General features: G+C 51.9%; 100 protein-coding genes and 3 tRNA genes (1 of these 103 running past the window's edge). 71 read left to right on the top strand and 32 right to left on the bottom strand.

What is annotated here, in order from left to right; translation table 11 throughout:
• Positions 1-151 precede the first annotated feature (151 nt).
• From FE845_RS09830 to FE845_RS09860, 7 genes are all read right to left on the bottom strand, one after another.
• The gene (locus FE845_RS09830; RefSeq protein ID WP_200364017.1) at positions 152-346 is read right to left on the bottom strand and encodes a hypothetical protein; all 195 of its coding nucleotides are present in this window, start codon (positions 344-346) and stop codon (positions 152-154) included.
• A 17-nt stretch (positions 347-363) separates the two neighbouring features.
• A complete protein-coding gene (locus tag FE845_RS09835; protein ID WP_200364019.1) occupies positions 364-684 on the bottom strand; it encodes a hypothetical protein in 321 nt (106 codons plus the stop codon).
• A 92-nt stretch (positions 685-776) separates the two neighbouring features.
• Complete coding sequence (locus FE845_RS09840) at positions 777-2,234, bottom strand: DUF262 domain-containing protein (RefSeq protein ID WP_200364021.1); 1,458 nt, start codon at positions 2,232-2,234, stop codon at positions 777-779.
• 35 nt (positions 2,235-2,269) lie between these two features.
• Positions 2,270-3,169 (bottom strand): hypothetical protein, encoded by a 900-nt coding sequence (locus tag FE845_RS09845; RefSeq protein ID WP_200364023.1) that lies wholly within the window; start codon positions 3,167-3,169, stop codon positions 2,270-2,272.
• 29 nt (positions 3,170-3,198) lie between these two features.
• The gene (locus FE845_RS09850; RefSeq protein ID WP_200364026.1) at positions 3,199-3,534 is read right to left on the bottom strand and encodes a hypothetical protein; all 336 of its coding nucleotides are present in this window, start codon (positions 3,532-3,534) and stop codon (positions 3,199-3,201) included.
• A 284-nt stretch (positions 3,535-3,818) separates the two neighbouring features.
• Positions 3,819-4,517, bottom strand: coding sequence for an NrdJb (locus FE845_RS09855; protein ID WP_200364028.1), 699 nt, complete (start codon positions 4,515-4,517; stop codon positions 3,819-3,821).
• A 29-nt stretch (positions 4,518-4,546) separates the two neighbouring features.
• Complete coding sequence (locus tag FE845_RS09860; RefSeq protein WP_200364030.1) at positions 4,547-6,685, bottom strand: adenosylcobalamin-dependent ribonucleoside-diphosphate reductase; 2,139 nt, start codon at positions 6,683-6,685, stop codon at positions 4,547-4,549.
• 603 nt (positions 6,686-7,288) lie between these two features.
• On the opposite strand from FE845_RS09860, the gene FE845_RS09865 reads away from it, so the two are divergent.
• Positions 7,289-8,107: a DUF6160 family protein gene (locus FE845_RS09865; protein ID WP_200364032.1), complete on the top strand. Its 819-nt coding sequence runs from the start codon at positions 7,289-7,291 to the stop codon at positions 8,105-8,107.
• Positions 8,108-8,156: 49 nt separating this feature from the next.
• On the opposite strand, the gene FE845_RS09870 is transcribed toward FE845_RS09865, so the two are convergent.
• From FE845_RS09870 to FE845_RS09880, 3 genes are all read right to left on the bottom strand, one after another.
• Positions 8,157-8,951, bottom strand: coding sequence for an ABC transporter ATP-binding protein (locus tag FE845_RS09870; protein WP_200364034.1), 795 nt, complete (start codon positions 8,949-8,951; stop codon positions 8,157-8,159).
• A 9-nt stretch (positions 8,952-8,960) separates the two neighbouring features.
• On the bottom strand, positions 8,961-9,863 hold the full coding sequence (locus FE845_RS09875) for an ABC transporter permease (protein ID WP_200364036.1): 903 nt from the start codon (positions 9,861-9,863) through the stop codon (positions 8,961-8,963).
• Positions 9,864-9,932: 69 nt separating this feature from the next.
• Entirely contained in the window at positions 9,933-10,907 is a 975-nt protein-coding gene (locus FE845_RS09880) for an ABC transporter substrate-binding protein (protein WP_200364038.1), read from the bottom strand.
• A gap of 240 nt (positions 10,908-11,147) precedes the next feature.
• Between FE845_RS09880 and FE845_RS09885 the strand changes: the two genes are divergently transcribed.
• The gene (locus FE845_RS09885; protein WP_200364040.1) at positions 11,148-12,815 is read left to right on the top strand and encodes an AMP-binding protein; all 1,668 of its coding nucleotides are present in this window, start codon (positions 11,148-11,150) and stop codon (positions 12,813-12,815) included.
• A gap of 127 nt (positions 12,816-12,942) precedes the next feature.
• Entirely contained in the window at positions 12,943-13,434 is a 492-nt protein-coding gene (locus FE845_RS09890; RefSeq protein ID WP_200364042.1) for a thioesterase domain-containing protein, read from the top strand.
• Between the two features lie 9 nt (positions 13,435-13,443).
• Here the strand turns inward: FE845_RS09890 and FE845_RS09895 are convergent, their stop codons facing one another.
• Positions 13,444-15,132, bottom strand: coding sequence for an ABC transporter permease (locus tag FE845_RS09895; RefSeq protein ID WP_200364044.1), 1,689 nt, complete (start codon positions 15,130-15,132; stop codon positions 13,444-13,446).
• Positions 15,133-15,334: 202 nt separating this feature from the next.
• Positions 15,335-16,351: a Fe(3+) ABC transporter substrate-binding protein gene (locus FE845_RS09900; RefSeq protein ID WP_200364046.1), complete on the bottom strand. Its 1,017-nt coding sequence runs from the start codon at positions 16,349-16,351 to the stop codon at positions 15,335-15,337.
• A 222-nt stretch (positions 16,352-16,573) separates the two neighbouring features.
• Between FE845_RS09900 and FE845_RS09905 the strand changes: the two genes are divergently transcribed.
• The 3 genes from FE845_RS09905 to FE845_RS09915 all read left to right on the top strand — a co-directional run bounded on the left by FE845_RS09905 (position 16,574) and on the right by FE845_RS09915 (position 18,989).
• On the top strand, positions 16,574-16,852 hold the full coding sequence (locus FE845_RS09905) for a PilZ domain-containing protein (protein WP_200364048.1): 279 nt from the start codon (positions 16,574-16,576) through the stop codon (positions 16,850-16,852).
• 47 nt (positions 16,853-16,899) lie between these two features.
• Positions 16,900-17,511 carry a hypothetical protein gene (locus FE845_RS09910; RefSeq protein WP_200364050.1) on the top strand — a complete coding sequence of 204 codons (612 nt, stop codon included), beginning with the start codon at positions 16,900-16,902 and terminating at the stop codon, positions 17,509-17,511.
• Between the two features lie 167 nt (positions 17,512-17,678).
• Positions 17,679-18,989, top strand: a complete 1,311-nt coding sequence (locus FE845_RS09915) for an HD-GYP domain-containing protein (RefSeq protein ID WP_200364052.1) — start codon at positions 17,679-17,681, stop codon at positions 18,987-18,989.
• 12 nt (positions 18,990-19,001) lie between these two features.
• On the opposite strand, the gene FE845_RS09920 is transcribed toward FE845_RS09915, so the two are convergent.
• Positions 19,002-20,147 carry a hypothetical protein gene (locus FE845_RS09920; protein WP_227714255.1) on the bottom strand — a complete coding sequence of 382 codons (1,146 nt, stop codon included), beginning with the start codon at positions 20,145-20,147 and terminating at the stop codon, positions 19,002-19,004.
• 234 nt (positions 20,148-20,381) lie between these two features.
• Between FE845_RS09920 and FE845_RS09925 the strand changes: the two genes are divergently transcribed.
• The 3 genes from FE845_RS09925 to queF are packed head-to-tail and all read left to right on the top strand — an operon-like array spanning position 20,382 to position 22,964.
• Complete coding sequence (locus FE845_RS09925) at positions 20,382-21,332, top strand: ABC transporter ATP-binding protein (RefSeq protein WP_200364054.1); 951 nt, start codon at positions 20,382-20,384, stop codon at positions 21,330-21,332.
• Positions 21,329-22,102 carry an ABC transporter permease gene (locus tag FE845_RS09930; RefSeq protein WP_200364057.1) on the top strand — a complete coding sequence of 258 codons (774 nt, stop codon included), beginning with the start codon at positions 21,329-21,331 and terminating at the stop codon, positions 22,100-22,102. Before FE845_RS09925 ends, FE845_RS09930 begins: the two co-directional genes overlap by 4 nt.
• Positions 22,103-22,145: 43 nt before the next feature.
• Positions 22,146-22,964, top strand: a complete 819-nt coding sequence (queF, locus tag FE845_RS09935) for an NADPH-dependent 7-cyano-7-deazaguanine reductase QueF (RefSeq protein WP_200364059.1) — start codon at positions 22,146-22,148, stop codon at positions 22,962-22,964.
• 3 nt (positions 22,965-22,967) lie between these two features.
• Here queF and FE845_RS09940 read toward each other — a convergent pair whose 3' ends face one another.
• Positions 22,968-24,413, bottom strand: a complete 1,446-nt coding sequence (locus FE845_RS09940) for an adenylate/guanylate cyclase domain-containing protein (protein ID WP_200364061.1) — start codon at positions 24,411-24,413, stop codon at positions 22,968-22,970.
• A gap of 177 nt (positions 24,414-24,590) precedes the next feature.
• On the opposite strand from FE845_RS09940, the gene FE845_RS09945 reads away from it, so the two are divergent.
• From FE845_RS09945 to secF, 18 genes are all read left to right on the top strand, one after another.
• Positions 24,591-25,148 carry a nitroreductase gene (locus FE845_RS09945; protein WP_200364063.1) on the top strand — a complete coding sequence of 186 codons (558 nt, stop codon included), beginning with the start codon at positions 24,591-24,593 and terminating at the stop codon, positions 25,146-25,148.
• A gap of 221 nt (positions 25,149-25,369) precedes the next feature.
• Positions 25,370-25,768, top strand: coding sequence for a flagellar basal body rod protein FlgB (gene flgB / locus FE845_RS09950; RefSeq protein ID WP_200364065.1), 399 nt, complete (start codon positions 25,370-25,372; stop codon positions 25,766-25,768).
• 34 nt (positions 25,769-25,802) lie between these two features.
• Positions 25,803-26,252: a flagellar basal body rod protein FlgC gene (gene flgC, locus FE845_RS09955; RefSeq protein WP_200364067.1), complete on the top strand. Its 450-nt coding sequence runs from the start codon at positions 25,803-25,805 to the stop codon at positions 26,250-26,252.
• A gap of 18 nt (positions 26,253-26,270) precedes the next feature.
• The gene (locus tag FE845_RS09960) at positions 26,271-26,948 is read left to right on the top strand and encodes a flagellar hook assembly protein FlgD (protein WP_200364069.1); all 678 of its coding nucleotides are present in this window, start codon (positions 26,271-26,273) and stop codon (positions 26,946-26,948) included.
• Between the two features lie 26 nt (positions 26,949-26,974).
• Positions 26,975-28,876 carry a flagellar hook protein FlgE gene (locus tag FE845_RS09965; RefSeq protein ID WP_200364071.1) on the top strand — a complete coding sequence of 634 codons (1,902 nt, stop codon included), beginning with the start codon at positions 26,975-26,977 and terminating at the stop codon, positions 28,874-28,876.
• 86 nt (positions 28,877-28,962) lie between these two features.
• Positions 28,963-29,715, top strand: a complete 753-nt coding sequence (locus FE845_RS09970; RefSeq protein ID WP_200364073.1) for a flagellar basal body rod protein FlgF — start codon at positions 28,963-28,965, stop codon at positions 29,713-29,715.
• 80 nt (positions 29,716-29,795) lie between these two features.
• Positions 29,796-30,584: a flagellar basal-body rod protein FlgG gene (gene flgG, locus FE845_RS09975; protein WP_200364075.1), complete on the top strand. Its 789-nt coding sequence runs from the start codon at positions 29,796-29,798 to the stop codon at positions 30,582-30,584.
• A gap of 60 nt (positions 30,585-30,644) precedes the next feature.
• Entirely contained in the window at positions 30,645-31,346 is a 702-nt protein-coding gene (gene flgH, locus FE845_RS09980) for a flagellar basal body L-ring protein FlgH (protein ID WP_200364077.1), read from the top strand.
• The gene (locus tag FE845_RS09985; protein WP_200364079.1) at positions 31,343-32,440 is read left to right on the top strand and encodes a flagellar basal body P-ring protein FlgI; all 1,098 of its coding nucleotides are present in this window, start codon (positions 31,343-31,345) and stop codon (positions 32,438-32,440) included. The genes flgH and FE845_RS09985 overlap by 4 nt, the downstream gene beginning before the upstream one ends.
• Positions 32,441-32,448: 8 nt before the next feature.
• Positions 32,449-33,465, top strand: coding sequence for a flagellar assembly peptidoglycan hydrolase FlgJ (gene flgJ / locus FE845_RS09990; RefSeq protein WP_200364081.1), 1,017 nt, complete (start codon positions 32,449-32,451; stop codon positions 33,463-33,465).
• 2 nt (positions 33,466-33,467) lie between these two features.
• A complete protein-coding gene (gene flgK / locus FE845_RS09995) occupies positions 33,468-35,513 on the top strand; it encodes a flagellar hook-associated protein FlgK (RefSeq protein WP_200364083.1) in 2,046 nt (681 codons plus the stop codon).
• Positions 35,514-35,531: 18 nt separating this feature from the next.
• The gene (gene flgL / locus FE845_RS10000) at positions 35,532-36,752 is read left to right on the top strand and encodes a flagellar hook-associated protein FlgL (RefSeq protein ID WP_200364085.1); all 1,221 of its coding nucleotides are present in this window, start codon (positions 35,532-35,534) and stop codon (positions 36,750-36,752) included.
• 81 nt (positions 36,753-36,833) lie between these two features.
• Positions 36,834-36,920, top strand: a tRNA-Leu gene (locus tag FE845_RS10005).
• Positions 36,921-36,961: 41 nt separating this feature from the next.
• On the top strand, positions 36,962-38,074 hold the full coding sequence (queA, locus tag FE845_RS10010) for a tRNA preQ1(34) S-adenosylmethionine ribosyltransferase-isomerase QueA (protein ID WP_200364087.1): 1,113 nt from the start codon (positions 36,962-36,964) through the stop codon (positions 38,072-38,074).
• A gap of 14 nt (positions 38,075-38,088) precedes the next feature.
• Positions 38,089-39,210: a tRNA guanosine(34) transglycosylase Tgt gene (gene tgt / locus FE845_RS10015; protein WP_200364717.1), complete on the top strand. Its 1,122-nt coding sequence runs from the start codon at positions 38,089-38,091 to the stop codon at positions 39,208-39,210.
• A 69-nt stretch (positions 39,211-39,279) separates the two neighbouring features.
• Positions 39,280-39,606: a preprotein translocase subunit YajC gene (yajC, locus tag FE845_RS10020; protein ID WP_413785081.1), complete on the top strand. Its 327-nt coding sequence runs from the start codon at positions 39,280-39,282 to the stop codon at positions 39,604-39,606.
• A gap of 94 nt (positions 39,607-39,700) precedes the next feature.
• A complete protein-coding gene (gene secD, locus FE845_RS10025) occupies positions 39,701-41,575 on the top strand; it encodes a protein translocase subunit SecD (RefSeq protein ID WP_200364092.1) in 1,875 nt (624 codons plus the stop codon).
• Complete coding sequence (secF, locus tag FE845_RS10030; RefSeq protein ID WP_200364094.1) at positions 41,568-42,521, top strand: protein translocase subunit SecF; 954 nt, start codon at positions 41,568-41,570, stop codon at positions 42,519-42,521. The genes secD and secF overlap by 8 nt, the downstream gene beginning before the upstream one ends.
• Before the next feature lie 113 nt (positions 42,522-42,634).
• Here the strand turns inward: secF and FE845_RS10035 are convergent, their stop codons facing one another.
• Positions 42,635-43,435 carry an inositol monophosphatase family protein gene (locus FE845_RS10035; RefSeq protein WP_200364096.1) on the bottom strand — a complete coding sequence of 267 codons (801 nt, stop codon included), beginning with the start codon at positions 43,433-43,435 and terminating at the stop codon, positions 42,635-42,637.
• 174 nt (positions 43,436-43,609) lie between these two features.
• Here FE845_RS10035 and trmJ point away from each other — a divergent pair, with 174 nt between their 5' ends.
• The 13 genes from trmJ to der all read left to right on the top strand — a co-directional run bounded on the left by trmJ (position 43,610) and on the right by der (position 56,315).
• On the top strand, positions 43,610-44,473 hold the full coding sequence (gene trmJ / locus FE845_RS10040; RefSeq protein WP_200364098.1) for a tRNA (cytosine(32)/uridine(32)-2'-O)-methyltransferase TrmJ: 864 nt from the start codon (positions 43,610-43,612) through the stop codon (positions 44,471-44,473).
• Positions 44,466-45,239 carry a serine O-acetyltransferase gene (gene cysE / locus FE845_RS10045; RefSeq protein ID WP_200364100.1) on the top strand — a complete coding sequence of 258 codons (774 nt, stop codon included), beginning with the start codon at positions 44,466-44,468 and terminating at the stop codon, positions 45,237-45,239. Before trmJ ends, cysE begins: the two co-directional genes overlap by 8 nt.
• Before the next feature lie 77 nt (positions 45,240-45,316).
• A complete protein-coding gene (iscR, locus tag FE845_RS10050; RefSeq protein ID WP_200364102.1) occupies positions 45,317-45,814 on the top strand; it encodes a Fe-S cluster assembly transcriptional regulator IscR in 498 nt (165 codons plus the stop codon).
• A gap of 18 nt (positions 45,815-45,832) precedes the next feature.
• A complete protein-coding gene (locus FE845_RS10055; protein WP_200364104.1) occupies positions 45,833-46,981 on the top strand; it encodes an IscS subfamily cysteine desulfurase in 1,149 nt (382 codons plus the stop codon).
• Between the two features lie 82 nt (positions 46,982-47,063).
• Positions 47,064-47,492 (top strand): nucleoside-diphosphate kinase, encoded by a 429-nt coding sequence (gene ndk / locus FE845_RS10060; RefSeq protein WP_200364107.1) that lies wholly within the window; start codon positions 47,064-47,066, stop codon positions 47,490-47,492.
• A 60-nt stretch (positions 47,493-47,552) separates the two neighbouring features.
• On the top strand, positions 47,553-48,665 hold the full coding sequence (gene rlmN / locus FE845_RS10065) for a 23S rRNA (adenine(2503)-C(2))-methyltransferase RlmN (protein ID WP_200364109.1): 1,113 nt from the start codon (positions 47,553-47,555) through the stop codon (positions 48,663-48,665).
• A 40-nt stretch (positions 48,666-48,705) separates the two neighbouring features.
• A complete protein-coding gene (gene pilW / locus FE845_RS10070) occupies positions 48,706-49,512 on the top strand; it encodes a type IV pilus biogenesis/stability protein PilW (RefSeq protein ID WP_200364111.1) in 807 nt (268 codons plus the stop codon).
• Complete coding sequence (locus FE845_RS10075) at positions 49,502-50,467, top strand: RodZ domain-containing protein (RefSeq protein WP_200364113.1); 966 nt, start codon at positions 49,502-49,504, stop codon at positions 50,465-50,467. Before pilW ends, FE845_RS10075 begins: the two co-directional genes overlap by 11 nt.
• Before the next feature lie 37 nt (positions 50,468-50,504).
• Complete coding sequence (gene ispG / locus FE845_RS10080) at positions 50,505-51,623, top strand: flavodoxin-dependent (E)-4-hydroxy-3-methylbut-2-enyl-diphosphate synthase (protein WP_200364116.1); 1,119 nt, start codon at positions 50,505-50,507, stop codon at positions 51,621-51,623.
• 50 nt (positions 51,624-51,673) lie between these two features.
• Complete coding sequence (gene hisS / locus FE845_RS10085; protein ID WP_200364118.1) at positions 51,674-52,954, top strand: histidine--tRNA ligase; 1,281 nt, start codon at positions 51,674-51,676, stop codon at positions 52,952-52,954.
• Positions 52,955-52,996: 42 nt separating this feature from the next.
• Positions 52,997-53,662, top strand: coding sequence for a YfgM family protein (locus tag FE845_RS10090; RefSeq protein ID WP_200364120.1), 666 nt, complete (start codon positions 52,997-52,999; stop codon positions 53,660-53,662).
• Complete coding sequence (bamB, locus tag FE845_RS10095) at positions 53,662-54,834, top strand: outer membrane protein assembly factor BamB (protein ID WP_200364719.1); 1,173 nt, start codon at positions 53,662-53,664, stop codon at positions 54,832-54,834. The genes FE845_RS10090 and bamB overlap by 1 nt, the downstream gene beginning before the upstream one ends.
• A 59-nt stretch (positions 54,835-54,893) precedes the next feature.
• Positions 54,894-56,315, top strand: coding sequence for a ribosome biogenesis GTPase Der (gene der, locus FE845_RS10100; protein ID WP_200364122.1), 1,422 nt, complete (start codon positions 54,894-54,896; stop codon positions 56,313-56,315).
• Positions 56,316-56,346: 31 nt separating this feature from the next.
• On the opposite strand, the gene pta is transcribed toward der, so the two are convergent.
• The 3 genes from pta to FE845_RS10115 form a co-directional block, all read right to left on the bottom strand.
• Positions 56,347-58,503 carry a phosphate acetyltransferase gene (pta, locus tag FE845_RS10105; protein ID WP_200364124.1) on the bottom strand — a complete coding sequence of 719 codons (2,157 nt, stop codon included), beginning with the start codon at positions 58,501-58,503 and terminating at the stop codon, positions 56,347-56,349.
• A 71-nt stretch (positions 58,504-58,574) separates the two neighbouring features.
• Positions 58,575-59,762 carry an acetate kinase gene (locus FE845_RS10110; protein WP_200364127.1) on the bottom strand — a complete coding sequence of 396 codons (1,188 nt, stop codon included), beginning with the start codon at positions 59,760-59,762 and terminating at the stop codon, positions 58,575-58,577.
• 21 nt (positions 59,763-59,783) lie between these two features.
• Positions 59,784-62,201 carry an EAL domain-containing protein gene (locus FE845_RS10115; RefSeq protein WP_200364129.1) on the bottom strand — a complete coding sequence of 806 codons (2,418 nt, stop codon included), beginning with the start codon at positions 62,199-62,201 and terminating at the stop codon, positions 59,784-59,786.
• A 241-nt stretch (positions 62,202-62,442) separates the two neighbouring features.
• Here FE845_RS10115 and ccoM point away from each other — a divergent pair, with 241 nt between their 5' ends.
• A complete protein-coding gene (ccoM, locus tag FE845_RS10120; RefSeq protein WP_200364132.1) occupies positions 62,443-62,598 on the top strand; it encodes a cytochrome c oxidase subunit CcoM in 156 nt (51 codons plus the stop codon).
• A 70-nt stretch (positions 62,599-62,668) separates the two neighbouring features.
• On the opposite strand, the gene FE845_RS10125 is transcribed toward ccoM, so the two are convergent.
• The 3 genes from FE845_RS10125 to FE845_RS10135 all read right to left on the bottom strand — a co-directional run bounded on the left by FE845_RS10125 (position 62,669) and on the right by FE845_RS10135 (position 64,128).
• Positions 62,669-62,744 (bottom strand) — tRNA-Glu (locus tag FE845_RS10125).
• Positions 62,745-62,837: 93 nt separating this feature from the next.
• Positions 62,838-63,740 carry a TIGR01777 family oxidoreductase gene (locus FE845_RS10130; protein ID WP_200364134.1) on the bottom strand — a complete coding sequence of 301 codons (903 nt, stop codon included), beginning with the start codon at positions 63,738-63,740 and terminating at the stop codon, positions 62,838-62,840.
• A 10-nt stretch (positions 63,741-63,750) separates the two neighbouring features.
• Positions 63,751-64,128 carry a sirohydrochlorin chelatase gene (locus FE845_RS10135; protein ID WP_200364136.1) on the bottom strand — a complete coding sequence of 126 codons (378 nt, stop codon included), beginning with the start codon at positions 64,126-64,128 and terminating at the stop codon, positions 63,751-63,753.
• 103 nt (positions 64,129-64,231) lie between these two features.
• Between FE845_RS10135 and FE845_RS10140 the strand changes: the two genes are divergently transcribed.
• From FE845_RS10140 to FE845_RS10155, 4 genes are all read left to right on the top strand, one after another.
• Positions 64,232-64,834 (top strand): DUF924 family protein, encoded by a 603-nt coding sequence (locus FE845_RS10140; RefSeq protein WP_200364138.1) that lies wholly within the window; start codon positions 64,232-64,234, stop codon positions 64,832-64,834.
• A 78-nt stretch (positions 64,835-64,912) separates the two neighbouring features.
• Positions 64,913-64,988: transfer RNA gene (locus FE845_RS10145), tRNA-Gly, on the top strand.
• 97 nt (positions 64,989-65,085) lie between these two features.
• Positions 65,086-65,880, top strand: coding sequence for an MOSC domain-containing protein (locus tag FE845_RS10150; RefSeq protein WP_200364140.1), 795 nt, complete (start codon positions 65,086-65,088; stop codon positions 65,878-65,880).
• Between the two features lie 8 nt (positions 65,881-65,888).
• A complete protein-coding gene (locus FE845_RS10155) occupies positions 65,889-67,859 on the top strand; it encodes an ATP-binding cassette domain-containing protein (RefSeq protein ID WP_200364142.1) in 1,971 nt (656 codons plus the stop codon).
• A gap of 85 nt (positions 67,860-67,944) precedes the next feature.
• Here FE845_RS10155 and FE845_RS10160 read toward each other — a convergent pair whose 3' ends face one another.
• Positions 67,945-68,376 carry a universal stress protein gene (locus FE845_RS10160; RefSeq protein WP_200364144.1) on the bottom strand — a complete coding sequence of 144 codons (432 nt, stop codon included), beginning with the start codon at positions 68,374-68,376 and terminating at the stop codon, positions 67,945-67,947.
• Between the two features lie 75 nt (positions 68,377-68,451).
• Positions 68,452-69,270 carry a hypothetical protein gene (locus FE845_RS10165; RefSeq protein ID WP_200364146.1) on the bottom strand — a complete coding sequence of 273 codons (819 nt, stop codon included), beginning with the start codon at positions 69,268-69,270 and terminating at the stop codon, positions 68,452-68,454.
• 428 nt (positions 69,271-69,698) lie between these two features.
• On the opposite strand from FE845_RS10165, the gene fadB reads away from it, so the two are divergent.
• The 3 genes from fadB to topA all read left to right on the top strand — a co-directional run bounded on the left by fadB (position 69,699) and on the right by topA (position 75,965).
• Positions 69,699-71,846 (top strand): fatty acid oxidation complex subunit alpha FadB, encoded by a 2,148-nt coding sequence (gene fadB, locus FE845_RS10170; protein ID WP_200364148.1) that lies wholly within the window; start codon positions 69,699-69,701, stop codon positions 71,844-71,846.
• Between the two features lie 33 nt (positions 71,847-71,879).
• The gene (fadA, locus tag FE845_RS10175) at positions 71,880-73,055 is read left to right on the top strand and encodes an acetyl-CoA C-acyltransferase FadA (protein WP_200364150.1); all 1,176 of its coding nucleotides are present in this window, start codon (positions 71,880-71,882) and stop codon (positions 73,053-73,055) included.
• Between the two features lie 270 nt (positions 73,056-73,325).
• Positions 73,326-75,965 (top strand): type I DNA topoisomerase, encoded by a 2,640-nt coding sequence (topA, locus tag FE845_RS10180; RefSeq protein WP_200364152.1) that lies wholly within the window; start codon positions 73,326-73,328, stop codon positions 75,963-75,965.
• 74 nt (positions 75,966-76,039) lie between these two features.
• Here the strand turns inward: topA and FE845_RS10185 are convergent, their stop codons facing one another.
• The gene (locus FE845_RS10185) at positions 76,040-76,921 is read right to left on the bottom strand and encodes an NAD(P)-dependent oxidoreductase (protein WP_200364154.1); all 882 of its coding nucleotides are present in this window, start codon (positions 76,919-76,921) and stop codon (positions 76,040-76,042) included.
• A 136-nt stretch (positions 76,922-77,057) separates the two neighbouring features.
• Entirely contained in the window at positions 77,058-78,332 is a 1,275-nt protein-coding gene (gene gltA, locus FE845_RS10190) for a citrate synthase (RefSeq protein ID WP_200364156.1), read from the bottom strand.
• Positions 78,333-78,809: 477 nt separating this feature from the next.
• Between gltA and sdhC the strand changes: the two genes are divergently transcribed.
• The 13 genes from sdhC (at position 78,810) to rluB (ending at position 94,012) form a co-directional block, all read left to right on the top strand.
• Positions 78,810-79,187, top strand: coding sequence for a succinate dehydrogenase, cytochrome b556 subunit (gene sdhC / locus FE845_RS10195; RefSeq protein WP_200364158.1), 378 nt, complete (start codon positions 78,810-78,812; stop codon positions 79,185-79,187).
• On the top strand, positions 79,184-79,525 hold the full coding sequence (gene sdhD, locus FE845_RS10200) for a succinate dehydrogenase, hydrophobic membrane anchor protein (RefSeq protein ID WP_200364721.1): 342 nt from the start codon (positions 79,184-79,186) through the stop codon (positions 79,523-79,525). The genes sdhC and sdhD overlap by 4 nt, the downstream gene beginning before the upstream one ends.
• A gap of 3 nt (positions 79,526-79,528) precedes the next feature.
• Entirely contained in the window at positions 79,529-81,301 is a 1,773-nt protein-coding gene (gene sdhA, locus FE845_RS10205) for a succinate dehydrogenase flavoprotein subunit (protein WP_200364160.1), read from the top strand.
• Positions 81,302-81,315: 14 nt separating this feature from the next.
• Positions 81,316-82,020: a succinate dehydrogenase iron-sulfur subunit gene (locus FE845_RS10210; protein ID WP_200364163.1), complete on the top strand. Its 705-nt coding sequence runs from the start codon at positions 81,316-81,318 to the stop codon at positions 82,018-82,020.
• 314 nt (positions 82,021-82,334) lie between these two features.
• Positions 82,335-85,172 (top strand): 2-oxoglutarate dehydrogenase E1 component, encoded by a 2,838-nt coding sequence (locus FE845_RS10215; protein WP_200364165.1) that lies wholly within the window; start codon positions 82,335-82,337, stop codon positions 85,170-85,172.
• A 25-nt stretch (positions 85,173-85,197) separates the two neighbouring features.
• On the top strand, positions 85,198-86,430 hold the full coding sequence (gene odhB / locus FE845_RS10220; RefSeq protein WP_200364167.1) for a 2-oxoglutarate dehydrogenase complex dihydrolipoyllysine-residue succinyltransferase: 1,233 nt from the start codon (positions 85,198-85,200) through the stop codon (positions 86,428-86,430).
• Between the two features lie 35 nt (positions 86,431-86,465).
• Entirely contained in the window at positions 86,466-87,908 is a 1,443-nt protein-coding gene (lpdA, locus tag FE845_RS10225; RefSeq protein ID WP_200364169.1) for a dihydrolipoyl dehydrogenase, read from the top strand.
• A gap of 195 nt (positions 87,909-88,103) precedes the next feature.
• Complete coding sequence (gene sucC, locus FE845_RS10230; protein WP_200364171.1) at positions 88,104-89,270, top strand: ADP-forming succinate--CoA ligase subunit beta; 1,167 nt, start codon at positions 88,104-88,106, stop codon at positions 89,268-89,270.
• Positions 89,270-90,142: a succinate--CoA ligase subunit alpha gene (sucD, locus tag FE845_RS10235; RefSeq protein ID WP_200364173.1), complete on the top strand. Its 873-nt coding sequence runs from the start codon at positions 89,270-89,272 to the stop codon at positions 90,140-90,142. Before sucC ends, sucD begins: the two co-directional genes overlap by 1 nt.
• A 119-nt stretch (positions 90,143-90,261) precedes the next feature.
• Positions 90,262-91,476, top strand: a complete 1,215-nt coding sequence (locus tag FE845_RS10240; protein ID WP_200364175.1) for a tryptophan--tRNA ligase — start codon at positions 90,262-90,264, stop codon at positions 91,474-91,476.
• Complete coding sequence (locus FE845_RS10245; RefSeq protein WP_200364723.1) at positions 91,469-92,260, top strand: segregation and condensation protein A; 792 nt, start codon at positions 91,469-91,471, stop codon at positions 92,258-92,260. The genes FE845_RS10240 and FE845_RS10245 overlap by 8 nt, the downstream gene beginning before the upstream one ends.
• A gap of 45 nt (positions 92,261-92,305) precedes the next feature.
• Complete coding sequence (scpB, locus tag FE845_RS10250) at positions 92,306-92,947, top strand: SMC-Scp complex subunit ScpB (protein ID WP_200364177.1); 642 nt, start codon at positions 92,306-92,308, stop codon at positions 92,945-92,947.
• A gap of 39 nt (positions 92,948-92,986) precedes the next feature.
• Positions 92,987-94,012: a 23S rRNA pseudouridine(2605) synthase RluB gene (gene rluB / locus FE845_RS10255; RefSeq protein WP_200364179.1), complete on the top strand. Its 1,026-nt coding sequence runs from the start codon at positions 92,987-92,989 to the stop codon at positions 94,010-94,012.
• Positions 94,013-94,053: 41 nt separating this feature from the next.
• On the opposite strand, the gene FE845_RS18815 is transcribed toward rluB, so the two are convergent.
• A complete protein-coding gene (locus FE845_RS18815) occupies positions 94,054-94,980 on the bottom strand; it encodes a GGDEF domain-containing protein (protein ID WP_200364181.1) in 927 nt (308 codons plus the stop codon).
• A gap of 286 nt (positions 94,981-95,266) precedes the next feature.
• Here FE845_RS18815 and FE845_RS10265 point away from each other — a divergent pair, with 286 nt between their 5' ends.
• The 5 genes from FE845_RS10265 (at position 95,267) to FE845_RS10285 (ending at position 105,668) form a co-directional block, all read left to right on the top strand.
• Positions 95,267-95,950, top strand: a complete 684-nt coding sequence (locus FE845_RS10265) for a GntR family transcriptional regulator (protein WP_200364183.1) — start codon at positions 95,267-95,269, stop codon at positions 95,948-95,950.
• A 1-nt stretch (position 95,951) separates the two neighbouring features.
• Positions 95,952-99,455: a chromosome segregation protein SMC gene (gene smc / locus FE845_RS10270; protein ID WP_200364185.1), complete on the top strand. Its 3,504-nt coding sequence runs from the start codon at positions 95,952-95,954 to the stop codon at positions 99,453-99,455.
• A gap of 172 nt (positions 99,456-99,627) precedes the next feature.
• A complete protein-coding gene (gene zipA, locus FE845_RS10275) occupies positions 99,628-100,635 on the top strand; it encodes a cell division protein ZipA (RefSeq protein ID WP_200364187.1) in 1,008 nt (335 codons plus the stop codon).
• Between the two features lie 92 nt (positions 100,636-100,727).
• Positions 100,728-102,755: an NAD-dependent DNA ligase LigA gene (ligA, locus tag FE845_RS10280; protein WP_200364189.1), complete on the top strand. Its 2,028-nt coding sequence runs from the start codon at positions 100,728-100,730 to the stop codon at positions 102,753-102,755.
• Positions 102,756-102,905: 150 nt separating this feature from the next.
• On the top strand, positions 102,906-105,668 hold the full coding sequence (locus FE845_RS10285; RefSeq protein ID WP_200364192.1) for a Calx-beta domain-containing protein: 2,763 nt from the start codon (positions 102,906-102,908) through the stop codon (positions 105,666-105,668).
• Positions 105,669-105,682: 14 nt separating this feature from the next.
• Here the strand turns inward: FE845_RS10285 and FE845_RS18820 are convergent, their stop codons facing one another.
• From FE845_RS18820 to FE845_RS10300, 3 genes are all read right to left on the bottom strand, one after another.
• Positions 105,683-106,315 (bottom strand): CBS domain-containing protein, encoded by a 633-nt coding sequence (locus tag FE845_RS18820; protein WP_200364194.1) that lies wholly within the window; start codon positions 106,313-106,315, stop codon positions 105,683-105,685.
• Positions 106,316-106,391: 76 nt separating this feature from the next.
• On the bottom strand, positions 106,392-108,314 hold the full coding sequence (mnmC, locus tag FE845_RS10295; protein ID WP_200364196.1) for an FAD-dependent 5-carboxymethylaminomethyl-2-thiouridine(34) oxidoreductase MnmC: 1,923 nt from the start codon (positions 108,312-108,314) through the stop codon (positions 106,392-106,394).
• A 22-nt stretch (positions 108,315-108,336) separates the two neighbouring features.
• Positions 108,337-108,879 carry a peptidylprolyl isomerase gene (locus FE845_RS10300; protein ID WP_227714258.1) on the bottom strand — a complete coding sequence of 181 codons (543 nt, stop codon included), beginning with the start codon at positions 108,877-108,879 and terminating at the stop codon, positions 108,337-108,339.
• A 287-nt stretch (positions 108,880-109,166) separates the two neighbouring features.
• Between FE845_RS10300 and FE845_RS10305 the strand changes: the two genes are divergently transcribed.
• Complete coding sequence (locus FE845_RS10305) at positions 109,167-109,895, top strand: pilus assembly protein PilB (protein ID WP_200364200.1); 729 nt, start codon at positions 109,167-109,169, stop codon at positions 109,893-109,895.
• Between the two features lie 4 nt (positions 109,896-109,899).
• Here FE845_RS10305 and FE845_RS10310 read toward each other — a convergent pair whose 3' ends face one another.
• The 3 genes from FE845_RS10310 to flgA form a co-directional block, all read right to left on the bottom strand.
• Complete coding sequence (locus tag FE845_RS10310; RefSeq protein WP_200364202.1) at positions 109,900-110,370, bottom strand: flagella synthesis protein FlgN; 471 nt, start codon at positions 110,368-110,370, stop codon at positions 109,900-109,902.
• A 7-nt stretch (positions 110,371-110,377) separates the two neighbouring features.
• On the bottom strand, positions 110,378-110,704 hold the full coding sequence (gene flgM / locus FE845_RS10315; RefSeq protein ID WP_200364204.1) for a flagellar biosynthesis anti-sigma factor FlgM: 327 nt from the start codon (positions 110,702-110,704) through the stop codon (positions 110,378-110,380).
• Positions 110,705-110,904: 200 nt separating this feature from the next.
• Positions 110,905-111,606 carry a flagellar basal body P-ring formation chaperone FlgA gene (gene flgA / locus FE845_RS10320; RefSeq protein ID WP_200364206.1) on the bottom strand — a complete coding sequence of 234 codons (702 nt, stop codon included), beginning with the start codon at positions 111,604-111,606 and terminating at the stop codon, positions 110,905-110,907.
• Between the two features lie 189 nt (positions 111,607-111,795).
• Between flgA and FE845_RS10325 the strand changes: the two genes are divergently transcribed.
• The 4 genes from FE845_RS10325 to FE845_RS10340 form a co-directional block, all read left to right on the top strand.
• On the top strand, positions 111,796-112,725 hold the full coding sequence (locus tag FE845_RS10325; RefSeq protein ID WP_200364208.1) for a chemotaxis protein CheV: 930 nt from the start codon (positions 111,796-111,798) through the stop codon (positions 112,723-112,725).
• A gap of 40 nt (positions 112,726-112,765) precedes the next feature.
• The gene (locus FE845_RS10330; RefSeq protein WP_200364210.1) at positions 112,766-113,593 is read left to right on the top strand and encodes a CheR family methyltransferase; all 828 of its coding nucleotides are present in this window, start codon (positions 112,766-112,768) and stop codon (positions 113,591-113,593) included.
• 3 nt (positions 113,594-113,596) lie between these two features.
• Entirely contained in the window at positions 113,597-114,784 is a 1,188-nt protein-coding gene (locus FE845_RS10335) for an MFS transporter (protein WP_200364212.1), read from the top strand.
• Between the two features lie 117 nt (positions 114,785-114,901).
• Positions 114,902-115,343 carry the start of a S8/S53 family peptidase gene (locus FE845_RS10340; RefSeq protein WP_200364214.1) on the top strand. 1,349 nt of this gene lie beyond the right edge of the window, so the window shows 442 of its 1,791 coding nt (coding positions 1-442); its start codon is at positions 114,902-114,904; its stop codon lies beyond the right edge, outside the window.

The following is a 115,343-nucleotide window of genomic DNA, read 5'->3' on the forward strand; positions in this document are numbered from 1 at the left end:
CGCTTTGACTTTGAACTCAGTGCTGTACTGCTGGGTTTTCTTCCCCGTGATCATTTCCGGCATCGTTTTGCTCCTCCTGCGGAGTTATCGATGCGTGTCCACTACATCGGGGGAAGTCCAGCGCGTACTGGCGCAGCTTGTTATATGCCTCTCAAAGCGCATAAACACCTATAACCACAGCCACCACAGCGAGTATCACTTTGGCAGTGATTGCAGCGGATATATTTGGAGTAACTCCTGCAGCTATGGCCTTGCTTACGTACCAATCAGGATTAGCCAGAAGCACGATAATCATAACCGCGCTGTGGGCGGCCACTATGAATGCGATAATGCTCACAATAGACATCTATCACTCCCCCCGCTTCAACAGAGCAGCTCAATTTGACCCTTGATGTAGTTTGCGTCGGCTGCGGAAAACCCCATGCTCACCAAACTACCAAAGATCATCCCGAGAAATTGATTCTTTTTGTACCAGCCCATGCCCTGCTCTCGAACTACAGATGCCGCCATTTGAACAAGCTCATTCATGCTTGTTGGCGCACCTTCACTGCGCATGCTCGCCAAAATAGCTTCTCTTTCCGAGCCTTCTGCCTGCTGGACCATCTGAATCTGCATCGCAACAGCGGCGATGCCCTGAGACATGGTCAATAGAGTGCCTTTAGAAGGCCCGCCGAAGAATCCCATACTTCCTCCTTTGCATATAACGCCGCCAACACGCGCAGCTTTGTAGTGAAGGCGAAGCCGCAACGAAAAAGCTGTCGCCGTGCTTGGCTTTGTTAGACCACACCTGTATCACTTCTCGGCCTAGCCCAATTACAGTAGCGATGCGTAAGTCTTGCATTCTCTGGGACAGTTTTCCCGCCAACCCAATATTGCTTTATGTGGTCAAGAGCCGCATCATCTGCAGACTGAATTCGCTGCTGACAAATTGCACACGTTGGATCAGAAGCCATCATCTCTTCTTTCAACTTAAAACTGAAACAGCGAGGTTCTTTCTGATTGATACCAAGAACCGACTGCAATGATAACCGCCACTTGTCGAAGCGCACAGTTACAGCTTGAACTGAACTAGTGGACAGTTCAATAGAGTCAATAAACTCTTGATCTTCAGTCATTAAATAAACCAAAGCTTCTTTCACAGAATCAAGGCTCTGATACACCTTATTTTTATCTTCTCTGGCAAATGAATACATCAGTATGTCATACAGGGACGCATTGAACTTTTTGGGTTCCCAGTATCCGTTTGGCTGGCCATCTTTCCCCTTGTAGAAGCGTTTAAATGAGTTTTCTCCAAAAGCCGACCGAATAATTTGGCATGCATTCTTAAACGCAGATTTCAACTCTGATACTTCTTTGTCTGAAATGTTTCTTTTTTCAGCCGCCTCTGTATTTAGAAAATTACGCATAGGCGCTTTATAATTCAGATATGTCTTGTGATAGAAAGCACAAAAACGAAGAACTAACTCAATGTCTTTCATTCGCTTGTCTGGGCCCTTAAGGCCGCATATAAACATGAAATCTGGATCTTCTGACATTTCTTTCAAGGCGATATTAAAATTACCCCTGTAGAGGCAATTTCTCAATTCCTGATCATTGAGCTGAACAGACCCTGTGTTAAGGCGCTCAAATATCTCAAATTTCAGGTTCTCGCTAGAGTCTTTCTGGAAGGTAATAGCGCGTATCTTGTAGTAGCGAACTCTGTCTTGCAGCTCGTCTGAAAGATCACTAAATTTCTTGCCATTTAGTTCTGAACATACATTCAACCCGCTAAGCTTAAATGCTTTTCCGTCAGGGAACTGACCATCAATAAATGAAAAGAACGACGTCAATCTTTGCTGCCCATCAATAACGTATTCCTTGCCGTCTTTTTCTTCTGATAAATAAATAATCGGCAGAGGAATGTGAAGTATTGCAGATTCAACTAACTTGCTTGCCTTTTTTGCATCCCATACGTACTGCCTCTGGAAATCTGGCTGAAGAACAAGGCGACCACGTTTCTTCTTGTTGTGGAGAGATTCAATCTCAAGATCTCCACTTGAGGTATGAATTCGGTTGTTTTCTGGTGCAATTTGCACCGCTTCGTCGCCGTCATCATCAAAGCTAAGTAAACATTCTTCTTCAGATACCATTTTATCTCCCTGTTTGTTGTAGTACACGGAATATGCCGTTCCGTCTAACGCCCGCAGCAACGGCAGGAAAAAGTGGCGCGGCTTTTGGAACAAAAGACGTGACACTTTTTACTGTCCGATTGCCTGCGCTTGTTATGTTTTTACTCATCTTCTGGAACCAGAAGACCATTTGCGTACTTATATCCTTTGACCTCCAAGCCGATACCATCATAGATATTTTGATCAATCTCCGCTCGACCATTGAACCAATAAAGAATGTATTGATAGTAATCATCGATATTTCTCTGATCCATACCTAAACTTTCTGGATTTCTAATGCCATCTTCAAGCTTATTTCGTTCATGCAACCCAATTACACCATCTTTAAAAAGCTTCTTAACGATTTGCATACAACGCTCATAGCTATGAACACCATCTGCGTGCCTAAGAAACGTTAAAATATGGGTGTACTTACCTGAAAGTAGAGGATCTATTATCTCTGTTCGCTCATTACCGGTAATCGCTTTAATCTGAATTCCAGCACCTACTGTTGTTCCTTGTTGAGTGGCTGGTTCATATATTTCCGTTTTTGGCTTTTTCCTGATGAATCGGACATCCAATTGGTGTTGAGGATTATAAAACTGAGGGTATGAGCTCGATGTAGTAATAAATCCAGTTCCAATAGCTTTGAATTGGTCGACGTAGGTTTGATTTGGCTGCTGCCGTTTTGTGCTCCAAATAAAAGCATTCCGACCAATTGTTTGCTTGTTATCATTAAAGCATTGCACCGCATATGCTTCGAAAATGTAACCTGCAAATGAATGCGCTTGCAATCCTGTTCTAAATTGAAGCTGTCCGTTCACGCCATAAAAAAACCTTCCAGTCTCCAATCCGTCAGCTATCAGTTTATTATGATAGCGATCGCGCAATATTTGTTTTTTTAAATTTTCATCAATAGATATATGATTTGGATCCAACAACCCCACTGGAACATCAAACATTGCCCTTAGTTCTGGGTCTGATTGTATCTCCTGATTGGAGCATAGAATTTTAGTGCTCAACTCGACTCCTTAGAAAACATAACAGCTTGTTATGCCTTAGGCACAATAAATTTCTCATAGCATTCGGAGCAGAGCCAGGTGCGGCCATCAGTTGTATACCCTACACCTGACTCAGGATTATCCGTCTCGTACAACGACCACCAACATATTTCACAATGGTCGTGACTCCAGCCATCCTCTACCAGCCTTGTATACTCAGGACGATAACTTTGGCCAACGTACTCTGACGTTTTACCTTTAGATACGAGAGCAGCTCGTGGCAGCCACTTTTGCTTTTTCCACACTTGCTCCCGCGCCCACTCTATTTGCTCATTAATATCGGAAATTTTCCATTTATCGCCGTGTATGGATACGTACTCTTCCATTTCCTCACCCGGCATAACAGCTTGTTAGACCGACCACTTCATGATTAGACATCTTTGACATCCACAAAAGTACGCTTCGTTATTACTCTGAATCTGAGGAGCCTTTTCAAAAAAGTAGCCTAAAACCAAGCAATTACCAGCGTAAAATTATCAAATTATGTAATATCACTACGCAATAACGAAGCGGTCACGCGATTACACGGTCGCAGTGGGTGCGGGCACAAACAAAAAAGGCCCGAAGCGCAAGCTAAAGGCCTTTCTGTTTTACCTACCAATCACGCACTTCAACCGCACTTACTATCCCCGCAAGACAAGCAAGTCGCACAACCATCCATCACGATTACCGCCTTAGTGTTGCATTTGCCGCACATGGTGGCGTTGGGTGGGAAGTCGCCAGCCTTGTCGTCGTTGGTTGCCTTGGCGTTGTTGGCTTCAAACTCCGCGCGCTTTTCGGCGAGGATGCGTTTGGTGGTTTCGCTCATTTCTTCGCTTTCCATCAGGCCTACTGCTTTCAGGTGCTTCTCAATGACCGCGCCAATTTCAGCCACCAAGGAGGGCATGAATACGCCGCCTTTTTTAAAGTAGCCGCCGTTGGGGTCGTATACGGAGCGCAGCTCTTCCACTAGGAAGGTCAGGTCGCCGCCTTTGCGAAATACCGCAGAGATTACGCGGGTGAGGGCGATTACCCACTGGAAGTGCTCCATGGATTTGGAGTTGATGAACACTTCGTACGGCTGACGGCTTTCGTGGTCTGTGTCTTCGTTGAGCAAGATGTCGTTGATGGTGATGTACATCGCGTGTTCGGCCACGGGCGGCTTGATTTTGTAGGTGGTGCCCACGAGAAAATCTGGCCGTTCGATGTATTCATTCATCTTCTGCAGCTTTGGCTCCTGCTGCGCCGGTGCCTGCTGTTCAGTCGGTGCGTCTGTGTCGGCTTTCTTTACCCGGTAGCCGACGATTTTATTGCTGATTTTAACTGTCATTTCTAAATGTCCTGTGTCGGTGTTCCGGATCAATACTTTCCGTAGGTGCCTTCTTTGAGCGCGTCAAACAGGTTGGCGGCGGTGTGCATTTCGCCATCGTACTCTACCTGTTCGTTGCCTTTCAGCTCTACTTTGCTGCCGTCGTCGAGGGTGAACTCGTAGAGGGTGTTTTCAAGGTCTTTCTCTTTTACCAGTACGCCCTGAAAGGCTTCCGGGTTAAAGCGGAAGGTGGTGCAGCCTTTTAGGCCCATGTCGTAGGCGTAGAGGTAAATGTTTTTGAAGTCCTGATACGCGAATTCGGTGGGTACGTTCGCTGTTTTTGAGATTGAGGAGTCTACCCATTTCTGGGCGGCAGCCTGAATATCTACGTGCTGTGCCGGGCTTACATCATCTGCGGTGGTGAAGTAGCTGGGTAGTTTTTTGTCTTCTTCGTCTGAGAAGGGCATGGCACCGGGGTTTACCAGGTGGCGATAGGCCAGCAGCTCGAAGGAGAATACGTCGACTTTTTCTTTGGTTTTACGGCCTTCGCGGATGACGTTACGGGCGTAATGGTGCGAGAAGCTTGGCTCTATGCCGTTACTGGCGTTGTTGGCAAGCGACAGGCTGATGGTGCCAGTGGGTGCAATGGAGGTGTGGTGGGTAAAGCGACCACCTTTCTCAGCCAGTTTTTCAACCAGCTCTGGCTCAACTTTGGCAATTTCCTGCATGTAGCGGCTGTATTTGGCGTGCAGCACGCGGCCTGGCAGTTTATCGCCGATCTTATGGCCATCTTTGGCCAGTTGAGGGTTTTTACCCATCATTTTCGGGGTAATTTCAAACTCGTCGTCCATGATGGGCGCAACGCCTTTCTCTTCGGCCAGTGCCAGCGACTGGCGCCAGCCTTCCACGGCCATTTCACGCACTACGTCTTCGGTGAACTGTACAGATTCATCAGAACCGTAGGGCATGCGCAGCATGGCAAGAGTTGAGCCCAAGCCCAGAATGCCCATGCCGTGACGGCGCTTGTAGGTGATTTCGTGGCGCTGCTCGGCCAGTGGCAGGCCGTTGATCTCTACTACGTTGTCCAGCATGCGGGTGAAAATGCCCACAACCTTGCGGTACTTTTCATAGTTGAAGCTGGCCTTTTCGGTGAACGGGTAGTCCACAAACTTGGTCAGGTTCACAGAACCCAGCAGGCAGCTGCCATAAGGGGGCAGGGGCTGTTCGCCGCATGGGTTGGTGGCGCGGATGTCTTCGCAGAACCAGTTGTTGTTCATCTGATTGACCTTGTCGATCAGGATGAAGCCGGGTTCTGCATAATCGTAGGTGGAGGTCATGATGGTGTCCCAGATGAACTGGGCTTTCAGGGTGCGGTAAATGCGGCACGCTACCTTGCCTTCATCGTTAACCACATAGCCGTCTAATATCGGGAAGTCACGATATACGAATTGATTTGGGTCGGTGAGGTCCAGGCCTTCTTCCGCTACTTCTTTCTCGGTAACCGGGAAGGAGAGATGCCAGTCGCTGTCGTTACGAACGGCTTCAATAAAATCTTCGGTGATCAGCAGAGACAGGTTGAACTGGCGCAGGCGGCCGTCTTCACGCTTGGCCTGAATGAAGTCGATAACATCCGGGTGGTGAACATCAAAGGTGGCCATCTGGGCACCGCGGCGGCCACCAGCAGAAGACACGGTAAAGCACATGCGGTCGAATATATCCATGAACGACAGCGGGCCAGATGTGGTTGCGCCGGCGCCAGCAACGTAAGCACCTTTGGGGCGCAGGGTAGAGAACTCGTAACCGATACCACAGCCCGCCTTTAGAGTTAGGCCTGCTTCGTGGTTTTTCTCCAGAATGTCGTTCATGGAATCCTGAACGGACCCAGATACGGTGCAGTTGATGGTGGAGGTTGCAGGCTTGTGCGCTTCGGCACCGGCGTTGGAGGTAATTCGGCCTGCGGGAATGGCGCCGTTTTTGAGGGCCCAGGCAAAGTTTTTCATCTGCTCGGTGCGCACACTTTTATTTTCGACTTGTGCCAAGGCCGTAGCAACGCGGTGGTATGTGGCGTTGATGTCTTTGTCTACAGGTTCGCCGGTCTTGGTTTTAAGCTGGTACTTGCTGTTCCAGATGTCGAGCGAAGTTTCCTGCATCGGAATCGTTGTAACCACTGCCTCTGCCTTAGCGTTCATTGCCACCCCTAAATCTTCAAGTATGTCTGTTGTCGAAGGCACCGATTATTGGCGCTGTCCCTGTAGAGCGCCGCAAAATCTGGGCTGGCGCTCTTGCTTTCTATGCTGTTTTCAATTTCTCGCCGAAAAAACACTATATGTGGTGCTTGCGATAATCTGAGGTAACGCCCTAGCACTCAATAAACACGCCCCGATTGCGGCAGCCTGTGGGGCTTTGGCCGTGGGAAGGCGTGTTTGGGCGTATGTTTGCTATACAGCTGTTAGCCCTATATGTAGTTTTATTTTCAGGGGAGTATAACAGGATATAGTGGTTTGTGAATTTAAGCGGGACTATTGATAAGTGACTTCCGGCAAAGAAAATCAATGGAAAATGGCTTGCAAGAAGGAAAACTCTGGGAAATCCGGCGCTTGAGTGGAAAAGCTAAGGATTACTATATGTTGTGATTAAAAAACATACCGCTCAGGCTGATTTTGTTAACAAACTCACACAATTTGTGACTTCTGCACGTACTCAGAATAAACGTGTCGTTAAAGTAGCGATGTGGAGTCGAACATCGCAGTGGCCCACAGGACGTGATAACGACCATAATAAGGAAAAGAACAATGAAAGGCCTGAAACCTACATTGCTAGCGCTGTGTATTGCAGGGGCTCCGCCTGCAGTCATGGCTGAGATACAACGCTTGGATGATTCTATGATGGGTGACATCACGGGGCAGGCAGGCGTGAGCATTGAACTTGAAACAAAGATTGATATCGGCCGTTTCCTTTATTTCGATGAGGGTGCCTTGGCCATCGAGAACATCAGTATTGGCGGTGCGGAGCGCACGGATTTTTTCGGGTTTAACGGGATTGGCGGGCCTACTGCCAATGACCGTCTGGACAACATTCGTATCGATATTGATGTACTCGCCGATGGTGATGCGGCCATTAATATTGTGCCTACCAACTTTGGTGCCGTCGATTTCCGGGTTACCACAGGGGCTTGGTATTTGGCGGCGACTGATGGAAGCAATGAGTACACCGATCTGATTGATAACTTTCTAGCGGAAGGCTTGATGGCGCGCGGCTCGATTCGTATTGATACGGCCTCAGACATAATGCGCTTTAGAACGGCTTTTGCGATAGAGAACATGCAGTTTGATGTGCCGTTTCTGGGCATTGGTGTTCGCGGCATGCAAATAACCGGTGCCGATTACGACCGTAGCTTCCCAAGCCCGCTGGATCTGTTTGCCGAAGTGGATCTTTATATCTACGAAGGCGCACGGTTCTCCAACGGCTGGTCGTCTCTGGCTATTGATATGCCCTCGTTTCGAGCAGACGTTGGTATCGATGGCGTGATCATTGGCCAGCAGTCGATTGGTAGTATTTTTATTGATGATTTGGCGATCACAGATACGGCCATGCGTATCTACGGTCACTAGAGGTTAGTGCAGTAAACAAAGCGGGAGCTCACGAGGCTCCCGCTTTTCGTTAGCCCAGCAGTAGGCTGTCGTCATCCACTGAAAGCCCGCGTTGTTTTTCAAACAACTCCAGCAGATCTTTTACTTCCAGACCTTCCCGGTCTTTGCCTTCAATATCAAACACCACTTGCCCTTGGTGCAGCATTACTGTGCGGGTGCCAACTTCCAGCGCCTGTTTCATGCTGTGGGTAACCATCAGTGCCGTTAGCTTTTGGTCTTCGATGATTTTTGTGGTGAGCGCCAAAACGAAGGCCGCCGTTTTGGGGTCCAGCGCTGCGGTGTGCTCATCCAGCAGGAGAATGGCAGAGGGCGTAAGGCTTGCCATCAACAGGCTGACTGCTTGACGCTGGCCACCTGAGAGTAGGCCCATCTTGTCGCCAAGGCGGTTTTCCAGCCCTAAGTTTAGGGAAGACAGGCTTTCCTTAAACTGCTCCATATACTGCTTTTTTACCGCTGTGCTCAGCCCACGGCGTTGGCCGCGTTTGATGGCGAGCGCGAGATTTTCCTCAATGCTCAAGCCTTCGCAGGTACCGGCTAGTGGGTCTTGAAATACCCGCGCCACACGGCCCGCCCGTTTGTGAGTTGGCAGTTTGGTTACGTTCACGTTGTCGACAACAATGGTGCCGCTATCCACCAGCGTTTCACCCGCCAGAGCATTAAGAAAGGTAGATTTGCCAGCTCCGTTACTACCAATCACGGTCACAAACTCACCCTGATTGACGGTGAGGCTCATGCCTCTTAGTGCGGGGTTTTCCAGCGGGGTGCCTTTGCCAAAGGTAAGCCGGAGGTCGGTTGCAGTGATCATATTGCCTCCTCAGGCTTTTTTGCGGGTGAGTTTGCTAACCAGTGAGCTGCGAACGCCCGGCAATACGATGGCCAGAGTTACCAGTACAGCTGTTATCAGGTTGAGATCCTGAGCTTGTAAACCGAGGAAGTCGGCGTTCAGGGCAAAGGCAATGGCCAGACGATAAATGATGGCGCCAACCACGCATGCAATCAAAGCGCGAACAACGGTAGATGGCGTTATAACCGCTTCGCCACCAATCAATGATGCTAGGCCGATAACAATGACACCAACGCCCATGGTTACGTCTGCTGCGCCCTGACTCTGTGCAAACAGCGCACCGGCGAGGCCGACCATGCCGTTGGAGACAGCAACACCAAGGATGATCATAGTGCCAGTGGCTATACCCTGAGCCCGTGCCATTCTGGGATTGGCACCGGTGGCGCGCATGGCGAGACCGGTTTCTGACTTCATGAATCGCCAGAGCAGTATCAAGGAGATAAGGATCACAATCGAGAACAGAAGCACCGGCACCTGATGGTAAGCGAGGTCTAGCGAGTACCAAGGCGTGAGTACGGTTTCTTCGCCAAGTAACGCGATGTTCGGCCGACCCATCACCCGAAGGTTGACGGAATATAGGGCAATCATCGTGAGGATGGATGCCAGCAGGTTCAGGATGTTCAGCTTTACGTTAAGAATGGCGGTTACTGCACCAGCGGCCATGCCGGCCAGTACCGCTGAGCCGGTTGCCAACCAAGGGTTCCAGCCTTCCATAATAAGAACCGCTGCAACAGCTGCGCCCAGAGGGAAGCTGCCGTCTACGGTCAGATCCGGGAAATCGAGTACACGAAAAGAGAGGTAAATACCGAACGCAACCAGACCGTAAATAAGGCCAGTTTCGACTGCGCCGTAAAATGCAATTTCACTGAGCATGGGAAAGATTCGCTGTGGTAGAAAAACGGGCGGGCCCTTTATACAGAACCCGCCCGTGTAAGTCAGGCGTTACTTGTCGCTCTTAACGATTTCTGCAGCTTCGGCAATGATGTCATCAGACAAGGTGATGCCCATGCGCTCGCCAGCTTCCGGGTTAACAAACAGGTTGAGTTTTTCCATGGTTTCTACCGCCATATCCCCTGGCTTTTCACCCTCAAGAATGCGCGCAACCATTACGCCAGCTTGGCGACCGTGGTCGTAGTAATCAAAACCCAGTGCTGCAACGGCGCCACGTGCAACGGTAGCTGTGTCGGCAGCAAATACCGGGATTTTAGCGCGTTCGCCTACAGAGATGACGGCTTCGGCCGCGCTGATCACGGTGTTATCGGTAGTGAGGTAAATGGCGTCGGCTTTGCCCACCAAAGAACGGGCCGCACCCAGTACTTCAGACGTTTTAGTTGCGGCACCTTTAACCAAAGGCAGGCCGCGGGCTTCCAAGCGCTCTTCGAGCAGTTCAATCAATGACACTGCGTTAGCTTCACCGGGGTTGTACACAGTGCCAATGCGCTTGGCATCCGGAACCATACGCAGGAGCATGTCCAAGTGTTTGTCGATAGGCAGCATGTCGCTTACGCCGGTAATGTTCGCACCCGGTGCTTCAGCATTCTTTACCAGCTTCGCGCCGACTGGGTCGGTTACGGCAGCAAACACAACAGGGATATTACGGGCGGCCGCAGCAACGGTTTGTGCGGAAGGGGTTGCGATGGCCACAATCACATCTACACCTTCACCCACGAATTTGCGCGCAATCTGAGAGGCAATGGCGGAGTTACCCTGGGCGCTTTCATGCATGAGCTTCAGGTTTTCACCTTCTTTATAACCTCGTTCGGCCAGCTCATCTTTAACGCCTTGATGAACAGCATCGAGCGCTGGGTGCTCAACAATCTGTGTAATTGCCACAACCCGAGGCTCTGCAGCCATTGAAAGACTCGTCAATGCCATTAGTGACGCGCCCAGTAGGGTGCGCAGTGTTTTCTTGGCCATATGCCTATCTCCGAGGTTTTTTATGATGTTTGCGGTAATAAGGTGCGAGAGTTTATCACAGCCCCGCCAACTTGGTGATAGGGCATGTTAGTGTGGTTGTGGCCTGATCTGACATTCTCTAGGTGAGTTTCTCATCTGTTGGCCTGAGTCACGCTTTAACGGGCCATAATGTGTTGAAATACACTACTAAAGTCTAAATAATGCCCTCAATAAATCAAATAACGAATGCAAGGAACGTTCATGCAAACAAAAAATAAGCTTCCGCTGGATATGGTCTATCACTGGGAGTCTGCCAAGGCGAATTCGTTGTATATGACTCAGCCTATTGGCAACGGCAAAGTGGTGGAGTACACCTGGGGAAGGGCTGTTGATGAAGCTCGCCGTATGGCGTCTTACCTAAAATCTCTGAACTTGCCAGAGAAGAGCCGTATTGGTTTGATTTCCAAAAACTGCGCGCATTGGATCATGACTGACTGGGCCATCTGGATGGCCGGTCACATTTCTGTGCCTTTGTACCCAACTCTGAATGCCGACACAGTGAAATACGTACTGAACCACGCAGAGTGCGACGTTCTGTTTGTTGGCAAGCTTGATGACTGGGATATGATGAAGCCGGGTGTTCCGGAATCTGTTCGCTGCATTTCTTACCCTCTGAGCCCACCTAACGATTTTGAAACCTGGGATGACATAGTTGCCAAGTACCCGCCTCTGGAGGAAAACGTTCAGCGCGATGCGGATGAGCTTGCAACCATCGTTTACACCTCAGGCAGTACAGGGAAGCCTAAAGGCGTGATGCTGAGCTTCCGCAATATGGCTTTTGCCGCCGAGGGTGGCATGGAAGTTCTGCAAGTAGGCCCTGAAGAGCGCATGTTGTCTTACCTCCCGTTGGCGCACGTGTTTGAACGTACGTTTGTTGAGCTAGCATCTTTGTATGCTGGTTTTCATCTGTTCTTTGCAGAATCTCTCGACACGTTTGTTGACGATATGAAGCGCGCCCAACCAACGCTGTTCCTATCGGTACCGCGGCTGTGGGTTAGGTTCCAGCAGGGTGTGCTGCAAAAGCTGCCACAGAAGAAACTCAACAAGCTGTTGAAGGTTCCGGTAGTCAGCAAGCTGATCAAGAAAAAAGTCCTTAAAGGGTTGGGGCTGGATAAAGTGAAGCTGGCCGGTAGTGGCTCTGCACCTTTGGCTGGAGATGTGCTGGATTGGTACCGGAACCTTGGTTTGGAACTGCTTGAAGGCTACGGGATGTCCGAGAACTTTGCCTACTCGCATATCAATAAGCCGGGGCGTTCCCGCACGGGGTATGTTGGCGAATCCATGCCGGGCGTAGACACTAAAATAAGCCCTGAGGGTGAAATCCTAATCAAGAGCCCAGCCACTATGATGGGCTACTATAAGGATGAGGAAAACACCAAATCTGCCTTTACGGAAGACGGCTATCTGAAAACCGGCGATAAGGGCGAAATCGACGAGATGGGTCGCCTGAAGATCACCGGTCGGATGAAGGAGATTTTCAAAACCAGCAAAGGTAAGTACATCGCGCCTGCGCCGATTGAAAATAAGCTGATGGCAAACCAGTCGATTGAATTGGTTTGCGTGTCTGGTGCCAATCAGACTCAGCCCTTTGCCATGATTCAGTTAGCCGAAGGTATTCGACCAACGGTTGGTGATCCGAATGTGCGCAAGGAGCTTGAAGCGGAATTGACGGAGTTGGTCGAAAGGGTGAATAAAACCGTAGATCCCCACGAGCAGTTGGCCTTTGTGATCATTGTTAGCGACGAGTGGACGATTGAGAACAGCTTCCTGACGCCAACATTGAAGCTCAAGCGGAACGTTGTTGAGAACACCTATGAGAATCAGGTAAACGAGTGGTACGCGCAGCGTAAGAAGGTTGTTTGGCAGTAATGCGCAAGCTGTAGTGTGTTCAGATCAGGCCCGGCTAAGCCGGGCCTGATTCGTTTTAGAGCCGACATTGGTCGCATAGGGAAAAGCGGATGACGGGCATAGAATTAACTCATATCAGGAGGGGTTTATGGCTCAGCTTTCTGCATTCCAAAAGCGTATTCATGAGGAAATTCCGCTTTCCCGTGCGCTTGGTATCGAATTGCATTCCTGGGATGGCAGTTCACTGCTTATCAGTGCGCCGCTTGCGCAAAATACCAACCACCAAGGCACCGGATTTGGTGGTAGCGTTTACTCGGTGGCTGTAACCGCGGCTTGGGGGCTTACGGAGCTTGCACTGGCCGATCTCGGTTTAAAGGGCAGCGTGGTGGTACAGACGGGCAGTATTGATTATCTGGACCCGGTGACCTCGGATTTCTACGCGATTTGCCGCCTGCCGGGCGATGAGATACCGGAACGTTTCAGAAAGAGTCTTGCAAGGCACGGCAAAGGCCGTTTGGATTTGACCACTGAGGTGTTCTGCGGAGCGCCGAACACCTTGCCCCAAGGTGATCCTGTGGCTGTGTTTCAGGGTCGGTTTGTGGTTCAAGACGCTCGCTCAAAACTGGCGCCCCAGCTTTGAGGTGCCCCATCACGCGATAGAGCGGGTGTTGGAGATTGAGCGGCTCATCAGGATGATTGGAATGATGCCTGCCAATACAATGATAAGCGCGGGCAAGGCGCTGTGATACAGGCGCTCGTCAGACGCAAATTGGTACACGTAGGTCGCCAGAGTTTCAAAGTTGAACGGCCGAAGTATCAGCGTAGCCGGTAATTCCTTCATGCAGTCTACAAAAACCACCAATGCTGCGGTTATCAATGTGCCGCGCAGCATGGGAAGATGTACCTTTACCAGTGTTTTGCCAGGGCTGTTCCCCAGAGACCGAGAGGCCATATCCATACTCGGGGTGATTTTCTGCAGCGCGCTTTCCACGCTACCTGCTGATACCGCCAGAAATCGCACAGTGTAGGCAAACACAATGGCGAAAGCGGAGCCGCTGAGCAGTAGGCCGGTACTTACGCCAAAGTAGTCCCGCATTAGGCTGTCCAGCCAGTTATCAAAACCGGCCAAAGGCACGATCACCCCAACAGCCAGCACTGCGCCCGGCATTGCATACCCTAAGCTTGAGAGACGCATGAGTACCTGCATACCACGGGTGTTATGAAGCCTGCGGCTGTACGCGAGAGTAATGCCGATCAAAAGCGTGGTTAGTGCTGCGGTGCCTGAAAGAAAAAGGCTGTTGAAGGTGTTGCGGATGAAATCTGGGTTCCAGCTTTCACCAAAATACTCCCAGGCATACACGCCAAGTGTAACCCCGGGAATTACAAAGCCTAGCACCACGGGTAAGGCGCAAACGGCAACGCAAATGAGCTGTCTTGGGAAGGACATGGTAAATCTGCGTATAGGGTCGCGGTTATCCCTCGCTGCGAACTGCTGCTGGCGCCGCCGGGAATAGCGCTCAAGCGTAACGAGAATAACAACGAAGATAAGCATGGTTGTGGCTATTTGGGCAGCACCACCGAGATTCCCGAGATTCATCCAAGTGTCGAATAAACCGGCAGTGAGTGTTTGTACCGCAAAGAAATCCACAGTGCCGAAATCGTTTAGCGTTTCCATCAGTACTAACGAGAGGCCGACCGCAACAGCCGGGCGGGCGATGGGTAACACCACTTTAAAAAATGTGCTCAGCGCTGAATGGCCAAGGCTGCGGCTGACCGCAAACAAAGACGGCGACTGTTCCAAAAAAGCAGCGCGGGCAAGAAGGTAAACGTAAGGGTAAAGCACCAAGCCTATCATTAGCGTGGCGCCTTCCAGACTGCGGATTTCAGGAAACCAGTAGTCAGCTGCGTTGGTCCAGCCAAACAAGTCCCTCAAGGCGCCCTGTACGGGGCCTGCGTAATCCAAAAGACTCGTGTAAACATAAGCGATTACATAGGCCGGTACGGCGAAAGGCAGTAGCATCGCCCATTCGAAAAACTTACGCCCCGGGAAGTCGCACATGGTAACTGCCCAGGCGGTTGAAAGGCCGATGACCAGAGTAATCGCGCCAACGCCCGCCATCAGCTTGATGGTTGTGACCAGATAGCGGGGTAGGGTGGTGTCCAGCAAATGTGGCCAGATATTCTCTTCCGGGAAGAAGGCGAGAAATATAACGGAGAGTACCGGCAAGGCAACAATGGCGGTGGTTAATAAAGCACTGAACAGCCAGCGGCGGGAGGTACGCTTTGCCAGCAAGGGCTGGGTAAGCCCGGGGTTAACGCTGGTCGCGGCCTCGCTCATAGGGTTCCTGTTATAAAAATGGAAGAGGTAAAACGACGGTTCTGGTTATTTGGTAAAGAGGTAAGCCAGACCGAAGGTTGACGATTGTAGTCAGCTCAAATTGCCTCTGCAATGATCAGAATCATTTGTTCCTGTGATTGATAGTGATTGAGAACTGCTGGAAGTGAAAATGAAGGCGGCAGCGCCGCCTTCACCAAAACACTTATTCGCCGTCGTAGTCTACGCGGTCGACAAGTTTTACGGCTGCATTACGCTTGTCTGCAATCTCTTGCAGAGACAAGCTGTCTGGATTGATTTTGCCCCACTCTGCAACCAGCCCTGTAGGCTGAACAGTCGGGTTTGCCGGGTACTCGGTATTTGCGGTTGCGTAGATGCCTTGAGCTTCCGGAGATGAGAGGAATTCCATCAGCTTCACAGCGTTGTCACGGTTAGGGGCGCTCTTGGTTAGAGCAACACCACTGATGTTGATGTGAGTACCACGACCGTCGGCGTTAGGGAACACCAAACGAACAGCCTCTGCGGCCGGGCGCTGGCTTTCGTCCTGCAGCATATTGCCGTAGTAGTAGCTGTTTCCGATAGAAATGTCGCACACGCCTTCTGCGATCGCTTTAATCTGGTCACGGTCACCGCCTTGGGGCTTGCGGGCCAGGTTGTCTTTTAAGCCTTTGAGCCAAGTTTCGGTTTCGGCTTCGCCGTGGTGCGAGATCATGGATGAAATCAGGGCGATGTTGTACGGGTGCTTGCCGCTGCGGGTGCAAATACGGTTTTCCCACTTGTCATCTGCAAGCTGCTCGTAGGTTGTGATTTCGCCTTCTTCCACTCGGTCTTTTGAGGTGTAAATCAAACGGGCGCGAGTAGTGAGACCAAACCATTTGCCATCCGGGTGACGCAGGTTCTCAGGAACATTCTTTTCCAACACGTCGTTGTCGAGCTCTTGAACAAGATCGCGCTCTACCAGTTCGTTGAGGCGCGAAATATCCACGGTCATCACGATGTCTGCCGGGCTGTTACGGCCTTCGCGCTCCAAACGCTCGGCTAGACCTTGCTTCGCAAACACAACGTTGCTCTTGATGCCGGTTTCTTTCTCGAACGCATTCAGTAGCGGCTCAAGAAGATAGGCTTGCCGGTAAGAGTAGATATTCACTTCGTCGCTTGCTGAGGCGGCAATAGGTAAAGCAGTAAGGGCGATTGCTGCAGTTGCAGCGAGTTTCATGCGCATAAGGGCATCCTTAAAAGCGAGTGTTGGGTTCGTAGCTGCATTTGAGCTCTACAGCTGTCAAGAAACGCCAACCATTCTCATTTGTGTTTCGCCCGAAGTCAATATTCCCTTTGGTATAATCCCTCAAAATAGTGCTATTCTTCTGTTTAATATATAAAAGATATGATTTGCAAAAACACAGAAATCTACAACGTACCTTAGTGAAGCAGTGGAATCTTGCCGATGGCTGTAGATGACCGCAGAATACATTGTCGCACCGCGATGAGTGCCAAGGTGAAAGTAACCCATGAATCGTTGGGAGAGTTTACTTTCTCTACGCGTGATATTTCAGATGGTGGCGTGTTCATCGTGGTTGATGATGAGCCGTTCGCTCCGCAAATGGGGGACAAGGTGGATGTTCAGGTACAAGGCCTTCCCGTGCCAGCTCCAGTGCTAAAGATGGTGGTCGTTCGCAAAACCGTCGATGGTTATGGGTTACAATTTGACGAAAGTGCCGATTAAATAGGTGTCCTAACGTGAGATTGTCGTTAAGGAATAACGTGCGACTCATGACCATTTCCCGATTTCATAAGTCGACCAATGGCCTATCGCGCCTTTTGGCTGTGCTGGGGTTGTTGGTTATGCAGTCTGGTTGTGCAACGTATTACTCCCACTACGCCATGTTCCCGGCCGAGAACTCTCAGGGCGAACCGCGAACTGTCAGGGTGTCCTGGCAGAGCGCTGAGTATCCCGATTGGTGGTTTTTGTCCGACCGGGCCACGCCGATAACACTTGAAACCCAGTGCAGCGAGCGGGTGTGGCGGTTGTTTGATGATAGCCATGCAGAAGCGGGGAGTTGCGGCGAAGGTATCCGCGCCTGCGCGGACAGCGGGCTGGACCGTTTAGCGTCTGGAGGGGGAGCAGCAAACTCGAATGACCAATGTATGGCGGTAAACGCAACCGATCCGCAAGCACGAATAGCCGCGGTGTCTGGTCGGCTTGAGCTGTTGGTGACTTGCGAACCGGCATCCGCGACCAAAGGTGAAGGAAAGGATGCGGTAAATGTTGATTATATTCGCGCGTCTACTGTTCCCTACACCGTTTATACTCGCAAAACGCTGCGGGGGTCCCTCAATGCTCGCCCGCCAAAGTTTGATAGTGTGGCGTGTGACCCAACCTGATTGATTTTGTGAACTTCGTCACATTGCTACAAGCTGTTACCGGTCGAAAGTAGTCGTTACATTGTGTGCCGATGCTGTTACTTTCAGCTACGAAATTGTAATGGACTATTTCGTGCAATCGTTTGAATATAGTACCAATCAAAAAGTATCTCTTCAGGAGCGAAGCGGTGGGCGTTGGTCAACATAAAATTTCGGTACATGATCTTGAGGTTGGCATGTTTGTGTCTGATCTCGATCGGCCGTGGCACCAGACGCCGTTTCCCATTCAGGGCTTCCACATTCGTTCCGAGGATGATATCCGTGCTTTGGTTTCTTACTGCAAATGGGTTTCGATTGATGTCGCTGAAACCCGCGGCTCCGTTGAGCTATCGAGGATTGCGCGACCGGCCTTCGGAGCCAAAGGACAGCGTAGGAATGACGGCCGCGAAAAGCTCCACCTTCCTCCGTTAAGCATTCGCGAACCTGTAAAATATCAGACGGTCACCACGCTAAAGCGTGAGATCAAAACCTCGAAGCATCTACTCGAGGATGCCGGGGTGGCGCTTGAGCGTTTATACGCAGCGGTAAACACTCAGGAAAAGCGGGACCTGCGCCCGGTTGCTGCGATTATCAGTAAGATGGTGCGAAGCGTTGTTCGTCAGCCGGATGCGTTGCTTTGGCTAAGTCGTGTTCACCAGCATGATAGCCACGTATATAGGCATGCTCTCAACACCTCCGTTTGGGCGTTGGTTTGCGGGCGACAGTTAGGGCTGAATGAAGGGCTGTTGAACCATCTCGGCTTGGGTTGCCTATTATCGCAGGTGGGTAAAGTCCAGCTGTCGAAAGATCTGCTCAGCCGGGAAGGCCAGCATGATGCGAACGAATATGCTGTGTATCGGACTTATGTCGAGAAAGGCGTTGCCATGCTGGAGGGCAGTGGTCTTTCGCGAGCTGTAATGAGTGTTGTTCAAGGGCATCGCGAGCGCCATAACGGCTCAGGTTTTCCTGAAGGTATTCGCGGCGACAGAATTCCATTGTTGGCGAAAATTGCCGGGCTTGCCGAGTTCTTCGAAACATTGATTGAGCCTCGTGAAAGCGTTGCAGAGCCTATGACTCCTGCAAGAGCCGTAACCTTGCTTTACGATATGCGGAATATTGAGTTTCAGGATGAGCTTGTAGAGAGTTTTATTCAGGCGATTGGGATTTACCCTTCAGGAAGTCTTGTGGAGTTGACGGATGGCCAGCGCGGCGTTGTGGTTTCGCACTCTCCCGAGCGCAGGCTGTGGCCCAGAGTGATGGTTATGACGGACAGTCATCACACGCCGTTAAAAACCGCTAAAGTTATTGATTTGGCAAAATTCAATAAAAGCCGTTCGGCCGCCGAAGTGCTAGCTATCAAGGAATGCCTTGCCCATGGAACTGAAGGGTTGAACCCGGCCGGTTACGATGTAACTGGCGCAGAATCCCGTTGGAATATCAGTCGGTTTATTAGCCGCTAATCCCGCGCCATATCACTCGGTAATAATCACTCTAAGTGTCTTCCGTACCCACCTGTAGGTATCCTCGGGCAAAAAGCTAATCACGATCTCTGATTCGCCACCGGCGGGACCGGCCACAAAATACTCTACCTCCGCCGTTTGCCAGCTATAGGAGTGCAGAACAACATCTTGGGGGCGCGTCGTTATGGCTTCTATGTCTGAAAGCTCAGCAGTGCTGTCAATGCGGCGAATCTTGATTTGCTTGATAGCGGTGTCGCTGGCCGGGGATTCAGCGGTATCTTTATCGAGATAGTATCGCTTTCCAATTTCAGTTTTTATGCTGTCTAGCTCTTGCGTCAAATAGGCCCTAGCATCTTCCGCATCTATGTCTTCCATGGAGCGTACCGAGTCAAGAATGCGTTGCCTTTTGGCGCGCAAACCTTGTTGGTATTCCACATCAGGGTCCCAGTCGTCCTCGTTTTCGGGCCGAATCGGCGCGGTCTCAATATCGTCTTCTGTTGGGGGCGCTGTACATAACTCATCTTCTTCTGGATAAAAGCATATGGCGGCTAGCAATTGGTTTGCAGGAGACGGTGCGTTGCCGGCTGCGTCGAACTCGGCTTCACTAACGTAAAAATCAATCGGAGCAGTGAGATTGGGCAGGGCTGCATTTAGCTGTTCGACAACGCGGTCACGTATTTCAATGCTTTCACCTTCCTCGATATTGGCTGTCCAGTTTAACAGCATCAGGAAGCGTGTGAGATTGGTCAGTGGTACGTTTCTAAGAAGTAGCTGCTCTGTTTCTACATGGGTGCTGAGACCTTCCTCATCAACGGCGGGTGTCATGAGTTGGGTACGGATATCGGGGAAGAACTCCAGCGGTGTAATCCACTCTTGTGCTGGCACACCCTCGGCTATTGGCAGGTTGCCAACACTAAGGTTGAGAGTCTCTCCCGGATAGTACTGAAACTGGCCTTCGGCATTTGTTGTACCGGATTGGCTGGCGGTCTCGTAGGTTAATCCGCTGATTCCCTGATCGTTTATTTTACCGGTATTGGTATCGCTGCTGTTGTTGCCATCGCTGCTTGAACATCCGGACAGTAGCGGGCTGATAAACAAAGCAGCAAAAAACACGCGGGGCAGGGTAATTAATGGGCGAGCTAGGTGAACGGCAGCCATGGTTCGTTGTACATTCCCTGAGTTTGGGGCACGCCAGCTGGGCAGCGGTGGACGGCCTTCTGTAAATTGTTGTCACCGCATTATAGGGAGGCAAATCGGGGTATATCGGGATACCTGTCGCAGTTTGTGGATTTTGCCTTATCTGAGAAGGTGCGCACCAGCCTTGAAAAAATTTGATAAGCCTCAACTAATTAATGTTCCCTGAACATTGCTAATTCTCAATCGGAACTTTTTATGACCAATGCTCTGGACATCGAGGGGCTTACCAAAACATATGGCAGCGGGTTTGAAGCACTCAAGGGAATTGACCTTAAGGTGGCGCAGGGTGATTTCTTTGCGCTGCTAGGCCCGAACGGCGCGGGCAAATCAACCACATTGGGCATTGTCTGCTCTCTTGTAACCAAGAGTGCTGGCAAGGTGAGTGTGTTTGGTTACGACATTGATACCCATCTGTCCGATGCCAAGCTTCATCTGGGCGTTGTTCCTCAGGAGTTCAACTTTAACCAGTTTGAAAAGGTGTTTGATATTGTCACCATTCAGGCGGGTTACTATGGGATTCCATTAAAAAAAGCCGCTGTTTCCGCAGAAAAGTATCTGAAAAAACTTGGACTCTGGGATAAACGCAATACGCCAGCACGTATGTTGTCAGGGGGCATGAAGCGTAGGCTGATGATTGCTCGCGCCCTAGTGCACGAGCCAAAACTGTTAATTTTGGATGAGCCAACTGCAGGCGTAGATATAGAGCTAAGGCGCTCTATGTGGTCTTTTCTTGAAGACATGAACCGACAGGGCACCACCATTATTCTTACCACCCACTATCTGGAAGAGGCAGAAGCTCTGTGCCGTAATATCGCCATTATTGACCATGGCCGTATTGTGAGGAATACCAGCAAGCGGGAACTTCTGCAGCAACTAAGCCTTGAGACATTTTTACTGGATACTGAGTTGGCGTTAGATACCGCGCCAGATCTGGAGGGCTTTTCGTGTCGGCTGGACGACGAAGGTGTGTTAGAGGTGGATGTGCACAAAGGGCAGGCTCTAAATGATGTGTTTATGCAATTGGAGCAGCAGAGAGTAAAAGTTGTCAGTATGCGCACCAAGGCAAACCGGCTGGAAGAGTTGTTTATCCGTATGGTGGAGCACAATGCACCCAAAGGCGAAACAAAGACGGAGGGCAGGGCATGAATGCTCAGGCTTTGTTTACCGCTTACACGACGATTGTGTTGCGTGAAATTCGCCGCTTCACCCGCATTTGGCCACAGACTCTGTTGCCCCCTGCCGTTACCATGACGCTCTATTTCATAATTTTCGGCAACCTGATCGGCTCTCGAATCGGCGAAATGGGCGGTTTCGATTATATGTCATTCATAGTGCCCGGCCTGATTATGATGGCAGTCATAACGAACTCCTACGCCAACGTGGTGTCGTCGTTTTTTTCCATGAAGTTTCAGCGTAGCGTTGAAGAACTGCTTGTATCTCCCGTACCTAACTGGGTCATATTGGCTGGCTATGTAACGGGTGGCATGGCGCGTGGGCTAGGTATAGGGGTAATTGTCACCCTGTTGTCGTTGGCGTTTACCCAGTTAAAGATCCACAGCCTACCAATGGTTGTTGTGACTGTATTTCTGACATCTGCGCTGTTCTCTGTGGGCGGTTTTATTAACGCGCTACTGGCAACCAAATTTGATGACGTATCCATTGTGCCAACCTTTGTGCTAACGCCGCTAACGTACCTTGGCGGGGTGTTTTACAGTATTGATCTGTTGCCGGACTTTTGGCAGGGCGTATCTATGGCGAACCCGATTCTGTATATGGTAAATGGGTTCCGGTTCGGCATACTCGGCGTTTCTGACGTAAACCCCTTCGTATCCCTTGGCATGATTCTCGCGTTTATTGCTGTGCTTACCTTCATAGCGCTTAGGTTGTTGGCGCGGGGCAAGGGCATACGGCATTAACTCGGTAACAGTTGTTCAATAATGGTTATTTTTAGGAAGCTCTATGGCCCTTGATAATGCGCCTCTAGGCAAAACCAGCGATTACCCGGATCGCTACGATCCATCGTTACTGTTTCCTGTGGCGCGCGATGAGAATCGTAGGCGCATTGGTCTCGAAGATGGGCGCTGGCCTTGGTTTGGTGGGGACTTATGGCAAGCATGGGAAATTTCCTGGTTACGCCCCGGCGGTGTTCCGGATCTTGCCTGGGCAGAAATCCGGTTTCCGGCCGCATCGCCCTCCATTATTGAATCCAAATCCCTGAAGCTCTATCTCAATTCCCTGAATCAGACGGTGTTCTCATCGGCTGATCAGGTTGTTGAAACCGTGACCGGTGACTTGTCCAGCGCCTGCGGAGCCGCCGTGAATGTGCGTTTTCTCAGTGTGGACGATTCTGCTCCAGCGACCGGGCGTCCGGCAGGCTACGAGTTGATTGATAACGAAGCGGTTGATGACGTGGTGTATGACTACGCACCAGAGTCGCTCTCCGCTTCCGGAGCGGTGGTTAGCGAGAAGCTGTGCTCACATCTTTTGAAGAGTAATTGCCCGGTAACCGGGCAGCCCGATTGGGGCACGGTGCTGATTAGCTATACCGGGTCAGCCATTAACCGCGCAGGCTTGTTACGCTATATCGTAAGCTTTCGGCAGAAGCAGGATTTTCACGAGCATTGTGTAGAGACCGTGTTCACCGATTTACTGAGCCGGTGTAAGCCTGAGCGTCTAACCGTTTGCGCCCGCTACACCCGCCGAGGAGGCTTGGATATCAACCCTTGGCGTAGCACAGAGCCAGAAGAGCAAGCTGGGCCAAGGTTGGTTCGTCAGTAGTCTTTATTCGCGGGCGCTGTCTTCCTCGTGCCGCAGACGTTCTGCGGCACCCTCCAGCGCGCTGAGAATGCTCTGCCGTTCTTTATCTGTGATTTTTTCAGAATCCAGATACATGGCAAAGCCGCTGTGCTCATGCTCCATAAAGCTGTGGTTGGGGCCCATATCCCTACGGAAGTCTACAACTTCATAGATTGGCACGGGTTTGCCGAAGCCTTTTACCGTAATTTCACCTTTGTCCCGACACATGATTCGATCTTTGATCAGGGAGAAGGTCTCGTAGGAAACGAGAATTTCACCCGGCTCCGCCAGAGATTCTAGCCGGCTGGCAAGGTTTACCTCTTTGCCGATGATGGTGTAATCCATGCGGTTTTCAGCGCCAAAATTGCCCACCGTTGTGTAGCCGGTACTGATGCCCATGCGGATTTCAAGCGGCGACTTTATGCCTTGGCTGCGCCACTTCTGCCGCATTATTTTCATGTGTTTACGCATGTCGATGGCCATAGATACGCAGGCGAAGGCGTCTTCACGCTGGCCACGGCTGGTGGGGTCACCAAAAAATACCATAATGGAATCGCCGACGAACTTGTCGATGGTGCCGCCGTATTTCAGCGCTACTTCAGACATTCCGTTGAAGTAGTGGTTTAGCAACTCGGTCAATGCTTCCGGCTCCATTTCTTCCGAGAGTTCGGTAAAGCCTTTTATATCCGAGAAGAAAACGGCGAGCTTTTTGCGTTGGGTTTCAAGGCGCACATCTCGTTCCCCGGTAAAAATGGATTGCCACACCTGGGGGGAGAGGTATTTCGATAGCTTATGAGATAGCGCTATGGACTGCTCGCGTTGGTTCTGAATCTGGGTTTTTGCCAGCATAAGGGCGCGGGCCTGCTGGTGCGAATAAAATGCTGTCACACAGATGAAAACACTGGTGAATAGTATCGAAAGCATGCTGGTTAGCAGCGGTGATTGATAGGACTCCGCCGGGCCAAAAATGGACAAGAAGACCAAAATGGAAACGGCCATGAAACCACAGCCGATTAACCACTGACGCACCCCGCCGATGATCAGGCTGGTAAAGGTAAGCATTAGAGCGACCATGGCGGAAGGAATCGCCACTAGACCGATGCAGCCGATGAAACCGCCGCCGATGATGCAGTCTGTCGTTAACATTTTCTGGCGGATACGGGGGGAATTTCTTAAAAAGGTGCGCCGGGTGAGCATGTGTGCGATGTGCGGCCATATCAATGCTGCAGCAACCAGCCATATATTCCATTGCTGGAAAACGCCCTGTGAAACCCCTGCAGTAATTGTGGCGGCGGAAGCCGCATACGCAAGAATACGCCCGCTGTAGTCGGGCATCGGGGGAATGGCCACCGGCCTGTTCGGGGCATCGGATGCCAGAGATTTCCCCAGACCATTGCTAGCATTGCGAAGATCTGCCGGAGCACCCATCATGTACGCTGATCACTCATGGCGCTGAAACCGTATCGTTTATAGGTCATAAAGAAAGTATGTTAAAAACTATCCCTTGATAGTACGACCAAAGGTTATCAGCATTACGTATAACCCACAATTCACTGATCTGGTTTTGATGATATCCGCCCAGACTTCAGTTACCGGAAATGAATGATTATGAATTCAGTCACTGACTTTTTGCTCAATAGGGCATCTGAGCCGCGGCTGGAAGCGCCAGCCCCATCTACCGCAACGCTTGAAAGGGCTTTTGCTTGTGCCGCGCGCGCGCCAGACCATGCTCTATTGCGGCCTTGGCGCTATCTGGTCATTGCGGGGGAAGATCTGAAAGCGCTCGGCGATCTGTTTGCTGCGGGCTACTCTGAGCATATTGATGATGGCAAGCTGGAGAAAATGCATAAAAAAGCCATGCGCGCACCAATGGTCATTGTTGGTATTGCTTCTCCCAAGAAACACCCCAAGGTGCCGGAAGTTGAACAGGTGCTTTCTGCCGGAGCAAGCCTGAGTTTCTTGGCATTGGCGCTGCAAGACGCCGGTTATGGAGTTATGTGGCGTACGGGTGACATGGCATATAATCCCGTGATTCTTCAGGGTCTTGGCCTTGAAAAAGGCGAATCCATTATCGGCTTTCTTTACACAGGCACGGTGTCCTCTGCCAAACCTGCAGTTCCCAGGCCCGAGCTTTCTGAGTTTGTTGCGCATTGGCCGATAAAATAATGCCGGGTGTTTCCCTCGCTATTTCGGTGGGGGAAACAGCTTGCCGCTTTCACCTAAATTTGCCGTTACCCTTCTGTCTTTTCTATTTTTTTCCATTCGAAACCCTCCACAACGCCCTAATTTTAAGGGCTCCCGAATTCTGGCATTAGCATTGCTTTAGTTCTGCCATAGAACGAAACCGGCAAGGTCTTTACCGCTGGTAACAGGATTTCGGAGGTTGTATGGCGATCACTTTTGATAAGGCTCTTGGTATTCACCAACACGCGCTGGAAACCAGAGTAAAGCGCGCTGAAGTTCTGGCGAACAACTTGGCGAACGCCGATACGCCGGGTTTTAAGGCCCGGGATCTGGACTTTCAGGCCATGATGCAAAAAGCGCAGGACAACATGAGTGGTTTTGGCATGGAGAAAACACACTCCGCCCACATGGATGCCTCTGGCGGTGCCGCAGATTCAGATTTGCTGTACCGAGTGCCGAACCAGCCTTCCGTGGATGGTAATACGGTCGATGCTCAAGCAGAGCAGACCCGGTTCATGCGTAATGCGATGGATTACCAAGCCAGTTTTCAGTTTCTAAATGGCAAGTTTACTGGGCTGACCAAAGCCCTGAAAGGTGAGTAAGCCGCCGTTTCCCGATTAGCGAAGGAGAGACATCATGTCACTTGGCAGCATTTTTGATATCGCCGGTTCCGGCATGACAGCGCAATCGTTGCGGCTTAACACTACCGCCTCAAACATTGCAAACGCAGAAACGGCGAGCTCAAGCACGGACGCCACATACCGCGCACGCAAGCCCGTTTTCTCGGCAATCCAGCAGTCCATGATGAACCCGACACAGCAAGGCTTCGGCACAGAAATGTCGGACAACGCCAGCGCGGGGGTTCGTGTGGAGGGCATTGTTGAAAGCGATGCAGAACTGCAGATGCGCTACGAACCCGATCACCCAGCGGCCAATGAAGACGGCTATGTTTATTATCCCAATGTAAATGTAGTGGAAGAGATGGCGGACATGATGTCTTCCTCAAGAAGTTTTCAGATGAACGTGGATATTATGAACACGGCCAAATCCATGATGCAGCGCATCCTGACACTTGGTCAGCAGTAACGGGGCGGGGACTGAACCATGAGTGCAATTAACGCAACAGAAGCCTCTGACGTACTGGGGCAATACAGAACCCAGCAACAGGACGGCGCTAGCGGCAAAAGCGAGCTTGGCAAGAACGAGTTCATGGAGCTAATGCTGGCACAGCTGAAAAACCAGAACCCTTTGGAGCCTCAGGACAACGGCGAGTTTATCTCCCAGTTGGCGCAATTCAGTTCGCTGGAAGAGATGCAGAAGCTTTCGGGAACTGTGGATGATGTGGTGGGGCAGTTCCGCTCCACGCAAGCACTTCAGGCCTCGGCAATGGTTGGCAAGACGGTTCTTGCGCCGTCTGAGGTTGGCATTCTTGGTACTGAGGGCGAAATATCCGGCAATATTGAAGTGCCTGCGTCCACCGGTGGAGTGCGTTTGTCTGTAGTGAGCCCCGGCGGTGAGTTGGTGCGTCAGGTTGATCTGGGCAGTAGTTCTGCAGGGGTCAAGTCGTTCCGTTGGGACGGAAAAGACGGCAACGGCAATAGCTTGCCGGCCGGTCCCTACCGAATTGTGGCTGAGGCTTCCTACCCTGATGGCAGTGTGCAGCTGCCCACTCTCGTCAGCGCCAATGTAGACAGTGTGTCACTGGGCAAGGGCGGATCCGTGACTTTGAATTTGGCAGGCATGGGTTCCATTGCTCTGTCGGACGTTAAACAAATTAATTAATACCGGTGTCATACCAGAGGTGATTTATGGCTTTTAATACGGGGCTTAGTGGTTTAAGGGCGGCAGCGGTAGACCTGGACGTAACCGGCAACAATATTGCGAACGCCAGTACGGTTGGGTTCAAAGGCAGCCGAGTGCAGTTCGGTGACTTGTACGCAAGCGGTTTTTTGAGCGGAGGTTCCAATCCGATCGGAGACGGGGTGAATGTTCAGAATATAGAGCAGTCATTCAGTCAGGGAAATATCAGTTTTACCGATAACGGCTTGGATATGGCCATACAAGGCGATGGTTTCTTTATTTTGAACAACGGCGGCGAAACCCGATATTCACGGGCGGGCCAGTTCACTATTGATAAAGACGGCTTTGTGATAAATAACCAGTCTATGCGTGTGCAGGGTTACACTGCGGATGATGACGGCAACCTTTCTGGTGTTCGTGGGGATCTTGAAATTGCCACCGATAACTTGGCACCGCGCCGCACCACGAACTTGAGTTCAGACTTGAACCTAGATTCGCGCGAGTCCGTGCTGGAATCACGGGTGCGCGATTTCGCGCCTTTGGCGTTCTCAACTATTAATGGTGAAGAATTTGAGGTTGAGTATGCTAATGGAGAGCCTGCAATTCCCGTACAGCTATACGACGTAGACAGCGGTGGAGCTCAGGTTCCGTTTACCAGTGCGAGTCAGATTGTGAATAGAATAGACGCTATACCTGGTTTGAGTGCGTCGGCGACGACCACGGCACCGGTGCCTATCACCGATGCCGTGGTCGCAGCACCCGGGTTTACGTTCACTATTGAGATTAACGGGAGCCCACTAAACGTTGACCCCACCAACCTCTCTACTATTCAAGACCTAAGAGATGCAATCAACCGCTCTGACAACACTTCGATATCGGCTGCGATTGTTGATGATGGAACAGGCACAGACGAATTGCGAATTATCCACAACCAAGGTGAAAACCTAAGTGTTGTGGTTAACGGCGGGGCCCCTATAACTGCAGAGGGTAGTATTCAAGTCACTGCCGACCGAACCGTTACGGGAATTAACGGAACAGGTGGCCCGGGCACGAACCTAGCGGATGAGTTCCCGGTTTCGCCTGTCAGAATAACTAACGCATTTAACCCGCTGGATCAGCGAACCTACAACCACGCCACATCTACGTCGATATTTGACAGCTTGGGCAATTCGCATGAGTTGACCCAGTTCTTTGTTAAAGCGCCATCGCCGGGGAATGGCGTGGGGGTCAGCGAGTGGTCTGTGTATTTGCAAATCGATGGCGAATTGGTCGCAGGCACGGATGTTACTCCCTATACCGCAAGGTTTGACCAAGATGGCGTTTTGCAATCCATCGACGGCGATGCGAACGGGGAAATTCTGGTAACAGACTGGGTTCCGAGAGATGCAGATGGTCAGCCTAACGGCGCTGACGGCCCACCGCTTCCTGGCGAGACCGTCGTCACTCCCATACCGGAGCCACCTACTACGTCGGCGTTTGTATTGAACCTTGGGGACACTACTCAATATGGCGCAAATTTTGGCGTTAATGATCAGCGCCAGAATGGCTATACCACCGGGCGCTTGTCTGGACTTGATGTTTCGAATCAAGGGGTCTTGTTTGCCCGGTACACGAATGGCCAGTCCAAAGCCTTGGGGCAGGTTGCCTTGGCTGCGTTCAACAACACAAACGGATTGTCGCCGGTGGGGGATACCAGTTGGGTAGAAACCTTTGAATCCGGGCAGCCGATTATTGGTCAGCCGGATACCGGAACCCTTGGCGGAATCAAGTCAAGTTCGGTGGAGGAGTCCAACGTGGATCTTTCCGCCCAATTGGTTAACCTGATCATTGCCCAGCGTAACTATCAGGCCAATGCGAAAACCATCGAAACGTCCGATGCGGTCACCCAAACCATCATTAACCTCCGCTAAACGGCTTTAATGTAACTGTGGCATGACTCCTGCTAGAACTATGGAAGAGTACTGGAAACAGTCAAAATTCCGGCAGGAGTTTTCCCATGGACAAAGCACTTTATATAGGTATGTCGGGCGCCAAGCAGAATATGCTGTCGCAGCGCGCCCACGCCAACAACCTGGCTAACGTAAACACCACAGGCTTCAAAAAGGACTTTGCCCAAGCCCGCAGCATGCCCGTGTTCGGCGAGCACCATCCTACCCGTGCCTACGCCATGGCAGAGCGGCCCGGTACAGATCTCTCTGCAGGGGCGTTGATGCAAACCGGCCGGAAGATGGACGTCGCAATAGAAGGCGACGGCTGGCTGGCCATCCAGAACAATCTTGGCGAAGAAGTATTTACCCGCTCCGGCAGCATGCAAATTGATGTGAATGGTTTGATGCGCCTTGCCAGTGGCGAGATGGTGCTGGGTAATGGCGGCCCGGTTGCGCTTCCTCCCTTTGATAATCTCCAGATTGGTGCTGATGGCACTGTCTCTATTGTTCCCGCTGGCGGTCCGCCAGACCAGTTAGTGGAAGTGGATCGGCTGAAACTGGTGAACCCACCGCCGGAAGCGCTTGAGAAAGGTTTGGACGGCTTTATTCGCCGCAAGCCCGATCAGGCTATCGACGGAGGAGAACCAGTAGACGCTGCCTTGCGCGTGGCTTCCGGCTTCCTTGAAAGCTCGAATGTAAATGCTGTGGAAGAGATGGTGTCCAACCTTCAGCTGTCCCGCCAGTACGAGATGCAAGTGAAGGTTATGCGCACGGCAAACGAGAATTCCGAGGCGGCGGCACGGCTGTTGCAGAACCTCTGATAACGATTGAAAACAAAGCCGACCCGGCTAGAAGCGGCAAACATTCGCCGCTCGCAAGGTAACGGCAAGGAGTAATAACGATGCATCCGGCACTTTGGGTAAGTAAAACAGGGCTTAGCGCTCAGGACACCAATATGTCCACCATCTCCAACAACTTGGCCAACGTGAACACCACAGGCTTTAAACGAGATCGGGCGGTGTTTCAGGACCTTCTGTACCAAATCAACCGGCAGCCTGGCGGCTTGAACACACAAAATTCCGAACTGCCTTCCGGTTTGCAGTTAGGTACCGGTGTACGTGTGGTCGGCACAGCGAAGCAGTTTGGTCAGGGCAATCTACAGATTACCGAGCAGCCCCTTGATTTAGCGGTTAGTGGTCGCGGTTTTCTGCAAGTTCAGCTTCCGGACGGACAGACCGCCTACACGCGGGATGGTCAGTTCCAGCTGAACGCTAACGGAGATGTTGTTACTCCGGATGGCTATGCGCTTCAACCAAACATCAATATCCCTGAGAACGCCACAAGCGTGACCATCGGCAAGGACGGCACAGTCTCCGCCATTACAGACGATCAGGCAGCACCTGTGGTTCTGGGCCAGATTACTCTGGTGGACTTTATTAATCCTCAGGGCTTGCAGGCCATAGGCAACAACCTGTTTAAAGAAACCAATGCCAGTGGTGATCCGGCTGAGGGTGAGCCAGGGCTGGCCGGGTTGGGTTCGCTAGAGCAGGGCATGATCGAGTCATCCAACGTGGAAGTGGTTGAAGAACTTGTGAATATGATTACCACCCAGCGCGCTTACGAGATGAACTCGAAAGTGGTTTCTACCACAGACCAAATGCTCCAGTTTATTACGCAGAACATCGGCTAACCCTATGAAATTAATGGGTTTGTGATTGTGCGCAAGAGTAAGAATGTGAGGGGGAAACTCATGAAACCGACTACATCAACTTGGTTAACCAGATCGACAGGAACCCTTTTGTTGGTTTGGTTGCTGGTCCTTCTACAGGGATGTACGGCCATGAGCCGGCCTCGGGCCGAGCCTAACGATCCGGCATACGCCCCCGTTCGCGCTCAGGCAATGATGCAGCGCGATCCGGAATCCGGTGCAATTTTCCAAAGTTCCCGCAACTACAATTTTTATGGCGACACAGTGGCTCTCAACATTGGTGACGTATTAACGGTCACTCTTAATGAGTCCACCCGCGCCAGCAAAAACGCAGAAACGAAGATCAATAAAGACAGCGATATCTCAATGCCCGAACCCAATATTCTGGGTAAAGGTAATTTTGGCATCGCAACGTCCATCAAAAGTGAAAGAGACTTCCAAGGTAAAGCCGAAGCAGATCAGAGCAACAGTCTGGCGGGCAGTATCACCGTAACGGTGACAGAAGTTTTGCCAAACGGCGTATTGAAAGTGCGTGGCGAGAAGTGGATATCACTGACCAACGGTGACGAATATGTGCGGTTAACTGGCCTTGTGCGCCCCCAGGATATAGCGCCTGGCAATCTAGTAGCCTCCAGCCGAATTGCAGATGCCCGGATTGCTTACGGTGGCACAGGTGACTTTGATCAAGCAAATCAGATGGGCTGGTTAGCCCGGTTCTTTAACAGCGAGTGGTGGCCCCTATGACTATGCGCCGTTTCGTAGTTGTCTCGCTGATGCTTGCTGTAATGGCGGCACCCGTAATGGCAGACCGTTTAAAGGATCTGGCGCGGATCAAAGGTGTGCGTAATAACCAACTTGTGGGTTATGGCTTGGTGGTTGGCCTAGACGGCACTGGCGATAAAGCCCCGTTCACCAACCAAACCTTCCGCAACATGATGAACCAGTTCGGCATCACGTTACCAGACGGCGTTAATCCAAATCTGGCGAACGTAGCGGCGGTGACTGTAAGCGCCAACCTACCGCCGTTTGCCAAGGCTGGGCAGGAGATAGATGTGACAGTTTCGTCCATAGGCAACTCGGATAGCCTCAGAGGTGGCACGTTACTAATGGCACCCCTCAAAGGAGCGGACGGCAATGTTTACGCAATGGCGCAGGGCAGTCTCGTTGTTGGTGGATTTGGTGCTGAGGGTAAAGATGGCTCGCGAATAACCGTGAACGTGCCAAGTGTTGGTCGTATTCCAAACGGCGCAACCATTGAGCGCGAAATAGTTTCCCCGTTTACCCGAGGCGACACCATTACCTTTCACCTGATGCGTCCGGACTTCACTACAGCGCGCCGGGTTGTTGAAGTGGTTAATGAGAGTTTGGGACCCGATATGGCCTATGCCCACGATGCAACATCGATCTCGGTTCGCGCGCCCCGTGACCCTTCCCAGCGAGTCAGCTTTCTTTCCATCTTGGAGAATCTGGAAGTAGATCCTGCGGAGGATGCTGCAAAAGTTGTGATTAATAGTCGCACGGGAACGATTGTTGTAGGACAGAACGTGCGCGTTAGCCCAGCGGCCGTTACCCACGGCAATCTCACAGTGACCATTCAGGAAAACCCGGAAGTTCAGCAGCCCAACCCCTTTGCTGCCGGTACAACCGCGCTCGAACAAGATACCCAGATTGCTATTACTGAAGACCCGGCGCGCATGTTCAAGTTTGGGCCAGCCGTTACTCTTAATGAGATTGTTCAGGCCGTGAACCAAGTCGGCGCAGCACCGGGCGATGTTATGGCTGTACTGGAAGCTCTTAAACAGGCAGGCGCACTTCGCGCCGAGCTTATTGTTATCTAGGTGATGTGATGCAGGACTATCAGCTTCAACAAGCCAGAGTCTACACCGATTTCAGCGGCCTGAATGCGCTTAAGCACAGCGCCGGGGACGACAAGCTGACAGCGCTGAAGGAAGTGGCACGCCAGTTTGAAAGTATTTTTCTGTCTGAAATGCTGAAGTCCATGCGTAAAGCCGGAGATGTGTTTGCTGAAGGTAATTACCTGAACAGTAACCAGTCCGAGATGTATCGTGACATGTTTGATAGCCAGTTGAGCCTTACCATGGCTGGCGGGCAGGGCACAGGTCTTGCCGATGCTCTGGTGCGTCAATTGGGTAAAAATATTCCGGGCATAGACCAGAAGGGTAATCCCTTGGCCTCCCATAAAAAGGCTCTCACGGACTATGAGCGCAGCTTGCCGCCTATTTCGCCGAACTTGCCGCAAAGGGTTGATGAGGTAGTCGAGGTGGTGGCGAATAACACTGTCGTGCCTGCTACTGACATGCCTGACCTACCCGAGCAGTTCGAGTCGCCAGAGCAGTTTGTAAGCGCACTCTTGCCGGTTGCTGAAAAAATCGCTGCAGATACGGGAATTAATCCGAAGCTGATGGTTGCGCAGGCGGCACTGGAGACTGGTTGGGGGCGCCACATGATAAAGGGAGACGGCCGAGAGCCGAGCTACAACCTATTTGGCATCAAAGCCGACAGCCGATGGCAGGGTGATTCGGTCACCATAACCACCACGGAATTCCGTGAGGGGGTACCCATGAAAGAGCGCGCGAATTTTCGGGCCTATCCGGATTACGAGTCCAGTTTTCGGGATTATGTTGCATTTCTGGAGTCTAACCCTCGCTATCGGGATGTACTGGCCAGTGCGGATCAGCCCGATGTATTTGCCAGAAAACTGCAGGAAGCTGGTTATGCCACCGATCCGCAGTATGGAGATAAGATCACCAGAATTATGAATCGTGATTCTCTGATGACACTTTCCATGGGCAGCGGTTCTATGGGCAATGAGGCCATGAATGGCGGGGCAGAGGAGCAATAGTTATGGCGGGACTGATTGGTATTGGCCTGACCGGTATTCTTGGCCACCAGAGCGCTCTGAACACGACGGGCAATAATATCACTAACGCTAACACGCCTGGCTACAGCCGTCAGGAGGTGATATTTGAAACCCAACAGGGACAACGAACGGGTGCGGGGACAATTGGCAAAGGCGTCAGTGTTGTTGATGTTCGTCGATTGGCGAACGAGTTTTTGGTTCAGCAGGTTCGAGAAGACAGCACCCTGACCGGAGAGCAGCAAGCATTAAACAATGAGCTAAGCCGACTGGATAATTTGCTCGGTGGTGAGACCACTGGCCTAAACAATGCCCTGAATAATTTCTTCGCAAGCCTTCAGAACGCCGCAGAAGACCCAACGTCTTTGCCGCAGCGCCAATTAGTGTTGAGCGAGGCCCAGCAAGTGGTCAATCGCTTTCAGGCGCTGAGTCAGGAGTTCATCCAGCAGCGGGAATCCGTGAAGACGCAAATGCAGCAAGGCGTTAAGGACGTTAACACCTTGCTAAGCAGTATCGCCGATCTCAATTTGGCTATTTCGGAATCTCCGGGTTTGGCACAGGGCAGAATGCCAAATGAACTGTTGGATCAGCGGGACGAAAAATTACGTCAGCTCTCTGAGTTGGTCAATATTCGGGTAACGGATACCGAGGGAAGTCAGGTAAACGTCTCTCTCTCCAATGGACTTTCTCTTGTGATTGGAAACAACGCTGCGAAGCTCGATACCCAGCGCAGCGCTGAAGACCCCTCACGATTGGAGTTCAACCTTACCAACGGCGGGCGCACTCTCAACATTGACGAGCAAATCACTGGCGGAAAGCTGGGTGGCTTAAGGCGTTTTGACAGTGAGGCACTGAAACCTGCTTTTGATGAGTTGGGCCGGATCGCCATAGGGCTAGCGTCCAGCCTAAATCATCAGCACGAAATTGGAATGGACCTTGAGGGTGACCTTGGAGGGCTGTTTTTCAACGATGTTAATGCGCTGGCCACCCAAAGAAGCCGCGTTGTAGCAAACGCGAACAATCTGGCGCCGAATAACGGCCAGCTGGCGGTTGAGATTACCGATAGTAGTAAGTTGCCTGCTGGAAGCTGGACCTTGCAGTTCAGCGGCGATGGGCGAAATTTTGAACTTGTAGATAAGGCGTCAGGAAAAGTCGTTAATCAGGGTCGGTTGCCGGACCCTGTGCAATCTGAAATCACGATGCCCGGGTTTAATATTCGTGTTGAGGGAGGCACTTTCAATGCTGGCGACAAGTACCTAATTCAGCCAAGCCGAAATGCGGCAGAGTCTATTGGCTTGCAGGTGAGCCGGGAAGAGGACTTGGCATTTGCGAGCCCGATAAGGGCCACTACCGGCGATCAGAATATTGGAACCGGTCAAATCGATCAGGGCACTATGCTGAATGTGCGCAACCCGTTTACCGGCTCTCTGTTGCCGGGCTTTGAGACGGCAGGGGAGCTGGCGAATGGGCCTTTGACCATAACCTTTGCGCCTGACCCCGGCGATCCGACGGCTTTGGTGTTTACGGTTACCGGTCCGCCACCAGCCAACACAGTTATTGGCACACCTAATCAGGCTTATGATTCTGGAATAATAAATACGGTGTTTAGTGGTGATCCCGCAGATGGAGCTGACTATCAGGGGTTTCAGTTCAAAATAACAGGTAAGCCCGCAGCCGGAGACACCTTTGAGATTGATTACAACAGCAACGGCGTTTCAGACAATCGCAATGCCGAATTGTTGGCTGCACTCGGCACCGCCAATACGTTGAACGGCAAGAGTCAAAACTTTACCGAGGGCTACGCTGGATTAGTAGAAGACATCGGCGTAAAGACCCGCCAGAGCCAGTTTGATTTGGAGGCCGGAAAGACTCTATTGGAGCAATCAACGGCCCAAAGGGAGTCGGTTTCAGGGGTAAACCTTGATGAGGAAGCGGGTAGGCTTATTCAGTATCAGGCTGCTTATAACGCCTCGGCACAGGTCATTTCGGTAGCCCAGGATTTGTTCAACACGTTGCTGCAGACGTTCCGGTAAAAGACGAGGTGATGTGACATGATCAGAATTTCATCACAACAGGTGTTTTCAAACGGTATCAACCGGATGCAGGAGCTGAACAGCAACCTGAATAACACGCAACAGCAGATATCCACGGGTAAGAGGGTGAACAAGCCCTCTGATGATCCCGTAGCGGCCGCCCGTATTTTAAAGTTGGACCAGGAGCTTTCTCGGGTTAAAACCTATGAGCGCAATGCCAATCTTGCGGATAACCGACTCAGTCAGGAAGAGAATGCTCTAACAAGTGCGGTCGATGTTATTCAGCGCATCCGTGAGCTTACTGTTCAAGCTGGCAACGGGGCTTTGTCGCCCAATGACCGCCGGTCGATTTCTTCTGAACTGAAGGAGCGCTTAGGGCAGCTTGCGAATATCGGGAACACGCGAGATGCTTCCGGAGAGTACATTTTTAGTGGGTTTCAGGGGTCGGTACAGGCATTCCAGAAAAATGCTGCCGGCGTGTATGAATACAATGGCGACGAAGGCCAGCGGGTTCTGGAAATTGATGACGGCGTGACCGTGCCAATTAGCGATAACGGCAAAGACATTTTTATGAACGTGCCCGCTGCTATCACCGGAGAGTACACCACCAATGCTTCAGGCGGGTTTATTTCCGGCGTAACTCTAGTGAATGAGGCTGCACTCAACGCGGCTTACAGTGGCTCATTTCCAGATGACATTACAATCACTGTCGATGCTGCCAACAATATTCAGGCACAAGACAGTCAGGGCAATATACTTTCCGTTACCCCGGCTACCTATGAAAGCGGTGAGCCTTTCGTGGTCGCTGGTATAGAGGCAACTATTTCAGGCATGGCTTTGGGTTCAACAGATGTTTTCACTTTAAAGGTCAATGAAAAGCAGTCAGTGTTTGGCACCATCGAAAACCTGATTTCTGGCCTCGAATCCTTGGACAAGGGGACTCCGGAAGGTCGAGCTCAGTACGATGATATGATCGCTCAGTCTCTCGTTAACCTCGACAATGCCCAAGAGAGCTTTATTCTGAAGCAGACCGAACTTGGTGGGCGCATGAACGCTGTTGAATCCACCAAGAGTTTCCTTGCAGATTCTTCGGTGTACTCCAATGAAATTCGCTCGCAACTGCAAGATGTAGATTACGCAGAAGCGATCAGCAATCTTAGCTTCCAGAGCTTTGTTCTGCAGGCTGCGCAACAGTCTTTTGCGCAGGTTTCCCAGCTGTCGCTATTCGACCGATTGTAATTACAGGGATTTTTTTAAAACTAGCGCGATCTGTGTATTGCTTTCACGATCAAGCTAAGTATAATTCCCCCACTCTTCGTTGGCGGCGTGGTGAAATTGGTAGACACGACGGATTCAAAATCCGTTGCTAGAAATAGCGTGGCGGTTCGAGTCCGCCCGCCGCTACCATACTAAAGTCGCGTAATGCGGCGTCGTGAACAGCCCAGTCCATGAACGTCTCCGATTTTCATTTTGATCTCCCGGATGAACTCATCGCCCGGTACCCTCTCAGGGAACGTAGCGCTTCCCGTTTACTATGTCTTGATGGCATATCCGGCGATACTGCACACCGTTATTTTACTGACCTACCGGATCTCCTGCAGCCCGGCGACCTCCTTGTATTCAACAATACCCGTGTTATTCCGGCGCGCCTATTCGGCAAAAAAGAAACCGGTGGTCAAGTTGAAGTGCTTGTTGAGAGAGTGACCGGCGAACACCAGCTTATTGCCCATGTCCGTTCGTCTAAAGCATTGAAGGACGGGCAGAAGGTCATTCTTGAGGATGGCAGTGCTCTGTGTATGACAGGGCGAAGCGACGCCTTGTTCCATCTTGAAAGCGAGGCCGGTGAGCCGGTTTTGGATCTGCTGGAGCGCATCGGGCACATGCCTTTGCCGCCTTATGTTGATCGTCCTGATGAGACAGAAGATCGCGAGCGGTATCAAACTGTCTACGCGAAGGAAGCTGGTGCCGTAGCAGCGCCGACCGCAGGTCTGCATTTTGATGAGGCTGTATTGCAAGCGTTGAAAGCGCGAGGTGTCGAAAGCACATACGTTACTCTGCACGTAGGGGCTGGGACCTTTCAGCCGGTTCGCGTAGACCGTTTAGACGAGCATGTGATGCACAGTGAATTAGTGCACGTGCCGGAGGATGCAGTCGAGGCGGTCAATCGCGCCCGCGCCCGCGGTGGTCGAGTGGTTGCTGTGGGAACAACCTCTGTAAGATCTCTCGAATCTGCAAGTCGGAGCGGTCATTTGAAGGCTTTTCGGGGCGAAACGGACATTTTTATCCATCCGGGCTACCGATTCCAAACAGTAGATGCATTGGTGACCAATTTTCACTTGCCTGAATCCACCCTCATTATGCTGGTCAGCGCATTCGCCGGATATAAGCATGTTATGCATGCCTACCGCGAAGCGGTGAGTGAGAAATACCGGTTTTTCAGTTATGGCGATGCCATGTTTATAACCGCGAAGGAGCCTAGTCTGGGTATGCTACTTGGCGAAACGGGCGAGTCTGCACGGTCAGACAGCACGCAAACAACCAACATCGGAGATACACCGTGAGCCAGTCTTGTTTCATGTCCTTTGAAAAACTGGGCGAAGATGGCCTTGCCCGACGCGGCAGACTCACTTTTCCTAGGGGTACGGTTGAGACGCCAGCGTTTATGCCCGTAGGTACCTACGGCACGGTAAAGGGAATGCTTCCCCGCGATATCCATGAGATCGGCGCAGAAATCATTCTTGGCAATACGTTCCACCTGATGTTGCGTCCGGGTACAGACGTGATAAAAGCCCACGGCGACCTTCACGATTTTACCCAGTGGAAAGGGCCAATACTTACGGATTCCGGCGGCTTCCAAGTATTCAGTTTGGGCGAAATGCGCAAAATTACCGAAGAGAAGGTAACGTTTCGCTCTCCGGTAGACGGATCGCCAGTGGAGTTGTCACCGGAAATTGCAATTCAGGTTCAGCGGGATCTTGGCTCTGACATTGTGATGATTTTTGATGAATGCACGCCTTATCCTGCAACGGAGAAGCAGGCGAGAGAGTCCATGGAGCTTTCTCTGCGCTGGGCTAAGCGTAGCAAAGACGCCCACGGAGACAGCCAGTCAGCGCTGTTTGGTATTGTTCAGGGCGGCATGTACGAATCCCTTCGGGACCGCTCACTGGAACGTCTTACGGACATCGGCTTTGATGGCTACGCTATCGGTGGTCTTTCCGTTGGTGAGCCAAAAGAGGACATGATTCGCATACTCGACCACCTGCCAGCCAAGATGCCAGCAGACAAACCTCGGTATCTCATGGGCGTTGGTCGACCAGAGGATCTCGTGGAAGCGGTACGGCGTGGCGTGGATATGTTCGATTGCGTGATGCCCACACGAAATGCACGCAATGGCTACTTGTTCACATCTACTGGGATCGTCAAGATCCGAAACGCCAGACATCGCCACGATACTGCACCTCTGGATCAGCGTTGTGACTGTTATACCTGCAAGAATTTCTCGAGAAGCTACCTATATCATCTTGATAAGTGTGGAGAAATGCTGGGAGCCCAGTTAAACACCATTCACAACCTTCGCTATTACCAGAACCTGATGGCTGGATTGCGCGGGGCCATTGAAGCAGGTACATTGTCGGGCTTTATAAATGACTTCTATGCTCTGCGCGGCGAGACAGTGCCAGCCATGGGTAATGAGTAAAATCTTTTGCTTAATCAACGGAGAGTTTTAATGAAATCAGTTAAGTTGTTTTTGATCGGTCTCATAGCGATGATGCCCACACTGGCGATGGCTCAGGCGGCTGGCCAGCCTGGTGGTATGGGTGTTATGGGCCAAGTGATTTTCTTTGCCGGCTTTATTCTGATTTTCTATTTCCTGATCTGGCGCCCCCAGTCCAAGCGTGCAAAAGAGCACAAAGCATTGATGTCTGGTCTTAATAAAGGCGATGAAGTGGTTACCTCTGGCGGCATTGCCGGAAAGATCACCAAAGTAACAGACGACTTTATCGTTGTTGAGATTTCCAACAACGTTGAGGTAAAGGTACAGAAAGTGGCTGTTGCCGCCGCGCTGCCTAAAGGTACGCTCAAAGATATCTGAGCAAGGACTCTCTGGCCGGCCCTGATACCTGCCGGCTTGAACCTTTCTGGCTGAAACACCAAGGCCAGCTTTTAGGCTGGCTACAAGGGATCCTATGCTGAACAAGTACCCGCTTTGGAAAAACCTGATTATCCTGATCGCGATCGTGATCGGGTTCATCTACGCCTTGCCCAATTTATTTCCCGATGACTATGCCGTACAAATCACCGGCGCCCGTAGCAGCACCGAAGTGAACTCCGCTGTGCTTGAGAGAGCCGTCAAGGCGTTGGAGTCGGATGGCATTGAGGTTAAAAGTAGTACCCTTGAGGATCGGGATGCTCTTATCCGGTTGACCAGTTCTGATGATCAATTGCGTGCCCGTCCCGTTGTTCAGGCTGCTTTGGGAAGAGATTATCTCGTTGCGCTTAATATGGCGCCCTCAACACCTTCTTGGTTGAAAAGTTTGGGTGCTGGGCCAATGAAGCTTGGCTTGGACCTGCGTGGTGGTGTCCACTTCCTGCTCGAGGTTGATATGGATACCGCTGTTGGCCAAAGGCTTGAAGCGGTTTCGGGTCAGATTAAACGCGAGCTTCGTGAGGAGCGCATCCGGTATAGAGGCGGAGATGTGCAAGGCGCCCGCGACATTGTCTTGAGTTTCCGTGATGAAGCGACTCGCACCGAGGCATTTGATCTGATCAAGCGTCAATATAACGAGTTTTTGCTAGACCAGAGAGCCGACGGTGATGAGTTGCAGATAGTGCTCACACTTTCCGAAGCCGAGGTAAGCGCTATTCGTAAGTATGCTCTTGAGCAGAACCTGACCACCATCCGTAACCGGGTGAACGAGCTTGGTGTTGCTGAGCCTTTGGTCCAACAACAGGGTTCCGACCGAATTATTGTCGAGCTTCCGGGTGTTCAAGATACAGCTCAAGCAAAGCGGGTATTGGGGGCGACAGCAAATCTGGAGTTTCGCATGGAGGCCCGTCAAGACGCAGCCTCTAGCGAGACAGAGCAGTTCAGCTTTCGGGACGAGCGCCAGCGTACAGCTCGCCTAGAGCGTGACGTGATTGCCACCGGTAACAACGTTGCCAATGCGCAGCAGGCTTTTGATGAAAATGGCCAGCCGCAGGTGAGTATTACCATGGACTCTGTGGGTGGCGACCTAATGAATCGTGCTACTCGTAATGCTATCGGTCGGCGTATGGCGGTTCTGTTTATCGAATTCCGCACCGAAACCGAAACCAAAATGGTCAATGGTGAGCCCGTGGAATCTGAGAAGCGGGTTGTAGAAAAAGGGATTATTAGCCTGGCAACTGTTCAGTCCGCGTTAGGCAGCAGCTTCCGTATCACGGGGCTGGATTCCATTCCCGAGGCGTCGGAACTGGCGCTCCTCTTACGTGCAGGCGCTCTTGCTGCGCCTATGTATTTCGTACAGGAGCGCACCATTGGGCCAAGCCTGGGGCAGAAAAATATCGACGCTGGCATGATGTCGGTGGGGCTCGGCTTTATTCTCGTTCTGCTTTATATGCTCTTTTACTATCGCGGGTTCGGTGTTGTGGCAAATATTGCGCTCACCGTAAACTTGATGTTGTTGATTGCTTGCATGTCCATTCTCTCTGCCACGCTGACGCTGCCAGGTATTGCCGGTATCGTGTTGACCGTAGGTATGGCTGTGGACGCAAACGTGTTGATATTTGAGCGTATAAAGGAAGAGCTAAAGTCTGGCGTATCGCCGCAATTGGCTATTAATTCCGGCTATTCCCGCGCTTTCGTGTCTATTTTTGATGCCAACATCACTACGTTGCTGGTTGCTGTTATTCTCTTTGCGATGGGCTCTGGTCCGGTAAAAGGGTTTGCGGTGACGCTGTGCATCGGGATTCTGACGTCCATGTTCTCAGGGCTGATGGTTAGCCGGAGCATCGTTAACATGGTATACGGCGGCCGCAGGGTCGAGAAATTGTCGATCGGAGGAAAGCTCGCCAATGTCTGATGATCAAAAGCAAGCATTTGATTTTATGGGTTTCCGGAAGATCGCTTCCGCGATCTCCATTATTCTGGTAGTTGCGTCCATCGCGCTGTTGGGAATACGAGGTCTAAACTTCGGTATGGACTTTACCGGCGGCACCTCGGTTGAGCTCGAGTATGCTCAAGCTCCGAAGCTGGATGAGATTCGTTCCACGCTCACAGAAGCTGGATATGATCAGTTTGTGGTGCAGAATTTTGGCGCCGATACTATTGTTCTGGTGCGACTATCGGAATCCGGCAATGACCAGTTGGCGCTTGAGATTGTGGATACGCTTTCCGCGACCGGGGAGGATCTGAAGCTAATCAGCTCAGAATTTGTTGGATCTCAAGTGGGTGATGAGCTTAAAGAGGATAGTGGGCTGGCGCTCTTGCTGGCGCTTGTCGTTGTGCTCATCTATGTGGGTATGCGCTTTCAGTTCAAGTTTGGGATTGCGTCGGTAGTGCCTCTGGCTCACGACGTTATTATCGTTCTAGGCCTGTTCGCGCTGTTCCAATGGACCTTCGACCTAACGGTTCTCGCGGCGTTGCTGGCTATTATTGGTTACTCGCTGAACGACACGATCGTAGTGGCGGACCGTATTCGCGAGAATTTTCGGAAGATGAGGGTTGGGGAGTCCTGGGATATTATCAATGAATCCATTCACCAAACCATTGCTCGGACTATCAATACCTCCGGTACCACTTTGGTGGTTCTGTTGGCTTTGTATTTTCTGGGTGGCGAGGCGATTAATAACTTCGCTCTTGCGTTGATAATCGGTGTGGTGGTGGGTACCTACTCATCTATCTATGTTTCTGCGAACCTGCTGATGGTCATGGGTGTGTCCCGTGAAGATCTCATGGTTCCTGCCAAAGAAGGTGTCGAGGGTTCCGAAGAGGAAGAGCAGCCTCCGGAATGGCTCAATCGCATGTAGTTATGTTGCGTCTTGACGAATGTCCAGACACAAAAAAACCGCCACTGTTTTGCTCAGTTGGCGGTTTTTTTGTGTCTGAAATCGGGCTGTGATTGTTAGCCCGAGTGCTCAGGTTAGCTAGGCATGCGGCCGCGGAAGGGGTGTAGAGCCTTCAGGACTTCACGGAACAACTTCGGGTTGGCTACCACGAGTTGACGTGCTTTGTCTGTTGATGGGTTGCCTGAAAAGTCTGCAGTCAGTGCGCCGGATTCCATGGCCAGAACTACTCCCAGATCCAGATCCACTGCATCTGGACGGAAAATAACAGCTGCATCCAGAAGGCCGGCTGAAACTCGCGCAATATCCAAAACAACGCAGCCAGACGTGCGGAACATGGATGAATTTTGCGCCAGAACCGCAGCCATCTCACCCCAAAGAAGCGGATTGTCGCTTTGGCGGGCCTGATCAAGCAGGTTGGTAGCAAAAGCCGCTTTTTCAGCATGCTTAACGTCTGAAACTCTTACTCTGCGGCTGTTTAGCGCAGCGCCACGACCACGGCTGGCAGAGTATTCTTCGCCCGTAACCGGGTTTACAAGCAGTAGGTTTTCCGTACGGTTGTTCTTCTTCTGCGCCAAAGCCAGAGCGAACTCGGGAATGCCTCGCAGGAAATTTTCGCGACCCAAAACTGGGAAAATATGCCAGCTTCGTTCGGTTGTACCGGCATCTGATTCATTCAGAGGCGCGATGGTGTGATCTTTGTAGGCCTTTTCGAGTTGCTCTGCAAAGTTGTCATAAATGGATTGCTCGACCCGGTCCAACTGGCGGCGACGTTCGTCGTCATCCTTACCGATGGGCTCCTGGCGCTCGAAGTGGGCTTTCAGGTAATCCGACCCTTGACGCGCGACGCGCAGGGCCATTTTGATAGCTGGTTGCATCTGAGTGTTCATTATCCGGGTGTGTGAAGGCCGGGTATGATAGCAAAAGATCATCCTCCTTGTACGTTTTTTGGCTTAGTAAAAGCACTAGTCATGGAATATCCGGGGGCGCAGAAAGACAGTGCTTTCTGGTATCATATTCGCCCTTAAATTTTAACTTTGGGCCAGCCGCCAATGCATAAGCCATCTCCGCCTCTGGAAGGGCCGGACGCGTTTCAAGATAAAATCCGGATTGTCCTCGTCGAGACCTCTCATTCCGGGAATATCGGGGCAGTTGCCCGAGCAATGAAGAATATGGGGCTGGCCAATTTATGGCTGGTTAACCCGAACTCCTTCCCGGACGAGGCCTCCTATGCCCGTGCTGCAGGTGCTTCCGACATACTCGACAGAGCACAGGTAGTGCCCACTTTGGACAAAGCACTGGAAGATTGCGTGATGGTTATGGGAACCAGCGCCCGGGGGAGAAAAATACCTTGGCCTGTTATGCCTCCGCCGGAAGCTGCTGCCATTGCGGCAGAGAATAGCCAGCGTGGTTCAGTGGCGTTGGTTTTTGGGCGGGAAAATCATGGGTTGAGCAATGATGAGCTTCATCTTTGCCACTACCACATCCATATTCCCTCAAACCCGGATTACAGTTCTCTGAACCTCTCGATGGCGGTTCAAATCATGTGTTATGAGTTGCGGATGCTGTATTTGCGCAGCCTTGAAGAAACTGAGGGTAGCCCATATTTAAGGTCGATGGTGTCGCCCGGCGATGCAGGCTGGGATGTGCCTCTTGCTAAAGTGGGCGATGTTGAGGGCTTCTTTACCCATCTTGAGCAAACCTTGCATGATGTGGATTTTCACCGGCGCGACAATCCAAGGCAGCTAATGTCCAGACTGCGCAGACTGTTCCAGCGGGCAAAGCTTGATCAGATGGAAATCAATATTCTCCGGGGCATTCTGAGCGCGGTGCAAAAAGCTGCAGGCGTTTCCGGAAACACTAAATCAACACAGGCCGGTAAAGAGTCTACCGGACAGGAAAGTGGCCATGTTTAGGCATTTACGTGAAGATATAAAAAGCGTTTTTCATCGGGATCCTGCCGCCAGAAATACCTTTGAGGTGCTCACCAACTATCCGGGCCTTCATGCTTTGTTGATTCATCGGTTCTCCCACTGGCTGTGGAATGCTGGGCTTAAGTGGTTGGCCCGCACTATTTCCACACTGGCTAGATGGTTCACTGGCATAGAGATTCACCCGGGTGCGACAATCGGCCGACGGTTCTTTATCGATCATGGTATGGGTGTGGTAATAGGTGAAACCACGGTTATAGGTGATGACGTAACCCTGTATCAGGGTGTCACCCTCGGTGGAACTAGCTGGAATAAGGGTAAGCGCCATCCTACGATTGGTGACGGAGTGGTAGTCGGCGCCGGAGCAAAGATATTGGGGCCTTTTGAGGTGGGAGCGGGAGCCAAGATTGGTTCTAATTCCGTTGTTACCAAAAGCGTTCCCGAGGGCGCGACTGTTGTGGGTATTCCTGGCCGGGTCATCGTAAGGCAGAAATCCGAAGACGACGCCCGTCGCAAAATAATGGAAGAGCGCATGGGCTTTGATGCCTATGGCGTAACCGAAGAAATGCCGGACCCAATGGCTCGCTCAATGCGGGCCCTGCTAGACCATATGCATGCGGTGGATGACCGCATTGAAATTATGTGCAAAGCCCTGCGCAAAGTGAGCAGTGAGTACCAGAATGGAGAGCTGCCCGTTTTGGACGAAGACGATTTTGATTGTGTGCGTGATGAGAAAGAGGGTCAGGGCTGAATACTTGACTGAATTACTTGGTCAATTCATACTCAGGCTCCTATATTGAGATTCAATCCCATCACGGGGCTGATGCCATGAAGTTGACTACAAAAGGCCGCTACGCTGTTACGGCTATGTTGGATCTTGCTCTCCACGGGGGGCAGGGGCCGGTAACGCTAGCGGATATTTCAGCCCGTCAGGAAATTTCGCTTTCCTATCTGGAGCAACTCTTCTCACGCCTTCGCCGCCAGCAGTTGGTGGAAAGCATTCGTGGGCCGGGCGGTGGTTACCGCTTGAGTCGTGGAGCCGCCGACATCTACATTGCCGATGTTGTTGATGCGGTAAGTGAGTCACTCGATACCACAAGATGTGGAAATAAAGGTGACTGCCAGAATGGCGAGAAATGCCTGACTCATCACTTATGGTCTGATCTTAGCGACCAGATTCATCAGTTTCTCAGCGGGATTAGCCTCGGTGACCTGATGAAAAGACACGAAATCCGCCAAGTTGCGGACAGACAGAATCGCCGTCAGGCCGATGGGGATTCCGACACGATTAACACCGAGCGTCTGAAAGATCAGGCGCCCGCCTGAATCAAGCCTCTGTAATTTATGAAAAAGCCCGTATATCTGGATTACGCGGCAACGACGCCCGTTGATCCCGCTGTCGCTGAAGAAATGATTAAATACCTCACACCGGATGGTGTTTTTGGTAACCCAGCCTCTCGCTCCCATGGTTTTGGCTGGCAAGCGGAAGCCGCCGTCGAGGCAGCTAGAGGTCAGGTAGCAAGCCTCATCCACGCAGATCCTCGTGAAATAGTTTGGACTTCTGGTGCAACGGAATCGGACAATCTTGCGATCAAAGGTGCAGTTGCCAATCGCGAAAAAGCGCACATCGTAACATCTAAAATCGAGCATAAGGCGGTTGTTGATACTTGCAAATGGCTTGAAGCACGCGGTGTTGAGGTTACCTGGCTAGAGCCGGGGAGTGATGGCGTGGTATTGCCAGAGCAAGTGTTCCAAGCTCTTAGGCCGGAAACCTCACTGGTTAGCCTAATGCTTGTAAACAATGAGCTTGGGTCTGTGAACGATATAGCCACTATTGGTAAAGAGTTGCGCGACCGTGGCGTTCTATTTCATGTAGATGCAGCTCAGGCTGCGGGCAAGCTTCCTGTGGATGTTACGGAGTTGTCGGTGGATCTTATGGCACTTTCCGGTCATAAAGTATACGGCCCCAAGGGTGTGGGGGCGCTGTATGTAAGGCGCTCTCCAGATGTGCGCATAGAGGCGCAAATTCACGGCGGAGGCCATGAGCGTGGTATGCGATCCGGTACCTTACCAACCCACCAAATAGTCGGCATGGGCAAAGCCTTTGCTATCGCACAGAGCAACCTTGACGATGAGACCCGTCTGTTGGAAAGCCTGCGCGCGTCGTTCTTGCAGGGGTTAAGCGGACTCTCGGGAGTAACGCTCAATGGCTCTGAAGCCTCTCGTGTCCCCGGTATTATTAATCTCTCCTTTGATGGCGTGGATGCGGAATCTCTCATGCTGGGCTTACGGAATTTGGCGGTATCATCCGGCTCCGCCTGTGCTTCAGCAACTATTGAGCCCTCTTACGTGCTTCGTGGGGTTGGATTGAGTGATGAACAGGCCCATAGGGCACTGCGGTTTTCTGTTGGTCGCTACACAACGCCCGATGAAATGGCTTTTGCGAGCGCGCAAATTGTTGATGTTGTTACCCGCCTTCGCTCAGTGCGGTAGGCAGTGGGCCTTTGACTGCGTATAATCGCAGGCCTGAAATTTACCTGAATCTCATTAACCCCAACCCTACTGGAGAAATACCATGGCTAACGAACGTACGCTTTCCATCATCAAGCCCGATGCCGTTGCAAAAAATGTTATCGGTGAGATTTACAGCCGTTTCGAGAAGGCTGGCCTGAGCATTGTTGCATCGCGCATGATGCACCTTACTCAAGAGCAGGCTGAAGGCTTCTATGCAGAGCACAAAGAGCGTCCGTTTTTTAACGATCTGGTTGCCTTTATGACATCTGGCCCGGTTGTTGTTCAGGTTTTGGAAGGCGAAGGCGCTATCCTGAAAAACCGTGATCTAATGGGTGCTACCAACCCGAAAGAAGCTGATGCTGGCACAATTCGCGCCGATTTCGCTACATCAATCGATGCTAATGCGGTACATGGTTCTGACTCTGCTGAGTCTGCAGAGCGTGAAATCGCCTATTTCTTCAATGACAACGAAATCTGCCCGCGCGGTTGATTTGGTTGGTCGGGGTTGCCAAAGGCAGCCCCGCATTGGTTATCTGATCGAGGTTATAAAATGACAGCGGCCGCTGAAAAAACCAACCTTTTGGGAATGCCGAGAGACAAGCTTGAGGCTTTCTTCGAAACCTTGGGGGAAAAACGTTTTCGCGCTACTCAGTTGCTGCAATGGATGCACCAGCGGGGTGTGGATGACTTCGATCAAATGACCAATGTGAGTAAATCCCTGCGGGATAAGCTCAAGCAAGTTGCCGTGATTCGCGGCCCGGAAGTTGTTTACGACGAAACGTCAAAAGACGGTACCCGCAAGTGGGTCATGCGCATGGACAACGGCAACAGTGTAGAAACCGTGCTTATTCCAGACGGCGAACGGGGCACTCTGTGCGTGTCTTCGCAAATTGGCTGCACCCTTGATTGTACGTTTTGTTCCACAGGTAAGCGCGGTTTTAACCGCAATCTGACTGCCGCAGAAATCATTGGGCAGGTATGGGTTGCACGCAAAGCTTTCATGCCGTTTGAGCCAGGGCCGGATCGGCCAATTACCAACGTTGTGATGATGGGGATGGGTGAGCCCCTCATGAACTTCGACAACGTGGTAGATGCCATGAACCTGATGATGGAAGATCTCGCATACGGTATCTCCAAACGGCGGGTAACACTCAGCACTTCCGGTGTTGTTCCCGGCATTGATCGCCTTGCGGAAGTTACGGATGTTTCACTGGCCATTTCGCTACACGCGCCCAATGATGAGCTAAGAAACAAACTGGTGCCGCTCAACAAAAAATACCCGATCGCCGAGCTTCTGGCGGCTACAAAACGTTATTTCAGCCGTCTTCCCGAAAAACGTAAAGCGACGATAGAATACACGGTTATCGAGGGAATGAACGATAAGCCAGAGCACGCTCACGAGCTGGCGGAATTACTGCGTGATCTTCCATGCAAGATCAATCTTATTCCCTTCAACCCGTTCCCCGAGAGTGACTTCCGCCGGCCAAGCATGAATGCGACCCGGCGCTTTCAGACCGTTCTTAACGAAGCGGGTTATGTCGCTACTATCAGAACAACCCGTGGTGACGATATAGACGCAGCTTGCGGCCAACTGGTGGGGCAGGTGGAAGATCGAACCCGCAGAAGCCAGCGGTACATTAATGTTCAACAGGTGAACACCTGAACGGGCACTTGCCACGTTTAACCAGCGAGGAACGCAATCTGTGGTTATAAGATCGGTACATGAACGCTTTGCTGTCTTGACAGCCTTGCTAGTCGCTCTTTTGGTCACGGGGTGTGTTACCACAACGGATAGCCGTTTTTCACGCGAGGCGGACCGCCAAAAAGCGGTTGAAAACTACGTTCAGCTCGCCTCTGCATATATTGGTCAGGGTAACATCGAGCGCGCGCGACACCATCTAGACAGGGCACTGGAGCTTGAGCCCGACAGCCCGCAAGCTCTCGCAACTTTAGGATTGATTTACAACAGCGATGGTGAACCCGAGCTTGCCGAAAAGAGCTTTAAAAGAGCGATTTCCGAAGACTCCAAATACACCCGTGCTCGGGTGTATTATGGTGCGTTTCTTTACGCACAAGGTCGGCTGGAGGAATCGCGTGACCAGTTTAGTGCGGCGTCCAAAGATACAGACTATAAAGATCGCGGTTCCATTTTCTACAATCTGGGTATGACACAGGAGCGCCTCGGGCAACAAAAAGAAGCAATTGCTTCCTACCGTCGAGCGTCGGAGCTGACGCGTGGCGATCCACGTTCCTTGCTTTCGCTCTCTAGGGTGATGGTTGAATCAGGCGATGTAGCGGGTGCTGCCCGTTATTACAAGCGTCTGTTAGTAATCATGCAACGTAACCCAAAATTGAAGCATTCGCCCGAGAGCCTCTTCACAGGTATTCGTATTGCACGGCACTTAGGAGACAGGAACCAGGAAGCCAGCCTGAGGCTGCAATTGAAAAACAATTACCCGGAGTCAGTAGAGTACCAACAATACAAGGCGCTGATTTCTAATGACAAGTGATGACAATCAACACAGTGCAGGGAATGAATCCGTTGGCCAGCAGCTGAAGAAGGCAAGGGAAAAGCAGGGTTTGAGCGTTGCCCAAATTGCTGAAGCACAGCATTTACGAAACGGCGTCATTCAAGCAATCGAAAGCGGCGATTACAAGCAAATAGACAGCGAGCTCTTTCTTAAGGGCTATGTCCGTACCTATGCCAAACAGGTGGGGCTCAACGCCGACTCTATCATTGCAGACCTCAACATTGAGCTAGAGCCCGCACGCCTTCAAAAAGCGCGGGACTTGGAAGCCAATCCGCTGGTTAATATTGAGCGCCGCAGACGCCGAAAGCGTAGAATTGCTAAGTTGCTGTTGCTGATCCTAGTAGCAGCAATTATTGCTGCCGTCGTTGTCAGGGTGGTTTTGCCGAAACTCAACTCTGAAGATGTAGCCGAGGAACAGTCTGCGATAACAGACCCAGCACCCGAGGTAAAAGCACCGGAGCCTTTGCTGGAACCCGAGCAAAGCGCCAGCGTTTCTGAAGCTACCGGCTATGACAGTGTTGATGATGCGCCTGAGCTTAGCTCTGTGGTTGATGTCACTGCCGATGAACAACCGATGTCGGATTTTGAGCCTGCGCAGCCCGAAGCTGACGAGCAGGTGCCCGTTGTAGCTGAAAACATTGAACCTGTTTTGGCGCAACCGCCTGTCAGCGAACCGGCAGGCCCGGTATCAGGGGTGTTGGAAATCGAGTTTACCGGGGACTGCTGGGTTCAGGTGCGCGATGCAAGCGGAAACCGCCTTGCAAGTTCGCTGCAAAGGGCAGGAGACAAGCTGCAGGTTTCCGGCGAAGCCCCTCTAAAAGTGGTAATCGGTGCCGTTGATACGGTCGCTACCATTAGCTTTCAAGGCGAACCTGTGGACATAGGTGGTTTTCCTGTGGTGAACAACCGCTCCGAGTTCACGCTGACAATCTGATTATTTTTTTGCACTTACCTATTTCGGTCGTAAGCACATGAAACACGAATCCCCGATCAAGAGACGCAAATCCCGCCAAATCATGGTCGGAAACGTACCCGTTGGTGGTGATGCGCCAATTGCGGTCCAGAGCATGACCAACACCAACACCTGTGATGTTGATGCAACGGTGGGCCAGATTACCGCTTTGCAAGATGCGGGCGCCGATATTGTCCGGGTATCTGTACCTTCCATGGAGGCCGCCGACGCCTTCGGGAAGATCAGAGAACGCGTGTCTTTGCCGTTAGTTGCAGACATTCACTTCGATCATAAAATCGCGTTACGGGTTGCTGAGCTTGGGGTTGACTGCCTGCGTATCAACCCCGGCAATATAGGCCGTGAAGATCGCGTGAGTGCTGTAATCAGTGCCTGTCGTGACGGCAATATACCTATGAGAATAGGCGTAAATGCCGGTTCTCTTGAAAAAGAACTGCAGCGAAAATATGGCGAACCCACAGCGGATGCGCTGGTTGAATCAGCGATGCGCCACATTGATATTCTTGACCGGCATGACTTTCAGAACTTTAAAGTTAGCCTAAAAGCGTCAGAAGTGTTCATGACAGTAGACGCCTACCGAAAAATTGCGACTCAAATTGATCAGCCCTTACATCTTGGTATCACCGAAGCCGGGGGCCTAAGGTCAGGCACGGTTAAGTCATCTATCGGCCTTGGTATGCTTTTGATGGATGGCATCGGCGACACTATCCGAGTGTCTCTGGCAGCGGATCCGGTTCAGGAAATCAAAGTGGGCTTCGATATCCTCAAAAGTCTACGTTTGCGTAGTCGGGGCATTAACTTTATTGCCTGTCCGAGCTGCTCGCGCCAGAACTTCGATGTCATTCAAACCATGAATGATCTTGAAGTGCGTTTGGAGGATGTAAACGAATCACTGGACGTCGCGATCATCGGCTGCATTGTGAATGGTCCCGGTGAGGCCAAAGTAGCTGATATAGGTCTAACCGGGGGAAGCCCTAAAAACCTGTTTTACAGGGGCGGCAAGCCGAATCAAAAGCTTGATAATGCCAACCTCACGGATGATCTTGAGCGGTTGATACGCGAAGAGATCGCCCGTAAAAAAGAACAGGAAGAGTCCATTATCGCGCGCTCAGACAAGTGATAGGTTCACTCCGTTAGGCACGACTATCCAGAAAGCATTAAGGGTTTACATTGGCTAAGATTCAGGCAATACGTGGGATGAACGACATCCTGCCAGAGCAAACACCGGTCTGGCAGTTTGTTGAGTCCACTGCGCGCAAAGTGTTGCGGCAATATGGTTATCAAGAAATTCGGATGCCGGTTGTAGAGCAGACAGATCTGTTCAAGCGCTCCATAGGTGAAGTCACAGACATCGTTGAAAAAGAGATGTATACCTTTGAGGATCGCAACGGCGATAGCTTGACATTGCGTCCCGAGGGCACTGCCGGATGCGTTCGCGCGGCTGAAGAGCACGGCTTATTATTCAACCAGACTCGCAGGTTGTGGTATACCGGGCCCATGTTCCGACACGAGCGTCCGCAAAAAGGGCGGTATCGCCAGTTCCATCAGATTGGCGTTGAGTGCTTTGGTATTCAGGGTCCTGATATTGATGCGGAACTACTGATTCTTACCGCCAGGCTCTGGCAAGAGTTAGGGCTTGGCAATCATGCTCGCCTAGAGATTAACTCTATTGGCTCATCGGCTGCGCGCAAAGAGTTTCGTAGTGCCTTAGTGGATTATTTGGGCCAGTTCAAAGCGGAACTTGATGAAGACAGCCAAAGGCGGTTGGAGACCAATCCGCTCCGCATTCTGGATACCAAAGATCCCGGGACCCGCAAGTTGCTCACAGGTGCGCCGCGTCTGGAAGACTATCTTGATGAGGAATCGCGGGACCACTTTGCCCGGTTAAAAGAACTACTGGATGCGGCCGGCATTGTCTACACCGTCAATCCGGCCCTTGTGCGCGGTCTTGATTACTATGGTAAGACGGTTTTCGAATGGGTAACTGAGAGCCTTGGCGCTCAGGGTACTATTTGCGCAGGTGGTCGTTACGATGGCTTGGTAGAGCAACTTGGTGGAAAACCGACAACGGCCGTTGGTTTTGCCATGGGGCTTGAACGCCTTATCTTGTTGCTGGATACCTTGGGGTTGGTGCCTGAAGAAGCTAACAGCAATGCGGATGTGTATGTGACGGCAATGGGTGACACAGCCGTAGCGCCTGCGTTGGCGCTTGCAGAAAACCTGCGTAACCAGCTAAAAGGGCGAATCGTTATCAGCCATTGTGGCGGTGGCAGTTTCAAAAGCCAGATGAAAAAAGCGGATAAAAGTGGTGCCCGTTACGCAGTCATTCTTGGCGATAACGAATTAGAGAACGCAACAGTCGGCCTTAAACCACTGCGTTCAGATGAAGAACAGACCAGTGTGCCACAGAGTGACCTTGCAACTGTGCTCGCGAAAGCTCTGGCGAACTGATTCGCACAACTATAAAAGTAAAAAACTATTACAGGAGTCATCATGGCGGAACTTCGCACCGAAGAAGAACAGGTACAGGCGATAAAAGACTGGTGGAAAAAAAATGGCAGTTCCCTGCTGATTGGTATCGGTGCCGCTCTTGCGATTGTATTTGGTTGGCAGGCTTGGCAAAACCATCAGGACCAGCAGCGTGCCGAAGCCGCTAACCAGTTTGCAAGTCTGTTGAATGCCTTTAGCAATCAGGCAGATGAAACTGCCGGTGAAACGGTTGCCTTTGTTGCGAATACTCTGCGTGAGGATTACACCGACAGCGCCTACGCCGTTTACGGCAACCTGATTCTGGCGCGTCAGCAGTTGGTTGAAGACAAAGATGCGGAAGCGGCTATTGGTTCATTGCAATGGGCGCTAGAGAAAGCAGGTGACCACAAAGCATTGTCTTTGGTGGTACGAAACCGCCTTGCTCGCGCCCAGTTCTCTGCAGAACGTTATGACGATGCACTGGCCACCATAGATAGTGCCGGAAGCATAGATGACACCGGAGCTTTTGCCGCGATTTTCTCCGAGTTGCGTGGCGACATTCTTTTGGTGCAAGGCGACAAAAATGGTGCCCGAGATGCGTATCTGGCCGCTCGCGAGCAAAGCCAACAAGGTCGCAGTGGCATTCTGGAGCTGAAGCTGTCTGATCTCGGTGTTGGAGAGGAAGCTTGATGCTGTTAGCGGGCAACAGACTGTTTCGGGCTGGTGTTTTCTCGGCTTTCGTAGCAGCACTGGGCATTAGCGGTTGCAGCTCAACAGATACCTTTGAGCAGCCTGTACCGGTGCCAGAAGTGGACGAAACGGTTGATTTCAAAACAGTATGGAGCCGGTCCGTAGGCGACGGACACGATGGTGACTTTCTTTATCTGGCACCGCTGAACACTGGCGATATTGTGTATGCGGCGTCTGCTGACGGTGAGTTGGTTGCCGTGGATGCCGAGACTGGAAAACGCAAATGGAAGCGACAGTTAGACGATCGCATTTTCGCTGGCGTTGGCGGGGATTTAGAGCGACTTTATCTGGTTACCCGTGAAGCAGACTTAGTGGCTCTTTCCCGAGAAGACGGCCAAGAGTTATGGCGCAGTGCTTTGCCCACAGAAGCTTTGGCAGCCCCGCAATCGAACGGCGCGTTGGTGGTCACTCAAACCACAGATGGGCGGGTTCTTGCGTTTGATGCTGCTAAGGGCGAGAAACGCTGGCAGTATGATGGCGTTGTACCCGTGCTGTCACTGCGTGCCGCTGCAGCTCCATTGGTGGGTGGCGACGTGGTGATAGCATCGTTTTCCAATGGCAAACTCATGGCTTTATCGGCCGATTCAGGCCAGCCTTTGTGGCAGTACGAAGTTGGGCAACCGCAAGGCCGCACCGAGCTTGAAAGGCTTGTAGACATAGCTGGCCAGCCGCTGGTTCTTGATACTGCGGTGATGGTTACCGGTTATCAGGGTAAACTTGCACTGGTAGATATTCGTACCGGTCAGGAAATCTGGAGTCGTAAGGCGTCCAGTTTGCACGCTCCAATGGTGGGCGGCGGTAATATTTATCTTGCTTCCGCAAACGGTGATGTCATCGCTTACCGCGGCTCTGATCGCAGGGAATTATGGCTTCAGGATGCTTTGTCCTGGCGTCAGCCGACACAGCCAGCGATGTACGAGGACTATTTGGTTTTGGGCGATTATGAAGGTTATTTGCACGTGCTCTCAAGAGAAGACGGAAGCCTTGTGGGCCAAAAAAGTTATGACGGTGATGGCCTGCGGGTTCCATTGCAGCGCATGGCCAACGGAAACCTAATGGTTTTTGGAAACGGCGGCAAACTGTCAGTATTCAAACTGGAGGCGCGGAACTGATCCGCGCCCCCAACGCTCTGCCGCATGCAGAGCCAAAAACGACTGTATAGCGAACCATTATGACCCCAGTAATTGCCCTTGTCGGCCGGCCAAATGTTGGTAAATCGACATTGTTTAACCAGATGACGCGTACCCGCGATGCTCTGGTGGCGGATTTTCCCGGCCTGACCCGCGATCGTAAGTATGGTGAGGGCACTTATGAAGACCAGCGCTTCATCGTTATTGATACCGGCGGCCTTACGGGCACAGAGGAAGGGCTGGATCTTGAAATGGCCCGACAGTCTATGCAGGCCGTTGATGAAGCAGACATAGTGCTGTTCTTGGTTGATGGTCGCGCAGGCCTAACTGCCGGTGATGAAATGATTGCCGATCACCTGCGTCGGTCGGGTAAACAAGCGCATTTGGTCGTAAACAAGACCGATGGTCAGGACCCGGACGTTGCAGCGGCGGACTTCTATAGTCTCGGTTTCGCCTCAACTTTTATGATAGCTGCATCCCACAACCGTGGCGTTCGGTCGATGTTGGAGTTGCTGCTTCCCTCCGAAGAAGACCGTGAAGCGGCCGACCATGCGGACCGCTACCCGGGCATTCGCATAGGTATTGTTGGGCGCCCGAACGTTGGCAAATCTACACTGGTTAACCGGATGCTGGGTGAGGAGCGAGTCGTCGTTTATGACATGCCGGGCACGACCCGGGACAGCGTTTATATCCCGTATGAGCGTCACGAAAAGCAGTACACTCTCATTGATACTGCTGGCGTCAGGCGTCGCAAGAACGTCAATGAGGCGGTGGAAAAGTTCTCCATTATCAAAACACTGAAGGCAATCGACGACGCCCATGTGGTGATATTGGTTATTGATGCGCGGGAAGGCTTGGTCGATCAGGATTTACACCTGATCGGGTTTGTTCTCGATGCCGGTCGCTCGTTGGTGGTTGCGGTTAATAAATGGGATGGCATGGATGCGGAAGATCGCGCCAAGGTGAAAGAGCAGGTGAAGCGCCGCCTAGACTTTTTGGATTATGCCGACAAGCATTATATCTCTGCGCTCCATGGCTCAGGCGTTGGCGTTTTGTACGAGTCGGTAGAGGCATGTTATGAATCCGCTATGGCGAAATGGCCAACCAACCGCCTGACAGCCATACTCGAAGATGCTATTGCCCAGCATCAGCCGCCCATGGTTCGCGGGCGTAGGATCAAGTTGCGCTACGCGCACCAAGGTGGCTCAAACCCGCCGGTTATTGTTGTCCATGGAAACCAAACAGACGCTTTGCCGGGATCATACAAGCGGTATTTGGAAAATACGTTCCGTAACGTGCTTAAAGTTACGGGCTCTCCGATACGGTTTGAATTCCGTTCCAGTGAGAACCCCTTTGCCAATAAAGTTGACCGTAAAACACCCCGGCAGAAGGTCAAGCAGGATAATGATTTGAAGGCTGGGCGGAAAGTGAAAAAGACTCGTCAGAAAAGCCTCAAGCGCTGATAGGTCTTCTTCCCATTCACAGACGGGGCGGCTAGGCCAGCCCCGCATCCTCCACCTGCTTTGCCTGAACAGCCGTCAGTGCGATGGTAAACACGATATCCTCTACCAAGGCCCCCCTCGAAAGGTCGTTAACCGGCTTTCTCAAACCCTGAAGCATGGGCCCGATACTTACCACGTTAGCGCTACGCTGAACTGCTTTATAGGTGGTATTGCCGGTGTTGAGGTCCGGGAAGATGAACACCGTTGCTTTGCCTGCCACTTTGCTGTTCGGAGCCTTGCTCTTGGCCACGCTTTCGATAGCCGCAGCGTCGTATTGCAACGGGCCGTCAATGAGTAGGTCTGGTCGGCGCTGACGGGCGATTTGGGTGGCTTCACGAACCTTAACAACATCGTGTCCGCTGCCCGACTCACCGGTGCTGTAGCTGATCATAGCGACCACAGGTTCCACACCAAAGGCCTCTGCAGACTCCGCACTTTGAATGGCAATATCCGCCAGCTCTTCTGCGTTGGGGTCTGGGTTTATGGCGCAATCGCCGTAAACGACTACCTGCTGGGGTAGTAGCATGAAGAAAACTGACGACACGACCCGAGCGTGATCATGGGTCTTGATCAGCTGCAGGGCAGGGCGCACAGTGTTCGCGGTAGTGTGAATAGCACCTGAAACAAGGCCGTCGGCCTCATCGAGGGCGACCATCATGGTGCCCAGAACCACATTATCCTCTAGCATCGCCTCGGCCATATCCGGGGCAAGTCCTTTGTGTTTGCGTAATTCAACCATGGGTGCGATGTAGTTTTTGCGCATCTGGGCTGGGTCGATGATCTCAATATCATCGGGTAGCTCAAAACCTAGGGATGTTGCAACACCACGAATTTCGTCTTCATCGCCGATTAAAGCGCAGCGGGCAAGTTTACGCCGGTGGCAGATGATTGCAGCCTCAACCGTACGCGGTTCACTGCCTTCGGGTAGTACGATGCGTTTGTTCGCTGCTCTGGCTCGTTCAGAAAGCTGATAGCGAAATGCTGGCGGGGATAGACGGGTTTGAACTTGAACGCGAAGGTGCTCTTGAAGCCAGTCGGTATCAATTTTCGTTGCCACCGCTTCCATCGCTTTCTCGACCCGGTCAGGATCGTCGGTTGGAATGGCGGTGGAAAGGTTTGCCAGCATGTGAGCTGTTTCATAAGTATTGGTGGGGGAGCTTAGCACTGGCAAACCCGTATGCAGCGCGCGGGAGCACAAATCAATAACGCGCTGATCCGGCATAAGGCCGCCAGTTAGCATGAGGCCAGCCATGGGAACGCCATTTAAAGCCGCAACGGCAGTTGCCACGATAATGTCCTCCCGATCGCCCGGGGTCACCATGAGCGTGCCGGGGCTCAGGGTCTCAGTCATGTTGCGGATTGAGCGGGCACACACAGATACCTTTTGAACGCGCCGTGTGTGCATTTGGCCTTCATGTAACACCGGCACATTAAGTTCACGAGCAATATCAGACACTCGTGGCGCTAATAAGTCGGACTGCCAAGAAATCTCACCGAGTAAACGGAAGCGGCCATCCCGGAAAACCTTACACTCATTCCGGTAGTCAGGGGTGTCGCCTTCAGTCTGGCTGATGTTGCTGTATGGCTCTAGGCCTGATCTCTCGGGCTCACCGAGTTTGTTGAGAATAACAGCGATTACATCTTGCGCCGAAGCGTCGGAAAACAGGCGCGCGGAGAAATCCAGCTCTTCGTCTAGATCGCTTGGACTGCTATCGCCAGGCGCGCTGACCAGCACGACATCCGACCCGAGGTTGCGCGCGACTTCCACGTTGAGTCTTGCGATGTAGGCTTCACGACGATCCGGAACAAGTCCCTCAATGACCACAACATCCACATCTTTGGCAACTTTTTGATACTCACCGACTACGGTTTCCATTAACAGGTCGGATTTTCCGCGGTTCAGCAAGTACTGGGCCTCTTTAAGAGGCATTGGATCGGGTGGCTGAAGGTGACTGCGTGAACGGACAAAAGTAACGGATGCGTCTTTGCCACCGTTATGTGAAGACTCGCCGTGGTTAACCGACTGGCAAAAGGGTTTGTAGAACCCAACACTGATACCTACACGCTCCATGGCACGCAGTAAGCCCAGACAAGTTGAAGTGAGCCCTGAGTCTATGGATGTAGGTGCAATAAAGAGACTTTTAGCCATATAGAAGGTCCGGGTTATTCAATTAATGAGTTTTGATTCTTGGGCCATTGGGAAGTCTAGCGAGTAGACTTCTAAACGCTGGAGGCCAAACGCTTAGCTTCACGGGCGATCACAAGCTCTTCGTTAGTTGGAATAACTAGAATAGGGAATCGTGAACTGGCATCGTCGATTCTTCCGTCGCTGTAACGGCCGTGATGTGAATTCATGTCTGAGTTAATGTCAAAACCAAGCAGAGCCAGGTGGCTAACTGTTTGGTTCCGCACCCGATGGCTGTTTTCTCCTATGCCTCCAGTGAATACTAGGGCATCGAGATGGCTCAGCGAAGCCATCATTGCGCCTATGTACTTTGCCAAACGGAAACAAAAGATCTCGATGGCCAGCGTCGAGGGCTCATGCCCATGGTCCGCTAATTCACACAGCGAGCGCATGTCGTTAGTTTGCCCGGAAATCCCGAGAAGCCCGCTTTTATGGTTGAGCATCTTATGGACTTCTGCCTGTTGCATGCCCCGCGAGCTCAAGTAGTCGAAAAGCCCGGGGTCAATATCACCGCTGCGGGTACCCATAACCAGTCCTTCTAGGGGGGTTAGCCCCATGCTGGTGTCTACACTCAAGCCGTCTTTGATGGCCGTAATGCTGCAACCATTGCCAAGGTGTGCGGAGATTATCGATGTGGTTGCTGGCGTTTTATTGAGTAGGCGTGCCGCTTCGTGGGCCATAAAGAAATGGCTGGTGCCGTGGAACCCGTAACGCCTTACGTTCAAGTCCCGGTAGTAGGATTCTGGCAATGCATATAAATAAGCACGGGGCGCTAACGTTTGATGGTACGCAGTATCGAATACGGCAACCTGCGCAGTGTCAGGAAACTGCTCTCGGGTTGCTTCAATACCTGCCAGATTGACCGGATTATGCAGGGGAGCCAAATCAGCGCAGTCTTTGATGGCGTTTATCACACCATTATCGATGAGCACCGCCTCGCGAAAGGTTTCACCGCCATGTACTACACGGTGGCCGATGGCCGTGGGGGTGACGGGCATCAGTTGCCGGTCACTGAACGCCGAAACTAGTGCCTTAAGCGCCTGTTTGTGGTCCGCGCTGGCTGGTAATCTCACAGCTTGTTCGTCCCCGTCAATGCGCGCAAATGCATCTTGTCCATTCAATCGCTCTGCGATGGCAGACGCGAGTTTGTTTTCATTTTCGTCGAATAGTGCCAGCTTCAATGACGAACTGCCGCAATTAACGACAAGAATGGATTGCTTCATGGTTTGGCGGTTCCCTGAGTATCAGGTTTGTTTAGGAAGGTGAGCTTTTAACCACTCGGTAAATTCAACGGCAGGGAGTGGGCGGCTGTAAAAGTAGCCTTGGGATAAATCACAGCCTTCCTGCTTTAGGAAGTGAGTTTGTGATTCTTCCTCAACGCCTTCCGCAATGATGGTTAACCCTAGGCTGTGTGCCATGTTGATGATGGCGCAGACTAATGAGGCGCCTCCTTGGGTTCTCGTTACATCGTGGATAAACGCTTTGTCGATTTTTAGGGTGTCGAACGGGTAGCTTTTGAGATAGCTAAGTGCCGAGTAGCCAGTACCGAAGTCGTCGACCGACAGTCGGATACCTTCTCGATCCAGTTCTCTAAGAATTTCTGCTGTTTCAATTGAATTGTCGAGAAGCAGGCGTTCGGTAATTTCTAGCTCCAACAGCTCCGGAGCCAGATTGCTGTTGGATAGGGCTTGCATCACTGTCTGGGTAAAGCCAGAGTCTCTAAACTGCCGCGGAGACACGTTCACTGATATTCCAATGTCTTGGCCGGTAATGTCTTTCCACTGGGTAGCTGCATGGCAGGCTTCTTCAAGCACCCAGGCGCCTATGCTAATGATAAGCCCTGTTTCTTCCGCCAATGGGATAAAGCGGTCCGGCATAACCATGCCCATAACGGGGTTGTTCCAGCGCAATAAAGCTTCGGCTGCACGCACTTCCCCGGTGGCGGTATCCACTATTGGTTGGAAGTAGAGCTCAAATTCATGCAGCTCCAGCGCCCTCCGCATTCGAGACTCCATTTGCAGGCGTTCGTGGGATACCTCCGACATTTCCGGTGTGAAGTGTGCGAAAGAGCTCTTGCCTTGCCGCTTTGCTTGGTACATGGCTGCATCAGCGTGCTGGAGTAGGGTGCCGCTGTTATCGGAATCGCTCGGGAAAATCGCTATACCAATACTCGTAGTAACAAATACTTCCTGGCCATTCAGGGTGTAAGCAGGTCTAAAGTTATCGAGAATGCGCTCTGCAACTTGAGAAGCAGGTTCGGGTCCGGTCAGGCCCGGCAAAATAACCAGAAACTCATCCCCCCCCAGTCGGGCAACGGTGCTAGTACCGCGCAAACAACTGGAAATACGACGTGAAGCTTCAATCAGTAGATTGTCTCCGGCGTCGTGCCCAAGGGTATCGTTGATGTGTTTGAAATTATCAAGATCCAAAAACATAACGCCAACCATGGAGTCTTCGCGGCGGGCTTGAGCCAGTGCTAGCTTGAGCCGGTCCAACGCCAGCATCCGATTGGGTAGGCCGGTCAGAATGTCGTAGTTGGCCTGACGCAATAACTGCTGTTCGTACCGTTTTCGTATGCTGATGTCTTCGCCGAGAATGAGGTAGCCTGTCGCATCGCCATCGCTGTCCTTTATGGGGGTAACGATCAGCTGTTCCCAGAACCGCTCGCCATTGCGTCGGGTGCTGTTCACTTCACCCTGCCAAACACCCACGCGCTGAACCTGCAAGCGGATGGATTGCCAAAGTTGGCGGTTGTCCCGGACTTCCATCGGGTTATCGCTTAAAGCGCCAGGGTGCCGGCCGACAATGGACTTTGCGTCGTAACCGGTGAGCTGCGTGAACTTGTGGTTTGCGAACTCGACCCGCCATTGGCGATCGCAGATAACAACGGAGGAAGGGCTTTGTTCAATGGCCATCGAAAACTTGTGAATCTCGGCCGCATCTTTCTTCTGCCGCACCATGTCATCACTCAAGCGCTCACGCATTTGGTTGATTGCTTCGGATACACGTCCGATTTCATCATTTCGGTGCGAGGGTGTATCCGGGCGGTCGAGTGTGAGCGGCGTGCTGAGGTTTGTCAGTGAGAAGTCTTTGGCGTAGTTCGCCATGGTGGTCAGGTGACGAGCAACAAAGTGCTGGAACACCCAAATGATGAGCATGGATACGAAAAATGTTTTCAGGAATTGGGTGGCGAGAATGATGCCGATCTTTACTTTCAGGTTCTGGTAAACCCGGTCTAGATTAGCCGTTACCGTTAGTTCGCCAAGCTTGAAGGCCTCGTCGCCCTGATGAATTAGGTCAAAGCTATGGGATTGGGTGTCAGCGCCGCGGGGAATCTCACCCATGACCAGTTCAGAGTCTGGTTCTATGCCCAGCCGAAGATGGGTTATGTCGGGAAGGCTTAAAATTCCTTCCATTTGTGTCTGGAGCAGTTTCTGGTCAAGCGCCCAGAGACTTCTGGAAAGGCTTGAGGCATAGCCGGACTCGATAACCTGCATGCGGCTATCGATTTGGTTAAGGTCTTTACTGTAATCCGAATAAATCTGAATGGCGGATGCAATCAGGGTGAAAACCGAGCTGAACAAAAGTATCCAGGCCAGCAGCCTAAACGACAGCGGAGAGCCCGAGCGAAAACGTTGAAGGCGTGTCGGCAGTTTCGGCATGTCGTACTCAAGCCACCCAGACCGGTTGATTATTACGTAGATTCCATTACTTGCAGACTATACCAGCCCTGATGTTCAAATTCCCTGAAATTCGGCGAAAATAGGGCAGAAATATACAGGCTTCAGCTTTTGTCGGTTTCTTCCGAAAGGGCTGCCGTCCATTGACGCAGATCAATACCTGCATTGTAGGGTGGCGTAACCTGAGCTTAATCAAGTTTGATACAGGTGGGGAGAAAAAAATATGTATATGGACGCAGTCGTTTTAGCTGGAATTGCAACTGTACTGCTAATGGTAGTGTTTTTCGTCGGCGTGGGTATTTTCGTGATGCGGGATCAGAAAGCTCACGGTAGCGCTCAGGCTAAGAAAAGCATCAAAACTAGCAGAAAAGCCGCCTGAAACGGTGAGCTTTGATCGAAGGTTAGTAGCACTTTCTGCTTCTCGCCTTAAACCAGCAGAGAAGTAGAAATGGCGTCCCCTAGGGGGTTCGAACCCCTGTTGCCGCCGTGAAAGGGCGGAGTCCTAGGCCACTAGACGAAGGGGACGCAACGCTTCAAAACCTTGCCTCGTCGAGGTGGCGCGTATATTAAGTAAGCCTTCCTCAGCTGTCAACGCTTTTTCCAAAAAAACGTAAATACTTAGTTTGTCGCGTCTTCAAGTGCTTCTCGAAGTGTGGGGTAGCTGAACTTGAATCCCGAGCCGAGCAGGCGCGCGGGGATGGCTCGCTGCCCTGTTAGTAAAAGGCGGGACATCTCCCCCAGCGCTATTTTAAGAAGTGGTGCTGGGGCCGGGAATATGGCTGGTCGTTTAAGAGTATTAGCGAGGCATTGCGTGAATTCACGATTGGTGGTCGGGTTCGGGCTAACCACATTATATGCGCCCGAAGCTTCTGGGGTTTCCAGCATCCAAATAAGGGCGGCGACCACATCATCCCGGTGAATCCACGGCATGTATTGACGGCCCGTGCCGAGACGGCCTCCAAGCCCAAGTTTGAAGGGCAAGATCATTCGCTGTAAAAAACCGCCGGCGTTGCCAGCTACGATTCCCGTTCGCGAAAGGCACACCCGCACTGTGGATGGTTGCAGCTTGAGGGCAGCCTCTTCCCAGTCTTTACAGAGTTTATGGGTGAACTCATCGTTGGGTGGGGTATCTTCAGTCACTCTTGCGTCACCCTGAGCTCCGTAAAAGCCAACTGCAGAGCCGGAAACTAAGACCTCCGGCAATCGCTTCCAAGTGTTTACAATATCCACAAGCGCTAAGGTTAAGCTAACACGGCTATCCCGCAGGGCCTGTTTTCGCCCGTCGGTCCAGCGCTTGTCTGCGATACCTTCCCCAGCTAGATTGATAACGCCATCAAAGCCAGCATGGGCGCGAAGCGATTCAAGGTTGCCTATAACCTCAACTGGACCGCAAAGAGAACGAACTTTGTCAGCTGCTTGTCGGCTCAAGACAGTCAGTCGGTAGCCGCGGCTAAGCATTTCGCCGCAAAGTACGCTGCCAATGAAGCCGGTGCCACCGGTAATGAGAACATGCTTGTTCATCGTCTTCCCCTTATTCGCCTGTGCTTTGATCAAGCTGCAGTGCTACGACATCCTTAATCGCCTGCCCTAGAAGAGGGTTTTCCCCAATGGGAGCGGAAAGCTTGATTCGTGCTCCCGTGGCCCTCTCAAGCCCTTCGATCATCGCTGGCACATCTTTGCGTAGGTGCCGCCCCGCAGCGAGGAAAAGGGGAACGATTGTGAACTCCCGGGCTCCAGCGGCAACCCCCTCATGGATTACCGCGTCTAGTGATGGTTCGGCCAGCTCCATGTAGGCAATGCTCGAATTACTCACGGCTTTCAAAGTGGGCTCTGCAAGAGCCTCGAAAGTATCGCACCAGCGTTTGTCGCTGCTGCCGTGTGCTAGCAAAATAATACGTCGGTTGCCCATCCAATCTCCTGACTCTATGGTTAAAAATGCGCCTGTCGTAATTTGTACTGTGGGTCGGTATTCTCTTCTTGGCCTATCATTCAAGATAACAGGGTGGTCTTTAATGTTCGATTGGAAAGAGATTCTGGATTTCTGGTTTGGAGATTTAGATGAAAATGGGCTTCCCGACAGCTCCCACCGTAATCGTTGGTTTCGGTCGACCCGGAAGTTTGATCAGGAGATACGTCGCCGGTTTCTTTCTATGGTTTTGTTTGCGTCTGAGCAAGGGCTTGAGCACTGGCGCAAAGCTGCGGGCGGGCGGTTGGCCGAAATTATACTACTCGACCAGTTTTCCAGAAATATATTTCGCGGTGGCGCGCTTGCATTCGAGCAGGACAAGGCTGCGAACAAGCTCTGCAAGGAGGCCATGCGCAAAGGTCAGGATATGGCGCTGCCACCCATTCAGCGAGCATTTGTATATATGCCTTTGCAGCACTCCGAACGCTCTGGTGATCAGGCTCTTTCGGTAGAATGTTTTGAGCAGCTGGTTGCATCTACGTCTGGAGTGCTGCAAGACAACCTTAAAGGCTTTTTACGTTATGCGAGGGATCACCAGGAGGTCATCGAGCGCTTTGGCCGTTTCCCCCATAGAAATCAAGCTCTCGGACGGGTGTCGACCGAGGCTGAAAAGGAGTTTTTAGGTACGGCCCCGCGCTATGGCCAATAAAAATTTCGAAAGAAGGTTGACGAAAGGATCGGGATGAGTAGAATACGTTTCCGTTGTCGGCACACGCTAAACAACATTGCGGGAATAGCTCAGTTGGTAGAGCACGACCTTGCCAAGGTCGGGGTCGCGAGTTCGAATCTCGTTTCCCGCTCCATATTTTAAAAACCCGGTCTCGCGAGAGGTCGGGTTTTTTGCTATTGGTTTATACTGGCCGCCACACTCATATCACAGCCCGATTCCGGAGGCGCGCCTTGAAAGTTCACTCGCTCCATCTATACCCTGTTAAATCGCTTGCTGGCATTCAGGTTTCCCGCTTTGAAATGGATGACTTCGGCCCGAAAAATGATCGGCGCTGGATGATTATTGATGAGGATCGGAACTTCGTTACCCAGCGGTCTCTGCCTCAGCTCGCGCGCGTGATGACCGATCTATCGGAGAGCTTGGTTAGCATTTCGATACCGGGAGAGGGCGATTTTACATTACAGCACACCAGTCAAGAGTTGCGTGTGCTGGTATGGCGGGACTGGGTTTTAGCTTATAGCGGAGAAGCTGCAGCGAGTGAGGCGTTGAGTCGTTTTTGCGGCAAAGAATTACGCTTTGTTTACATGCCGGATTCTTCCTTCCGTCGCGTTGATGCCGGAAGGGTAAGCGAATATCGACGGGTCGGTTTCGCTGACGGGTTCCCATTTTTGATAACGAGCACGGCGTCGCTAGAAGAACTCAACGGGCGCCTTGAAGAACCGGTGGATATGCGCCGGTTCCGCCCCAATATTGTCGTTGAAGGAGCTGTTGCATGGCACGAAGACCGCTGGCAGAAGCTAACAGTGGGCGAGCAAAACTTCGACATAGTAAAGCCTTGTTCACGCTGCGTTCTTACGACGGTTAACCCGGATACCGGGACCAAAGACCCCGGCTTACAGCCTTTAAGAGCCCTCTCGGGCTACCGCAGAACACCTGACGGCGTCATTTTTGGCCAGAACGCAATTCACGAATTTCCCGGAATTATTCATGTAGGTGATTCCGTCACAGTTATTGAATCGGAGTAGAAAACAACGTGCCACTGTTAACGCTGGACTCAATATCTCTAGCCTTTGGGATGCACCCTTTGCTTGATCAGGCGTCTTTGACGATTGAGGCCGGAGAGCGTGTGTGTTTGTTGGGGCGAAACGGGGAGGGTAAGTCGACCCTGTTGAAGGTTGTCAGCGGCGAGGTTATTCCGGATGGCGGAACGGTTCGCCTTGAAGATGGCGCTGTTCTGGCGGTTTTGCCCCAAAACCTCCCGTCTGACGACACGAGAACAGCATACGAAGTTGTAGCCGGTGCTTTTCCAGAAACAGGGCAGCTTTTGGCTGAGTTTCATACTCTCGCACAGCAGGCGGATGAGGCCAGTCTCGACCGCATGATGAAGGTTCAGGAGCGTATTGAGGCCTTGGATGGTTGGCGGCTTGATCAGAAGGTTACCGCTGTTTTGGCGCAATACGGAATAGATCCGGATCAGCGGCTCAACACGCTCTCGGGAGGCTGGCAGCGCCGGGCACTGTTGGCCAGAGCCCTCGTGAGTGAGCCAGACATTCTATTGCTTGACGAACCTACCAACCACCTTGATGTTCCCGCTATTGCATGGCTTGAAGAGGCGCTCGGAGCTTTCCGGGGTGCCATGTTGTTTGTGAGCCATGACAGGGCCTTTATCAGGCGTATGGCCACCCGGGTTGTGGAGTTAGACCGAGGTAAGCTGATTAGTTTTGCAGCCTCTTACGACCGATATCTGGAGCTCAAGGAAAAGGCCCTTGAGGAAGAAGAGCGGGAAAACGCCCTGTTCGACAAACGCTTAAAGCAAGAGGAGGCGTGGATCCGCCAAGGCATTAAAGCGCGTCGCACCCGTAATATGGGAAGGGTGAGAGCACTAAAGGCCATGCGTGAAGAGCACCGGCAGCGCAGGGTTCGTGGCGGTACCGCAAGCTTCGCACTGGAAGATGCGGGGCGCTCGGGCAAGCTAGTGGTAGAAGCGGTTGACGCTGGTTTTGCGTACTCTGGTGGGGCGCCAATCATTCGTGATATGACCCTCACTGTTCTTAGGGGGGATAAAATTGGCCTCGTAGGGGAAAACGGAACAGGCAAAACAACCTTGGTGCGATTGCTTTTGGGGGATCTTGAACCAACAGAGGGTTCTATTCGCCTCGGCACCAACCTGCAGGTTGCTTACTTCGATCAGCTTCGTGGTGAATTGGATTTGAGTCGCAACGCTATTGACAACCTGTCTGAAGGGCGTGAGTTCATCGACATAAACGGTCAGAGCAAGCACGTGCTTGGGTACTTGCAAGAGTTCCTATTTACACCTGAGCGCGCGAGATCACCCGTGCGGGTGTTTTCCGGCGGTGAGCGCGCAAGGCTCTTGTTGGCCAAGTTGTTCAGTAAGCCTGCAAACATTCTTGTGCTCGATGAGCCAACCAACGATCTAGATGTGGAAACACTGGAATTGCTGGAGGAGCAGCTTGCCGAGTTTGCCGGTACGGTAATCGTTATCAGTCACGACCGTGAGTTTCTGGATAACGTTGTTACAGAAACCGTCTTTTTGGATGGCTCCGGCAGCGTTCAAGAATACGTTGGCGGTTATAGTGACTGGCGCCGGCAAGGCGGGCGCTTTCCGGCGGAGGTGGCTGGGGCACGTCCAGACCGTCACGATAAAGCGGCGAAGTCTGGTAAGCAGAGCGATAAAAAGAAGCAGTCAGCATCGTCAGGAGACAGCGGGCAGAGTGGAAGTGGTTCGAATGTAGGGAGTGCGAGTAAGTCCAAACCGGTAAAACTTAGCTATAAACTGAAGTTAGAGCTCGAACAGTTGCCGGGCCAGATAGAAACGTTGGAGCAAGAAGTGGCCAGTATTCAGGCACGCATCGCTTCGCCTGAGTTCTATTCGGGATCGCCGGAAGATGTTGCAGCAACGCTTGAAGCGCTGGAGAAAAAAGAAACCAGCCTGGAGAGGGTGATAGAGCGGTGGATGGAGCTTGAAGAGCAATCGCTCGGTTAACGAGGATTGAAAGATAAAAAACAAACCCGGCGGTGTAAGTGTACACCCCGGGCCTGTTAATGAAACTCTGTGGTTGCGCAAAGCGTTAGCGGATTCTAATCGCCAAAACGTCGCACTCCGTTCCATGCAAAACACCATTGGCGGTGGAGCCAAGTAGCAGTTGAAAACCTTTCCGGCCGTGGCTTCCCACAATCACTAGATCAGCTTCTTGCTCTTTCACCAAGCGGTGAATTTCAGATTCCGGACGGCCCACCGTCACAATCTGGTTAACTTTGTCTACGCCGTACTGGTCTCCATAGGCCGCGAGTTGTTCCCGGGCGGCTTTATCAAGTTGATCCTGAAGCTCGGTCAAATCCATCGGGATATCACCACCGTAGGCGTAGCCTACAGGCTCGACAACGTGAACCAAAACCAAAGTTGCGTTGTGGGCTTCGCTCATGGCTTTCGCCTTGAGCAAAACTTGAGGCGCTTCTTCAGTAAGATCGATGGCAACAAGCATTTTGTTGTAGGCGGACATCCCCAACTCCTTATGTATCGGCTTTGCTACAGCATAATACGCGAGCCGGCTTCTGGAAAGGGCTCGCGCAAGAACTCATGCACCTTGCTGGAGTAACGAGATTGCAGCGGTCAGGCTTTCAAGAATGCGCTTGGAGTACCTGTCTATCACAAAGCCCACGTTGTTTTCATTGTAGTTAATGTAGGAACCGCGGATGAACTGCCATTTAGCGCTGGCGTCATCTAAAACAGTTTTCAATTCCCCCTTGTCCTGGTTAGAACCCATAGCCGCCAATAACTGATCGAACTCCTTGGCCTGCTCATCAAGAGAGACTTCCGTAGCTGTGCCCTGGAATATTTGAGCAACGGAGGAGTTGGTCCGTACCGAATATTTGGCCATCATTTGAGCAATTTTCACCGCGCCCATTCTAGCGGCTTCAACACGGGTACTGGTCTCTGCCTGAGATTTTTCTTGAGCAATTTGATACAACTCCGTGGCCATATCGTTCATTACCAGCGCTTGATTGGCCATGTCTGACACCAGGCGCAAATCCGGGTAGCCGGTGTTACGCACATCATTGATGTTGTTGCGCATTAAGCCCTTGAATTTATCAAACTCACTGTTGAGCTCTTCAAGCTGCTCTTTCGATAATACGCCGCTGGTGGTCGTTGCAAGGAGGTTCATGGAATCGTTAGCGGAGTTGATACCGGCTACAATCTCGTTCAAGGTGTCAGTGCTACCTTCGCCGATAAACCTGTAGTACGCATCCAAAGCAACGTAGTTGCTAACACGGAAAGTATGAAGTTGTGATAAGAAGCTATTTGCCTCCTGAGCCCTGATGTTCATGGATGAGAGCAAAAGCAGCAGTACAGTCGCAACCAAAGAGGAGCGCGCACGCAGACGGGCGATGTTCATCGGATTGATTCTCCGTAATGCATTTATTATTGTGTACCAAAGTCGTAGATCGAAGGTAAAGTAACTTTCCTAGCCAATCAAGCGGTTTTAGCGGTACGGGTTCCCGGAAATGTAAATATGTTTGAATTTTGCGGGACGAAGTTCAGGTTTTCTCTCCGAATGATCGTGTAACTAGTTGAAATAAAAGATATCTGTCTCGTAACGACTAGGAAAGTCTTGCACATTGTGCCCGCTCAACAAAGAAACAAATTGACAAACGTGCTGTTTTTTCACATCGTGTGTCCTCGCGATTCAAACGACCGTATGAATTTTAGGGTCGATTAATCGGGCAGTGACCGAAATCTCGCTGCACAAAACAGCTTTGACGGCTTAATCAAATGAGCTTTCAGAGTTGGAGGCAGTTCCAAACACAGACTGGAGATCAGTTGATGATTTACGAAGGTAAAGCCATCACGGTTAAAGAGATCGAAGGCGGGATCGCTCAGTTGAACTTCGACTTGCAAGGCGAGTCGGTAAACAAGTTCAACCGTCTTACCATTGAAGAGCTCCACGCCGCGACTGATGCACTTAAAGCACAGAAGAAACTCAAGGGCTTGGTAGTAACCAGCTCTAAAGACAGTTTCATCGTTGGCGCCGACATTACAGAGTTTACCGATCTGTTCGCCGGCTCCGAGGAAGATCTGGTAGCCAACAACCTTAAAGCTAACGCCATTTTTAGTGCAGTTGAGGACCTTCCGTTCCCAACTGTAACGGCCATCAACGGTATGGCATTGGGTGGCGGTTTTGAAATGTGCCTTGCAACCGATTACCGGGTTATGGCACCCAAGGCCAAAGTTGGTCTGCCTGAAGTTAAACTGGGTATTTTCCCGGGCTTCGGCGGTACTGTTCGTCTGTCCCGCCTTGTTGGTGTGGATAACGCAGTAGAATGGATTTGTGGCGGTTCTGAAAATCGTGCCGACGCAGCCCTGAAAACCGGAGCTGTTGATGCAGTTGTCGAGCCAGAAAAGCTGGTGGACGCTGCCGTTGCCATTATTAACCAGTGTAACGAAGGCAAGCTTGACTACGAAGCGCGCCGCGAAGAGAAGAAGGGCAAGATCAAGCTTAACGCTATGGAAAGCATGATGGCGTTCGAGATCTCCAAGGCATTTGTTGGCGGTAAAGCGGGCAAGAATTACCCGGCACCTGTAGAAGCCATCAAGGTAATGCAGAAGCACGCTGGTATGACCCGCGATAAGGCTATTGAAGTAGAAGCCAAGGGCTTTGCCAAGATGGCGAAGACCAACGTGGCGGCTTGCCTTGTTGGCCTGTTCCTGAATGATCAGGAGCTCAAGAAAAAAGCCAAGGCTTGGGAAAAAGAAGCGTCTGAAGTGAAACTGGCTGCTGTATTGGGCGCCGGTATCATGGGTGGTGGTGTAGCTTATCAGTCAGCACTGAAAGGCACGCCTATCATCATGAAAGACATCAATCAGGACGGTATCGCTCTGGGCCTGAAGGAAGCCAAGAAACTGCTGACCAAACGCGTCGATAAAGGCCGTATGGATGCAGGCAAGATGGCTGATGTTCTCAACAGCATTACTCCAACCCTCAACTACGGTGATTTCAAGAACGTAGATCTAGTTGTTGAAGCTGTTGTTGAAAACCCGAAGGTAAAAGATGCGGTTCTGCGTGAAGTCGAGGATGCGGTCCGTGATGACGCCATTCTGACGTCTAACACATCGACTATCTCCATCGATCTTCTGGCTAAAAACCTTAAGCGTCCGGAAAATTTCTGTGGCATGCATTTCTTTAACCCGGTTCACATGATGCCGCTGGTTGAGGTTATCCGTGGCAAGAAGACCAGTGACCGTGCAATTGCAACAACCGTTGCCTACGCCAAGGCCATGGGAAAGACACCTATCGTTGTAAACGATTGCCCGGGCTTCCTGGTTAACCGTGTTTTATTCCCATACTTCGGCGGTTTTGTCGGCTTGGTGCGTGACGGTGCGGACTTCCAGCGCGTAGACAAGGTAATGGAAAAGTTCGGATGGCCCATGGGCCCTGCATACCTTCTCGACGTTGTGGGTATGGACACAGGTAAGCACGCTGGTGAAGTAATGGCCGACGGCTTCCCGGACCGTATGAAGCACTCAGAAACGACTGCCATCGACGTGATGTTCGAAAATAACCGTTATGGTCAGAAGAACGATAAAGGCTTCTACAAGTACGAACTGGACCGCAAGGGCAAGCAGAAGAAAGTTGTAGACGAAGAAACCTACAAGCTGCTCGAACCGGTTGTTCAGGGTAAGAACGATTTCAGTGACGAAGACATCATCGCTCGTATGATGCTGCCTCTGTGTCTGGAAACCGTTCGCTGCCTGGAAGACGGAATTGTTGAAGACCCGGCTGACGCCGATATGGGTCTGATCTTCGGTATCGGTTTCCCGCCGTTCCGTGGCGGTGCCCTGCGTTATATCGACGACATGGGTGTCGACAAGTTCGTGGAACTAGCAGACAAGTTTGCAGATCTCGGTGCTTTGTATCACCCGACTGAGAAGCTGCGTGAAATGGCCAAAACTGGCGAAAAGTTCTTTGGTTAACCCTGAACGAGATTTCCGAACGGAGAAAGATCTATGAGCCTTAATCCGAGAGACGTTGTCGTCGTCGATTGCGTGCGGACTCCGATGGGTCGTGCCAAAAACGGTTGTTTCCGCCATGTGCGTGCGGAGACTCTGTCGGCTGCGCTGATCGATGCATTGTTCGAGCGCAACCCGAAGCTCGACCCGAAAGAAGTTGAAGATGTAATCTGGGGCTGTGTAAACCAGACTAAAGAGCAGGGCTTTAACGTGGCGCGGCAGATTTCTCTGCTGACCCGTATCCCTCACGAGTCTGCAGCCCAGACTGTTAACCGTCTGTGCGGTTCCGCTATGAGCGCGATCCATACAGCGGCGCAGGCCATCATGACCGGCAACGGTGATGTATTTATGGTCGGTGGTGTTGAGCACATGGGTCATGTGCCCATGACGGCGGGTTTCGATCATAACCCGGCTGCTTCCAAGTATACTGCCAAGGCATCCAATATGATGGGCCTGACCGCAGAAATGCTGGCGAAGATGCACGGCATAACCCGTCAGCAGCAGGATGAGTTCGGCGCTCGTTCGCACCGTCTCGCGCAAGAGGCGACTGTAGAAGGCCGCTTTAAGAACGAAATTGTACCCATTGAAGGTCACGACGAGAACGGCTTCAAGGTGCTGATCGAGCACGATGAGACTATTCGTCCGGAAACCACTGCGGAATCTCTGGGCCAGCTAAAGCCGGCTTTTGATCCGAAAAACGGTACAGTAACGGCGGGTACTTCATCTCAGTTGACTGACGGTGCTGCAGCGATGGTGCTAATGTCTGCAGAGCGAGCGGAAGCTCTGGGGTTGAAGCCGATTGCGAAGATTCGCAGCATGGCCGTTGCAGGCTGTGATCCCGCAATCATGGGTTATGGTCCTGTTCCTGCGACGAAAAAAGCGCTTAAGCGTGCGGGCCTGAAAGTTGAAGATATCGACTTCTGGGAACTGAACGAAGCGTTTGCTGGTCAGTCACTGCCAGTACTAAAAGACCTAAAACTTCTGGGTGTAATGGAAGAGAAGGTTAACCTGAACGGCGGCGCGATTGCTTTAGGCCATCCGCTAGGTTGCTCTGGTGCCCGTATCTCTACAACCCTGTTGAATGTAATGCAGGCCAAAGGCGGTAAGCTTGGTGTATCCACCATGTGTATCGGCTTGGGTCAAGGTATTGCAACGGTCTGGGAGCGCCTGTAATCCGCTAAGCGGGTGCAGTGACGCTTTCATGGAAGGCCCGGCTTGCGCCGGGCCTTTCTGCTTTAAGGGCGGCTCTAAAGCCTTTCCTAAAACTTGAAAAATGGATAACTGAAACAAAGAATGGGTTGTCTTGCTATTCCCGACCCTGTAAAACAGTGGGCCTATACATAATGGCGGCTCTTATAGTTTTTCCAGCCGATTGATTTTACAGCGAGTTTAGGGTCTGCTTATTTACCGACCGATTTATCGCCAAGGATACAGATCTCCGATATGGGTAAAAGTCTCGTAATTGTCGAGTCACCAGCGAAAGCGAAGACCATCAACAAGTACCTAGGCTCCGACTTCATCGTGAAGTCGAGTGTTGGGCACATTCGTGATCTTCCCGTCAGTGGCAGCGGATCCCAGTCGGATCCTAAAGAGCGTGCTAGGCAGGCGGCAGTCACTCGCAAGCTCAGCCCCGAAGACAAAATTGCGCATAAAAAACGCAAGGCTCGGGAGCAGCTGGTCGCCCGCATGGGTGTAGATCCCGATAACGATTGGAATGCGCGTTACGAAGTCCTTCCAGGAAAGGAAAAGGTCGTAAGTGAGCTAAAGCGGCTCGCTAAGAATGCTGACCATATCTATCTCGCGACGGACCTTGACCGTGAAGGGGAGGCCATTGCCTGGCACCTCAAGCAGACCATTGGTGGTGAGCCTGAAAAATACCGTCGTGTAGTGTTCAATGAGATCACCAAGCGTGCGATTCAGGAGGCCTTCGAAAACCCGGGGAGTCTGGACACGAATCAAGTAAACGCACAACAAGCACGGCGGTTTTTGGATCGTGTGGTGGGTTACATGGTATCTCCGCTCCTTTGGGCCAAGTTGGCTAGAGGGCTTTCTGCTGGTCGGGTTCAGTCCGTTGCGGTGCGCCTAATTGCAGAGCGCGAGCGGGATATTCGAGTGTTTGTTCCAGAAGAGTACTGGCAGTTATTTGCCGGTCTAGGAGCCAAAGCCAGTGCTCAACCTGTGCGCTTTGAGGTTACACGCTATAACGACAAGCCTTATCGCCCGGTTAACGAGCAGCAGAGCAATGAGCACGTAGAGCGTCTCAAGGCTGGCAGTTTTGAAGTAGCAAAGCGCGAAGACAAACCAACCAAATCCCGGCCGGGTGCGCCGTTTATCACCTCGACGTTGCAGCAAGCAGCGAGCAACCGCATGGGGTTTAGTGTTAAGAAAACCATGATGCTGGCCCAGCGTCTTTACGAGGCCGGTTACATCACCTATATGCGTACTGATTCCACCAACCTGAGTCAGGATGCAATTAATAGCTGTCGCGATTACATAAAAGACCAGTTTGGTGACCGCTATCTGCCGGAAAAGCCCAAGGTATATGGCAGTAAAGAAGGCGCTCAAGAGGCTCACGAAGCCATTCGCCCGACAGAAGTGACTAGGCAGGCGTCTGCGATTAGTGGTTTGGAGAAAGATGCTGAGAAACTTTACGACCTGATCTGGCGTCAATTTGTTGCCTGTCAAATGTCTGAGGCTGAATTCCTGAGCACCTCTATCGTAGTGGCCAATGGTGGCTACGAACTGCGTACACGCGGGCGTATTATCAAGTTTGAGGGCTTCCTCAAGGTTGCTCCCCAATCGGCTAAGAAAGAAGAAGATGTGGCCTTGCCGGATATCAAGGTGGGAGAGGCCTTGAGTCTTGAGAAGCTTGAGCCTAGCCAGCACTTCACGAAACCTGCTCCTCGCTATACCGAAGCTAGTTTGGTAAAAGAGCTTGAGAAGCAGGGCATCGGCCGACCTTCGACTTACGCATCAATAATCTCGACCATTCAAGACCGGGGGTATGTCCGCCTCCAGAATCGGCGCTTCTACGCCGAGAAAATGGGTGAGATCGTTACCGACCGGCTGTGCGAGTCGTTTTCCAATCTAATGGATTTTGACTTTACCGCAAAAATGGAAGGCGATCTGGATCACATTGCAGAGGGTGATGTTGACTGGAAAAAAGTACTCAACGATTTCTATGCTCGATTCCGTCAGCAGTTGGAGTCAGCTGAGGCGGCTGATGGTGAGGGTGGCATGCGCCCGAACGATCCGACCGAAACCAGCATTCCATGCCCGACTTGCGGCCGCAATATGCAGATTCGAGTGGCGAGCACTGGCGTGTTTCTTGGGTGCTCGGGTTACTCCCTGCCTCCCAAAGAGCGTTGCAAGACAACCATTAACCTTATTTCAGGCGATGAAGTAGTCAGCGCCGATGACGACGTTGAAGGTGAGGGCGAAACCCTCTTGCTGCGCAAAAAGCGCCGTTGCCCGAAATGCTCCACGGCTATGGACAGTTATTTGGTGGATGAAACCCATAAGCTTCATGTATGTGGTAACAATCCGGACTGTTCGGGCTATGAAGTTGAAGAGGGCACCTTCCGTATAAAAGGCTACGATGGCCCGACGTTAGAGTGTGATAAGTGCGGTTCTGAGATGCAGCTGAAAACAGGCCGGTTTGGCAAGTATTTTGGGTGCATGAGTGACACCTGCAAAAACACTCGGAAGCTTTTGAAAAATGGGGAGCCTGCGCCGCCCAAAATGGACCCGGTGCCAATGCCTGAGCTCAAATGCCAGAAAGTGGATGACACCTATGTGTTGCGTGATGGTGCGTCCGGAATGTTTTTGGCGGCCAGTAAGTTCCCGAAGAACCGTGAGACCCGGCCACCTTTGGTTATGGAGATAAAGCCGCACCGGAAGGAAATTGATCCCAAACACGATTATTTGATGGAAGCTCCGGAGCGCGACCCTGAGGGCAACCCCACGGTTATCCGGTACAGCAGAAAAACGAAAGAGCAGTACGTGATGTCGGAAAAAGACGGCAAAGCTACCGGCTGGTCTGCATGGTATGTGAACGGAAAGTGGCAGCCCCGGGAAAAATAACAGCAGATATGACGATGTGGTAATTAAAAGATGAGGTCAGGGCAAAGGCTCTGACCTCATTTTTTTATTCGATGTTATTTGGACTGTCTGAACTTGCGTAGCCGCTGAATTAACGAAGAGGTATCCCAGCGCTTACCGCCCATTTCTTGAATATCCCCATAGAACTGATCAACCAAAGCCGTGACAGGCAAAGAAGCATTCACCTTGCGAGCCTCGTCCAGACAGATACCCAGATCTTTGCGCATCCAGTCCACAGCAAATCCATGGTCAAACTCACCATCGATCATGGTTTCAGAGCGGTTCTCCATCTGCCAGGACTGGGCGGCGCCCTTGGAGATCACATCTACTACCTTTTTAACATCCAGATTGGCCTGTTCGGCAAAGTGCAGAGCTTCTGATAGCCCCTGTACCAGACCTGCGATAGCAATTTGGTTCACCATTTTGGTTTTCTGGCCACTGCCTGCTGGCCCCATTAGGTTCAAAGCTCTGGCATAGTGCTGAAGTATTGGCTGGGCCTTGCCATAGTCTGCCTCCGAACCTCCGCACATAATGGTTAACTGGCCCTTTTGAGCGCCTTGCTGGCCTCCCGAGACTGGTGCGTCTATAAAACCCTTGCCCTTGCTGTTTGCAGCTTGGTCCAGTCTTTCCGCGACCCCTGCAGAAGCGGTGGTGTGGTCCACTAAAACGGCTCCCGGCTTGGCGTGGGCGAGAATGCCATTTTCACCCTCGTAAACAGCAATAAGATCCTTGTCGGCGCCGACACAGGTTATAACGAAATCAGCGCCTTTAACGGCTTCTGGGATGCTCGTGCAAGCGGTGCCCGAGTATTCTTTGGTCCACTGTAAAGATTTTTCTGGCGAGCGGTTCCATACCCGCACGGTTAGTCCGGCTTCGGCGAGGTGGCCTGCCATGGGGTATCCCATAACACCAAGGCCGATAAATGTTGCGGTTATCATTGGCTTCTCCTTAAAGGGTTGTGGGGCTTAACTTAGCACAGAGTTTGTGGGTTGCCGGAGTAAAAGAACCGCCTGCTAAAGTCATAAAAAAAGGCCGCTAAATCAGCGGCCTTCTGGTCTGCAGGGCTGTAAGGTGTTACTTCTTTGGGTAGTCTCTTGCCGGGGAGCCGGTATACAGCTGGCGCGGACGGCCTATGCGGTAATCGCCACTCACCATTTCGTTCCAGTGGGAGAACCAGCCGATGGTCCGTGACATGGCAAAAATAACTGTAAACATGGATGTCGGAATTCCGATTGCCTTCAAAATTATGCCGGAATAGAAATCCACATTCGGGTAGAGCTTGCGCTTTACGAAGTACTCGTCTTCCAAGGCAATCTGTTCCAGCCGCTGAGCAATTTTCAGCAGCGGATCATTTTCAAGGCCCAGCTCGCTCAATACTTCATGGGCGGTCTCGGCCATAACTTTGGCGCGCGGATCAAAGTTTTTGTATACCCGGTGACCAAAGCCCATCAAGCGGAAGGGGTCGTCTTTATCCTTGGCCTTCGCAATGAAGGTGTCAATGTTTGACTCGTCGCCGATTTCCGCAAGCATGTCTAGCACGGCCTCATTGGCGCCGCCGTGAGCCGGTCCCCATAGTGCAGCGATGCCAGATGCTATGCAGGCATATGGGTTGGCGCCGGAAGAGCCAGCCAAACGAACGGTGGACGTTGACGCATTTTGCTCGTGGTCGGCATGCAGGATGAAGATTTTATCCATCGCCTTGGCCAAAATCGGGTTTGGCTTGTAGGTTTCGCAGGGAACGCCAAACATCATTTGTAGAAAGTTCTCCGAGTAGGAGAGGTCGTTTCTTGGGTACACAAATGGCTGGCCGATGCTGTATTTGTAGCACCAGGCTGCAATGGTTGGCATCTTTGCGATCAGGCGGTGAGCGGTGATTTCCCGTTGATGTTCGTCTGTAACGTCCATCTGGTCGTGATAAAACGCTGAAAGCGCTCCCACAACACCACACATGATTGCCATAGGGTGCGCGTCCCGGCGGAAGCCGTGGAAGAAATTGCGCATCTGGTCGTGCAGCATGGTGTGGTTTTTGATGGTGTCATGGAACTGCTTGTTTTGTTCGGCAGTTGGCAGTTCACCTTTGAGCAGCAAGTAACAGACTTCTAGGTAGTCTGAGTGCTCAGCGAGTTGCTCGATCGGATATCCCCGGTGCAGGAGAACGCCGTTTTCACCATCTATGTACGTGATAGCAGACTCGCAGGATGCCGTAGAGACAAACCCGGGGTCGTACGTGAAAACGCCATTCTGGACTAGGCCTCGAACGTCAATAACGTCAGGGCCAACGGTGCCGGAATAAACCGGTAGCTCAATGGACTCGTCACCCACCGAGAGCGTGGCTTTCCTGTCGGTCATAGTGCTCTCCTGTTTATCAGCTTTAACAGCGCTAGCTGTCTTTATAGTTGCGCGAGAAGGCGCGTATTATCGCAAAACTGGCGGCAAAATATAGGGTGTATGCTTTTTTTGTCAATGAAAGTGTAGGTAAACCTTCTGATCTTTCCCTTGTTGTAAATCAGGGATATCACGAATGATGCGGCTTCTGGCCAAAAAAGGTATTTGTCAATACGCCTAATAGCTTGCCCTGTTACAGTACCCATGCGGTTTCAGCGAGGGTTGCGCGTTTGTAATTATACGGGCGCCTCCTTATAATCCCTAGCCCGGAATCGGGGATTCATCTTCATGGGCGCTTGAGCATAGCAAGCTACCTGTTTGGTGTTCACCCTCCTGAACCAATCGTGTGTCGATATCGTATTGAACATTCGATCCTTACATACCAACTAACCGCCTCCGGTTCGCCGGTTCTGCGGTACCAAAAGAGAGTGTGAGAGCGCTGTGAATAGCAAACGACCAGTAAATCTCGATCTCGGCAAGTTTCATTTTCCTCTGCCAGCCATTACGTCCATATTGCACCGTGTGAGCGGCATCATCATTTTTGTTGGTGTTGCCTTCATGCTATATGGGCTTCAGCTTTCCCTATCCGGGGAAGAAGGCTTCAGTCAGGTTAGTGAACTGCTGAACAGCTTCCTTGCCAAGCTGATTACCTGGGGCATCTTGTCTGCTCTACTGTATCACCTGGTGGCAGGTATCAAGCACCTGCTCATGGATATGGGTATCGGTGAAGAGCTTGAAAGCGGGCGCGCAGCCGCGAAGATCACCATCGTAGTTTCCGTTGTCCTTATTGTTCTGGCAGGAGTCTGGGTATGGGCATGAATAGTGTGACCAACATTGGTCGGAACGGTATCCAAGACTGGATCATCCAGCGGGTTTCTGCTTACGTATTAGCCTTTTATACGCTGTTTTTGCTGGGCTTTTTTGCCACAACGGATGTGGACTTCCAAATTTGGTCGGCGTTGTTTGATCAATCTTGGTTTAAGATTTTCACTCTGTTGGCGCTGCTTTCAATTGGAGCTCATGCCTGGGTCGGGCTTTGGACCGTTTCTACCGACTACATCAAGTCAGCAATGCAGCGCTTCCTGTTTCAGGCGGCATTCATTCTGGTGATTCTTGTGTATGTGGTCTGGGGTATTCAGATTATTTGGGGGCTTTGATCGATGTCTAACATTAAGACCATGTCGTACGACGCCATTGTAATCGGCGGCGGCGGTGCCGGTATGCGAGCGGCCCTGCAGTTGACCGAATCCGGTGTTAAAACCGCGTGTATTACAAAAGTATTTCCTACGCGTTCGCACACAGTGTCCGCCCAAGGTGGTATTACCTGTGCAATTGCGAGTGCTGACCCCAATGATGACTGGCGCTGGCATATGTATGACACCGTAAAGGGGTCTGATTACATTGCCGACCAAGACGCTGTCGAATATATGTGTTCTGTGGGGCCTCAGGCTGTTTTTGAGCTTGAGCATATGGGTTTGCCTTTCTCCCGTACTGAACAGGGCCGTATTTACCAGCGTCCGTTCGGTGGCCAGTCCAAAGGCCCGGATAACCCCACTCAGGCTGCTCGTACCTGCGCTGCGGCAGACCGTACCGGCCACGCGTTGCTGCACACCCTGTATCAGGCAAACCTTAAAGGTGGCACTACCTTCTTGAACGAGTGGTACGCGGTTGATTTAGTTAAGAACAGCAAGAACGAAGTTGTTGGTGTTGTTGCTATTGAAATCGAAACCGGTGAAGTGGCTTACATCAAGTCCAAAGCTACGGTTCTTGCGACCGGTGGTGCGGGTCGTATTTACGCCTCCACAACCAACGCATTGATCAATACCGGCGACGGCATTGGTATGGCTCTGCGTGCGGGCTTTCCGATGCAGGATATGGAAATGTGGCAGTTCCACCCAACGGGTATTTACGGTGCCGGAACGCTGGTAACCGAAGGTTGCCGGGGTGAGGGTGGTTACCTGATCAACTCCGAAGGGGAGCGCTTCATGGAGCGTTATGCTCCTAACGCGAAAGATCTGGCTGGTCGTGACGTTGTAGCGCGTTCCATGGTTATTGAGATTCTTGAAGGCCGTGGTTGTGGTCCAGACAAGGATCACGTGTTGCTGAAGTTGGATCATCTGGGTGAAGAAACCCTGAACCTGCGTCTGCCCGGTATCTGTGAGCTGTCTCGCACCTTTGCCCACGTTGACCCTGTTAAAGAGCCGGTTCCGGTTGTGCCTACCTGTCATTATATGATGGGCGGTGTTCCCACGAACGTCGGCGGTCAGGCATTGACTCAAGATGAGAACGGTAACGATCAACCAATCCCGGGTCTATTTGCGTGTGGTGAGGCTGCGTGCGTTTCTGTTCACGGTGCGAACCGTCTCGGTGGTAACTCGCTACTGGATCTTGTTGTTTTTGGTCGTGCGGCTGGCCTGCACATTGAAGAGCAGTTGCGCGGAGGTTTTGAGACCGACGGTGCAACCGAAGAAGATATTAAACGAGCCATGGCTCGACTAGACCGCCTGAATAGCGCTTCGGAAGGTGAAAGTGTTGCCGAGGTCCGCAAGGATCTGCAGAACTGCATGCAGCTTTACTTCGGGGTATTCCGTGATGGCAAGAGCATGGAAGAGGGCCTGAAAAAGCTGGAGGCTATTGGCGAGCGAGTGCGCAATACTAAGCTGACCGATACCAGCAATGCGTTTAATACTGCGCGCATTGAGGCTCTGGAGTTGGATAACCTGTTTGAAGTTGCGCAGGCAACGGCCATTGCGGCAAATGAGCGTAAAGAGAGCCGTGGGGCTCATGCCCGCAACGACTTCACCGAGCGTGATGACGAGAACTGGCTAAAGCACTCGCTCTACTTCCCGCTGGACAAGCGTATCGGCAAACGAGACGTTAACTTTTCGCCGAAAACTGTCGAAACCTTCCAGCCGAAAGTCCGGACTTATTAAGGGGAACGTACACTATGTTGGTAAGCCTATACCGTTATAACCCGGAAACTGACAACGCCCCTTACATGCAGGACGTCGAAGTTGAGCTTCCGGCAGGAAAAGACCTGATGGTTCTTGATGTGCTTAATCTCATCAAGGAGAAGGACTCGTCCATGGCCTACCGCCGCTCATGCCGCGAAGGTGTTTGTGGCTCTGATGGCATGAACATGAACGGCAAGAACGGCTTGGCGTGCATTACGCCTATGTCGCAAGTTGTAAAGAATGGCAAGCTGGTGCTGCGCCCACTGCCGGGCCTGCCGGTTATACGCGACTTGGTCGTAGATATGAGCCTTTTTTACAAGCAGTACGAAAAGATTATGCCGTACCTTGTAAATAATACGCCTGCGCCTGCTATTGAGCGTTTGCAGTCACCGGAAGATCGGGAAAAGCTGGATGGCTTGTACGAGTGCATTCTGTGTGCATGCTGTTCAACCTCTTGCCCGTCATTTTGGTGGAATCCTGACAAGTTTATTGGTCCTGCTGGGCTGTTGCAGGCCTACCGCTTTCTTGCGGATAGTCGCGATACAGCTCAAGCAGAGCGCCTTGCCGATTTGGATGACCCGTTCAGTGTGTTCCGTTGCAGGGGTATCATGAACTGTGTCAGCGTTTGCCCGAAGGGTCTCAACCCTACAAGGGCAATCGGCCACATCAGAAATCTTTTGTTGCATAGGGCCACTTAAGCGGCAGGATTTCAGACAGGCGCTATACTGATCTGAACAGGTTGGAACCCCGGAAGGCCTCGCATTTTTGCGGGGCCTTCAACCAAAGGCTTATAGTCAAAGGTCTTACCCGGGTGCACACTACGCAAGCCGTAGCGGGAACCCATCAGGTTTTCTTGCGGTGTTGCGGAATACAAAAATCATTGGGGAACGGAAAACATCCATGTTGGGTGTGGTGGCCACAGTCGATCCCGTAAAAACCCGTATTGACTGATAGTTACCCCTGGCCGACCATACTTGGCTCCCCCGCACCAGCCCAAGGTGAGCTATTCAAAATGCAAGAAAGCATGATGGAGCAGTTATGGCAGACGTCCCACTTGCAAGGTGGAAATCTGGCCTATGTTGAACAGCTTTTTGAAACCTACCTGACAGATCCAAATGCCGTTCCCGAAGAGTGGCGCAGTTATTTTGACAAACTTCCAAGCGTTGACGGCTATCAGGGTCGCGACGTTATTCACTCTTCGATCCGCGAGCAGTTTGAACACATTTCCCGCAATCAGCGTTTTCTCGCAAACAACGGCGTGCCTGTTAGCGCTACGTCGGATGCCGATAAAAAGCAGATCCGTGTTCTTCAGCTTATCAACGCTTATCGTTTCCGTGGTCATCAGGAAGCAAAGCTTGATCCGCTCGGTGTTTGGCAGCGTCCAAAGGTAGAAGATCTCGATTTGTCATTTCATGATTTGTCAGAATCAGATCGTGATCTGGAGTTCCAAACAGGTTCCCTGAGCTTCGGCTCGGACACCATGAAACTTGGCGATATATACGACGGACTGCGCAAGACATATTGTGGCAGCATCGGCGCCGAGTACATGCATGTAGTTGATACCCGCATCAAGCGCTGGTTTCAGCAGCGTATGGAGCCTGTTCGTTCCGAGCCCGGCTTTGAGGCAAAAACCCGAACCCATATCCTTGAGCGTCTAACGGCGGCGGAAGGTCTTGAGAAGTACCTTGGCTCCCGCTATCCGGGCGTTAAGCGTTTCGGGCTTGAAGGCGGTGAAAGCCTTATTCCGTGTATGGACGAGCTTATTCAGCGTGCCGGTCATTATGGTGCCAAGGAGATCGTTCTCGGCATGGCACACCGTGGTCGCCTCAATATTCTTGTCAACACGCTGGGCAAGAACCCCAAAGAATTGTTTGACGAATTCGAAGGTAAGCGGCTAGCCGATTCGGGTTCCGGCGATGTTAAATATCACCAAGGCTTTTCCTCCAACGTTATGACGGAGGGTGGTGAAGTGCATCTGGCGATGGCGTTTAACCCGTCTCATCTGGAAATTGTATCGCCGGTGGTAGAAGGTTCTGTGCGTGCGCGCCAGACTCGTCGTTCAGACACGGAAGGCAATCAAGTTGTTCCGGTTATTATGCACGGTGATGCGGCTTTTGCCGGTCAGGGCGTGGTAATGGAAACCTTCCAGATGTCCCAGACCCGTGGTTTCGGGGTGGGCGGCACCATTCATATCGTGATCAATAATCAGGTCGGCTTTACCACTAGCAAACAGGAAGACGCGCGTTCTACCGAGTATTGCACGGACATCGCTAAGATGGTTCAGGCTCCGATACTCCACGTTAACGCAGACGACCCGGATGCGGTTGTGTTTGTAACTCAAATGGCGATGGACTATCGCAACGAGTTTAAGGGCGATGTGGTTATCGATCTTGTTTGCTATCGCCGTCGCGGGCACAACGAGGCAGATGAGCCTGCCGCGACCCAGCCGATGATGTATCAAAAGATCCGCAAGCTGAAAACCACGCGCACCCTATACGCAGAGAAGCTTGTTGCTGCTGGCGTGGTGACCGAAGATGAAGCCAAGCAGATGGAAAACGAATACCGCGATGCGCTGGATAACGGCGAGCACGTGGTTAAGTCGCTGGTTAAAGAGCCAAATAAAGATCTCTACGTTGACTGGGCTCCGTATCTTGGTCACGCTTGGACTGCAAAGTGCAAATCCAGCGTTCCACTGAAAACCATTCAGAAGCTGGGTAAGAAACTGACTCAGGTACCTGAAGGGTTCAGTATTCAGCGTCAGGTTTCCAAGATTGTTACTGACCGTGACAAAATGACGGCTGGTGCACTCCCGATCAACTGGGGCTATGGCGAGATCATGGCTTATGCAACCTTGTTGAACGAGGGGCATCCCGTCCGGATCACGGGTCAGGATGTCGGGCGTGGTACTTTCTCACACCGCCATGCCGTTTTGCATAACCAAAAAGACGGCTCGAGACACATTGCGCTTGCGCAACTCTCCGATGATCAGCCGAAGTTTGAAATATACGACTCGCTGCTTTCTGAAATGGCGGTGATGGCGTTCGAGTACGGATACGCAACAACGGCTCCGAACGCACTGGTTATCTGGGAAGCGCAGTTTGGCGATTTTGCAAACGGTGCCCAAATGGTCATCGACCAGTTCTTGACCAGTGGGGAGCATAAGTGGGGGCGCCTGTGTGGGCTCACTCTGTTGCTGCCGCACGGCTATGAAGGGCAGGGGCCGGAGCACAGTTCTGCGCGCCTAGAACGCTTCTTGCAGCTTTCTGCAGAACACAATATTCAAGTGTGCGTGCCCACAACACCCTCGCAGGTCTTCCACATGCTGCGCCGTCAGGTGAAGCGCCCGTTGCGCAAGCCTCTGGTTGCCATCACACCAAAGAGTCTGTTGCGCCACAAGGAAGCCACTTCTGATCTGGACGACCTGACTTCAGGAACCTTCCAGACAGTGCTTCCTGAGAAAGACCTGCCGGAAGCGAAAAAAGTTACTCGAGTTATTCTTTGCAGCGGCAAGGTCTATTATGACCTTCTGGAAAAGAAGAAAACCGATGAGCGTGAAGACGTTGCGATTGTTCGTATTGAGCAACTTTATCCGTTCCCGGGTGAAGATTTGGATGAAACTTTGGCGCAGTATCCTAAACTTAAGCATGTTGTATGGTGTCAGGAAGAGCCAATGAACCAAGGTGCCTGGTATTGTAGTCAGCACCATATGCGCAATGCTTTGCAGCGCCTGAATCCTAAACTGTACCTTCAGTATGCTGGCCGTGACGCTTCCGCTGCTCCTGCAGCAGGACACATGTCAGTACATATTGAACAGCAGAAAAAACTTGTTAACGACGCGTTTGAAATCTGACGAGCTACCGAACTAAGGAACTGTAATGTCTACTGAGATTAAAGCCCCCGTATTCCCGGAGTCGGTCGCAGAGGGTACCGTCGCGACCTGGCACAAACAGCCCGGTGAAGCCTGTTCACGTGACGACCTGATTGTCGATATCGAAACCGATAAAGTGGTTCTTGAAGTTGTCGCACCTGCTGACGGCGTGATTGAAGACATCCTTAAAGGTGAAGGTGATACCGTCCAAAGCGGTGAGGTCATCGGTAAGTTTAAAGAGGGTGCCGTTGGTGATTCCGGCTCCGCCGACAAGAAAGAGACCAAGGAAAGCCAGTCCGATAAGGGCGAGGCTAAAGAAGAGCAAAGCCAAGACTCTGGTGATGCAATTCTGAGCCCGGCAGCGCGCAAGTTGGCGGAAGAGAATAATGTTGACCCGAGTTCAGTGAAGGGCACGGGTAAAGATGGTCGCGTAACCAAAGAAGATGTTCAGAATCATGTGGATGGCGCAAGCTCTTCAGGTGGTTCGTCAAAAGCGGCAGCTTCTTCTGCGATGCCAGAAGTTAACGTTTCTGCGGGTGAACGGCCAGAGAAGCGCGTACCCATGACGCGCCTGCGTGCTAGCATCGCCAAACGTCTGGTTAATGCCCAGCAAACCGCTGCCATGCTTACGACATTCAATGAGGTCGATATGGGCCCCATTATGGAGATGCGTAAGCAGTATCAGGACAGCTTTGTAAAGCGTCACGATATCAAGCTGGGGTTCATGTCTTTCTTCGCTAAAGCCGCTACCGAAGCACTCAAGCGTTTCCCAGCTGTTAACGCGTCTATCGACGGAAACGACATGGTTTACCACGGCTATCAGGATATCGGCGTGGCGGTGTCTACTGATCGCGGTCTAGTTGTTCCGGTACTTCGTGACACAGACGCAATGGGTCTGGCCGATATTGAGAAGAAAATTGTTGAGTACGGCACCAAGGCGAAAGGTGGCAAGCTTGCGATTGAAGATATGACAGGCGGTACCTTTACCATCACTAACGGTGGTATTTTTGGTTCCCTGATTTCTACGCCGATCCTGAACCCGCCCCAAACAGCGATTCTGGGTATGCATAAAATTCAAGAGCGCCCGATGGCGGTCAACGGCAAGGTGGAAATACGCCCGATGATGTACCTTGCGCTGTCTTATGACCACCGCATGGTCGATGGCAAGGAAGCGGTTCAGTTCCTTGTGGCCATCAAGGACATGCTTGAGGACCCAGCGCGTATTCTGCTGGACGTGTGAGCTGACACTTAACGAATCGGAAAACAGGATTAACTATGTCTGAAAAGTACGACGTAATCGTCATTGGCGCTGGCCCCGGTGGCTATGTTGCTGCCATTAAAGCCGCGCAGCTTGGCCTCAAAACCGCATGTGTCGAGTCGTGGAGCTCTGAAGATGGAAAAAGTCAGGTGCTTGGTGGTACCTGTTTGAACGTAGGCTGCATTCCATCAAAAGCGTTGCTTGAGATTTCCCATAAGTTCGAGGAAGCAAGTCACGACTATGAAATGCAGGGCATCATCGCCAAGGATGTGAAAATCGACGTCGCCAAGATGATGGAGCGCAAGAGCGGCATCGTTAAGCAGCTAACCGGTGGCATCGCAGGTCTGTTCAAATCCAATGGCGTAACCTCCATTCACGGCCACGGCAAGCTGTTGGCAAATCGTCAGGTTGAAGTTACAGACAAAGATGGAAAGACCAAAACCTACGAAGCCGAAAACGTAATTATCGCCACAGGCTCCAAGCCTATTGAAATACCGCCCGCACCAATGACCGAAGGCTATATTGTTGATTCGGAAGGCGCTCTGGAATTTGACGAAGTACCTAAGCGCCTTGGCATTATCGGCGCCGGTGTTATCGGTCTTGAGTTGGGCAGCGTTTGGGCACGTTTGGGTTCAGAAGTCACAGTACTGGAAGCGCAAGACACCTTCTTGCCAGCTGTTGACCAGCAGGTTGCCAAAGAGGCTCTCAAGCAGTTCCGCAAGCAGGGCTTGGATATTGTTATGGGTGGCCGCGTAACCGGCGCCGAGGTCAAGCGCAAGCTGGTCAACGTGAGCTACGAAGACAGCAAGGGCAAACAGGAACTGAAGGTTGACAAGCTGATCGTGGCAGTTGGTCGTCGACCATACACCGACAATCTGCTCGCGGCAGATTCCGGCGTCAACATGGACGAGCGCGGCTTTATCTTCGTTGACGATAAGTGCAAAACCGAAGCGCCTGGCGTTTGGGCGGTAGGCGACGTGGTGCGTGGGCCTATGCTGGCTCATAAAGCCTCGGAAGAGGGCGTTATGGTTGCTGAGCGGATTGCCGGGCATAAGCCTCAGGTAAATTACGACTGCATTCCAAACGTCATTTACACCTCGCCCGAAGTGGCCTGGGTAGGCAAAACCGAAGAGCAACTCAAGACCGAAGGCGAAGCTTACAAAGTCGGTACTTTCCCGTTTGCAGCTAATGGCCGTGCTATGGCCGCCAACTCTGCGTCGGGTATGGTGAAGATTATTGCCGACGAGAAGACAGACAGAATTCTGGGCTTCCATGTTGTAGGTCCACAGGCGTCTGAGATTGTTGCCCAGGGTGTTATTGCCATGGAGTTTGGCTCAAGTGCTGAAGATCTGGCCTTGACCTGCTTTGCGCATCCGACTCTTTCTGAGTCTGTGCATGAGGCAGCTTTGGCAGTTAACGGTGGCGCGATTCATATTGCGAACCGCCGCAAAAAGAAGTAACGCAAACTAGGAAGCAGGGGCGCATATTATGGCGCCCCTTTATTATAAAAAGAGCTGATTTCCGTTTGCGATCGTGGTGAGCTGAGGTGATCCCCTGCTCACCGAACAGAATTCGCCTATAAGACTCCCTGTCTGGGGAGAAGCGAGTTCACTTCCGTACGTGGTTATCCTCCATCAAATAGCGGGACATTAACTATGAATTTGCATGAATATCAGGGCAAGCAGCTTTTTGCTGAATATGGCCTGCCCGTATCCCAAGGCATTGCCTGTGATACTCCGAAAGATGCGGTTGCAGCCGCTGATGAAATTGGCGGCGATGCATGGGTGGTTAAAGCTCAGGTGCACGCCGGTGGTCGTGGTAAGGCTGGCGGTGTAAAGCTGGTTAAAAGCAAAGACGAGATTCGTGAGTTTGCTGAAAAGTGGCTGGGCAAGAATCTAGTTACCTATCAGACCGATGAAAACGGTCAGCCAGTAAGCAAAATTCTGGTTGAGTCCTTGACCGATATCGATCAGGAACTTTACTTGGGTGCGGTTGTTGACCGTGGTAGCCGCCGTATCGTCTTTATGGCCTCCACCGAAGGTGGTGTTGAGATCGAGACGGTTGCCGAAGAAACTCCGGAAAAAATCCTGAGAGCAGAAATTGATCCTTTAGTTGGCGCACAGCCATACCAAGGCCGTGAACTGGCGTTCAAACTTGGTCTGGAAGGTAAGCAGATTGGCCAGTTCACCAAGATTTTCATGGGTCTGGCAAAGTTGTTTGAAGAGCGTGACCTAGCTCTGCTGGAAATTAACCCGCTAGTTATCACTCCAGCCGGTGACTTGCACTGTCTAGACGCCAAAATTGGTGTTGATGGCAACGCACTGTATCGCCAGAAAAAGATTCAGGAAATGCACGATCCCTCTCAGGAAGACTCCCGCGAAGCGGAAGCTGCCAAGTGGGAACTCAACTATGTGGCGCTTGATGGAAACATTGGCTGCATGGTTAACGGCGCCGGTCTTGCCATGGGAACCATGGACATTATCAAGCTCTCCGGTGGTCGTCCTGCCAACTTCTTGGACGTTGGTGGCGGTGCAACGAAAGAACGCGTTTCAGAGGCGTTTAAGATCATTCTTTCCGACGACGCAGTACAAGCCGTTCTGGTAAACATCTTCGGTGGTATTGTGCGCTGTGACATGATCGCGGAAGGCATTATTGGTGCGGTTAAAGAAGTGGGCGTTAAAGTTCCTGTGGTTGTGCGTCTTGAAGGCAACAACGCTGAGAAAGGCACCAAGGTTCTTGCCGAGAGTGGCCTGAACATTATCGCCGCCACCAGTCTGGCGGATGCTGCAGAGCAAGTTGTTAAAGCCGCAGGGGGTAAATAATGAGCATCCTGATTAATAAAGACACCAAAGTTATCTGCCAAGGCTTTACCGGCGCACAGGGTACCTTTCACTCTGAACAGGCGATTGAATACGGCACCAAAATGGTTGGTGGCGTAAGCCCGGGTAAGGGCGGTACTGAGCATTTGGGATTGCCGGTATTCAATACCGTGCGTGAAGCTGTAGAAAAAACCGGAGCCCAGGCGACCGTAATCTACGTTCCTGCACCTTTCTGTAAAGACGCGATCATTGAAGCGGCTGATGCGGGCCTAGAGCTGATTGTGTGCATCACGGAAGGTATTCCGACCATCGATATGCTGTACGCCAAAGAATACGTTGATCGCAAAGGCGTGCGTATGATCGGTCCAAATTGCCCGGGCGTTATCACGCCGGGTGAGTGCAAGATCGGTATTATGCCAGGGCATATCCATAAGCCTGGCAAGGTTGGTATTGTATCCCGTTCTGGCACCTTGACTTACGAAGCGGTCAAGCAGACCACTGACTTTGGCTATGGTCAGTCTACCTGTGTCGGCATCGGCGGTGACCCGATTCCGGGTTCCAACTTCATCGATATCCTACAGTTGCTGCAGAATGATCCGCAGACAGAAGCGATTGTGATGATTGGTGAGATCGGCGGTACCGCGGAAGAAGAAGCGGCTGCGTTCATCAAAGAAAATGTCACTAAGCCAGTGGTTGCCTACATTGCCGGTGTTACAGCACCTCCAGGTAAGCGTATGGGCCACGCAGGCGCTATCATCTCTGGTGGTAAGGGCACTGCGGACGAAAAGTTTGCAGCTCTGAACGACGCAGGTGTTAAAACCGTGCGCAGTTTGGCCGAGATTGGTAAGGCTCTGAAGGAAGTAACTGGCTGGTAAGCTGGTTTCTTTCAACAAAACCCCCGTTTCTGTTCTGCAGAGCGGGGGTTTTTTATTTATAATGCTGGGTCGCCTCGTTTAGTATGGGCGCATTCCATTTAAAAGAAGGAGTTTGTGCTTTGAGTTCAGTAGATTCCCAGCAACGGGTTTTGTCCGGTATGCGTCCCACCGGCAAGCTTCACCTTGGCCACTATCACGGTGTGCTGAAAAACTGGGTGAAACTCCAGCACGAATTTGAGTGCTTCTTCTTCATCGCCGACTGGCATGCCCTGACCACGCAATACGATGATCCGTCTGGCATCGAGCAAAGTGTCTGGGATATGGTAATTGACTGGCTGGCGTCAGGGGTTAACCCCGGTTCTTCCACCATGTTTATCCAGTCTCAGGTGCCTGAACACGCAGAGTTGCACCTGCTGCTGTCCATGATTACACCGCTGGGCTGGCTGGAGCGCATTCCCACGTATAAGGATCAGCAAGAAAAGCTTCGGGAAAAGGACCTAGCAACTTACGGGTTCCTCGGCTATCCATTGCTCCAGACCGCCGACATATTGATGTATCGCGCAGGTAAAGTACCTGTGGGTGCAGATCAAGTTTCCCACGTTGAAATCACCCGCGAGATCGCTCGCCGGTTTAATCATATTTACGGACGAGAGCCCGGCTTTGAGGATCAGGCGGAATCAGCCATCGTGAAGATGGGCAAGAAGAACGCCAAGCTTTATCGCACTCTCAAAAAGCGCTATCAGGAAGAGGGCGACATGGAGGCGCTGGAAACTGCCCGTGCCTTGCTCATGGAGCAGCAAAATATTTCCCTTGGGGATCGTGAGCGCCTATACGGTTTCATCGAAGGTGGCGGCAAGATTATATTACCTGAGCCTCAGCCTCTACTAACACCAGAGTCGAAAATGCCGGGGTTGGATGGACAAAAAATGTCCAAGTCCTATAACAACTATATTGGCTTGCGGGAAGAACCGGATAGTGTGGCGCAGAAAGTTCGCACCATGCAGACCGATCCTCAGAGAGTGCGCCGTACAGATCCGGGAGAGCCTGAGAAGTGCCCGGTATGGGGGCTGCACAAGGTTTATTCTGACGAAACCACCAAAGAATGGGTTCAGACTGGATGCCGCAGTGCCGGTATAGGCTGTCTTGACTGCAAAAAGCCACTGATTGATGCAATTCTGGAAGAGCAGCGCCCGTTGCGCGAAAGGGCTCTTGAATACGAAGCTAGCCCTGATCTTGTACATTCCATCCTTCAGGAGGGGCGTGAGCACGCGCGGGATGCAGCCAGAGATACACTTGAGGAAGTTCGGACCGCCATGGGATTGAGCTATCGATAAGCCAGATCAGGCACCATTGGCGCGGGTATCAGGGAAGCCAGTTGTTGACCTTCCCAGTGATCTGTATATCCCGCCAGATGCCCTTGCAGTATTTCTTGAGGCCTTCGAGGGCCCTCTTGATCTTTTGCTTTATCTCATACGACGCCAGAACATGGATATTCTGGATATAGACGTTAGTGAGATAACCCGGCAGTACATGGAGTACATTGGAGCAGTTGAAGCCATGCGCTTTGAGCTGGCTGCGGAATACCTCGTGATGGCAGCCACGCTCGCGGAGATCAAATCCCGTATGCTTCTGCCAAGGCACGAAGCCGACGAAGATGAAGAGGTAGATCCCCGGGCAGAACTGATTCGAAGGTTGCAACAATACGAGCGCTTCAAGAAGGCCGCAGAAGATATTGACTCACTGCCTCGCATGGAGCGCGACACCTTTGCTGTATCTGCATCTTTACCGAAGCTACCATCGAGCCAAGCGCATCCAGATGTTGATATGCGGGACCTTCTTCTCGCGCTTCAGGGTGTACTGAAACGGGCTGACCTGTTTACCAGTCACCATGTAGAAAGAGAAAGGCTGTCGACCAGAGAGCGAATGTCCGCCATTTTGTCTGTACTGCGGGACGACGAATTTGTCACCTTCCAGAGTTTGTTTACCATTGAGGAAGGTCGGCTTGGAGTGGTTGTGAGCTTTCTGGCTACCCTCGAGCTGGTTAAAGAACAGTTGATCGAAGTGGTCCAAGCTGAAGTGCTGGGCCCGATCCACGTGCGTGCGCGAGCGGCGCGCTGAAAGATTTCGTATTGGAAAGCGGCATAGAGAAACCGGATAGCCATCATGAACGAAGAAGAACTCTCTAGAATTCAAGCAATTGCCGAGGCCGCGTTGCTCGCAGCTGGCAAGCCTCTTTCCCTTGAACAGTTAAGAGAGCTCTTTGGGGAGGATGAACGCCCGGCAAGGCAAGTTATGGAACATGTCATGATGCTTCTTGGCAACGCATGCGAAGGCCGAGGTTTCGAGCTCCGCAAAGTGGCCAGCGGCTTCCGCCTTCAAATTCGTGAAGAGTTTGCTCCTTGGGTCAGTCGGTTATTTGAGGAAAAACCCCAGCGCTACTCCCGTGCTTTGCTGGAGACTCTTGCCCTGATTGCCTATCGACAACCCATCACCCGCGGTGAGATTGAAGATATCCGGGGTGTTGCGGTAAGCAGCAATATCATTCGTACCTTGCTTGAGCGAGAGTGGGTGCGTGTTGTTGGGCACAGAGATGTTCCCGGCCGACCGGCAATGTACGCGACAACCCGGCAATTTCTCGACTATTTCAGTCTTTCTGGTTTGGGGCAGTTGCCTCCGTTATCCGAGATCCGAGATCTGGAAGAAATCGGTCGGGAAGTTGAAAAGAATATGCAGGCTGAGATTGAGTTCGACTCAGCACAAGCGAAGCCAGCGGGCGACAACCCGCCAGACCAGACATTTCACTGATACCATTCGGGTGTCAGTCAGCGATTAAGGATTATGTTCATGGCGTCAGAACGCCCCGGAAGAAAGCCCAAACCGACCGCAAAGCCGGTTGCCGATGCGGTTACGAACGACGGCCCGGAGCGGATTCAGAAACTCCTTGCCCGGGCCGGGATCGGCTCGCGTCGAGAGATTGAAGGCTGGATGGAAGCCGGCCGACTTACGGTAAATGGTGAGGTGGTGACGCCGGGCCAGAAAGCCACTGTAACCGACCGCTTTGAACTGGACGAAAAACGGCTGGAAGTGGCAGCAGCAGCCGTTACTGTGCGTCGCGTTCTTATTTACAATAAGCCGGAAGGCGAGGTAACCACCCGGAAAGACCCAGAAGGTCGCCCAACGGTATTTGACCGCCTACCAAGGCTGAAGGATAACCGTTGGATCTCAATCGGTCGGCTGGATATCAACACCACAGGGCTAGTGCTATTTACCACTGACGGTGAGCTGGCAAACCGCTTGATGCACCCCTCTAGCCAAATTGACCGAGAGTACGCAGTACGGGTTTTTGGTGAGGTTGATGATGCCATGATTGAGCGCCTGATGGCGGGTGTGCTGCTCGAGGATGGCATGGCAAAGTTCAGTGATATCAGCCCTGCTGGCGGCAGTGGAATAAATCGGTGGTTCCATGTGACGCTATTGGAGGGCCGTAATCGCGAAGTCAGGCGTTTGTGGGAGTCGCAGGGCGTCCGCGTAAGCCGCCTTAAACGAGTGCGCTATGGCCCGGTATTCCTACCGAGCAGACTGACGCTGGGTAAATGGGAAGAGTTGGACCAGAAGGCAGTCGATGTCATTAGTGGTACTGTTGGACTTGCCTCTATCGACATACCCCAGAAAACCCCTGATGAGCAAGCCGCACACGATCGCCAAAGAAGGAAGAGCCCGGGTAGCGGGGGCAAAAAAACGGGAGGTCGGCGCTGGGATGTAAGTGATACAAAACCTGCGCGCAAAGGTGGCTCTGATAAACCCCGTGGCGGTGCCAGTAGACCTCAAAGAGGCTCTGGTAGGCCTCGTAAGTCGCATTCCGACAGGTAGAGTGAGGGTGCATAGCCTGAGTGCCCTCTGGCTCAGGCTATTCAACCGATGCTGGCAAAAACCCGAGTGCAGTTCCTGCCCTGATCTTTCGCTCTATACAAGGCCTCATCGGCGCGGGCTATCCACTGGCTAGCGCCTTCTTCCGGCAGATGTCTGGCGACACCACAACTGATGGTTACAGAGAGATTGGTTCCGCCGCAATCGACGTTTAAATCCGCGACAGCGCGCCGTACACGTTCCGCGACGTCCCGTGCTTCCTGTTCTCCAGTGTGCGGTAGCAAAATGGCGAACTCCTCACCGCCGAACCGGTAAACGCTGTCCGAGTTTCTGATTGCACTCCCAAGAGCTTCTGCTGTAATTCGCAGCACATGATCGCCCACAACATGCCCATGCTGGTCGTTGACTGATTTGAAATGATCCAGATCGCATAGAATTATTGAATATTCTTCGCCATGGCGGTCTGAAAGCAAGCTTGCGCGTTGAAGGTGCTCATCCAGTGCTCTCTTGTTTGGGATAGATGTCAGCGAATCTGTCAGTGCCGCTTGCTCGATGGCAATAAATTGGCAGGCGTTGCGTAAGGGGCAGACGGCCGCGCTGATAAACATCTCAATACCCTGCAGTTCTTCATCAGAAAACTTCTGCCGACGGTTGAGGGTGAGAGTGCCATAGCATATGCCTTCCAGATTTAGGCGATATTCGCAACGGTGTGGGCCGCCCATTCCGGTTGCAAACACAAAGTCGCGGTGCCCAACCTGATGGCGATAGTTCAAAGCGTCGAACGGAATAGTTCCGCGTAATTCTTCTGTCAGAATACCAAGCTGGGTTTCCAGAGAGAGTGTTGTGGATAGGCGCCGCGTTAATCTTGTGAGAGGGTCTGGGGTATTTGACCATCCCTCAAACGCCTGCCGAAGTGCAGCCAGATCCTTTGGCTGAGTGGTGGTTCGCTGTATCGACGGTATATTTTTCACTACGGCTCACTCTCTTTCAAAACGTATCAGTGATTTTCTTGCATACAGCACCGATCGTGCCATGTTAAAAATATCTATTAATAACAGATATATAAGTCAATGTTATAAAGTGAATTAGCTTCCGGGTTTTCAATTGACTGCACAAGCGTCAAAAATACGGCAAGTGCCTTCCTGCCGCGCCACGCACGGGGGTGAAATGCACTTCTAAGGGGTGGGGATGATGAATCCCTGTGGTAAACTGACGGACTTGTTTCCGCGCTTTTTCCAGAAGTGAGCATTATTTCGTATGACGTTTCAGGCCCCAGAAAGTCTTTCCGAACAGATCGCCCAACATTTGGGTCAGCGGATTGTTACGCGGGATCTGATGCCCGGTGCCAGAATTCAGGAGCTTAAAGTTGCGAGCGACCTCAATGTCAGCAGAGGGTCGGTACGGGAAGCCTTATTGATTCTGGAGCGCAGGCATCTGATTCAAATTTTCCCGCGCAGAGGCGCTGTGGTTTCGAGCCTAACGGTTGCCAGCGTAAACAATCTCTATGATATTTATATTGATTTGCTGTGCATGCTGGGGCGCAAAATTATTGAACGCTGGGCAGGCGACGAGCTGCGTGGTGTTATGGGTCGGGTTCGAGAAGTTGAGGCTGTTATTCAGGCTGTAAACTCAACCGGGCCAGATTCTGCTGAAAAGGTCATCGAAGCGGGCTTTGGGGTAATGCGTTACGCCTATGAACTGGTTGATAACCCGTTTTTGGAGGAAACGCTGGAAAATTTCCGGCCTGCGATCAGTCGCACCTATTTCGTTGCGCTTGAGAACTTTCGAGACGGCATAGGGCAGACCGCGGTCTTTTTCCGGCGCTTGGGTGACGCAGCTTTGAGTGGAGACGCTGAACGGCTTCAGTCTGCGATACAAGCCTTCGGTGAACACCAGAGACAGCAGGTTTTGAGTATTCTCATGGAGGAGGAGAGCGCGTGACATGCGCCTGAAGTCGATCAAGTTGGCCGGATTCAAATCCTTTGTTGATCCCACCACAGTACCTTTCCCGACTAATCTGACAGCAGTGGTTGGGCCTAATGGGTGTGGCAAATCCAATATTATTGATGCCGTTCGCTGGGTGATGGGAGAGAGCTCCGCCAAGTATTTACGCGGCGAATCCATGACAGACGTTATCTTTAACGGCTCCAGCGCGCGCAAGCCCGTAGGTCAAGCGTCTATAGAACTGGTATTTGACAATAGTGACGGTTCTGCGCCCGGCGAGTTCGTTCGCTTTAATGAGATCTCCGTACGCCGGCGGGTATCCCGGGAAGGGCAGTCCGAGTATTTCCTTAATGGCTCTAAATGCCGTCGCCGTGATATCACAGATCTGTTTCTAGGCACCGGCCTAGGCCCCCGTAGCTACGCTATTATCGAGCAAGGCATGATCTCGCGGCTGATAGAGGCCAAGCCGGAAGAGCTGCGCATCTATATTGAGGAAGCCGCGGGCATTTCGAAGTACAAGGAGCGCCGCCGGGAAACCGAAAACCGCATGCGCCGCACTCAGGAAAACCTTGAGCGCCTGACCGACCTTCGTGAAGAATTGGGACGACAGTTACAGCACCTCGAGAGACAAGCTGCTGCTGCAGAAAAATACAAAGCCTACAAGCAGGAAGAGCGCCAGAAAAAGGCCGAGCTTACGGTTCTGCGCTGGCAATCTCTGGATAAGGATCTTCAGGCTTGGCGCAGCAAAATCCGCGATACGGAGCTTGAGCTTGAGAAGCAGCTTACCGAACGTATCAGCTTGGAAACCGCTCTGGAATCCCTGCGCGACAGCCATCATGAGCGTACAGAGCACTTCAACCGTGCGCAAGCACGCTATTACGAAGCTGGTGCTGACATTGCCCGAATTGAGCAAAGCCTCGAGCATCAGCGCGAGAGAAGTCGCCAGACTGCTGCCGAGCTGGATCAGGCGATGGCGAACCAACGAGAACTCGCGCGGGAACTGAGTCAGGACGAAGAAAAGCTCTCTGCGATTCGGGAAGAGCTGGAGATGATTGAGCCAGAACAGGAATCTCTGGCTATTCGCTCCGAGGAGTCGGGCGAGAAGCTTCAGCAAGCGGAAGAGGCCATGAGCGAATGGCAGCAGCGTTGGGAAGAGTTCAGTTCACGCTCTGCCGATGCTCGCCGCGAAGCAGAGCTTGCCCAATCTCGTATCGTCTCTCTTGAGCAAGCCATAGACCAACTGTTAGCTCGCCAGCGTAAGCTCCAAGACGAACAGGCGCAATTGGATGGCCAGGTTGATCGGGACGAACTGCATGAACTCCAAGAACAACAAGAGGTCTTGGAATTGCAGCGTGAAGAAGCGGCCGAGCGAATTGAATCGGTTCAGGAGGAGCTTCAGGATGCCAAGCAAAACCAGCGCGATACCGAACAAGCCCTGACCGGTGCCCGACAGAAGGTACAAAGCCTACAAGCTGCACTGGAATCTCAACAAGCGCTGCTTGATGAACAGATGGGTGGGCAAGATGATGTGCAACAGGCATGGCTGGCAGAGCATGGTTTAGTAGATCTTCCTCGTGTGGCTGGCAAACTTCAGATAGAGGATGGCTGGGAGTTCGCGTTAGAGCAGATCATCGGGCGCTTTAGTCAGGGGCTACTGTTGCCGAACATCGACGCACTTTCTCGGGCATTGCAGGAGGCGCCGAAGGGGCTTGCCATCATGCAGGCGAGCTCCGAAGGCAGCACTCCAGAAACTGCTGCGAATGGATTGGCCTCTAAAGTGCGTGGTGTAGAAGCTATTAGTTCTATGCTCACAGGAATCGGGGTGGCTGAGTCTCTAGCCGATGCGCTAGACAAGAGGTCAGGGCTGGCAGAAGGCAATAGTCTCATCACTCGAGAGGGTGTTTGGGTAGCTCGTGATTGGGTGCGGATGCCGGAATCCGACGCCAGCCAAATTGGTGTTATTGAGCGGCAGAAAAAAGTGGATACCCTGGCCGAGCAGCTTGCACTGGCGGAGGAGTCTCTGGAAGAAGCAATAGCCCGCCACGAAGCGCTGCAGGAACGAACAGAAAGAGCGGAGTCCGTAAGAGATGAGGTACAGGCAAGGCTGAGCGAAACCGATCGCGAGCTCAGTTTAGTCGCCTCCCAAATGAGCGGACTGCGTGCCCGTGCCGAGCAGATTGATGCGCGACTTACTCGGATTCATGAAGAAGCATCAGACGTAGCACTGAATCTGGAAAGTCAGCAGGAAAACCTGAGTGTCGCCCGGGAAGACTGGCAACAGGCGTTGGCTTTGACGGAAGACGGTGATGACGAAAAAGAGCGCTTGCTCGAACAACGGGACATTCGGCGGGAGAAACTTGACGGATTGCGTCAGGAGGCCCGCCATGATCGTGACCACGCTCACCAACTTCAATTGCAGCTCCAAACTCTCGCTAGTCAACGTGATGGCCTAAGCCAAACCATTGACCGCATGCAAATGCAGAAAGAGCGTCTGGAAGAGCGCTTGGAAATCCTTAGGGAGTCCAGAGAAAGCGCGGAAGAGCCCATAGAAGATCTTAAAATGCAACTTGAAGGTTTGCTGGATCGCCGGTTAGCTGAGGAAGAAAAGCTTGGTTTAGCCCGTGATGCTTTGGAAGAAATTGATCGGGAAGTGCGGGAGAAAGAGCAGGGCAGAAGCGGCACAGATCACCGGATTCAAGACGTTCGCTCCAAACTGGAAAAGCTGAAAATGGAATCCCAAGCGCTGGAGATTCGTGCCAGTAATCACATTGAGCAACTTGGTGAGCTGAACGTAAAGCTGCAAGACATTCTTCCCCAATTGCCTGAAGATGCCAGTCAGGACGAATGGGCAGCGGAACTGGAGAAAATCGGAAATCGCATTCAGCGCCTTGGCGCCATCAACCTTGCGGCGATAGACGAGTATCAAGTTCAAAGCGAGCGTAAAACCTACCTCGACAGCCAGCACGACGACCTGACAGAAGCACTCGATATTCTTGATACGGCTATCCGCAAAATCGACCGGGAAACCCGGCAGCGCTTCAAAGAAACCTTTGATCAGGTAAATGGCGGTTTGCAGGCTCTTTTCCCGAAAGTGTTCGGTGGAGGCAATGCCTATCTAGAGCTGACCGGTGAGGATCTTCTGGAAACCGGTGTGGCGATCATGGCTCGCCCGCCGGGAAAAAAGAACAGCACCATCCACCTGTTGTCCGGTGGCGAAAAGGCGCTCACTGCCATTGCGCTGGTATTCTCCATTTTCCAGCTCAATCCGGCACCTTTTTGTATGCTGGATGAAGTGGACGCCCCCCTCGATGATGCGAACGTTGGCCGATATGCCAGTCTGGTCAAAGAAATGTCGAAACAGGTACAATTTATATACATAACCCATAATAAGATCGCTATGGAAATGGCGGACCAACTTATGGGGGTTACAATGCACGAACCCGGTTGCTCGCGCTTGGTTACCGTTGATGTTGAAGAGGCGGCCGCTTTGGCAGAAGCCTAGTGTCCTGCCTGTTGGCGCCAGACGGGCAGTAGCTGGCCAGAAAACCGCCAAGAATGACAAAAAGGCCATGTGATGCGGCTTTGCGTTGTATTCAGTACCGGCTTTTTTTAGAGTAGCAGCCGGAGCCCTTTATTCGCTTCCGGATCTGATCTGCAAACAGGACAGCAGCACTATGTCACTTAGGGAATGGTTAATTGCCATCGGCACCCTTGTTATTATCGGTATTGTAATAGACGGCTTGAGGCGCATGCGTCGGGCCCGCAAAGAATCTATTGCGATTTCTTCCGGGATGGGCGTTGATGACTTAAAAGAATCCCCGCTGGATGAGTACCATAACCCCGAGCTTCCTAACGGTGGAGCGAGGCCAATTTCAAATGATACCTTGGAAGAGCGCGGCTATGTGCGGCGTGAAAAGCCCTCCCGTTTCCGGACTCCGCAGCAAAAGCCGACCCGGCCCGTTCGTGAAACTCAGGGGAAAAATACTTCCGAGCTTGAAGAGTCCCTTGCAAATGAAGACGGCGCTTGGGCACCGGAGCAAATGGACGAGGATGTGGGAGAGTCCGGCTTTTCCTCCGTTGAGCACGATGAATTGACCGCTGATACTGGTTGGGGCGCGGAAGATGAAGAACTGTCATCGCCGGAAATACCAGCTCAAACGATTTCCGATGTTGAAGAAGATACTGCCCGCCGAGAGCCGCAATCGAATGATGGCCCGGAGCAACCGCTGGCGGGAGCCAACCGACCGGAAGCCCGCGAGGTGATCGTGATTAACGTGCTTGCCCGTCAGGGTGAGGATTTCAGCGGAGCAGCCCTGCAGAAACTGTTTGAAGCCTGTGGACTGGCCCATGGCGATATGGACATCTACCACCGTCATGAGGCAGAGGATACTACTACTCCGGTGCAATTCAGTGTCGCCAACGCCGTAGAACCCGGCACCTTCAAGCCGAATAACGTAGCGGCTATGACAACACCGGGTATCAGCTTTTTTATGAGCATGCCAGGGCCAACGAATGCGTTGCAGGCTTTTGAGTTTATGCTCGAAACTGCGCAATGCGTTGTACGTAACCTTGGAGGTGAACTCAAGGATGAACGACGCAGCGTGATGACGGCTCAGACAATAGAGCATTGCCGCCAGCGAATCCGTGAATTTGAACGCAAGCAGCGTTCACCACGCCACTGAGTTGGGCGGGGTCAGAACTGAAATAACAATGCCCGGAGTTATCCGGGCATTTTTTTGACAGCAACAACGACAGCAACAAAGAGCGCCAACCTATGAGCAAGCCGTCACCGGAGACTATCAAACGGGCAGAGGAGCTGCGTTCTGCTCTTGATGAGCACAACTACCGGTATTACGTGCTGGACGATCCGGGTATCCCGGATGCGGAATACGACCGCCTTTTTCGGGAGCTTCAAACGCTCGAACTGGAGCACCCTGAATTGGCATCGGATGACTCACCCACCCGAAGGGTAGGAAGTAGCGCCGAAACCAGTTTTGAGGAGGTTGTCCACCGCTTGCCTATGCTGTCGTTAGACAATGCCTTCAATGCTGATGAGCTTCGAGACTTTGATCGCCGGGTTAGAGAACGCCTCAATACAGACAGCGAAGTTGAATATGTTTGCGAGCCCAAGCTCGATGGTCTGGCTGTCAGCCTGCATTACGAGAAAGGGTCGCTTACGCGCGCTGCAACTCGTGGAGATGGTTATGCCGGTGAAGACATCACTGCAAACATACGGACCATTCCTTCTGTTCCGCTGCGCCTACGAGGGCATGATGTACCCGACCTTGTGGAAGTCAGGGGTGAGGTCTACATGCCGCGGGCTGGTTTCGAAGCCTTGAACAATCGGTTGGCGGGTCAGGGCGAGAAGACCTTTGTAAACCCCAGAAACGCCGCAGCCGGGAGCCTGCGTCAAAAGAAATCCACAGTGACAGCACGGCGACCTTTGGAAATGTGCGCCTATAGCGTTGCAGTCACAGACGAAAGCTTGTTGCCTGACACTCAGTGGGAGAGCCTGCAACAGGTACAGCGCTGGGGGTTCAGAATTAATCCAGAGATGCGCAAAGCACTTGGGGCAGCCGAATGCCTTGAAGCCTATGAAGAGTTGATGCAGAAGCGCGATGTGTTGCCCTATGAGATCGACGGCATAGTATTCAAGGTTGACCGGTTGGATTATCAGGCAGCCCTTGGTTTTGTTTCCAGGGCGCCGCGCTGGGCCATTGCCCATAAGTTTCCGGCGCAGGAAGAGCTGACAATTATTGAAGATGTGGAGTTTCAAGTTGGGCGCACAGGTGCTGTCACCCCCGTTGCCCGTCTCAAGCCCGTTTTCGTGGGTGGCGTGACGGTCAGCAACGCCACTCTTCACAACATGGATGAGATTCGCAGGCTGGATGTTCATATTGGCGACACAGTATTTATCCGTCGAGCGGGTGACGTTATTCCAAAAGTTGTGAAGGTTGTTTTGGAAAAACGCCCCGCAAACGCGCGCTCCGTGGAGCTTCCCAAGCATTGTCCTGTCTGTGGTTCCGATGTTATCCAGATTGAAGGCGAAGCCATCGCCCGCTGCTCAGGCGGTCTATTCTGCCCAGCCCAGAGAAAAGAGGCGATTCGGCATTATGCGTCCAGAAAGGCCTTGGATATTGAAGGGCTTGGTGACAAATGGATCGATATCCTTGTGGATCAAGGCATGGTAGAGACGGTTGCGGATATCTATAAGCTGATTGCAAAAGATCTGATGCGTTTGGATAGGATGGGCGAAAAATCCGCAGCTAATTTGGTCGAGGCCATAGATAAGTCTCGGGAACCTGTACTCTGGCGTTTCCTTTATGCGCTGGGTATTCGAGAAGTAGGCGAGGCCACAGCTAAGTCTTTGGCATCACATTTCGGCACTCTTGAGGCAGTGGCAGAGGCTGATGAAGAAGCGCTCATCGCAGTACCTGACGTTGGGCCTATTGTTGCTGGTCATATCCGCAGCTTTTTTGAACAACCCCATAACCGCGAAACCCTCGATGCTTTGCGCCAAGAGGGCGTTCAGTGGCAGCAAGAGGAAGCTACCGCTGGTAGTAAGCCTCTGCAGGGGCAAACTTGGGTGCTGACAGGTACATTGTCGGAACTTACCCGCGATGAGGCCAGAGAAAAGCTGGAGTCGCTGGGTGCCAAAGTGGCTGGCAGCGTGTCGAAAAAAACAGCCTGTGTTGTGGCAGGAGAGGCCGCCGGTTCCAAATTGACAAAAGCTGAGCAGCTTGGTGTTCCTGTTTTGGATGAGCCAGCTCTGCTAGCGATGCTCAAAGATCAGGGGCTTTAATACGCAGACCGATGAATCTGAGAACTCGCGCAGATACCCCGTTTCCGAAAGTGGCTAACATGGCTGCATTCTGTAACTGTGTGTTATCGGTGGCTCAGGCCAGCGCCCACGCACTGCCATAAAAACAATGTTCTGAAACGGATTTTTTCCATGCGTGCCGAGTTGTTTCCTCGCCCTGTCGTTACCAAAAAGCTGACCATTGTTCTTCTTTTGGCCCTTGCCGCCTCAGGCTGTAAAACCGAGAAAGATCCGGATCAACCAACAATCTTGGCTGCTACACCGGGAACCGCCTATCTGGGCGTTGAGTACTACTATAATTTTGGTGCCTACGGCGGAGAAGACATACTCGACTATTCTCTAACCAATAACCCGTCCTGGTTAGCCCTTGAAGACACCAGCAATAAGGCTCGACAGGGCATTATTATGCGTGGCGTGCCTGGCCTCAGCGGCGGCGCCCGTGGCGAAGCGGATCTTGGGAATTATGAAGACATTACGCTGGTGGGCACGGATGGCCGTATGGCTGGTTCGCAGCCCTTCGATATTGAGGTCAAATACAACGCTTTATCGCTGGAAGCCGAAACTTTCACCGAGGGTGCAGTATCACCTGAAATTCCAGACACACGCAGGGAGCGGTGTGAGTTGCCTGATCTGGAAGTGCCGGGAGAACATAGCTTTACAGTCAATACTTATGACGAAACCGGCGCAGTTAACGGTACCCGCGATCTTACACGGCCTACGCGTCCCGTTTTTGTAAAAGTATTGCTAGATCAGCCTTCGGTCACCCGGGTGGCGGTCGCGTTCGAGCTTACGTCGGATTTCGATGCAGCCAGTTGCGATGCTGGCTTTAGCGCTCCGCATCAGCGTTGTGAACACGGCAGAACCAACACAGGTGATGCCATTCCCGGGCAAGATATTGTGGCTTTGGGCAGCAATTCAACATTCGAAGATCTTCCTTACTTAACCTACGAAACAGATACCACAGGCGAGTATCCCGGTGTTTATACCGGTGGGGTTATTACCTTCGAGCCGGGGATAACCGAGTGCTATATTCGTTTGGAAGTTGTGGACGACACATTCCCCGAGCCCTCGGAAGCAGCTCGATTGAGCCTGACCGAAGTGAGAAGCGGCATCGCAGCGCTCGGGGAAACCAATGCAGGCGTCCGAACCGCGATAGTCATTGATGACAATGAGCCAAAAGTAAGCCTAGAGACGGTAAAGGGTGGAACGCGGGATGCGTTGAACGTCGGTGCTTCACAGACTTATGTTGCGCGTTTAACGGGAGACCGTGAGGGAACAATCCGGGCAAAATTGCGTCATTCCGAGGGCTCATCCGCACGGCTGGGTACTGAGTTCAGTACCAACCTGCCTGGAGATGAGCTGGTATTTGAGGAAGGCGTGGATGAGGTGAATTTTTCGGTTGTTATTGGCGATTCGGGTACAGGGCCTTATTTCAATGCCCAGCCTGATGATCGTTTCATCCTGTTGGGTCTGAACAACAGCTATCAGCTCGGACGGCAAAACTATGCCCGAGCAGAGGCCGATGAAATGCTCAGGGTTAGCATCAATGAACTAACATCTCCATTGGCTGTAGGCTCCGGAAGCGGCTTTGTCCCGACGGATATTGCGGTGGGCCATGCGGGTAAGATGTTTGTGGCCGGTTACGACCGTACAGACAATGACCGGGTTAAGGTGCGCATCTTTAATCAAAAAGGTGCTTTGCTACAGCAGCTCGATGTTTCATCCGCAGGGGACCAATTGTCGACACCGGCGCCGGTCATTGGTGTTGCTAGACGGGAAGTGGCAAAAGACAATGTTCGAACTATCCGCTTTGAGCTTGTGGTGGCCTACAGCACCGCTGATTCTGTCGAAGGTACTGCAGAAATTGGTGGTAACGACGTTGTTTCCTCTCTGTACTGGTATGACGAGGCGAGCAATGGTGGTGAGTATGTTGAAACTTGGACGGCCCGCACCGGCACCGAAGGCGACGACCTGGTTCGCTCAGCAGGAATAAACCCGGCAAGTGGATTTATCGTTATTGCTGGCGAAACCAATGGCCAATGGCCGGGGCAAACGTCTGCGGGTGGCTTCGATAGTTTTCTCCAGCGCATAGACTCTTTGCCTGAAGGTAACGGTTTTAAACCTTCAGTGGCTTGGACACGACAAGTGGGTTCCTCTGCTGATGACCGGGTGGCTGGTGCAAATGCGATAGGGGTGAGCCCTGTGTTATTTGGGTCTGCCCAAGGTGCAGTTAAAGGCGAGCCAGCGTTGGGTGGGGTGGATGCTTATTTTTATACCGCAGCATCCGCGGATAGTGACCTCACCGTGCGCCAGCGTGGTACAGAAGCGGATGAGCGGATTGCCAATGGTGTGGCGGAAGGAAGCACCCTGTGGTTGCTTGGTAACGGACTCAGTGAATACACCGTTGTTGAGCGCCAAGAAGAAAGTGAGGACGGGGATGACACTGGTAATGAAGAGGAAAGCCTGATTCTTACAAGTGAGCCTCGCTCCAGTCAGGGTGGTTTCGTCTTGGCCTATACCATAGGCGGAGAGATTATCCAGTCGTTTAACCTGAATGATGCAAGTGATGTCTCTAGCGAGCAGTTCGCAGCACTCAGTGACTTTTATGGCGACTTGGTAGCTGCAGGAGCTACTGACGGTGACTTTACCGGCTCTGCCGGGGTCAGTGGTACCAGCTCCGCTATCGCTGCCCGAGTGTCACTGACACCAGAGGCAGACCCTGATGCAGAAACCACAGTATTCCGCAATGAGTGGCGTTTCCAGTGGAATGCCGCCGATTCAGAAATCGCGCAACTCGCCAATTATCGGGACGATGAGGTTGTGGCTCTGGCTCGTAAGGGGGGGGATTGGGTAATACTTCTGCTCAGTCCAGAAGGCGCGCTGCTAACTCTTTAGTTAGCAGCAGGTTTTTATACGCTGCCTTGTTGCCCGCCAACGCTGGCGTATAGGCGCAAATAGTCAGTGCTGGTGACTATACCCGCGGGGTTGCCTTGATCTTCAACGACAAGAGCCGCATTTAGCTGGTGTGCCAGCATCAGCCGAGCGAGCTGGTGAGCGTCGGTTTCCGGAGAGGCAGTCAGGAACGCTGGTAACTCGATGTGGGTCAGGCTCTGTTCCATGGCGTTGGCGTTATGTTCATGAAGCCAGGCCAGAAGCCATTGTTGCGCAACGAGCCCGGCAACGTGTGTATCTGCAGTGACCACCAAATGATTAGCGCCATGTTCGTCCATCAAGCTTATAGCTTCGGCTACCGTAGCTGAAGCAGGCAAAGAGTAGAGTACCGGAGAGCAGATGGTGGAGACTGGCAAGTAAGGGCGTTGGTCTTTTCGCTCCCCTGACGCTGCAGCTCCGTACTCTTCCAGAGCGCGATGACGACCGGAACGAGCCGCCAGCTGAAACTCGGCATCTGTTGCTTCGCCGCGTTCAGGATTGATAGGTTGGCCCTCCGTCAGCTCACTGACATCACCCACGCGCCGCCCCCGAAACACCTCCGGTAATCTTGTTCCGACTGGGCGGCCTGGCTCGCTGACAAAAATAGACACTCGTCCTTCCCTCTGAAAAAGCACACCTATTTAACAACGTATCGGCGCAAGAGCTCAGACCATTAGTAGTAAATGATTACGAAGCAGCCACCTTTGGTTGATGCATGCGTCGCGTTGCCAATCGTCTGGCAAGCGATTCTGGCAACGCGGCGGGCTGGCCTGTGATTTGGTCTGCAACGAATTCTGCTAGCAAGGGAGCGTATGTTAAGCCCTTGCTGCCGAGGCCTGTTAAAAGATAGAGACCTTCTATCTCTCGTCCTTGAGCATCACTGTATTGCCCTGCAACAGGTTGATAGTCGTGGGTAGTGCAGCGAAACCCGACGCGGCCCGCAAGCTGTTCTGGAAGGTCGCCTTCTGCCAAGTCCGCCCCCAGCATCTGCGGCACCATGGCCGATAGCGCCAACATGTTTTCCCGGTGGCTTTCCGTTGTGGTCTCCGGCTCCTCGCTATGGAGATCAAAGGTCGCACCAATAACCCCTAACCGTTGACCTTGAAGGTTGTGAGCTGGGTTTAGGTAGCTGGCTCCGCAGATAACAGCGCGCGGACTGGCTGCAATAGCTTCTGGCAAGTGAGTGACTTGGCCGCGAATAGCTTTAAAGCGAAAGGTGCTCGAACTTGGAATGAGCTGGGGGCTTAAGTGGCCTGCACAGATCACAACCTGATCTGCAGTAAGCTTCGGATCATCGGCACTAGTTGTGGAAATGTGCCACTTACCATCGTAAGTTCTCAATTCGCGTACTGAGGAGTCCATTACTTTGTAAACGCCAGTGTGTGAGGCAAGTGATTTACAAAGCTCTTTGGGCTCAAGCCAGCCACTGCGGGGAAACCATAAGCCACCGGTCTCAAGGCGAGCACCCGTGAGAGTTTCAGCTTCTTCTTTTGGAACCGGCCGTAACAGTTCCCTTGGGTATTGGTTGCGCTCTACGAAACGGCGTTGCCGGTCCCGCTCACTGTCGCTCCAAGCGAGCTGCAATAGGCCTGTAGGGTGCCAAAATTGGCCACCGTAAGAGTCGTAGTAATGCTGGCTGAAAGTTAGAGCGGAGAGGGCAAGTTGCGTTTGGTGGTTAAACTCCACGCCGAGTTTTACATACATGGCGCCTTGAAGATTACCAGAGGCTGCTGAACCGGCCCCGGATGCAGCATCAATAAGAGTAACCTCATAGCCTCTTTGTGCAAGGTTGTCTGCCAGCATACAGCCCGCAATGCCAGCCCCAATAATTGCGATAGAAGTCGCAGGCTTATTGGGTATTGTAGGCTCGGTTATGGGGGCGCTGGCGGACTGAAAATAGCCGTAAAACGTAGCGGGTCTGTCCTCTGCACTGGTGCATGTCAGCAGACGAAAGCCGGCGGTTTCCAATACTTGCCTATGGTTATCTGCAATGCTTGTTATGGAAAGCGTGGTCCCCGGTTTACTGTGTTTACATATCTGTTGAATGGTCGCGTCTTGTATTGATTCTTGGTTAGTTGCCAGCACATTTCCTTGCAGAAACCACGCATCGGCTAAAAAGCAAAGCTCGTCCCACGCAGTGTTTAATTCCCCGAAGAACAAGGTCAGGCGAACTCTGCCATCAGCCAATACAAGGCGATGGGTGCCAGTAGTCAGTGGGGGGTAATGGGCAAGCAGTTGCCTAGAAAGATCGTCAAACTCAGGATAGCTCGAAAGCACACTCTCAAGATCTTTGCGGTTAAGTGGAGAGCTCTCTGCGGATATAAAATGGAGTGTAGCGGCATGTGATGGGCCAAACATTTGCCAGACTTGCCACGCGCCCAGAAAGTTCAGTCCTGCACCAAAACGGTTCTCAGCAATAACGAAGGAGCCTGCTTGCGGAACTTCGGTAAAGCGTGCGGGTAAGTCATTGGGGTTAATATGTGCGTGGAGGGGGCCCTCAGAACCCTTTGTAGGCGGGAAATAAGGGCCGCCATGTTTTGACGCCGGTATGCCATCACGCCAATGCAGTTCCGCTGGTTGAACTGCTGGCGGTTTTGGGGGGGATGTCATAATGGCGGCCTAGATTTGTGTGCTAGTCGATTAATGTAATGCTTTGAATGATCACCGGCTTTACCGGCACATCGGCCATTCCTCTAACACGAGCGGTTTTAACACCTGAAATCTTATCAGCTACGCCCATCCCCGCCGTAACTTTGCCGAAAACAGCGTAGCCCGCACCGCGAACACCTGCGTTCAAAAAATCGTTGTTTGCGACGTTTATAAAAAACTGCGAGGTGGCTGAGTCCGGCGCGTTGGTACGGGCCATGGCGATGGTGCCGCGAAAGTTAGGCAGGGTTTGTGATGCTTCGTTTTTAATAGCAGCACGGGGCTCCTTACGGGCCATGTTTTCTGTAAACCCTCCACCTTGAACCATGAATCCCGGTATAACTCGATGGAAAATTGTGCCATCAAAAAAACCGTCGCGTGCATATTGCAGGAAGTTCTCTACCGTTATTGGAGCAACATCCGGGCGAAGCTGCAGTTCGATTGTGCCTTCGTTGGTCAAAATGCGGACCTTGGGTAATACTTCACTTTGCTCATCCGCACCGGTTTGGGCGTGAGTTTGAAATGCCATAAATGACAAACCTATAACCATTAACAGGACTTGTATCACATTACTTGAGGAATTTACCGAATTTGTCATTGCGGGGCTCTCACTGTGTTATCGGAAGGTGTGTTACCTGTAATAATCAAACGAACTCAATTGTGCACTCGATCTTAACAAATTTGATACATTTTTCGGGACACCTGCCGTCGTAGAATGTATTGGTATCGACTAATCTCAATTGATAGCAATTAAGCTTGATTTAACTCGTCGGGCCAGATTGTACGGTAATCACTGTGTGAAAGGGGAGAAGCTTAGTGAGATTCCATAAAGGGTTTGAGGAAAAGTCACGGCTTGGGCGACTACTGGTTAATCGTGGCTATCTGACAGAGGATCAACTTGAAGAAGGCCTCAGATTACAACGTAATAGCGGCATACGTTTGGGTGAGGTGTTCGTTGCTGCAGGTTGGGTAACCGAGCGGGAACTCAACCGGGTATTGAAGCACCAGTCCCGCTATCGCAACGCTGCGGCTATGGTCACCATGGTCGCTCTTCCATTTCAGCCACTGGTTACATTTGCGGCGAGCAACGATGCCAGCGCGGCACAAGAAGTCGAAGCCGGGGAGCTTTTTGATCCGGCGGGTATGTCGCCGATGACAGAGGATGAACTATCATCGGTCACGGGGCAGGGAAACAATTCGTTGCTGGATCGAATAGGGCTGGTTGTCGGTTCTGAAAAGGACGGCGAACAGCTGCTTGAGCCAGATGTTATCGAAGGCCTGAAGCTCACCGCGAATGTTTTCTTTCCGGTACTGAACCTTCTGGATTCAGATTTTTCGATTAACGGTGTCCATTACCGTGAAGGAGAGCCAAGGTATGTAGTGGGTGAAGGCGGAAGAATAACTATGGCCTTCCCTGAGCGCATCGAAGAGATCCGTATGGATAATATTCGGGTCAGTGGAGGCGGAAGCCCATCCATGGGGAATGTCAGCATTCAGGACATTAGCTTCCACCCAGATTCCAGAATGACTATCTATACGCGATAAATAATTAGGCGCTGGCAAGCACCGTTCTGCTGGAGACTGTTGTTTGCTGGCCCTTGGCCCCATAAAGCTTTTGCTGGCCTGATGCGCCCCTGAAAATGTCCGTAAGGCGGGTCAATCGCTTTTGAAGATGATTGATAATGCGCCCATTGTTCTCGTTAAGCACATGACATTCCTTGAGCTTTAAATCGGCTTCCTGCCACAGGGCGTAGGCCTCATGAAGCCCGGCGCTACGGATAAAGCGCGAAGGATCTCCGCTATCAGGCCGAAACCCCATCGCTACTAGAACTCGAATTTTCTGCTTTGCGCGCTCCCGAACATCTCCGAGAATGGCGTTCTTTTCCCGAGTTAGTGCCTCAAGGGCTTTAGTGTCAGAGCCTGACAGACAGGTTTTTTCTTTCTTTAGAATATCCGCCAGATTTTCCAGCTGGCGGATATCCAGTAAAAGAAGGTTCTTCAGATCGTCAATTGCAGCCATGATTTACTCACCCAAAAATGCTTTCGTCCATATCAAGCATTTTCTGGGCCAGTTTTTCTGCATCAACTTTGTAGGTGCCGTTTTCGAGCGCAGATCGAATCTGCTCAATTCGCTCATCGTCCATTTCAGGATAGTCTCCCAGCTTTTGTTCAAGCTGTTTAAGATTCCTGGCCTGGCTGCTCAAATTAACGTTTTCACCGCGTGCGCTCTGAGCTTTCGCAGTCGTCTGCTCTGGGGCAGCCTGCTTGGGGCTCTGGTTGCCTGCGGACTTGTCGGCCGTGGTTCTCTGGGTGTTGACCTGGCCTTGGCCAATTCCATTTAAGTCAACTGACATATCAGTACCTGCTTTACAGTTAAGCCACACCTTAGTGGGCTGACTCGGGTTTATATCTACTTAACGGCTTGATGCCGACATACTTTAGGAGCAGATATCTGCTTTTTGTTAACATTACTTCACAAAGTTAAATGCTGTTGTTGGAAGCCCTAAGCGGCGGCACTTTTTTGCCAGCGGAAAAAAATTGCCGCGAGCTCGCGTTACATCGGCACCTCAACATGCCCGGGCGCGGTCACACTGGCTTTCACTGTGCGTGATGACGCAAGATTTTCCACTAACACTTGCTCCCCAATCGACGCGCTGGCTAAAGCCTTGCCTCGGGAGCGAACGGAAAAGGAGCCTCGACGGGCGGTGATAATAACATGATCGCCCTGGGCAACGGCGTCTGGCGCCTCCAGAAGATCGGGCGTGAGCACCGAGCCTGCATTGACGGGCCGACGTACAACCATGCCTTGAACCAACTCTGCATCGTTGATAATTCCTCGCCGGCTAGCATTCACTACAACGGAGCGGGTTTGCAGCATGTCACTGGTTACCCGTTCACCGCGACCAAGAGGGCGAGCCGCCACCAGCGCAGGGCCATTGATGGAAACAGTGGTTGTAACAAACATTCTCCAAGGGCGCTCGCCGCTGCAGGATACCTGAACTGATGGATGCTCGCTTTTCCAAGGGTCACCTGTGAATTCGACGTCTAGAGCAGAGGAGCAGGGAGCCAGTGCCAGCCTGCTGTCAATATTTCCAGCCTCATAAGTCACCTGATAACCTTTGTCTGCCTGCGCTCTGGCAAAGGTTTCAAGAAATGAACTCGTTGCTTCACGGATCTCGTCCGCCGTCGTTTTCGCCAGCACTGGGCTGGCCAAAGCCGATATGAGTGAGATCCATAATAAAAGCTGAGTGCGCATATGTGCTGGTTTGTCCTATGCTGTCAGTAATACGGCAAATATTCATCGAATATGCCTAAGGCTTACGACTAACTGGCCGTTAAACCGACATATTCGTTTGCGGATGACGTTATTACGTCACCTCAATAATTTACGATAAGTTACAGCAAAATGCGTGCCGGTACTTCCGGCCAATCAGGAGAGACTTCGATGGCAGGCGTATTAGACAGTGTAAACAAGCGTACGCAGCTGGTCGGGCAGAACCGTCTTGAACTTCTTCTTTTCCGCCTGCGCGGGCGCCAAATATACGGCATCAACGTTTTTAAGGTGAAAGAGGTGCTGCAATGCCCCAAGCTGTCTTCCATGCCGAACAGCCGGGCTGTAGTGCGCGGTGTCGCGCATACACGAGGCGAGACTATTCCGGTTATTGATTTGGGTATGGCGATTGGTCTGCCTGGCATCCCTCAGGAAGAGCTGCCTAGCAGCTTCGTTATCATTACCGAGTATAACCGTAAGACTCAGGGATTTCTGGTAACCGGTGTAGACCGTATCCTGAATATGAACTGGGAGGATATTCTTCCTCCGCCGAAGGGAGCAGGTAAGGATATTTACCTTACAGCTGTCACTAAAATTGATGACAAGCTGGCAGAGATCATCGATGTAGAGAAAATTCTCTCTGAAGTTTCTCCGCTTCGTGAGGATGTTACTGAAGCGATTTTGAGCAAGAGCGCAGAGAGGGTTCCAGGGCACCTACCGGTCCTTGTTGTGGATGACTCGGCAGTAGCACGCCGGCAGATCGAGAGGTGTCTCACCGCGATCGGTATGGAGGTGGTCACACGAAACGATGGTAAACAGGCTTTCGAGCATTTGAAAGAAATCACGGCAGACGGATCGAAAGCGACCGACCACTTTTCTCTGATTATCTCGGACGTGGAAATGCCCGAAATGGATGGGTACACACTGGTTACACGAATCAAAGGCGATCCCGCCCTCAGTGGTCTTTTTGTTATGCTCCACACTTCACTCAGCGGCGTATTCAACAAGGCGATGGTCAAGAAAGTTGGGGCGGATGATTTTATGGCGAAATTCAGCCCGGATGAACTCGCTGAACGAATCATGGAAATTATTGATCAGAACTGACATTTTATTCGCTGGGTAATCCACTTAGAACTGAGATCCAATGAAAGCGGAAATTACGCCACAGGAATATGAATCCTTTAAATCGTTCCTGCAGGATGCGTGTGGTATTTTGCTGGGCGATAACAAGCAATACCTCGTAAAAAGTCGGCTACGACGGATTCTGGAAGAGAACGACCTCAACTCGTTGGGGGAGCTGCTTGAGCTCCTTAAACGGCCGGGTAGGGGAAGCCTGAGGGAGGTGGTGATCGATGCAATGACCACGAACGAAACCCTCTGGTTCCGTGATAACCATCCGTTTCGCATCCTTCAGGAAAAACTGCTTCCTGAATTCGCGGCTCGTTCGCCTGCACCCCCTCTACGAATTTGGTCAGCTGCATGCTCCACCGGGCAGGAACCATACTCGGTTGGCATGATTGTGGATGAGTTCAGGCGCCAGAAACCCGGCAAGCTGCGGGATGTAAAGATAACAGCAACGGATATATCGCGAAGCGTACTCGAGGTTGCTCGGCGTGGAGAGTACGAGATGATTGCTATTGGAAGGGGGCTGTCGCCGGAGCGCCAGAAGCTGTTTTTTACGCCTTCTGCTAGCGGTGGTTGGCAGATTCGCCCGCAGATCAAGAGCATGGTGGAGTTCAAAGAGCTCAACCTCCTTGAGCGTTACATGCTTGGCAAGTTTGACATAGTAATGTGTCGCAACGTGCTGATTTACTTTTCCGCAGAGCTTAAAAAAGACATTCTTACTCGTATTCACGCAACGCTTAACCCCGGCGGCTATTTGATTTTAGGTGCCTCGGAGTCACTGAACGGTTTGCCGGACCTTTATGAAATGGTCCAGTGCCATCCGGGAATCATCTACAGGAAAAAATAATCAATGCCCTTTAACGTATGGGTGCTGGTTGCCGCTCAGGCGCTGGCCATGTGCACAGCGCCGTTCATTGTGTTTATCGGCAGTATTCAAGGGCGCTTGCTCGCTCCAGCACCGGAATACGCCACACTCCCCGTAGGCCTCGTCGTAGTCGGAACTGTTCTTGCGATTAAGCCTGCCACTTGGCTCATGGAAAGGCTAGGGCGTAAACGGGTAATGCTGCTGGGCGCATCGATGGGCGTACTCGCAGGTTTGCTTGGTGCTCTCGCGTCTTGGCTTGCGCTATTCCCGCTGCTGTGTGTAGCAGCAATTGTAGGCGGGTCGGGTTTGGCGGTGGTGCATCAGTACCGTTTCGCCGCCATGGAATCAGTGCCTGATAATATGGCAGGCTCGGCCGCTGCAAGAGTGCTGCTTGGCGGATTAATTGCTGCCTGGCTTGGGCCTGAAATTGCCACGCTTGGTAGCGGAGCGGGTACGGAGCACCCATTTCTCGCAAGTTGGTTGGGTCTTGCGGGTGTTCAGTTAGCGGCATTGTTAATACTGGGGGCAGGCTACCGGGCGCGCAGCGAGAGGGTGAGGGTGTCCCACGCTGGCGGTGGTAGGCCTTTGAGGGAAATTCTTGCCAACCCCCTAATATGCGTGGCTATCAGTTCGGCTGCTATCGGCTATGCAGTGATGAGCTTTATTATGACAGCAACGCCCCTAAGTATGACTGAAATGGCAGGTCATGATCTGGATGCGGCCAAGCGGGTTATTCAGCTTCACATAATGGCCATGTATCTTCCTTCGCTGATCAGTGGCTGGCTTACCCGGGTTATTGGCATACCGCTGATGATGGCTGCAGGGCTGTTAGCCTACCTTGGCTGTATTGTCTTGGCTGCCAGCGGTGTTAGCTTCCACCATTACCTCTCCGCTCTGTTGCTGTTAGGTGTAGGTTGGAACTTCCTATTTGTGGGTGGCACCACCCTGTTGCCGCGCGGCTATACCGAGGCTGAGCGCTTTAGGGTGCAGGGCCTCAACGATATATTCGTGTTTGGTTCTCAGGCCACAGCGGCTTTATCGGCCGGTGTGGTTCTTTCCTGGTTAGGCTGGGCTTCATTGGTGATGGTTGCTGTACCCTTCGTCATTGTCCATGGAATCCTGATGGCCGTTTGGCTGACGCGGAGGGAAGGACAAAGCCGAGAGCCTGCGTAGTCTTGTCATTTTCCGCTTTCTGTAAATTTCGTAACCCATCTGTTATCCCCGCTTTAGCCGCGTGCTGCTAACGTCACTGTTGCATCCACATTATATGGAAACAGGGAGTTGCGGTTTATGAGCAGGATTTTTCGGCGTCTTCCCCGAGTATTTGCCTTGGCCAGTTGCGCACTTTTGGTGAGCTTCGCCGCTTTTGCACAAGAGCTTCGGATAACCGATTTGTCCCCAGACAATAAAGACTCTGTTCTCGATAGAAAAACCTTCTTGATAACCGCAAAAGGCCTAAGTGAAGAAGCCGCAAAACCAATGCTTAATGGTCAAGAGATTCCGCCATCCCAAGTGAGCCGAATGCCCGGTGCCATAAGTGTTTCGTTGGAGGGCAACGACTACAGTAGCGGCGCGCTCTGGATTGAGCAGGGTAAAGCAGTGAGCAACGCTGTTTGGCTTAGTCTGGCGGGGAGCTATGTAGTAGCAGCCACTGAGGATGAGGTTGCCGAAAATATGGATGGTTTAACCACTTATGTAGACCTCGTTAGCGTGATTATTGAAGAGAGTCACA

It is taken from the genome of Marinobacter sp. 1-4A, assembly GCF_016597725.1.
Lineage (GTDB): Bacteria > Pseudomonadota > Gammaproteobacteria > Pseudomonadales > Oleiphilaceae > Marinobacter.

Coding starts and splice junctions, on each gene's coding strand:
- FE845_RS09830 (WP_200364017.1), bottom strand. CDS start 346: ATGTCTATTGTGAGCATTATCGCATTCATAGTGGCCGCCCACAGCGCG.
- FE845_RS09835 (WP_200364019.1), bottom strand. CDS start 684: ATGGGATTCTTCGGCGGGCCTTCTAAAGGCACTCTATTGACCATGTCT.
- FE845_RS09850 (WP_200364026.1), bottom strand. CDS start 3,534: ATGGAAGAGTACGTATCCATACACGGCGATAAATGGAAAATTTCCGAT.
- FE845_RS09855 (WP_200364028.1), bottom strand. CDS start 4,517: ATGACAGTTAAAATCAGCAATAAAATCGTCGGCTACCGGGTAAAGAAA.
- FE845_RS09860 (WP_200364030.1), bottom strand. CDS start 6,685: ATGAACGCTAAGGCAGAGGCAGTGGTTACAACGATTCCGATGCAGGAA.
- FE845_RS09865 (WP_200364032.1), top strand. CDS start 7,289: ATGAAAGGCCTGAAACCTACATTGCTAGCGCTGTGTATTGCAGGGGCT.
- FE845_RS09870 (WP_200364034.1), bottom strand. CDS start 8,951: ATGATCACTGCAACCGACCTCCGGCTTACCTTTGGCAAAGGCACCCCG.
- FE845_RS09875 (WP_200364036.1), bottom strand. CDS start 9,863: ATGCTCAGTGAAATTGCATTTTACGGCGCAGTCGAAACTGGCCTTATT.
- FE845_RS09880 (WP_200364038.1), bottom strand. CDS start 10,907: ATGGCCAAGAAAACACTGCGCACCCTACTGGGCGCGTCACTAATGGCA.
- FE845_RS09885 (WP_200364040.1), top strand. CDS start 11,148: ATGCAAACAAAAAATAAGCTTCCGCTGGATATGGTCTATCACTGGGAG.
- FE845_RS09890 (WP_200364042.1), top strand. CDS start 12,943: ATGGCTCAGCTTTCTGCATTCCAAAAGCGTATTCATGAGGAAATTCCG.
- FE845_RS09895 (WP_200364044.1), bottom strand. CDS start 15,132: ATGAGCGAGGCCGCGACCAGCGTTAACCCCGGGCTTACCCAGCCCTTG.
- FE845_RS09900 (WP_200364046.1), bottom strand. CDS start 16,351: ATGCGCATGAAACTCGCTGCAACTGCAGCAATCGCCCTTACTGCTTTA.
- FE845_RS09905 (WP_200364048.1), top strand. CDS start 16,574: ATGGCTGTAGATGACCGCAGAATACATTGTCGCACCGCGATGAGTGCC.
- FE845_RS09910 (WP_200364050.1), top strand. CDS start 16,900: ATGACCATTTCCCGATTTCATAAGTCGACCAATGGCCTATCGCGCCTT.
- FE845_RS09920 (WP_227714255.1), bottom strand. CDS start 20,147: ATGGCTGCCGTTCACCTAGCTCGCCCATTAATTACCCTGCCCCGCGTG.
- FE845_RS09925 (WP_200364054.1), top strand. CDS start 20,382: ATGACCAATGCTCTGGACATCGAGGGGCTTACCAAAACATATGGCAGC.
- FE845_RS09930 (WP_200364057.1), top strand. CDS start 21,329: ATGAATGCTCAGGCTTTGTTTACCGCTTACACGACGATTGTGTTGCGT.
- queF (WP_200364059.1), top strand. CDS start 22,146: ATGGCCCTTGATAATGCGCCTCTAGGCAAAACCAGCGATTACCCGGAT.
- FE845_RS09940 (WP_200364061.1), bottom strand. CDS start 24,413: ATGATGGGTGCTCCGGCAGATCTTCGCAATGCTAGCAATGGTCTGGGG.
- FE845_RS09945 (WP_200364063.1), top strand. CDS start 24,591: ATGAATTCAGTCACTGACTTTTTGCTCAATAGGGCATCTGAGCCGCGG.
- flgB (WP_200364065.1), top strand. CDS start 25,370: ATGGCGATCACTTTTGATAAGGCTCTTGGTATTCACCAACACGCGCTG.
- flgC (WP_200364067.1), top strand. CDS start 25,803: ATGTCACTTGGCAGCATTTTTGATATCGCCGGTTCCGGCATGACAGCG.
- FE845_RS09960 (WP_200364069.1), top strand. CDS start 26,271: ATGAGTGCAATTAACGCAACAGAAGCCTCTGACGTACTGGGGCAATAC.
- FE845_RS09965 (WP_200364071.1), top strand. CDS start 26,975: ATGGCTTTTAATACGGGGCTTAGTGGTTTAAGGGCGGCAGCGGTAGAC.
- FE845_RS09970 (WP_200364073.1), top strand. CDS start 28,963: ATGGACAAAGCACTTTATATAGGTATGTCGGGCGCCAAGCAGAATATG.
- flgG (WP_200364075.1), top strand. CDS start 29,796: ATGCATCCGGCACTTTGGGTAAGTAAAACAGGGCTTAGCGCTCAGGAC.
- flgH (WP_200364077.1), top strand. CDS start 30,645: ATGAAACCGACTACATCAACTTGGTTAACCAGATCGACAGGAACCCTT.
- FE845_RS09985 (WP_200364079.1), top strand. CDS start 31,343: ATGACTATGCGCCGTTTCGTAGTTGTCTCGCTGATGCTTGCTGTAATG.
- flgJ (WP_200364081.1), top strand. CDS start 32,449: ATGCAGGACTATCAGCTTCAACAAGCCAGAGTCTACACCGATTTCAGC.
- flgK (WP_200364083.1), top strand. CDS start 33,468: ATGGCGGGACTGATTGGTATTGGCCTGACCGGTATTCTTGGCCACCAG.
- flgL (WP_200364085.1), top strand. CDS start 35,532: ATGATCAGAATTTCATCACAACAGGTGTTTTCAAACGGTATCAACCGG.
- queA (WP_200364087.1), top strand. CDS start 36,962: ATGAACGTCTCCGATTTTCATTTTGATCTCCCGGATGAACTCATCGCC.
- tgt (WP_200364717.1), top strand. CDS start 38,089: ATGTCCTTTGAAAAACTGGGCGAAGATGGCCTTGCCCGACGCGGCAGA.
- yajC (WP_413785081.1), top strand. CDS start 39,280: ATGATGCCCACACTGGCGATGGCTCAGGCGGCTGGCCAGCCTGGTGGT.
- secD (WP_200364092.1), top strand. CDS start 39,701: ATGCTGAACAAGTACCCGCTTTGGAAAAACCTGATTATCCTGATCGCG.
- secF (WP_200364094.1), top strand. CDS start 41,568: ATGTCTGATGATCAAAAGCAAGCATTTGATTTTATGGGTTTCCGGAAG.
- FE845_RS10035 (WP_200364096.1), bottom strand. CDS start 43,435: ATGCAACCAGCTATCAAAATGGCCCTGCGCGTCGCGCGTCAAGGGTCG.
- trmJ (WP_200364098.1), top strand. CDS start 43,610: ATGCATAAGCCATCTCCGCCTCTGGAAGGGCCGGACGCGTTTCAAGAT.
- cysE (WP_200364100.1), top strand. CDS start 44,466: ATGTTTAGGCATTTACGTGAAGATATAAAAAGCGTTTTTCATCGGGAT.
- iscR (WP_200364102.1), top strand. CDS start 45,317: ATGAAGTTGACTACAAAAGGCCGCTACGCTGTTACGGCTATGTTGGAT.
- FE845_RS10055 (WP_200364104.1), top strand. CDS start 45,833: ATGAAAAAGCCCGTATATCTGGATTACGCGGCAACGACGCCCGTTGAT.
- ndk (WP_200364107.1), top strand. CDS start 47,064: ATGGCTAACGAACGTACGCTTTCCATCATCAAGCCCGATGCCGTTGCA.
- rlmN (WP_200364109.1), top strand. CDS start 47,553: ATGACAGCGGCCGCTGAAAAAACCAACCTTTTGGGAATGCCGAGAGAC.
- FE845_RS10075 (WP_200364113.1), top strand. CDS start 49,502: ATGACAAGTGATGACAATCAACACAGTGCAGGGAATGAATCCGTTGGC.
- ispG (WP_200364116.1), top strand. CDS start 50,505: ATGAAACACGAATCCCCGATCAAGAGACGCAAATCCCGCCAAATCATG.
- FE845_RS10090 (WP_200364120.1), top strand. CDS start 52,997: ATGGCGGAACTTCGCACCGAAGAAGAACAGGTACAGGCGATAAAAGAC.
- bamB (WP_200364719.1), top strand. CDS start 53,662: ATGCTGTTAGCGGGCAACAGACTGTTTCGGGCTGGTGTTTTCTCGGCT.
- der (WP_200364122.1), top strand. CDS start 54,894: ATGACCCCAGTAATTGCCCTTGTCGGCCGGCCAAATGTTGGTAAATCG.
- pta (WP_200364124.1), bottom strand. CDS start 58,503: ATGGCTAAAAGTCTCTTTATTGCACCTACATCCATAGACTCAGGGCTC.
- FE845_RS10110 (WP_200364127.1), bottom strand. CDS start 59,762: ATGAAGCAATCCATTCTTGTCGTTAATTGCGGCAGTTCGTCATTGAAG.
- FE845_RS10115 (WP_200364129.1), bottom strand. CDS start 62,201: ATGCCGAAACTGCCGACACGCCTTCAACGTTTTCGCTCGGGCTCTCCG.
- ccoM (WP_200364132.1), top strand. CDS start 62,443: ATGTATATGGACGCAGTCGTTTTAGCTGGAATTGCAACTGTACTGCTA.
- FE845_RS10130 (WP_200364134.1), bottom strand. CDS start 63,740: ATGAACAAGCATGTTCTCATTACCGGTGGCACCGGCTTCATTGGCAGC.
- FE845_RS10135 (WP_200364136.1), bottom strand. CDS start 64,128: ATGGGCAACCGACGTATTATTTTGCTAGCACACGGCAGCAGCGACAAA.
- FE845_RS10140 (WP_200364138.1), top strand. CDS start 64,232: ATGTTCGATTGGAAAGAGATTCTGGATTTCTGGTTTGGAGATTTAGAT.
- FE845_RS10160 (WP_200364144.1), bottom strand. CDS start 68,376: ATGTCCGCCTACAACAAAATGCTTGTTGCCATCGATCTTACTGAAGAA.
- FE845_RS10165 (WP_200364146.1), bottom strand. CDS start 69,270: ATGAACATCGCCCGTCTGCGTGCGCGCTCCTCTTTGGTTGCGACTGTA.
- fadB (WP_200364148.1), top strand. CDS start 69,699: ATGATTTACGAAGGTAAAGCCATCACGGTTAAAGAGATCGAAGGCGGG.
- fadA (WP_200364150.1), top strand. CDS start 71,880: ATGAGCCTTAATCCGAGAGACGTTGTCGTCGTCGATTGCGTGCGGACT.
- topA (WP_200364152.1), top strand. CDS start 73,326: ATGGGTAAAAGTCTCGTAATTGTCGAGTCACCAGCGAAAGCGAAGACC.
- FE845_RS10185 (WP_200364154.1), bottom strand. CDS start 76,921: ATGATAACCGCAACATTTATCGGCCTTGGTGTTATGGGATACCCCATG.
- gltA (WP_200364156.1), bottom strand. CDS start 78,332: ATGACCGACAGGAAAGCCACGCTCTCGGTGGGTGACGAGTCCATTGAG.
- sdhD (WP_200364721.1), top strand. CDS start 79,184: ATGAATAGTGTGACCAACATTGGTCGGAACGGTATCCAAGACTGGATC.
- sdhA (WP_200364160.1), top strand. CDS start 79,529: ATGTCTAACATTAAGACCATGTCGTACGACGCCATTGTAATCGGCGGC.
- FE845_RS10210 (WP_200364163.1), top strand. CDS start 81,316: ATGTTGGTAAGCCTATACCGTTATAACCCGGAAACTGACAACGCCCCT.
- FE845_RS10215 (WP_200364165.1), top strand. CDS start 82,335: ATGCAAGAAAGCATGATGGAGCAGTTATGGCAGACGTCCCACTTGCAA.
- odhB (WP_200364167.1), top strand. CDS start 85,198: ATGTCTACTGAGATTAAAGCCCCCGTATTCCCGGAGTCGGTCGCAGAG.
- lpdA (WP_200364169.1), top strand. CDS start 86,466: ATGTCTGAAAAGTACGACGTAATCGTCATTGGCGCTGGCCCCGGTGGC.
- sucC (WP_200364171.1), top strand. CDS start 88,104: ATGAATTTGCATGAATATCAGGGCAAGCAGCTTTTTGCTGAATATGGC.
- sucD (WP_200364173.1), top strand. CDS start 89,270: ATGAGCATCCTGATTAATAAAGACACCAAAGTTATCTGCCAAGGCTTT.
- scpB (WP_200364177.1), top strand. CDS start 92,306: ATGAACGAAGAAGAACTCTCTAGAATTCAAGCAATTGCCGAGGCCGCG.
- rluB (WP_200364179.1), top strand. CDS start 92,987: ATGGCGTCAGAACGCCCCGGAAGAAAGCCCAAACCGACCGCAAAGCCG.
- FE845_RS10265 (WP_200364183.1), top strand. CDS start 95,267: ATGACGTTTCAGGCCCCAGAAAGTCTTTCCGAACAGATCGCCCAACAT.
- smc (WP_200364185.1), top strand. CDS start 95,952: ATGCGCCTGAAGTCGATCAAGTTGGCCGGATTCAAATCCTTTGTTGAT.
- zipA (WP_200364187.1), top strand. CDS start 99,628: ATGTCACTTAGGGAATGGTTAATTGCCATCGGCACCCTTGTTATTATC.
- ligA (WP_200364189.1), top strand. CDS start 100,728: ATGAGCAAGCCGTCACCGGAGACTATCAAACGGGCAGAGGAGCTGCGT.
- FE845_RS10285 (WP_200364192.1), top strand. CDS start 102,906: ATGCGTGCCGAGTTGTTTCCTCGCCCTGTCGTTACCAAAAAGCTGACC.
- mnmC (WP_200364196.1), bottom strand. CDS start 108,314: ATGACATCCCCCCCAAAACCGCCAGCAGTTCAACCAGCGGAACTGCAT.
- FE845_RS10300 (WP_227714258.1), bottom strand. CDS start 108,879: ATGGCATTTCAAACTCACGCCCAAACCGGTGCGGATGAGCAAAGTGAA.
- FE845_RS10310 (WP_200364202.1), bottom strand. CDS start 110,370: ATGGCTGCAATTGACGATCTGAAGAACCTTCTTTTACTGGATATCCGC.
- flgM (WP_200364204.1), bottom strand. CDS start 110,704: ATGTCAGTTGACTTAAATGGAATTGGCCAAGGCCAGGTCAACACCCAG.
- flgA (WP_200364206.1), bottom strand. CDS start 111,606: ATGCGCACTCAGCTTTTATTATGGATCTCACTCATATCGGCTTTGGCC.
- FE845_RS10325 (WP_200364208.1), top strand. CDS start 111,796: ATGGCAGGCGTATTAGACAGTGTAAACAAGCGTACGCAGCTGGTCGGG.
- FE845_RS10330 (WP_200364210.1), top strand. CDS start 112,766: ATGAAAGCGGAAATTACGCCACAGGAATATGAATCCTTTAAATCGTTC.
- FE845_RS10335 (WP_200364212.1), top strand. CDS start 113,597: ATGCCCTTTAACGTATGGGTGCTGGTTGCCGCTCAGGCGCTGGCCATG.